Raw genomic sequence first — 111,470 nt, 5'->3', positions numbered from 1 at the left:
TGACCGGTATCCGCGAGCGCGTCGCGGCGGCCGGCGGATCGCTGTCGATCCTGTCCGCCCGCGGCGGCCTCAGCGTGGCCGCAACCATTCCGCTCGCTGCGTGAGGCGGAAATGAGCGAGGTGGCGGCAACAGGCATCTCCGTGCTGCTGGTCGACGACCATCCGATCGTGCGGCAAGGCTACCGGCGCGTGCTGGAAAGCCAGGGCGATCTGCATGTCGTGGCGGAAGCCGACAACGCCGCGGACGCCTACAGCGCGTTCAAAGCGCATGACCCCGATGTCGTCGTATTGGATATCTCTATGCCCGGCGCGAGCGGGCTGGAGGCCATTCGCAACATCCGCGCGCGCAGCCCGCGTGCACGCATTCTCGTCTTCACCATGCACAACGAGGCCGTGCTGGTGAAATCAGCCTTCGGCGCCGGCGCATCCGGCTTCGTCACCAAGAGCAGCGAGCCGTCCGCAGTCGTCAACGCCATCCGCAGCGTCGCCCGCGGCGAGCGCGCCATGAGCGATGACATCGCACATGTGCTGGCAGAGGACAGCCTGTCGCCGACCGGCTCGGTGCTGGACCAGCTGGGAGAGCGCGAGATCGAGATCCTGCGCCAGTTCGCCGGCGGCGCCACCAGCGAGGAGATCGCGGCGCATCTCAATCTCAGCGTCAAGACCGTGCAGAACTATCACTACCTGATCAAGTCGAAGACCGGCGCGCGCACCGATGCGCAGCTGGTGCGGCTCGCCGCGACCTGCGGGCTGACGAGGATTTAGCAGCAAAGCTGCCGCACAGCCCTCGAGGGTGCTTCAATCTGCTGAACGAAATTGGAACGGTTCCGATCCAGCCCCGGTTAGTACGGCAGAGAAGGAGTAAAGGGTCATGAGTAAGGGTCACCCCAAGGCAATCGACCATCCCCCGATCATCACCGTAGGCGAGCTCATCGACGAACTTTGCCGCCTGCCGGACACGGCCATCGTCCACTTTCGCTGCCCGATGTTCGATCAGGAACTGACATTCTACCGGCTTCGAAGGCGGTCAAAGGACGCCGTCGAAATCGCAGTCAATGCCTATCCGGATAGTCCGCCGGTCGTGCCGTCGTCCGATCCTGCCTTCCACACGCGAAGACATTCGGCACCCTCGCTCCGCGACGGCGCCGCTCTCCAGAAGACGCGAGGTTGATTGAAAGACCAAGGCGTGAAAGGCGGCCTTAGGCCGCCTTCAACCCACGCCGCAGCAGCGCCAGTGTCGCATCGACGCGCGCGGTGAGATCGGCGTCCTTCCATTCCTCGGCATGGGCCGGATGGTGGAAGCGCACGGTCGCATCGAAGATCGCGCGCGCGGTCGCCTTGACGTCACCCACGGCGAATTCGCCGTTCTTCACTCCGTCGATCAGGATCCCCGCGATCTGGTCGATCATGGTGTCCTTGTGGCATTTGACGGCCGCGCAGGCCTCGCGTGCCAGGGTTAGATAAGTTTCGAACATCTCGGGATCATCGAGCACGCGCGAACGCTTGGCCGCGAACAGGGTGCGCAGCCAGCGGTCGAGCCTGTCAGGCGCCGGCCCCTGCTCCTTGGCGATCGCCAGCAGCGGGGCATCGATGCGGTCGAGCCAGCGCTTGGCAACGGCCTCGCGCAGCGAGGCCTTGCTGGGGAAATGGCGGTAGACGCTGCCGTGGCTCACATCGAGCGCACGGGCAACGTCGACCACGGTGGCCTTGGCAAGTCCGTAGCGCCTGAGCACGTCCTCGGTGACTTCGAGGATCCGCTCCGGCGTCAAGACAACGGCTTCATTCATGCCAGCACCATGTTCCCGTTAGGGGCTCAGTTACCCGGCAGTAGGGCTGCTTCCGAAGCGCCCGTGCCGGTCGTTCGGAAAGCCTATGCCTTAATGAGGCAGTTTTGCAGCCTGCGCCGCGATCTGGCGCGCCACCAGCAAATTGAGCCAATGCCCAATCGCGCCGGTGAAATTGAGGATTTCGGTCGTCATTGTCCAAGTCTCCATTCGTCCGCGGTCCCGTTCTTCAATCCGCCCTCCGATCCGCTGTGGATGTCGGGCTCCCCGGGGCTGTCGCGGGACGCCCAATCGGAGCGTCCGGGAACGGATATACACATCTCGCTGACAGATTTCAATATCTGTCAGTCAATGATCCGTGATTGACAGTTAATATCTGCGGCCAGGCGCCGCCATCCCGGCCGGCCGGTCCGGTGGAAAGGTCGGCGATCCCTCTCTCCCGAAGGCCCAGATCGTTTGTTTCGCCCTGCCCGCTCTGTTAAATCACGGCGTAAAAAGCATTTTGGCCGGCGCCGCCCTTTTCGGGACCGCCCGCCCACCTTCCTGGAGCCGCCCAATGATCCCCCGCTACACCCGCCCGGAAATGGCCTCGATTTGGGAGCCGCAGACCCGGTTCAAGATCTGGTTCGAGATCGAGGCGCATGCGGCGGACGCCCTCGCCGAGCTCGGGACCATCCCCAAGGAGGCCGCCAGGACGGTCTGGGCCAAGGCCAAGGACGCCGTCTTCGACGTCGCCCGCATCGACGAGATCGAGCGCGAGACCAAGCACGACGTCATCGCCTTCCTCACCCACCTCGCCGAGATCGTCGGCCCTGAGGCGCGCTTCGTCCACCAGGGCATGACCTCCTCGGACGTGCTCGACACCTGTCTCAACGTCCAGCTCACCCGCGCCGCCGACCTCTTGCTCACCGACCTCGACAAGGTGCTGGCTGCACTGAAGAAGCGCGCCTTCGAGCACAAGATGACGCCGACCATCGGCCGCAGCCATGGCATCCATGCCGAGCCCGTGACCTTCGGCCTCAAGCTCGCTTATGCCTATGCCGAGTTCACGCGCGCCAAGGAGCGCCTGATCGCGGCACGCAAGGAAGTCGCGACCTGCGCCATCTCCGGCGCCGTCGGCACCTTCGCGCAGATCGACCCGCGCGTCGAAGAGCACGTCGCGAAAGCCATGGGCCTGGTGCCGGAGCCGATCTCGACGCAAGTGATCCCGCGCGACCGTCACGCCATGTATTTCTCGACCCTCGGCGTGATCGCCTCCTCGATCGAGCGCATCGCGGTGGAAGTCCGCCACATGCAGCGCACCGAGGTGCTGGAGGCCGAAGAGTTCTTCTCGGAGGGACAAAAGGGCTCCTCCGCGATGCCGCACAAGCGCAACCCGGTGCTGTCGGAGAACCTCACCGGCCTGTCCCGCATGGTGCGCGCCTATGTGACGCCGGCGCTGGAGAACGTCGTGCTCTGGCACGAGCGCGACATTTCGCACTCCTCGGCCGAGCGCATGATGGGCCCCGACGCGACCGTGACGCTCGACTTCGCGCTGGTGCGCCTCGCCGGCCTGATCGACAAGCTGCTGGTCTATCCCGCCAACATGCAGAAGAACCTCGACCGCCTCGGCGGCCTCGTGCATTCGCAGCGCGTGCTGCTGGCGCTGACCCAGAAGGGCGCCAGCCGCGAGGACGCCTACAAGCTCGTGCAGCGCAACGCCATGCCGGTCTGGCGCGGCGAAGGCGACTTCCTCCAGCTGTTGAAGAAGGACAGTGAGGTGAAGAAATATCTCACCGACGCCGAGATCGAGGAGCAGTTCGACCTCGGCTATCATCTCAAGCACGTCGACACGATCTTCAAGCGCGTGTTCGGCGAGAGCTGAACTTCCCGTCATTCCGGGGCACGCGAAGCGTGAACCCGGAATCTCGCGCTACAATCTCGAGATTCCGGGTCCGAAGTGCTGCGCATCGTCCCGGAATGACAAGAGACCACACAAGAAACGGATGCCCTCATGCCCATCGTCAACCGCGTCGCCGCCCTCTCCGACGAAATGGCCGCCTGGCGCCACGACTTCCACGAGAACCCCGAGCTGCTCTACGAAGTCCACCGCACCGCCGGCATCGTCGCCGATCGCTTGCGCGAATTCGGCTGCGACGAGGTGGTGACGGGCATCGGCCGCACCGGCGTGGTCGGCGTGATCCGCGGCCGCAAGTCGGCATCCGGCAAGACCATCGGCCTGCGCGCCGACATGGACGCGCTGCCGATCATGGAGACGTCGGGCGTGCCCTACGCCTCAAAGGTGCCCGGCAAGATGCACGCCTGCGGCCATGACGGCCATACCGCGATGCTGCTGGGCGCGGCCAAATATCTCGCCGAGACTCGCAATTTCGACGGCACGGCCGTGATGATCTTCCAGCCCGCCGAGGAAGGCGGCGGCGGCGGCAAGGCCATGGTCGAGGACGGGCTGATGACGCGCTGGAACATCCAGGAGGTCTACGGCATGCACAACATGCCGAACCTGCCCGAGGGCCATTTCGCCACCACGCCCGGGCCGATGCTCGCCTCCTCCGACAACATCCAGATCACCGTTCGCGGCAAGGGTGGCCACGCCGGCGCCGGTCCGCACAAATCGGTCGACAGCGTGCTGATCGGCTCGCAGATCGTGGGTGCGCTGCAATCGATCGTGGCGCGCAACGTCGATCCGTTGAAGTCCGCGGTCATCTCGATCACGCAATTCCACTCCGGCACCGCCTTCAACATCATCCCGGAGGTCGCCGAGCTCGCCGGCACCGTGCGCACGCTCGACCCTGAGGTGCGCGATCTCGTCGAACGCCGCATCGGCGAGGTCGCCGACAGCATCGCCCGCGCCTATGGCGGCTCGGCCGAAACGAAATACACGCGGATGTATCCGGTGACGATGAACCATGCCCGCGAGGCCGGCCTTGCCGCAGACGTCGCGCGCGACATCGTCGGCGCCGATCGCGTCAACGACAAGTTCGTTCCGATGATGGGTGCCGAGGACTTCTCCTTCATGCTGGAAGCACGCCCCGGCGCGATGGTGCTGGTCGGCATGGGCGACGGCAACGAGTGCCACCACCCGGCCTACGTCTTCAACGACAACATTCTGGGCCACGGCGCCTCGTTCTGGGCGCGCCTGGTCGAAACGCGGATGCCGGTGGGTTAGGACCGGTCTCGATAATGGGAGACGAGGCGCGGTCTGGTCAGTTGCAGATCTCGCCGGTCATCTTCATGACTCCGCTGCCTGGACTGGCCACCGTACCAAGACGGCAGCCCTTTGCGACCGGTCTGCAGCCGGCTTGATTGCAGATCATCTGACCCGACGCTTGCGATTTTGGTGCTGCAGATTCCGCCTCTTTCCTGTCCTGATCGCGCTTCCTCGGTTCCTCGCGGGTCGCGACCGGCTTCTTCTCTTGCACCTTCTCGCATTCGTTGTCGTCGCCGACGCGATAGCCGGCGCGGCAGGTGATCTTCACGCATTGGTCGCCGTCGGCCTTGAAGCCGAAATTGCACACCAGCGGACAGACCCGTCCGGGCTTTGCCTTCAGCGCGTCGAGTGCGTCGATGCTGGCGAGCTTCACGTCGAACTGGGTGCCGGCGTATTTGTTGAAGAGCGTCAGCGAACGCTGCGCGGCCGAGCTCCACTCGCCCTCCGCCGCTGAGGTCAGGCAGCCGACGCGGCGCAGTTCGCTCTGCACGGATTTCGCGAGTTCGGCCGCGGATAAGGTCGTCTTCGGCCCCGGCGAGAGCGCAGCCACTTTCTGGTTCTCGACTTCGGGCATCTGCCGATCGGCGGCCGGCTTTGCGCCCTGCTCCGCTTTCTCGGCGGCCTGCTTCGCGGCCAGCTCGGCCTTGGCCTTCTCCGCCGCCTGTTTCTCTGCGAGCGCTTGCGCCGCCGCCGCCTCGGCGGTCTTGCGCTGCTTCTCGGCCGCTTCCGCCTTGGCCTGTTCGATCTGCTTTTGCTTCTCCGCAGCGATTCGCGCCTCCTCGGCGGCCTTGGCCGCAGCAGCCGCCTTCTCCTGCTCGGCCTTCTGGGCGCGCTCGGCGATCAGCCTCGCTTTTTCCTGCTCGGCCGCCTTGGCCTTATGTTCGGCTGCCACGCGGGTCTCTTCGGCGCCGATCTTGTTCAACTGCCCCTTGGCGAGGTTGGCATAGAAGCCGTCCGGATACGCCGCCAAAAAGGCTTCCCAGGCATCGCGCGTCGCAAGCTGAAGCGCGAGCTCGTAGTCCCTGCGAACGGCGTCCTGTGGGTTTGCCTGCGGACCGGTTGCCGCCGGCTTCACCACGAGCGGCACGTCGTCGCCGCCAAGCGAGCCGTAGACGTAAGGCTCCTGCTTGTAGCCGGTGGTCTTGAGCACGTCGTCGCGTACGAAGCCGAACGCCTTGCGCAGATCGAGGCCCGGCTTCGGCAGGTGCTCGACCAGCGCGGTAGCAAACGGACTGTTGCGAGAATCGCCGTCGGATGCGGTCGAGCCGGCCTTCGCAGCGAAGGCAATCATCGTATTCGGGCTGGTTGGCTCCACCTTTGCGAGGCCCCGTCCGATCGCCCGCGAGGCCAGCGTGCGCTTCATCGTCTTCGCAAACGGGTTATCGCGGCAGGCATCGAGGATGATCAAACGCAGCTGCTTGGCGGGCTCGACTGCGAACAATGCGCGCTCGACAGGGATGGTCTCGTCGAGAACGTCGCCATCCGTCTCCAGCGTCGCGTCGGTCGGAATGAGATAATTGTTGCCGTCGAGCTCGATGCCGTGGCCGGCATAATAGATCACCGCCATTTCCGCGTCGCGCGACCTGCCGGCGAACTCGCGCAACATGCGCCGCATCTCGCTCGCACTCAGATCCAGCCTGACATCGACGGAATCGAAGCCCGCCTTCTTGAACATGCCGCCGACCAAAGTGGCATCGTTCACGGGATTGGTGAGCTTGGGTGCGCTCTTGTAGGCGGAATTGCCGATGACGAGCGCGACCCGCCGATCGGCATGTGCCGATCCGCAGGCCAGCAAGGTCGCAAAAATCAATAAACCAAACAGCCGAAACGGAATCACTTGCGTCCCCCCGGATGCAATTCCCTGAGACTATCCGGAGCATCGATGAAAGCCAAATTTTCCTATGTGAGGTCGATCACATAAACTCCTCGATTGCGGCTTATGGCTAATGCAGTCGGGCCTCGCCCCACAGGCGCGGCGCGAGCTTGGTCGATCCGACGTGCCATCATACCTATGCCTGCACCACCTCGTGGCGCATCACGAAGGGTGCGAGCAGCGCGTGGACCTCTGTCTCTACCGCTTCGCGCTGGCTCGCCGGCAGGCCCGTCAGCGTCACGGTCGCGATCGAGCCGTGGCTGCCGTGAGGACCGACCTTGACCTTGCAATCGATGCCGCGCTCGACCAGCGGCGCCAGCACCTTGGTGAACACGCGCGCGGCCGCATCCCAGCGCAGCTGCGGCTTGAACACCTTGCCGACGCCCGTCACCGGCATCGGGTCGATCGGGATGACCTGCACCGGAACGGCGGCGCGTTCCGGCGTGCGCTCGCGCACCCAGGCTTCCAGTTCGCCCGGCTCGACCTTTGCACCGGGCTTCAGCTGCACGTAGCCCACCGGCAGTTCGCCGGCGTAAGCATCGGGCTGGCCGACCACGGCGGCGAAACCGACGGCGGGATGGCGGAACATGATCTCCTCGATCGGGGCCGGATCGATGTTGTGGCCACCGCGGATCACAAGATCCTTGGCGCGGCCGGTGATCCAGAGATAGCCGTCGGCATCGAGCCGGCCGAGATCGCCGGAATTGACCCAGACCCCGTCGATGAAGGCACCCTTGTTGTGCTCGTCATTGAGATAGCCGCTGAACACGCCGGGGCCGGCCATGATGACGACCCCGATCTCGTCCGGCTTGCAGTCGCGGATCAAGCAGCCGTCAGCGTCGAGCTGCACGATGCGCACCCGCGCGTAAGGCATGGGAAGGCCGACCGAGCCGAGCCGGATCGGCCGGTCCGGATAAGCGAGCGTGTGCACGCTGGAGGTCTCGGTCATGCCGTAGACCTCGACAACCGGCAGCTTCAGCTTCTCCTGAATCGCCGAGCCGACCGCGACCGGAATCGCCGAGCCGCCGCCGGCCGCATATTTCAGGCTCGAGATATCCGCATTCCCCGGCGGCACCGCGAGCGTCGCGGCGAGCACCGTCGGCACGCTCGACAGCGCTTCGGGCTTGAAGCGCTCGACGAGCTGCCAGATGTTCTTCACCGCATTCGGGTTGCGCCAGCCGCTCGGCGACAGCACGACCAGCGAGCCGCCGCTCGACAGCATCGTCAGCACCTGTGTCAGCGATCCACCGACGTGAAACAGCGGCATGCCGAACAGCAGATTTGCGCCGGGCTTCCCCTTCAACAGCAGATTGAGCGCCCAGGCCTGATAGACTTGGTTGGCATGGGTATGCCGCACCAGCTTGGGCGTACCCGTGGTGCCGCCGGTGTGGAAATAGGCGGCGATATCGCTGCCGCGAATCTGGCGTCCGCTGACGAGCCGGTCCGACGGCTGCTGCTTGATCAGGTCGCTGAAGGCGAAGATGCCATTGGCCGGATCGCCGCCGCCGAACACCTGCACGATGGCCTTCAGATGCTTCAGCTGCGGGCGGATCTGCTCGACCTTCTGCCAGATGTCGGTGCCCGGCATCGGCCCGAGCGCCACCAGGATCTTGGTCTTCGCAGCTTCCAGGATTTCGGCGATCTGGTGCGGCTCGAGCAGCGGATTGACGGGATTGGCGATGCCGGCGGCCTCCGCGCCGAACAGAGTGATGAAAGCATCCGGCACCAAGGGCAGCATGAAGCTGATGACGTCGCCCTTCCCGGCGCCGAGCGCGTGAAACATGTTGGCGGCCTGGGTGACGCGCGCGATGAAATCGCCGTGCGTGACGACCAAAGGCGTGTCGGCCGGATCGGCATTTTGCAGGAACTGGATCGCCGCCCCGTCGGGATTGCGCTCCGCACCAAGCCTGATGGCGTCATAGGTGCTCTCGGCCGCGACGCGCTCGGCGTAGGGAACCTGCTCGAACGCCCGGACCTCCTCGTCCGTGAGCAGAGCCGGATAGTCGTTGCCGATCAACCGATCGAGCGCGTGGATGCCCGCCATGAAATTCCGTCCTCCCTCAGATGCTTGTCCCCGCCCCGTATCTTTTGACGTTTTGGCTCGGCGAAGGGCTCGGCCTAATGCCCGGCCGACCCGGACCAGAATGATGGATGATTTCGCTTTCGTCCATTGCCAAGCCGCAGTGACGCTTGAACCTCTGCGCCTGATCCGGGGACCAAGAACTGGCACTGAATTCGGCCGCCAGCGCCCTGCCGCAAGACACGAGGTCACCATGACGACGCCCCTGCGGAACCGGATCACACGGCTGATCGCTGCGTTTGCGACGGTATCGGCGATCGCCCTGCCCGGCGTCGCGCTTGCCGACAGCCAGCTCGACAAGGTGCGCGTCAAGGTCGCGGCCTTCATCGCCGACAAGATGGAGAAGCTGGGCGGATCGCGCATCGTCTACAGGGTGGAGGCCGACGCCTTGCGCGAGGCCGTCGTCACGGATTTGCGCGACGACGTCTACAAGATCCTGCGCGAGGGCCGCATCGCGTTCTCCGGACTTGCGATCCGCGACGGCGGCGTCGACGTGAGGATCGCGGACGCCAAAGGCCGCGAACAGCTCGCGCGCAAGCTTGCCGCGGCGGCGGAGGGATTGCCCACACACGCGCTCACCGTCACCGACGCCGGCGACGGGCTGCTCAGGCTCGCGCCGACCGATGCCGCATCCGCCGCGCGGCTGCGCGATCTGGTCGAAGATTCCATCGCCATGATCGAGCAGCGCCTCAAGGACGCCGACGTCAAGTTCGCCAGCGTCCAACCTGAGGGGACGGACCGCATCCGCATCTTCCTGCCGGGGATGATGGAGCCCGAGCAAATCACCGCGATCTTCGCCAGGAAGGTCAAGGTCGGCTTCCGCCTGATCGACCTCTCGATGTCCGCAGAGCAGGCGCAATCGGGCACGCCGCCGGCGGGCACGGAAGTCCTGCTCGGCTTCAAGGACCAGCGTCCTTATCTCGTCGCCAAGGACAGCGCGCTCGAGGGCGGCGATATCAGCTATGCCGGCCCGGGACTGACCGGCGAGAGCAAGGAGCCGATCGCCTCGTTCCGCTTCAACGGCCGCGGCACGCGGCGCTTTGCCCATATCACGGCAGAGAACGTCGGAAAGCCCTTTGCCATCGTGCTCGACGACAAGGTGATCTCCGCTCCCGTGATCCGCGAGCCCATCACCGGCGGCTCCGGCCAGATTTCCGGCAATTTCACCCTGGAGGAGGCCAACAGCGTCGCCATGCTGCTGCGCGCCGGCTCGCTGCCGGGGCGCCTTGGTCTCGTCGAGCAGCAGGTCGTGCAACCCGCCGCCAAGCCGTAAGCGAAGGTCCCCTTCGCTGTCGCCCAGCCCCGTCCGCGACGCCCGATCCTCCGCGGCTGGCCCGAATCACGGCCTCCGCGGCCAGACGCGCAACCAACGGGCAATTGCCGAAACGCCCGATCAGGCTAAAATTTGCCTCTTGCGGCACGATGGCCGGAAGCGTCATTCAAGCGGTCGTCATTCGATTTCGGCTATACGGGTGCCGACCAGGACTGAATGCCTTACGTGGGGTTAGTACCATGCCGTCCGGCAGCGCAGACATTTCGTCGATCCTCGACCGCATCCTCGAGGCGGCCACGGACAACCTCAGGATCGCGAAAATCCTGGTCCAGATGGGCCTCGATCCCGACAACGTCACCTACGACGCGATCTTCAATCGGCTGCTGGAGATCTTTGTCCACAACATCACGTTCGCCAATTTGTTCGCAGCGGTCGGCGCCGGCTTCTTCGTCGCCACCCTCCTGATGCGGACGATGGTGCCCCTGCGGGTGGCCAACATGATCGGCTGCGCGTTCTTCGCCGCTTTCGGCGCACTCACCGCCAACGTCGCCACGTTCCTGCTCTATCTGCTGCTGCTGCCGATCAACGCCCTGCGCCTGCGGCAGATGCTCAAGCTGGTCAAGAAGGCGCGGCATGCGGCCGAAGGCGACATGTCGATCGAATGGCTCAAGCCGTTCATGACCGAGCGCAGATATCGCCGCGGCGACATCCTCTTCAAGCTGCGAGATCCCGCGCAGGAGATGTTCCTCACCGTCACCGGCAAGTTCCTGGTCAAGGAGATCAACGTCGAGATCCTGCCTGGAGCGCTGATGGGCGAGCTCGGCTTCCTCACACCGGACAACCGGCGCACCGGAACGGTCGAATGCATCGAGGACGGCCAGGTGCTGACGATCACCTATGACCGGCTGCTGGAGATCTACTTCCAGGATCCGCAGTTCGGCTATTACTTCCTGGTGTTGACCAGCCAACGCCTGTTGCAGAACATCGACCGCCTGCAGAAGCAGCTGGCAACCGAGCGCGGGACCACCACGAACAGGATCGCGTAAGCGCTGCCGCTCAGCTCAAGAGCAGCGCCATGCCGGGATCGCCCTTCTCCATCGCGCGACGGTATGCCGGGCGGGCGCCGATACGGCCGAGATAATTGACCACGTTCTGACAGCGCGCGAGATCATAGCGCTGGAAATAACGCATCGTGGTGAGCGAGAACACCGTCATAATGTCGGCCGTGGTGAAGGCGCTGCCCGCCAGATATTCGGACTCGCGAAGCCGTGCGTCGAGAAGATCGTAGGCGCGGTCGAGGCGTCCCTTCATCGCGAGCAGGGTCGGGTTGTCCCTGGCGAGATCGAGCCGGCTTAGGATCATCATCCGCCCCATGCCGGGCTGCAGTGTGCCGTTGGCGAAATGAAGCCAATACAGAAATTGCGCGAAGGCGGGATCATTGGGACCGAGCACGAGCCGGCCGTTGCCGTATTTTGCAACGATGTAGTCGACGACGGCGCCGGATTCCGCAAGCACCAGCTCGCCGTCGGTGATGACCGGCGCCGTGCCGGCCGGATGCAGCGCCTTGTACTCGGCCGGCGCCAGCATGGTCGCGGCATCGCGCGTGTAACGCTTCATCTCATAAGGAATTTCGAGCTCCTCGCAGAGCCAGACAATGCGTTCGGATTGCGATTTACCGAGATGGTGGACCGTGAGCATGTTGCTTTCTCTGCGAGATCGCCGACCGGCGAAACGCCGTCTTGTTCCGCGGCTCGTGTGAGCTGTCAACCTGGGAGCGGACGTCCCTTGCCGCTTCGGCCGACCGATGGCGAATATCGCATAAGCCGGAAATTCGGCGTCCCGACCTGCGGTCCCGGCCCACGCCGCAAAATCGCCCCAAAAACCGAATGGTAACCATGCCGGGCTAGGGTAGCGACGTGACCAATTCTCCGACGATCCTGGTGTTCGATTCCGGCCTTGGCGGGCTCACTGTGCTGCGTGAGGTCGTAGCCGCCCGCCCGGACGCGCATTACGTCTATGTCGCCGACGACGCCTTCTTCCCCTATGGCCACCACAGCGAGGACGAGATCATCGCCCGTGTCGTGCCGCTGATGGGGGAGCTGATCGGCCGGCATGATCCGGACCTCGTCGTCATCGCCTGCAACACGGCGTCCACCCTGGTCCTGTCTCACCTGCGCGCCGCCTATTCCGTGCCCTTCGTCGGCACCGTGCCGGCGATCAAGCCGGCCTGCGCGCAGTCCAAGACCCGCCGCGTCTCGGTGCTCGGCACCAAGGGCACGGTGAAGCGCGAATACACCAAGGCGTTGATCCGCGATTTCGCGCAAGGATGCGAGGTGACGCTGGTCGGCTCGCCCGAGCTCGCTTCGCTGGCCGAAGCCGAGCTCAGCGGGGATCCGATCAGCGACGAAGCCATCCTCGCCGAGCTCGCTCCCTGCTTCGTCGGCGACCCCTCGGATGCAACATCGCGCACCGACACCGTGGTGCTCGCCTGCACGCATTACCCGCTGCTGCTCGACCGGATGAAGAAGCTCGCGCCCTGGCCGGTCGACTGGATCGATCCGGCGCCCGCAATCGCGCGCCGCGTCTCCGACCTGCTCGGCCAGCGGATCGGCGGCATCGTGCAGTCCGGCGCCGAGATGATTTTTACGTCGAACCGCGTGCATGGTCTCAGCGCCACGCTGACGGCGTTCTTCGGCGGACGCGCGCCGGCCTGAGCTTGCGCCCTAGCGGCGCGCTGCTAGGCTTTGCCGTCGCCATCGTCCCGCAGGTTTTTCCATGTCGGTCCCCGCAAAGCCGCTGAACCGCCTCCGTCAATTGTGGCGCGAGGGCCGCCCCGCCTTCGGCGCGATCGCGACCATCCCGAGCGTGCAGATGGTGCAGATCATGGCGCGCTCGCTGGACTGGATCATCGTCGATCTCGAACACGGCCCGATTGGATTGACCGAAGCACATGCGATGATCGCCGCGACCACGGGCACACCGTGCACACCCCTGGTGCGGATCGCCGCGAACGAGCCGTGGCTGGCGAAAGCGCCGATGGACATCGGTGCCTTCGGCATCAACTTCCCGATGATCACGAGCCGCGCGGATGCCGAGAAGGCAGTGCGCAGCGTGCGCTACCCGCCGCGCGGCGACCGGCTCTGGGGCCCCTTCCACGCGCCGTTCCGCTGGGGCCAGTCGATGCCTGATTACATGGCCTCTGCCGACGAGGAGATGATCTGCATGATCACGATCGAGCACGTCGATGCGGTCGATCGCATCGACGAGATCATGGCAACGCCCGGTATCGACGTCGCAGTGATCGGTCCCGGCGATCTCGCCACCTCCATCAACAAGCGCGGCCAGATGGACGATCCGCAATTGCTGGACCTGATCGCGCGCGCCGAGGCCGGCATCCTCAAGAGCGGCGTGCCGATCGGCGGGGTGGCGCGCAGCGCCGACCAGGCCAATGCGCTGATCGACCGCGGCTACCGCGCTATCGCGCTGGGCTTCGACTGGTCGCTGTTCCAGCGGGGCATCATGGCGGCATACGAGGGGGTCAGGCGCTGAACGAGCCGATTGACGCATTACCGACCGGCGTCGCCAGGACCGCGCGTTCAAGATATAAATAATTGAAAATAGATGATTTTTTGGGTCTAAGTGAGGTTCGTCTTTGGCGATGCCTAGTGCGGCGAACCGACCGGCCCCAAGCGGATTGGTTCATGCTAAGCGAGCGGGCGGGCTCCGCTCGCTGCACATATTTTGATCTTTGATTTGGAACCGGAGGCCTATGCGCGGGACGCCCAAGACCATTTCGCTGCGGCGCCGTCTGATCTGCGACCTCATGCACGCCTCGATGGGCGTACCTTTCGTTTCACTGGCCCGTTCGCTCGATATCCGCCCCCTGCTGGAGGCCCGCGCGGGCGCAACCGCGCCCGCCGGCTGGGCCGCGATGTTCGTCAAGGCTTTCGCCCTGGTTGCAAAGGACGAGCCGATCCTGCGCACGGTTTACACAAAATGGCCCTGGCCGGCCCTCTATGAGCTGCCGAAGAGCGTGGCGACGGTCGCGATCGCGCGTGTCGATGATGGCGAGGAATGTGTGCTGCCGCAGCGAATCGCCGCTCCTGAGGCCCTTTCGCTGGCAGCCATCGATGCGGAAATCCGACGCGGCAAGACGGCCCCGATCGAGGACGTCCCGATGTTCCGCAAGATCATGCGGGCGACGCGCCTGCCGCTGCCATTGCGGCGCCTGTCCTGGGCCGTCGGTCTGAATTTCGGCCGTCAGCGCGGCAACTGGTTCGGCAGCTTCGGGGTGAGCTCGGTGGCTGCCTATGGCGGCGGTGAGCTCCACCCGATCACGCCGGGCCCCTTTGTCGTGAGCTATGGGCTGGTCCAGCCGGACCAGACCATCCACGTCGTGATCCGCTGGGACCACCGCGTCACCGATGCCGCCCCGATCGCGCGGGTCCTGACCCGGCTGGAACAGGCCCTGAACACTGAAATTGCTGCCGAATTGCGGGCGGCGGGGTCAAAGCCGGTCCGGGCGGTCAGGACATAAGGATACCGTCGTCGCACGCCCAGGGCTGACCGGCTAAAGAATTGACAGCCAACCCCAAACTCCCCTAAAAGCCGCCTGCTCGCGGGCCGTTTCGGCCCGCGAAGCGTTTCGCGACCCGTGGTCCTCTCCCTTAAGCTTTGGGGATCGGACCTGTCGGTGCCGGGACCATCCCGTCACACAGGAGGGCGCGTTTCCTCAAACCATGACCTGAAGAGGACGCGATGACTAAGCGCAGTGAGGCGAAGTACAAGATCGATCGCCGTATGGGCCAGAACATCTGGGGCCGCCCGAAGAGCCCCGTGAACCGCCGCGAGTACGGCCCCGGCCAGCATGGCCAGCGCCGCAAGGGCAAGCTCTCCGACTTCGGCGTGCAGCTGCGCGCCAAGCAGAAGCTGAAGGGCTATTACGCCAACATCAGCGAGCGCCAGTTCCACGGCATCTATGTCGAGGCGAGCCGCCTCAAGGGTGACACCGGCGAGAACCTGATCGGCCTCCTGGAGCGTCGTCTCGACGCGGTCGTGTACCGCGCCAAGTTCGTCTCCACGATCTTCGCCGCACGCCAGTTCATCAACCACGGCCACGTCAAGGTGAACGGCCGCAAGGTCAACATCTCGAGCTATCAGCTCAAGGTCGGCGACGTGGTCGAGGTCAAGGAAAGCTCCAAGCAGCTCGCCCACGTGCTCGAAGCCAGCCAGCTCCCCGAGCGCGAGGTCCCGGATTATCTCGAAGTCGACCACGGCAAGATGATCGCGAAATACGCCCGCATCCCCGGCCTCTCCGACGTGCCGTTCCCGGTGCAGATGGAGCCGCATCTGGTCGTCGAATTCTATTCGCGCTGATAGCTTCGGCAGAACGACATTCAAAGGCCCCGGTTTCCGGGGCCTTTTTGTTGTGGTATCGTGCTGTCGATGTCCCAGACGACCGACCAGCTCGCCAACATCAGCCCGTCGGCAACGCCTTCCGAGGCGGAGCTTGAAGCATGGGCTAAGCTGCCCCGCGACGAGCAGGTCCGCCGTCATCAAGCGCTGTTCGCTCAGGCAGATTGCAACAACTTCACCTTGGACAGCCCTGACGACATCCTCGCCGCCGCGCGCGAACGCGTTGCTCAACGCCGCCATGGCTGAGTACCGGTTATCGGAGCGCACCCGGGCCGATTTGATCGACATCTACGACTTCACCGAGAGCCGTTTCGGCAAATATCAGGCAGAGGCCTACTACGCGGGCCCCCTGATCGGCCAACAAGTGGACGAGCTTGCGGCAGGCTATCGACGTTTCCGCTTCCAATCCCGTCTGATTTTCTACACGGTGCAATCCGACCACGTCGAAATCCGTGCCATTCTTCACGGCGCGCAAGACATCAGACCGCAGCTGTTCGACTAGATAAAATGACGAGACAAGCCATGCTCTACACCCCTCCCGCCGTCGATCCCAAGGCGCCGCCGGTGCGCATCAATCTGCTCTCGGACACACAGACCAAGCCGACGGCAGGGATGCGCGAGGCGATGGCGCGTGCGGAGGTCGGTGACGAGCAGGTCGGCGACGATCCGACCGTGAACGCGCTGTGCGAACGCGTGGCCGATCTGCTCGGCAAGGAAGCGGCGGTCTACATGCCCTCGGGCACGATGTGCAACGTCACCGCGACGCTGGTGCATTGCCGCCCCGGCGACGAGATCCTGGCCCATGAGACCGCGCACATCATCGCGCGCGAAGGCGGCGCGCACGCCGCGATCGGCGGCTTCCAGGTCACGCAGCTCAAGGGTCCCGACGGCCAGTTCACGCCGGAGACGTTCCGGAAAGCGCTGCATCCGCGCACGCGCTACCAGCCGCCGCAGACCGTCGTCAGCGTCGAGCAGACCGCCAATATCGGTGGCGGCACGATCTGGAAGAAGGCGGTGCTCGACGAGATCGTCGCGATCGCCAGGCAGCACGGCCTCATCACCCATATGGACGGCGCACGCCTGCTCAATGCCACCGTTGCGAGCGGCATCTCGCCGCGTGACATGACGGCGGGCTGGGATTCGGCCTGGATCGACTTCTCCAAGGGCCTGGGCGCGCCGATCGGCGGCGTGCTTGCGGGCTCGCGCGTCTTCATCGACGCGGTCTGGCAGTGGAAGCAGCGGCTCGGCGGCTCGATGCGGCAGGCCGGAATCTGCGCCGCCGCCTGCATCTACGCCCTCGACCACCACGTCGACCGCCTGGCCGACGACCACGCCAATGCGCGGGCGCTCGCGCGCGGATTGTCGCAGATCTCGGGCATTGAGGTGCAGGAGCCCGAGACCAATCTCGTGTTCTTCAAGCCCGACGGCGCCGGCATCCCCGGCGACAAGATGGTCGCAGCGCTGCGCCAGCGCGGCGTCACGCTCGCGATGATGGACGGCCGCATCCGGGCCTGCACGCATCTGGACGTCAATGCGAGCCAGATCGAGGAGACGATCGGCTACGTGCGCGAGATCGTGCGCGGGGCGTAATCAGAGCGTTTTCGAGCGAAGTGGATACCGGTTCGCGTAAAGAAAACGCGTCAAAACGAGAGTCTACCGCCCCATCGCCTGATAGATCAGCGTCTTCAGCGCGAGCTGGATCCGGCCGCGCTGCGACGGCGTCTGCACCATGAAAATTCCGAACAGGTCGTCTTCGGGATCGATGAAGAAGAAGGTGCCCCCGACACCGTCCCAGCGATATTCGCCAAGCGGCCACTTCGTGCCCGGCGGCACCACGATACGCACGGCGAAGCCGAGGCCGTAGCCGCTGGTCTCACCCGGATAGTAGTTCTTGTCGCGCTCGACGCGGGTTTCGGGACCGATGTGATCCGACGTCATCAAGGCGATGGTTTCCGGCTTCAGGTAGCGTCGACCTTCAAGCGTGCCGCCGTTGAGCAGCATTTGTGAGAAGCGCGCATAGTCGCCGACCGTGCCGACGAGGCCGCCGCCGCCCGACTCCCATCGCAGCGGCTTCCTGATATCGCGAACCTGCGTGATCGGGCTGATCGCCCGATCCTGCGGCATCGGCTCGGCGATACGCGGCCATTTGGCGGGATCGGCGACGTAAAACGCGGTGTCCTTCATCCCGAGTGGGTCGAGCAGCCGCTTCTTCGCGAACTCGAACAGCGATTCCCCCGAGATCACCTCGATGATGCGCCCGAGCACGTCGGTGGAGTGGCCGTAATCCCAGATCGTGCCGGGCTGTTCGGCGAGCGGCAGTGCAGTGATCTTCGCGACGAATTCGGCATTGGTCGAATTCCCGTCGAACAGTCCGGCGTCGGCATAGAGCTTGTTCACCAGGTCCCCGCCATAATAGCCGTAAGGGATCCCGGCGGTATGCCGCATCAAATCCTCGATCGTCACCGCCCGCTTGAGCGGCTCCAGCTCCAGCGAGACCTTGTCGTCCTCGGCCTTCTTCTCGACGCCGACCTTCATGCCGGCAAAGGCCGGAATGTATTTCGAGACGGGATCGCTGATCGCAAGCTTACCCTCCTCGACCAGCATCATCGCCAGGACTGAGGTGATCGGCTTGGACATCGAATAGAGGCGGAAGATCGTATCCGCGCTCATCGAAAGTTCGGTCGCGACGTCGCGGACGCCGAAATTCTCGTAATAGACCGGCTTGCCGTGTTGCTGGAGCAGCAGAATCGCGCCCGGCAATTTGCCGGTCGCGATCTCGTTCCTGATGTAGTCGGAGACTCTTGCCAGGCCTTCGGGCGTGAAGCTGTGTGCGCGGCCCTCTGAGCCCGCCCGCGCACCTACGGCGCCGAACAAAAAGACGAGCGCCGCGAACAGCGCGCAGCGCCCGTTCATGTCAGTTCTCCATGGCTTCATAAACCAGCTGCTTCAATGTTCGCTGCACGCGCTGGCGCTCGCTCGGGGTCTGCTCCAGCAGCACGAAGAACATGTCCTGCTTGGGGTCGATCACGAAATAGCAGCCGGAGGCCCCGTCCCACTTCAGTTCGCCGAGGTTGCCGGGCGGCGGCGGCTTGGCGTTGCCGGGATCGGTACGGACCGCAAGCCCGAGGCCGAAGCCGAAACCGTCGCCGGGAAAGTAGAAATAGTCGCGCTCGACGCCCGAGCCCGGGCCGACCTGATCGGTCACCATCAGCTTGAACGTCTCAGGCTTGAGAATGGTCTTGCCATCGAGGCTGCCGCCGTTGAGCAGCATCTGCGAAAAGCGCTTGTAATCCGCCATGGTCGTGACCATGCCGCCGCTGGCAAACATGATCTTCTTGACGACCGTGGGATCATTGATGCGGCCGACGCGGAAATCGGAATCGTTCGGCACTGGCTGGGCCAGAAGCTTCTGCTTCTCGGGGTCCGTGACCAAAAAGCCGGTATCGACCATGCCGAGAGGATCGAGCAGCTTCTCGCGCATGATGTCGATCAGCGGCTTGCCGGCAGCGACCTCCATCACACGCGCCAGCACGTCGGTGGAGTGGCCGTATTGCCAGAGCGCGCCCGGCTGATTGTGCAACGGCAGCTTGGCGATGCGTTCGGCGAACTCGGCCAGATCGAAATCGCCGGCATAGATGTTGGCCTCGCGATAGGCCTTGCGGACCAGGCTGTCGCCGTAGAAGCCGTAGGTGATGCCGGAGGTGTGCGTCATCAGATCGTGCAGGGTCATCGGCCGCTTCGGCGGCACCAGCTCGAGCGACTTGGTGCCGTCCTCGGCCTTCTTCTCGACGCCGACCTTCACATTGGCGAAGGACGGAATGTATTTCGACACGGGATCGTCCAGCTTGATCTTGCCGTCCTCGACCAATTGCATCGCGACCACCGCGGTGATTGCCTTGGTCATCGAGAACAGGCGGAAGATGGTCTTGTCCGTGATCGGAGCCTTGCTGACCACGTCCTGCACGCCGAAGACTTCGTGATAGACCGGCTTGCCATGCTGCTGGATCAGCACGTTTGCACCGGCGATCTTGCCGGTCGCGACCTCGTTCTTGAAGAACTCGGTGATCCTGCCGAGCTTTTCCTGATTGAAGTGGGCGCCGGCTGGAATCTCGTAAGTGCCCTCCGCGCGCGCCAGCGACATCGCGGCAAGCGACAGCAGCGCGCCGCAGGCGAGCACACGCAACCCAGATCGTGAAATCATATCCCCTCCCCGGAACATGGCGCTCGGAGTGTACTGACCAGCTCAATCGGCACAAGGGCCGCCGTGTTGCGCAAGCGCTTCGGCATGGAGCTTGGCGCTCGGCTCGGAGAAGCAACAGAACACGACGCGAGCGACGGTCGGCGCCAAAGCCAGCCCTTCGATCGTCGTGCGCACGGCGATATCGGCCGCCCGTTCGGCAGGAAAGCGATAAATACCGGTCGAAATCGCGGGAAATGCCACCGAGGTCAGCTCATGCTTCGCGCAAAGCGCCATTGACCGCCGATAGCAGGAGGCGAGCAGATCGTCCTCGCCGAGCGTGCCGCCATTCCACACCGGACCGACGGTGTGGATCACATGCGCGGCCTTGAGCCGATAGCCCCTGGTGATCTTCGCGTCGCCCGTCTTGCAACCGTTGAGCATGCGGCATTCGGCAACGAGCTCGGGCCCGGCTGCGCGGTGGATCGCGCCATCCACGCCGCCCCCACCAAGGAGCGACGTGTTCGCGGCGTTGACGATGGCGTCAACACTCAATGTGGTGATATCGGCGACGATGACTTCGAGCTCCGCGCCGCCAATCCGGCGCGTCAGCACGGTCACGTGTCAGGCCGCGACGACGACGCCCTTCTCGGAGAAGAGCTGCTGCAATTCGCCGGCCTGGAACATCTCGCGGACGATGTCGCAGCCGCCGATGAACTCGCCCTTCACGTAGAGCTGCGGAATGGTCGGCCAGTTCGAATATTCCTTGATGCCGTTGCGGAGCTCGGCGGATTCGAGAACGTTGAGGCCCTTATAGCCGACACCGATATGGTCGAGGATCTGGACGACCTGGCCGGAGAAACCGCACTGCGGAAATTGCGGCGTCCCCTTCATGAACAGAACCACGTCGTTGGATTTCACTTCATTGTCGATGAATTCCGCGATGCTCATATCCGTGTCCTTCTGGGGCAGAGCCCTCACCAATTGCTTCGGGCCGGCTCCGCCGATTTAACCCGATACCTGCCTATATATGTAGCCCAAACCGTTGTGCATCCAAAGTAAAATGGCGGCGACGGGTCCCTGGGCGGCCGGGTTGAGCCCGCCGGGTCCATAGGCTGATGACGTTAATATCATCGCCGCAGAGGACTTTCATACCGTAACGGAGCCCCTATCTAGGACGAACCTCGGTTTTGGAACCGGGCAACGCCAACAACGTTCTCTTGTCCTGTCTGGAGAAAAACGTGACGAAACAAGCCTCAGCCACGGTTGCGCCCCAGCTTTCGTCACCGTCCTCCCACCAGGACGACCTCGCCCAGCGGCTGGAAGCGGCGTTCCTCGGCGTCCGCAACGAGACCGAACGGCGGGCCGCGCCGCTGTCGCCCGAGGACCAGCAGATCCAGTCCATGCCCGATGCCAGCCCGACCAAATGGCACCGGGCCCATACGACCTGGTTCTGGGAGCAATTCCTGCTCGGCGAGCATGCTGCCGGCTACCGGCCCTTCCATCCCGATTTCGCGTTCCTGTTCAATTCCTATTACGTCAGCGCCGGGCCGCGGCATGCCCGCAATCATCGCGGCGACATCACCCGCCCCAGCGCCGACGAGGTCGGCGCCTATCGCAAACACGTCGATGCGGCCGTCGGCAAATTCTTCCGCGAGGCCGGAGCGGACAAGCTGCGCACAATCGCGCCGCTGGTGGAGGTCGGGCTCAACCACGAGCAGCAGCATCAGGAATTGATGTTCACCGACATCCTGCATGCCTTTGCGCAAAACCCGATCTACCCGGCCTATGATCCGGACTGGCGCTTCCCGGCCACCACGCGCGGCGGCGATGACTGGCTGACGCTGAACGAAGGCATCCACACCGTCGGCCATGTCGACGACGGCTTTCATTTCGACAACGAGAAGCCGGCGCACCGCGCCCTGGTCGGTCCGGTCAGGATCGCCCGCAATCTGGTCACCAATGCCGAGTGGCTCGCCTTCATGCAGGATGGCGGCTACCGGACCGCAACCCTGTGGCTGATGGACGGCTTTGCCGCGGCCAGCATGGAAGATTGGCAGGCCCCCGGCTACTGGCGCGAGGTCGACGGCGCATGGCAGGTGATGACGCTGGGCGGCCTCAAGCCGGTCGATCCGGACGCGCCGGTCTGCCACGTCAGCTATTACGAGGCGGATGCGTTCGCGCGCTGGTCCGGCAAACACCTGCCGACCGAGATGGAATGGGAAGTCGCGGCCCGCACCGGCCAGCTCAACGACGCCTTCGGCCTTGTCTGGCAATGGACCCGCAGCTCGTACGCGCCCTACCCCGGCTATCGCGCCGTCGAGGGCGCGCTCGGCGAGTACAACGGCAAGTTCATGGTCAACCAGCTGGTGCTGCGCGGCTCCTCGCTTGCAACTCCGGCGGACCACAGCCGTATCACCTATCGTAACTTCTTCTATCCGCACCACCGCTGGCAGTTCACCGGACTGCGGCTTGCCGATTACGACTAGATTTTCCGACGACAGATGCGCGCCGGACAGCGCGTTCAGGAGAGTATCATGAATGTGCACGCCAGCGCTTTGGCCGAAGCCCATCTTCCCGACGAGCAGACCACCGCTTTCGCCCGCGAGGCCATCGAGGACCTCTCGCAGCAGCCGAAAAGGCTGTCGCCGAAATACTTCTATGACGCGACCGGATCGGAACTGTTCGAGGCGATCACCAAGCTGCCGGAATATTATCCGACGCGCACCGAGCTATCGATCCTGAAGGAGCGCGGCAGCGAGATCGCAAGAATCATCCCGGAGCACGCCGCGCTGGTCGAGTTCGGCGCCGGCGCGACCACGAAGGTGCGCCTGCTGCTCAATCATTGCAGATTCGCGGCCTATGTCCCCGTCGACATCTCCGGCGACTTCCTGAAGGCACAGGCGAGCGGCCTGAAGCGGGATTTCCCGGCGCTCGGCATCTATCCGGTCGCAGCCGACTTCACCACGCCGTTCGAGCTGCCGACGGCCGTCGCCTCCCTACCGAAGGTCGGCTTCTTCCCCGGCTCGACCATCGGCAATTTCGAGCCGCAGGAAGCGCAGGCCTTCCTGAGAAGCGCGCGCATGATCCTCGGCAAAGGCGCGCAGATGATCATCGGCGCCGATCTCGAGAAGGACGAGCGGATCCTCTTCGACGCCTATAACGATGCCGCCGGCATCACCGCGCGCTTCAACCTCAATGTGCTGGTGCGCATCAACCGCGAGCTCGGCGGCAATTTCGACCTGTCCGCCTTCACCCATCGCGCGATCTACAATCGCGAGCGGCACCGCATCGAGATGCACCTGATCAGCAAGAAGAGCCAGACCGTGCGCCTGCTCGGCACCAGCTTCTCGTTCCGCCCGGGCGAGAGCATCCACACCGAGAACAGCTACAAATACAGCATCGAGCGCTTTGCCGCGCTGGCCCAGGGCGCGGGCTGGCGCGTCCGCGAGAGCTGGACGGATGCGGCGAAGATGTTCTCGGTGCACGCGCTGGAGGTCGCGGAGTAAGAGCTCCGACGCCGCTGTTTGAGATCTTCTTCCCTCCGCAGCACATCCTTCGAGACGCCCGCCTTAAGGCGGGCCCTCAGGATGAGGACAGAGTGCGCGGCAACAGGTTTCAACGACCACCTATGCTGATCAGCCTCATCCTGAGGAGACCGCGGAGCGGTCGTCTCGAAGGACGAGGCGCTTGCGCAGGCCCGCGTTCAACGCTCCTCGGCCTCTTCCGGTGCCGATCCCAGCGACACGGACTCCCACACCGCCACCACGATCATGATCGCGCTCGTCGCGATCGAGAGCCATAGCGGCGACAGTTCCGACGCGAACCACCACAGCACCAGCAGCAGGATGATGCCGATGCCGTGCGAAAGCTGGAGGAAGCCGCGGACCGAGTGCTTGAACAGGATGGTGCCGACCAGAAACACCAGCGGGCCGCCGATCGTGCTCAAAACCGTCCGGATGTCGGAATGGCCGGTCGGATGCTTCAGCACCAGCTCGTCCGACACCGCCGTCAGGATGATGCCGGCAACGATCGGCAGGTGCAGATAGGTGTAGGCGAGCCGCGCCAGACGGCCGGATTCGGTGGACTTCGAGATCCACTCCGACCCGGCTTCCGCGCCCTTGTGGAAATAGACCCACCACATCGCGATGGCACCGACCAGTGCCGAGACGAAGGCCAGGATGTTGGCCGCGGTCCATTCCAGCTCGGCGAAGGTCGCGCCGTTGACGACGACCGCCTCGCCGAGCGCAATGATGACGAAGAGGGAGCAGCGCTCGGCCATGTGGCCGCCCTCGACGGCCCAGGCCTCGACCGACGAGAAGCCGAGCCTGGGGACCCAGAAGCGGGCCGCGGGCGAGATGTATTCGATCGTCAGGGCGGCGATCCAGAACCACAGCCGCGCCTCGTCATGGGCGAGGCCGCCGAGGATCCAGAAGATCGCGGAGACGGAGAGCCAGACCAGGATGCGGATCGCGTTGTGCCGCACCAGGGTCCTGTGCGCCGGCGTTGCGAACAGCCAGAACGCGGTACGTCCGACCTGCATGGTCGCGTAGGCGATCGCAAACCAAAGGCCACGCCCCTCGAAGGCGGTCGGGATCGTGGTCGACAGCACGAGGCCGCCCAGCATCATCGCAAACAGCAGCAGGCGGACCGGCGTCAGCTCGGGATTGAGCCAGTTGGTGACCCAGGCGGTGAAGACCCAGACCCACCACACCGCGAGAAACAGCACCGCGACGTGCACCGCGCCGAGCGGCGTGAAATGGTGCAGCAGCGTGTGCGAGACCTGCGTGACGGCGAAGACGAAGACGAGGTCGAAGAACAGCTCGGCATTGGTGACGCGGCTGTGCTGGTTCGGCGTGATGACGCGGAACATCGCGCCGTGCGGATTGTCCGCAGCCATCCTGGTCCCTCGTGGCGCTGGTCAGGTCAGGTGCAGCTTCGTCAGGTACCTGGTACGCCGGTTTGCAGCGCCAGCGCGTGCAGCACGCCGCCCATCTGGCCACGCAGGGACTGGTAGACGATCTGGTGCTGCTGGACGCGCGACTTGCCGCGGAAGGATTCCGAGATCACGGTCGCGGCATAGTGGTCGCCGTCGCCGGCGAGGTCACGAATGGTCACCTCGGCATCGGGGATCGCTGCCTTGATCATCGCCTCGATATCGTGGGCGTCCATGGGCATTCGGGTCTTGCTCCTTATTTGGCTGCACAGCAGCCTCATCATCGATTCGCTGCCGGGGTCCCCTCGCCGGCAAGGCCAAACTTAGCGTGAACGGACTTCTACGTCACGCTTTCCGGCACTATATCCCTGATCCCATCAGGACAAAGGCACGACAAAGTGCCGCGCGCGGCAGATTGATCGAAAAGGCGTGAAATCATGAAGCTTCCAGGCCCCGACCACCCGATCACCATCACCCCAAACCCGAGGCGCGTCCGCGTCACGGCGGGCGACATCGTGATCGCCGAGACCAGCAAGGCGCTGACCTTGAAGGAGGCCAGATATCCGGCGGTGCAATATGTGCCGCGGGAGGACACCAACATGGCCCTGTTGGAGCGTACCGACCGTGTCACCCATTGCCCCTACAAGGGGGACGCGAACTATTACAGCGTCAAGGCCGACGGCAAGACGCTGGACAACGCGATCTGGACCTACGAGACGCCCTTCCCCGCGATGACGGAGATTTCAGGCCATCTGGCGTTTTATCCGGACAAGGTGAAGATCGAGGAAGTGGGGTAGCTCTCGATGTCATTCCGGGATGGTCCGAAGGACCAGACCTCAGGTGCGCAATTGCGCACCGGGAATCTCGAGATTTCCGGGTTCGGTCCTTCGGACCGCCCCGGAATGACGAATGGAATCAGCTACGCCCTGAAGATCGTGAGTCCCAATATCAGCAGCACCAGGAAGATCACGACGAAGACGTAGAACAGGAAGCGGGCGACGTCGGCCGAGGCGGCCGAGATGCCGGTAAAGCCGAGCACGCCGGCTACGATCGAGACAAGTAGGAAGATCAGCGCCCATTTGAGGATCGTCATCGCCAGCTCCGAACTGCCGCTTCTCACGGCCTTCGCCGTTTTCGGCGGACGCTAACTTCGCTGCGCGGAACTGGTTCCTAAAGGGAGTCCAGGCTCTTGCTGAATCGAGTTCCCGGCGGCACAGTCCAGCCGGAATCAGGATCGGGGCGGCCACGATGACGATGTCACATTCAGCGACGATCGGCGCAGAGGTGCATGCCGCGCCGCAGAGCAAGGTGCGCAATTTGGCGATCGATCGCGCCCGCACCTTCCTCACTCTGGTCGTGCTGCTGCATCACGCGGTGATCCCCTATACCTATTTCGGTCATACCGATCCGAAATATTTCTTCGGTTTCGACATGATCGTGCTCGCCACCGACAGTTTCTTCATGGCGATGTTCTTCTTCCTGTCGGGACTGTTCGCCTGGTCTGGCATCGCCCGGAAGGGAGTGCGGGGCTATTTGGCAGATCGCCTGCTTCGGCTAGGCTTACCCTTCGCGATCTGCGCCCTTACGGTCATTCCGGTCGCCTATTACGCGATCTCCCTGCGGCAGCATCCCGAGATCGGCTTTTCGGAATTCTGGTGGAATATGGTCACGAAGGGACCGTGGCCGAGCGGGCCGATCTGGTTCCTTTGGGTCTTGCTCGCCTTCGACCTGATTGCCTGCCTGCTGCACCGGCTGTCGCCCAATCTGCTCGATCCGATCAATCGGCTCTCGCTACACGGTCGCCGCCGGCCCGCGGTGTTCTTCGCGGTGATGCTGGCCGTCACCGCGGCGTTCTACATTCCCGGGCTGGTTCACTACGGGCATAGCAGTTGGTTCGAGTTCGGGCCGTTCTCGGTCCAGCACGGGCGCGTGATGCTCTACGCGACCTACTTCTTTTTCGGTGCCGGCATCGGCGTTGCGCAAATGGATCGCGGGCTGCTCGCTGTCGACGGCCGCATGGCGAAGGTCAGCTGGGACTGGATGGTCCTGGCGATCGTTCCGTATTGCCTCTTGTGGGGCCTGATCTTCATCAAGCGCGAAATACTGGGCAACCCGTCACCGTTGCCGGACTGGTATGAAGCGCTCTATGCCATCTGCTTCACTGTCTTCAGCGTGGCCATCATGTTTCTGATCCTGGCCTTTTTCCAGAGGTTCAAGCAATCAGGCTCAGCCAGGCTGCTCGATCCAATGCAGGGCGACGCGTTCGGCATGTTCCTGGTGCACTATCCGATCGCATTGTGGCTGCAATACTGGCTGTTTGACTATGACCTGCCGGCGATCGTCAAGGCCACGATCGGGTTTGTGCTGACTGTCGCGGCGAGCTGGGCGCTGACGCGAGCGTTGCGGCAGATCCCGGGCGCGTCGAAGGTGTTGTGAGGCATAGCCTCTCCACCCGTCATTGCGAGGAGCCCTTGCGACGAAGCAATCCAGACTGCCTCGGCAGTGAGATTCTGGATTGCTTCGCTGAGCCTGTCATCGGGCCGCGCTTCGCGCGGACCCGTTGGCTCGCAATAACGGAGTGTGTGGCGGCAGGTCAGGCCGCCTTGCCGCCCATGTACTCCGGCAGCCAGCGCTCGAACGATTTGCGCAAGCTGTCGATCGTCACCGGCGCCTCGCCGGCAATCGCGATCGCATCGCCACCGGTGGTGCCGATCCGCACGCAGGGCACCTCGCAGCCGCGCATCTTGGCGAGCACGCGGCCGGCTTCGGTTTCCGGCACGGTGACGAGATAGCGCGCCTGGTCCTCGCCGAACCAATAGGCCTGCGGCACCAGCGCGGTCGGCGCCGCCAGCAGCTTGGCGCCGATGCCGCCCGCCATCGCCATCTCGGCCAGCGCGATCAGGAGACCGCCGTCGGAGAGATCGTGAACCGCAGTCGCAGTGCCCGCATGGATCATGCCGCGCACGACGTCGCCGTTGCGCTTCTCGGCGGCGAGATCGACCGGCGGCGGTGCGCCCTCCTCGCGGCCGCAGATGTCGCGCAAATAGACGGACTGGCCGAGCCAGCCGTGGGTCTCGCCGATCAGGAGGATCGCTTCGCCCTCGGCCTTGAAGGCGAGCGAGGCAGACTTGGTGAAATCGTCGAGCAGGCCGACGCCGCCGATCGAGGGTGTCGGCAGGATCGCGCGGCCGTTGGTCTCGTTGTAGAGCGAGACGTTGCCCGACACGACCGGGAAGTCCAGCGTGCGGCAGGCTTCCGAGATGCCCTTCAGGCAGCCGACGAACTGGCCCATGATCTCGGGCCGCTCAGGATTGCCGAAGTTGAGATTGTCGGTGATCGCGAGCGGCTTGCCGCCGACCGCGGTGATGTTGCGCCAGGCTTCCGCGACCGCCTGCTTGCCGCCCTGATAAGGATCGGCCTCGCAATAGCGCGGCGTGACGTCGACGGTGAGCGCGAGGCCCTTCGGCCCGTCCTGCACGCGCACCACGGCCGCATCGCCGCCGGGACGCTGCATGGTGTTGCCGAGGATGACGTGGTCGTACTGCTCCCAGACCCAGCGCTTAGAGCACATATCGGGCGTGCCGATCAGCTTCTCCAGCGCGCTACCTAAGCCCATCGGCGCCGGCACGTCGCGGGCATGCACGACCGGCAACGCGGCCGAGGGGACATGCGGCCGGTCATAGACCGGTGCCTCGTCGCCGAGCTCCTTGATCGGCAAATCGGCCATGACGTCGCCACCATGCTTGACCACGAAGCGCTTGCTCGGCGTGGTGTAACCGACGACGGCGAAATCGAGGCCCCACTTCTTGAAGATCGCCTCGGCTTCCTTCTCCTTCTCGGGCTTGAGCACCATGAGCATGCGCTCCTGGCTCTCCGAGAGCATCATCTCGTAGGCGCTCATGCCAGTCTCGCGGGTCGGTACCGCATCGAGGTCGAGGTCGACGCCGAGATCGCCCTTGGCGCCCATCTCCACCGCCGAGCAGGTCAGGCCCGCCGCGCCCATGTCCTGGATCGCGATGACGCAGCCCTTTTCCATGATCTCGAGGCAGGCTTCGAGCAGCAGCTTCTCGGCGAAGGGATCGCCGACCTGCACGGTCGGGCGCTTCTCCTCGGACTTGTCGTCGAACTCGGCCGAGGCCATCGAGGCGCCGTGGATGCCGTCGCGGCCGGTCTTGGAGCCCAAATAGACGATCGGCATGTTCACGCCGGAGGCCGCCGCATAGAAGATCTTGTCGGCATCGGCGAGACCCACCGCCATGGCATTGACGAGGATGTTGCCGTCGTAGCGGGTGTGGAAGCGCACCTGCCCGCCCACCGTCGGCACGCCGAAGGAATTGCCGTAGCCGCCGACGCCCGCCACCACGCCGGAGACGAGATGCCGCGTCTTCGGATGCTCGGGCGCGCCGAAGCTGAGCGCATTGAGGCAGGCGATCGGACGCGCGCCCATGGTGAAGACGTCGCGCAAAATGCCGCCGACGCCGGTGGTCGCGCCCTGATAGGGCTCGATATAGCTCGGGTGGTTGTGGCTCTCCATCTTGAAGACCACGGCCTGGCCATCGCCGATGTCGATCACGCCGGCATTCTCGCCGGGGCCCTGGATCACCCAGGGCGCCTTGGTCGGCAGGCCGCGCAGATGGATGCGTGAGGATTTGTACGAGCAGTGCTCGTTCCACATCGCCGAGAAGATGCCGAGCTCGGTGAAGGTCGGCTCCCGCCCGATCAGCTTCAGGATCCGCTCATACTCGTCGGGCTTGAGCCCGTGGGCGGCAACCAGTTCGGGGGTGATCTTGGGTTCGTTCTTCATGGCTTCAGAGGCTTTCGGCGGCGGTTTGGCCGTTCTTAGGAACATCGGACGGCTTCGAAAAGCCCTTTATGGCGCATTTTCCCGCTGTCCCACGTTTTGCGCCGGGGAGCCCGCGGGAACGGGAATTGCACGGCGCGGTCGGATCGGATTTAAGGTCTAAAGACCCGCAATTGAAGGCCTATTTCCTTGCACGAATTGACCAAAGCGCCCCCGCCGCGCCGCCCCGAGCTCCATGTCGCCACCGAAGGCGAATTTGTGGGCTGGCGGGCCTGGATTCGCGACAGTTTTGAGTCCCATGTCGGCCCCTTCTGGCACCGGATCGAGGCAGACGGCAGCGTCCGCAGCGCCTTCCGGGTCGAGAAGAAGCATCTCAACGGCTCCGGGAACGTCCATGGCGGCTGTTACATGGCCTTCGCCGACTATTCGCTGTTTGCGATCGCCACCCATGTCCTGGACAGCCGGGCGGTGACGACCAATTTCGCCTGCGAATTCCTCGACGCGGCACACGAGGGCGAGCTGATCGAATGCACCGGCGAGGTCACCCGCGCCGGCGGTTCGCTGATCTTCCTGCGCGGCAAGATGATATCAGGCGAGCGGCTGCTGCTCACCTTTTCCGGAACGATCAAGCGGATGAGGCGGAAGGCACTCCCGCAGCCAGACGCATAGCTCGACGCCTTCCCTTTTCGCGCGCCCTCGCCCAGACTCCCGGCAAGCGCTTTTGGCGCCGGGGAGCAGAACAAGGTGCCGCAGAGCACATCCGAGGCGGGCCGCGCGAGGCCGGCCGCATCAGCGCCGTTGCCGTCCATGGCCGCCAAAGGTGCGCACCGCTGGCGCGACTATGCGCTGCTGCTTGCACTGGCCTGCTGCTGGAGCTCGACCTATCCGCTGGCCAAGCTGGCGCTTCCCACCATCCCGCCCATCACCTTCATTACGGCACGCTCGCTGATCGCCGCCGCCTTCCTGTTCGCGATCCTGTGGATGCGCGGCACCAGGATCCCCACCGACGCGAAAGCCTGGAAGCTGTTCGCAACCCAGCAATTGATCAACTCGACCTTCCCGTTCCTGATCATCACGTGGTCGCAGCAATATGTGCCGGCATCGAACACGGTGGTGCTGGCCTCGACCACGCCGATCTTCGCCTTCCTGATCACCTCGCTGATCACGCGGCATGAGCCAGCGACGCTGCTCAAGCTCGCCGGCGCGATTTTGGGACTCGCCGGCACCGTCGCTATCGTCGGGCTCGATGCGCTACGCGGCTTCGGCAGCGAGATCATTGCCGAGATCGCGATCCTGCTTGCCACCATTTCCTTTGCCTGCGCGACGATCTTCGGCCTCCGCCTGTCCGAATACGACCCGATGGTTGTGGCGGCCGGCTCGCTCTTGTTCGGCGGCCTCTTGCTGCTGCCGCCCGCGCTGATCGTCGACCAGCCCTGGACGCTGCAGCCGACGCCCACCGCGATCGTCGCCACCATCGTCATGGGCATCGTCTCCAGTGCCCTCGGCCTGATGCTGTTCTACATCTGCCTCGGCCGGCTCGGCACGCTGACGACCAACGCCCAAGGCTATCTGCGCATCCCGATCGGCGTCGGCCTGTCGGTGCTGCTGCTCGGCGAGAGCGTGCCGTCGAACCTGGCGCTGGGGCTGCTGCTGGTCATGGTCGGCGTAGCGGCGATGACCGTGCCGGCGGAGAGGTTGAAGCTGCGCTGAAACGTGGTGAGCTTGGCCTAAATTGATACGGGCGCACTTGGTTTGTCACCTCTCCCGCTTGCGGGAGAGGTCGGATCGCATCGAAGATGCGACCCGGGTGAGGGCTCGATCCTCTTGGGGAATCCCTTCGCGGTGACACCCTGTCCCCAACCCTCTCCCGCAAGCGGGAGAGGGAGCGAGTCCCGCCACCACTCACGTCGACAACTGCTTCTCCGCGATCGACAGCCACTCGGCCTGCGCCTTGCGCAGATATTTCGGCGCGCGGCGCATCTGGATCAGCAGCTCGTTGAAGACCATGCGCGCCTCGGCGCTGCGGCCGACCGTTTGCAGCAGCATGCCGTAGCGCACCCGCGCTTCGGCGCCCGGGAAATAGCCGGCGAGCGCGTGGTATTCCTCCAGCGCCTCGTCGAGACGTCCGACCTCGGCGAGCGCGCGGGCATAGAGCAGATGCGCGTCGGCGGAATCGAAGTCGGCCCATTGCTTCTGCAGATCGTCCAGCGTCGCGAGCGCATCGGCCGGGCGGCTGGCGCCGAATTGCGCCTGCGCCTTGCGCAGCGCATAGGCGGGATCGTGGCCCATCGGCAGCTTCATGATGTGATCGTAATGCGCTTCAGCTTCGCCGAACCGACCGATATTCACGCACTCTTCCGCCAGCGCCGCACGGTTGGCGATGGTGTCGGTGCCGGCCAGCCGGTCGGACAGCTCGCGATAGCGCTTCTCGGGATCGAGGCGATTGGCGACACGCTGGCGTGCCTGCCGTGCACCGGGGCTGGAAAACCATTCGGGAATGAGCTCGACCGCGATATAGGCGATCGCTCCCATCATCGGCACCAGCAGGATGATGAAGGCCCAGGGCCGCAACCGTCCGGTTCGCGACGCGTGATAGATCAGCGTGATATCGAGCAGCAGAACGACCAAAGCGACGGGCATGTGACATCCGGAAAGCACAACGACAGCGCCGCTTCCTGATATCGCAATCGATGCAATGAAACAACTTTGAGTTGCTTCATCCGGCAAAAATCGGCGAACCTGATCGGCGCCATGATGGTGACGAGAGTCAGTCGCCTCAAAACCTATGCAGGTTCACGCGCCTCGCGCAGCAATCCACTCGCCAGCTCTCGAAACGCATCAACGGCCTTGCTCAACACACTCTTGGGATCGTCGGCGGCCGCGACCCACAAGGCGGCGCTGAGCGCAGCGCCGTTCAGCAACCGCCCCGCCGCTTCGACGTCGACCGGCTTCACGACCCCCTGCTCGATCAGCGCGCGGATCGTTCGCATGGTGATGTCGAGACAGGCGTTCTCGCCGGGCCATTTGGAGGGATCGCCGAGCACAGCAGGTCCATCCAGAAGCATGATGCGCTGGATTTCGGGGTCGAGCGCCATTTCGATATAGGCGCTTCCCTCCGCGAGCAGGCCCAGCCACAGGCTGGGCGCTTGCTCCCGGGCGATGCGGAGCCGCTCCGCCATCTCCCCATCGATCTGCTCGACGACGGCCCAGAGCAGCCCCTTCTTGTCTTCGAAGTTGTGATACAGCGCGCCCCGCGTCAGACCGACGGCGGCAGTGAGCTCGTCCATCGACGCGTCCGCATAGCCCTGCGTGGCAAATGCCTTCCGAGCAGCGCGGATGAGCTTGGCCCGATTTTCCGCCATGGCCGCGGCGCGCTTCCCCTTTGCCACTCGACCCCCTTGACATACGCCTCGTATGTGAGTGATATCTGACATACGAAACGTATCTGAAAATGCCGTGAAGCGCCACCCGTGGAGCGCCCACGTTCCATCCGCCCCCATCCATCGATTGAAAGGCTCCTGCCATGCCCCAGCGAGAGGCAATCTTCCCCGCAAACCGCCACGCGCTCTATCAAGTGCATCGCTATTCCGCGGCGATCCGCTCCGGTGACTTGCTCTTCGTGTCGGGGCAGGTCGGCAGCCGCGAGGACGGCTCGCCCGAGCCGGTGTTCGAGGACCAGGTCCGGCGCGCGTTCGCCAATTTGCGTGCCGTGCTTGCGGCCGCCGGATGCACGTTGGACGATGTCGTCGACGTCACCACGTTCCACACCGATCCGGCGAGCCAGATCGAGACGGTGATGGCCGTTCGCACCGAGGAGATCGGCGGTCCGCCCTATCCGAACTGGACGGCCGTCGGGGTGAATTGGCTTGCCGGCTTCGACTTCGAGATCAAGGTCATCGCCCGCATTCCTGTGCTCCAGTAAACCTTCTGGGCGGCTCTACGCCGGCCGCCAGCAGGCTACTTGGGCAGGCTACTTGTTGGCGTCGTCTGCCAGCATCTTCCGGTACTTCTCGACGTCGCGCGTCACGAGCTTTTGCAGCACTTCGGGCGTGTGCTCATCGGAATCGGGGGCAACGGTCGACAGATCGGCGAAGCGCTTCTTCACTGCGTCGGTCTCGACCGCGGTTCGTGCCGCCGCGTTCAGCTTGGCGATGACGGCCGGCGGCGTGCCCTTGGGTGTGAACAGGCCGTTCCAGCCCTGTGCCTCGAATTCAGGCAGGCCTGCTTCCGCCGAGGTCGGCAGATCCGGCAGCGTGGCGAGCCGAACGGTCGAGCCGACCACGAGGGCCTTCACCAGCTTGTCGTTGATCGCTTGGGATACCGAGGCGGCCGCGTCGCAGACGCCGTCGATCTGGCCGCCGATCGCGTCGGTCAGTGCCGGCGCGGCGCCGCGATAGCCGACCAGCGTCGCATCGATCCCGGCTGATGTGACGAAGCTCTTGCAGATCAGATAATTCGAGGAGCCGACGCCGGCATGGCCGAGATTGATCTTGCCCGGATTGGCCTTGGCATAGGCGATGAACTCTTTCAGATCCTTCGCCGGAAAGTCCTTGCGCAGCGCGATGATGCCGAATGTCTTCGCCACCATGGCGATCGGAATGAAGGAATCAGGTGTGAACGGCAGTTTTGGATAGATCGTATAGGTCGCCGCATTGGTGCCGGCATTGCCGATCGCGATGGTGTAGCCGTCAGGCTCGGCGCGGGAGGCGCGCGCCAGCGCGGTCGAGCCGCCGGCGCCGGCAACATTCTCGATCACGATGGTCTGGCCGAGCGCAATCCCCATCTGCTCGGCAACCGCCCGCGCGATCACGTCCGAGGTGCCCCCTGCCGCGAACGGCACGATCATGGTGATGGGACGCTTGGGATAATCTTGCGCGGATGCGCAAGTCGCTACTGAAAATGTCGCGAACGTTAGCGCCGCGACTGCGGCGAGAGCACGCTTCACCAGGAACGAGATCACGCGGCTTTTTCCAGATGCTGGGCGAGACCGGCGAACAGGCCGCGGCCGTCGGTGCAGCCCATGATGTCTTCGACGTGGTTTTCCGGATGCGGCATCATGCCGAGCACGTTGCCCCTGTCGTTGACGATGCCGGCGATGGAATGTGCCGCGCCGTTGATGTTGGCGGCCTCGTCGACCACGCCATCGGCTGAGCAGTAGCGATAGAGCACCCGCCCCTCGCCTTCGAGCCGCTTGATGGTCTCTTCGTCCGCCTCGTAATTGCCCTCGCCGTGCGCGACCGGCACGCGGATCACCTGACCGGCATTGTAGCCGCGGGTGAACGGCGTGTCGGAGCGTTCGACGCGCAGATGCACGTCGCGGCAGATGAATTTCAGCCGCGCATTGCGCATCAAGACGCCCGGCAGGAGGCCGGACTCGCAGAGGATCTGAAAACCGTTGCAGACGCCGAGCACGAGGCCGCCCTTGGCCGCATAGTCGCGCACCGCGTCCATCACCGGCGCGCGTGCCGCAATCGCGCCGCAGCGCAGATAATCGCCGTAGGAGAAGCCGCCGGGCACGACCACGAGATCGGTGCCCGCAGGCAGCGAGGTCTCGGCGTGCCAGACCATTGCGGGCTCGCTACCGGAGATCAGCCTCAGGGCGCGCGCCATGTCGCGCTCGCGATTGATTCCGGGAAAGACGAGAATGGCGGCTTTCATGGCAGAGGTTCCGACGCGGCTGGGAATGAGGCTGGCCGACCGGCCAATTCGTGAACAGACATAACCATTTGACGGAGATTTTACCAGTGCTAGCGTGGCGGAGCGCCGTTGTACACAGGCCATAGCCACTCGCTTTGGTCACTCGATTTGCCCGGGATTGAAGCCATGAACGTCCCGTCGCTGCCCGCATTCCCCTCCGAACCGGTGTCCACCGAGGGCGTCGTCGCCGCCGGCGCTTATGTCGACGGCCGCCGCGTCGCCAATATCGCCATCAGCGAGGCCTCGAGTTGGCGAGCCAAGCCCGGCCACGTCGTGTGGATCGGGCTGCACGAGCCCGACATGGCGCTGCTCGGCGCGGTGCAGAAGCAGTTCGACCTGCACGACCTCGCCATCGAGGACGCCAACCACGCCCATCAGCGGCCGAAGATCGAGCAATATGGCGAGGCCCTGTTCATCGTCGCGCGCACCGCGCAATTGGTCGAGGGACGCATTGCCTTCGGCGAGACCCACATCTTCGTCGGCGAAGGCTATCTGGTCTCGGTGCGCCACGGCGCTTCGACATCCTACACGCCGGTGCGCGAACGCTGCGAGAGCTGCCCGCGGGCGCTCGCACGCGGCGAGGATTACATCCTCTACGCCATCCTCGATTTCATCGTCGACAATTACTCGCCCGTGCTGGAAAGCATTCACGAAGAGATCGAGAAGATCGAGGACGACGTGCTCGCGCACGCGATCACCAAGACGCAGATCGAGCGGCTCTACATGCTGCGGCGTGACCTGTTGCGGCTCCGTAACGCAATCGGGCCGCTGGTGGAGGTGTGCCGCCGTCTCGAGCACGATGAGCTGTCGATGGTGCGCGCGACGATGCAGCCTCTGTTCCGCGACGTCACCGACCATGTCCGCAACATCCAGGAGCGCATCGATTCCATGCGCGAGGTGCTGGCCTTCGCCTTCGAGGCGAGCCTGCTGGTCGGCCAGGCCCACGAGACCGCGGTGTCGAAGAAGCTCGCGTCCTGGCTCGCCATCATCGCCATCCCGACCGCGCTCGCCGGCATCTACGGCATGAACTTCAAGCACATGCCGGAGCTGGAATGGGAGTACGGCTATTTCATGCTGCTCGGCGTCATGCTGACCGCCTGCGGCTCGCTGTACTGGCGTTTTCGGCGGGTGGGATGGCTGTGATCGAGGGGCACGGCACTCAGCGCTTGGCTGGCGCCAGCACCAGCATCACCCCGATGGCAAATTGCGCATAATTGTCGGAGCTGGCCTTCTCGGTGGCCGCCGAACTGATCAGGCTGGCCGCACCTCGATCGCCAAACAGATAGCCGCTGACCTGATATTCCTTCGTGCCATCAGGCTTCACCATCAGTCGCCGCGCTTTGAACAGGCGCGGCACCTTGGTGCCACTGTCGCCGTCAACTCCGAGAATCGAGATCTTCTGTCCCGGCGTCCGCTGCTCCAGCATCTTGACGATTTGCGTCTGCTCTTCGCGAAATTGCTCCAGCGTCATCGTGTTGCCCGGAGGATAGGACCCTGGCGCGTAGAGCCGATAGCTCACCCTCGACTGCGCACCGCAGGCGGGCTGCTCGCACAGGAACATGTGGACGTCGTTGGGGCGCAGCTCGTAGCGCCAGCCCTTCACTGAGACCGGCGGGCGCGGCGCGGTGGATTGCGGCGCCGGCGATTGGGCAAAGGCGCTCCCTCCCGCGAGCAGCAGCGCTGCCAGCAGCACCAGCGACCGGACTCTAAACCGCATGCCGGCCCTCATCTCACTGGCGCGCCGGAGGTGCGAAGTCCTCGATCTCCATCACACCGACGAAATCGCTGCTGTTGCGTCGAGCAACCTCGACGCCGAGCGATGTGGAGATGACGTCGATCATCGTGTTGCCTGCGAAAACCATGTCGCGGACGACATAGACCGGCTTATCGCTCGGACCGGTCGCCTTGTACTCCCAATGCACGGCCGGAAATTCCTTCATCTTCGCGACGCGCGAAGACACCAGCGTCAGGTCTCTCAGGCGCCCGACCGCCTCGGTCGATGCCTGCTCGGTCTGAGCCATCTGACGCTGCGCATCTGCCTCGGCGAATTTCTGCAGGGCCACGGGATCGGGGCTGCGGGTCGGACTGGCTGCGGTGCGGATGGAGACGATCGAGTACTCGGGACACGCAAGCGGCCTGCAGCGGAAGATCGAGCGTCTTTCGCCAAATACCCTCGTACCGGTCCATTTTTCCGGATCCGGCGATTTGAACGTCACCCTGGTTCCCGGATGCTCCGGGCCCACGGCCGCCGTCATACAGCCGGCGAGCGACAACGCGGCTGCGGCGATAGCCGCATACCGGAAAACGTCTGAAATAGTCCCCATCACCCCGCCCCGAACGCACCCTGCCCGGAGTGCAAACAACCTGTAGTTTTCGAGAAAGGCGACGTCAACAGCTGCGATGCAGCATGCCGGAGCTGGAATGGGAGTGCGGCTATTTCATGCTTCTCGGCGTGATGCTGACCGCCTGCGGGTCGCTGTACTGGCGTTTTCGGCGGGTGGGGTGGCTGTGAGCACTGAACCGAGGCTATCGGACAGGCGCCTCGTTCAGTTCTAGCCTGCGCTCGATCCGGTCAAGCCTGCCCTCATGCCGCACCAGCGTGGCATGAACCGCCGCGATCTCCTGAAAGACACTCGTGACATCCTGGCGAGCGGCATTTTGGGACGTTCGCAACGCCAGAATTTCCTGCTTCGTCTCATCGATCTTGCCATCGACCTGCGCCAGTCGCGCCTGGATCGACTTCAACACCTCGAACATGAGCTCAGTCACGTCGGGCATTTGGCTTAATCCCTATGCTTTCATCTCGATCGCATAATTCTCGATCACGGTGTTCGCCAAGAGCTTGTCGGCGGCTTCCTTCAGTGCCGCCTCCGCCTTGGCCTTGTCGGCGCCGGCGAGCTCGATGTCGAACACCTTGCCCTGGCGGACGCTGGCGACGCCGTCGACGCCGAGCGACTTCAGCGCGCCTTCGATGGCCTTGCCTTGCGGATCGAGGATGCCCGTCTTCAGGGTAACGGTGACACGTGCCTTCACGTCAAAAGTCCTCTTCAGCTCTTCACCAGCACCGGGCCGGTGCCCTGGGGACGCTCGTTCTCCATGAGGATGCCGAGACGCTTTGCAACTTCCGTATAGGCTTCCAGCAGCCCACCGAGGTCGCGGCGGAACCGATCCTTGTCGAGCTTCTCGTTCGACTTGATGTCCCACAGACGGCAGCTGTCCGGCGAGATCTCGTCGGCGACGATGATCCGCATCATCTCGTTCTCGAACAGGCGGCCGCACTCCATCTTGAAGTCGACGAGGCGGATGCCGATGCCGAGGAAGAGGCCGGTGAGGAAGTCGTTGACACGGATGGCGAGCGCCATGATGTCGTCGATCTCCTGCGGCGTCGCCCAGCCGAAGGCGGTGATGTGCTCTTCCGACACCATGGGGTCGTTGAGCTGGTCGTTCTTGTAATAGAATTCGATGATTGAGCGGGGCAGCTGCGTGCCCTCCTCGATGCCGAGGCGCTGCGACAGCGAGCCGGCGGCGACGTTCCGCACCACCACTTCCAGCGGCACGATCTCGACCTCGCGAATCAACTGCTCGCGCATGTTGAGGCGGCGGATGAAATGGGTCGGCACCCCGATGTCGTTGAGGTGCTGAAACAGGTACTCCGAGATCCGGTTGTTGAGGACACCCTTGCCCTCGATCACCTGATGCTTTTTCGCATTGAACGCGGTGGCGTCGTCCTTGAAGTGCTGGATCAGGGTACCGGGCTCCGGGCCTTCGTAAAGAACCTTTGCCTTGCCTTCATAAATGCGACGCCGACGGCTCATGGGGATGTACCGTGTTTTGTTGAAATCCATGAATTTGGTGTGCTCCGGTTGACTTGGATTACGACCCACAGCGGAGCTGCCGTGAACGGCCAGGAACCCATCCATAACCCTTTGGAAACAGAACGGGAACCAAGCCTTAGGCAACCTATCCGATTGGCTGTCCGAGCACAATCGATCCGGCCGTCCGGCGCCAACTTATACCGTCTTGCCTGCGGCTTAACGGCCCGTTGTTTTGCCGATTCGTGCTATCTATGTAGGCATGCAGCCGGGTCGCCGCAACGGAAGGCTCCGCTCCATTCAGCGAGGATTTGGAACAAGGTATGAGCGAGTTCGATAAGCGCCAGGAAGGCTTCGAGAAGAAGTACGCCCTCGACGAGGAGCAGAAGTTCAAGGCGGAGGCCCGCCGCAACCGGCTACTCGGCCTGTGGGCGGCCGAGAAGCTCGGCATCACCGGCGATGCCGCCACCGCCTATGCCAAGGAGGTGGTCGCGGCCGATTTCGAGGAGGCCGGCGATGCCGACGTCCTGCGCAAGCTGACGGCCGATTTCGCCGCCAAGAACGTCCCCGTCACCGAGCAGGCGATTCGCGCCAAGATGAGCGAGCTGCTCGCGGTTGCCGCCGCCGAGGTGAAGGCGGGGAAGTGACGCTAAGCGTCATTCCGGGGCGCTCCAACGGCGCGAACTCAGGTGCGCAATTGCGCACCTGAGAATCTCGAGATTCCGCTGCCGCGGCGTCCGGAATGACGGAAAAACCAAATCACTCCTCCTTGAAGCCGTATTCCGGCACGTTGCCGCTGGCGCCGTAATATTTGTACGGCAGGAATTTGCCGCTCATGGTGATCTTGACGCGATCGCCCTTCGGATTGGCGACGCGCTCGATGCCCATGTCGAAGTCGATCGCCGACATGATGCCGTCGCCGAATTCCTCCTCGATCAGCGCCTTCCAGGCCGGGCCGTTCACCATCACCATCTCGTAGAAGCGGTAGATCAGCGGGTCGGTCGGCGGCATCGGCGTGCCGGTGCCGCGCATCGGCACCTCGTTGAGCATGGCAACTTCCGCCTTCGACAGGCCGAACAGCTCGCCGGCATTGGCAGCCTGCGGTTTTGTCAGTTTCATCTGGCCCATGATCGCACCGACGATCAGCACCTCGGAATAGCCGCCGATCTTTTCGCAGATGTGCTTCCAGCTCCAGCCCTTCTCGCGCTTGATGTCGAGCAGCTTCTCGGTGAGGTCTTCGCGCTTCATGTCGGGGTCTCCTTGCTAGGCGCTCAATCCGGGATTTGTCCCCGGCATCCAGGTCTGTCGCGGCTCTTCGCCGGTCGATGCGATCGAAAGGCCGGGTTTGCCGATCTGCACCGTCGGCACGTTGCGCGGATCGTGATCGGGCTTTTCAGCGGTGAAGGTCTTGCTGCGCGTCACCAGGAAATCGATGATGTGGTTGCGCAGCGCGTAGTAGAGCGGATGGCGGTGCAGATCGGTGCGGCCGCGATCCCGCGGCAGCGGGTTCTCGACCACCTCCGCCAGCACCGCGCCGGGACCGTTGGTCATCAGAAAGATCTTGTCGGCGAGATAGATCGCCTCGTCGACGTCATGGGTGATCATGAACGCGGTCTGCCCGGTCTCCAGGCAAATGCGCCGGACCTCGTCCTGCAGCGTGCCGCGCGTCAGCGCGTCCAGCGCCGAGAACGGCTCGTCCATCAGCATCATCTTCGGCGTGATCGACAGCGCCCGCGCGATGCCGACGCGCTGCTTCATGCCGCCCGACAGCTCCGATGGACGCTTGTGCTCGGAGCCGGAGAGTCCGACGAGATCGATGAATTTTTGCGCATGCGCCCTCACCTTGGCGCGGTCCCAGCTCCGCCATTTCGAGCTGACGGCATAGCTGACGTTGCCGAGCACGGTGCGCCAGGGTAGCAGCGCATGGCTCTGGAAGATCACGGCGCGGTCGAGGCTGGTGCCCGAGATCGCCTGCCCGTCGACGATGACCGCGCCCTCGCTCGGCGCATCGAGGCCGGCGAGGATGTTGAGCACCGTCGTCTTGCCGCAGCCGGAATGGCCGATCACGCAGGCAAACTCGCCGCGCGCCATCGACAGCCAGAGGTTCTCGAAGATGGTCGTCGTGACGCCGCCCGCGCCGGGATAGCGCTTGGCGATGCCTTCGATCGAGATGAACTTGTCGGTCATGTCAGGTCTCGTGTCCCGCACGCGGTGCAGCGCGCAGCGGTGCGCCGCAGATGCGGGACCCATGCCGCCGCAATGGGTCCCGGTTCAGCATCGCGGCACTTCGCGCCGCAATGCGCCCGGGACAGGAGAGTTGGGATTATCGACGTCATCGCCTCTACTCCGGAAACGTGACCATGCGCGTGAAGCGCGCGAGGATCTGGTCGAGCAGCATGCCGACGATCCCGATCAAGAGGATCGCGATGATGACGTTGGTGATCGACAGATTATTCCACTCGTTCCAGACGAAATAGCCAATGCCGGTGCCGCCGACGAGCATCTCGGCGGCGACGATCACGAGCCAGGCGATGCCGATCGAGATGCGCATGCCGGTCAGAATCGTCGGCGCCGCTGCCGGCAGGATCACGGTGAAGGCGCGCCTGACCGTGCCGACCTCCAGCGTGCGCGCCACGTTGATCCATTCCTTGCGCACGGTCGCGACGCCGAACACCGTGTTGAGCAGCATCGGCCAGATCGAGCAGATGAAGATGACGAAGATCGCCGAGACCGAGGAATCCTTGATGGTGTAGAGCGCGAGCGGCATCCAGGCCAAGGGCGAGATCGGCTTCAAGACCTGGATGAACGGATCGAGCGCTTTGCTCAGCAACGGCGACATCCCGATCAGGAAGCCGAGCGGGATCGCCACCAGCACGGCCAGCAGATAGCCGGTGCCGACGCGCGCGACGGAATAAGCGAGCTGGATGCCGAGCCCCTTGTCGTTCGGCCCGTTGTCGTAGAACGGCCGCTTCAGGTGCTCCCAGAGCTTTGCGCCGACATCGAGCGGCCCGGGCATCGCCGATTTGCCCTGCGTCGCCGTGAGCCCCATCAGCTTGGCGTATTCCGGGCTCATCGTCGTCACCGGCGCGGTGGAGCGCGTGGCGAGATGCCAGATGCCGAGAAAGGCGGCGAGCAGCACGATGGAGACGAGGCCGGCGCGAAGGCGAAGGGAGGTGGTCATCATGCATATCCCCGGTATCGTGTCCCGGGCGCGGCGCAGCGCGCTCGGCGATGCGAAGCATCGTCCGGTGCGATGCGGCGCAGAACCGGGACCCATGCGGCAGGACTGGGTCCCGGCCCTGCGAAGCAGCACTGCGTGCTGCATTGCGTCCGGGACACAAGAGTGCCCATCATCACGACGCCTTCCTGATCTTGAAGCTCGCGACATAGTCCTCCGGCTTCGCCGGATCGAACGTCTTCCCCATCACCGCGAACGACTTGTAGGCACTCGCCGGCGGCGTCAGCCCCATCTCGGTCATCAGCTTCTTGGTATCGGTCGCCAGATACACCTGCTCGGCCACCGCCTTGTAATCGACGTCGCCCTTGATCTGGCCCCAGCGCTTCATTTGCGTCAGCATCCACACCGCAAAGGACTGCCAGGGGAATGGATCGAAATCGACGCGCTTGGGATCGGTCTTCACGCCACCGAGGCCGTCGGCATAGGTCCCGGTCAGGACCTGCTCCAGCACGGTGACCGGCGCGTTGATGTAGTTCGCCGGCGCAATGGCCTCGGCGATCTGCTTGCGGTTCTCGGCCTTCGAGGCGAAGGCGGTCGCATCGACGATCGCCCGCGTCAGCGCCGCAAAACTGTTCGGCGCCGTCGTGATGAATTCGCGGCTTGCGGCAAAGCTGCAGCAGGGATGGCCGTCCCAGATCTCCTTGGAGAGCAGATGCATGAAGCCGACGCCGTCATAGATCGCGCGCTGGCAGATGTTGTCGGGCGCAAGGAAGCCGTCGATGTTGTCGGCACGCAAATTCGCCACCATCTCCGGCGGCGGCACCGAGCGCAGCTGCACGTCGGTATCGGGGTCGAGGCCGTGCTCTGCGAGATAGTAGCGTAGCAGGTAATTGTGCATGGAATAGTCGAAGGGGATGGCGAATTTCAGACCCTTCCAGTCTTTCGGATCGCGCTTGTCCTTGTGCTTGGTCGCGAGCACGATGCCCTGCCCGTTGATGTTCTCGATCGCAGGGACGGCGAACGGAATGGCGTTGGCCCCGAGGCCCAGCGAGATCGCGATCGGCATCGGCGCCAGCATGTGCGCGGCGTCGTATTCCTTGTTGATGGTCTTGTCGCGGATCACGGCCCAGCCGGCGGTCTTCACCACCTCGACGTTGAGGCCGTGCTTGGCATAGAAGCCCATTGGCGCGGCCATGATGATCGGCGTGGCGCAGGTGATCGGGATGAAGCCGACCTTGAGGTCCTTCTTCTCGGGCGCACCGGTCTGCGCGAAGACCTCGGTCGCCGTCTTGAGCGGGAAGAACTGCGACAGTGCCGCGAGCGCAGTCGATGCCCCGACCGACTTCAGGAACGCGCGCCGCGCCACGTCCTGCGGAAACATCGCGCGCATCACGGCGGAGGCGACCACGCCCTCGTAACGCTTCTCTTCGCTTGCGACCGGCTCGCAATGCAGCGCCGTCGCCTGCTCGTGCTCAGCCGCGGAACGATGCTGGCCGCAAACACAGCCGGCTCGAAGGTTGCGATCGGGATCAAACGGATTGTCGAACGTGGACATCGGCCCTCCTGCGCGTCATTGCGAGGAGCAATTACGCAAGGAGCATGCCATGGCCTTTCGGCCGGCCAGTGCCTTGATGACGCAGCACTTTCACCCGCGCTTGGCCGCTACGAAAACTCGTGATAAACGAGATTTCGTAGTTCAATTACGAGATTTCGCAATGGCAACGACGCCAATGCCCATCCGCGATGATGCGGCTTCCGCCATCGATCCGCGCATCGCCGCCTTCGAATCCTCGGTGGAGGCGACACTGCTGGTCGATCCCTACGGCGACCAGATCGTCGATGCCAATCCCGCCGCCTGTGCCCTGCTCGGCTACGACCGCGCCCTGCTGCGGCAGACCAGGGCCAGCACGCTCCACGCCGGCGATCTTGCCGCCCTCACCGTCTTCACCCAGGCCGTGCTGCACAAGGGCGCCTACTGGACCACGGCGCTCAATCCCCGCCACGCGACGGGGCAAGATCTCCGGCTCGAATATGCCGGCTGCCTGCTGCCGCATGAAGGCCGCACGCTGCTGCTGCTGACGCTGACCGACCTCGAAGCGCGCCGCCGGCGCAATGTCGATGCCGCCGCCGAAGACCATATGCGCGGCGGCATCTCCACCTGGCAGCGGGTCGAGCGCGTGTTCCAGGACATCGAGCGCGAGAACCAGCTGATCCTGCGCGCCGCCGGCGAAGGCATCTATGGCGTCAACGCCGAAGGCAAGACCACCTTCGTCAATCCCGCGGCCGAGCGGATGCTGGGTTGGACCGCCGAGGAGCTGGTCGGCAAGGAGATCCACCCGATCGTCCACCACACCCACCACGACGGCCGGCACTATCACAATCATGATTGTCCGATCTATGCGGCGTTCCGCGACGGCGCCGTGCACCAGGTCGACGGCGAGGTGTTTTGGCGCAAGGACGGCTCGCCCGCCTGGGTCGAATACACCTCGACACCGATCCGCGATCGCGGCGTCGTGGTCGGCGCCGTCGTGGTGTTTCGCGACGTCAGCCAGCGCCGCGAGGCCGACGAGAAGCTGCACGCCGCCCTTGCCGAGGTCGACCGCCTGCGCGAGCGGCTGGAGCTGGAGAACGCCTATCTCCAGGAGGAAATCCGCATCGAAACCAATCCGCGCGGCATCATCGGGGGCAGCGAGGCGATCCAGAAGACGCTGCGCCAGGTCAAGCTGGTGGCGCCGACCACCGCGGCGGTGATGATCACCGGCGAATCCGGCACCGGCAAGGAGCTGATCGCGCGCGCCATCCACGAGGATTCCACCCGCAGCGACCGGCCGCTGATCCGCGTCAACTGCGCCGCGATCCCGCGCGAATTGTTCGAGAGCGAGTTCTTCGGCCATGTCCGCGGCGCCTTCACCGGCGCAACGCGCGACCGCATCGGCCGCTTCGAGCTCGCCGACGGCGGCACGCTGTTCCTCGACGAGGTCGGCGAGATCCCGCTCGAGCTGCAAGGCAAGCTGCTGCGCGTGCTGCAGGAAGGCCATTTCGAACGCGTCGGCCAGGAGCGCACCCGCGCGGTCGACGTCCGCGTCATCGCCGCGACCAATCGCGATCTCAAGCAGGAGGTCCAGCGCGGTCGCTTTCGCGAGGACCTCTATTTCCGCCTCAACGTGTTCCCGATCGAGACCGTGCCCTTGCGCGAACGGCGCGAGGACATCCCCCTGCTCGCCCAGCATTTTCTCACGCGTGAGGGCAAGGCACTCAAATCAAACTTGCGCCTCTCCGAGGGTGATGCACGGCGGCTCGCCCGCTACGACTGGCCCGGCAATGTCCGCGAATTGCAGAACGTGATCGAGCGCGCCGCGATCCTGTCGCAGAACGGCCGCCTGCGCATCCATCTGCCGGATGCTTCCGGCACGCAAGCGCCGAGCGGTGCCGCCCGTCAGAAGGCCGACGCGCGTCCGGCGGTGATGACGTCATCCGAAATGCGCGACCACGAGCGCGCCAACATTCTCGCCGCGCTCGAGGCCTGCGCCGGAAAAGTCTTCGGCCCCGGCGGCGCGGCCGAGATGCTCGACATCAAGCCGACCACGCTGGCCTCGCGGATCAAGGCGCTGGGTATCGCGCCCCGTCCGCGGGCCACTTGAGCAGGATAGTCTTGGTCGTATCGATGTGAGACGGGGAACACCTCTCCCGAAGGGAGAGGTCGACCGAACTCCGCGGCGGCTGGCGGCTCACGCCGCCTTGGTCGTCACATCAGTTGCAATCGGCAGACCCTGCTCGATCGGCAGCGAGGGATCGCGCGACCATTCGTTCCAGGAGCCGAAATACATCCGCACGTCCTTCACGCCGGCGTTCTTCAGCGCCAGGAACGTGTTCGAGGCGCGCGCCCCCTTGAAGCAGTAGAGATAGACCGGCGTCGTCGGCGAGATGCCGACGGTGGCGCATTCCGCCAGAATCTCGTCCTTGGACTTGAAGCGCGGGCCTTCGGCGGTCGGCTTCATCATCCGATACCATTCCAGCCACACGGCGCCGGGAATGCGGCCCTTGCGCGGGCAGAAATCCTTGCCGTACGGGGACGAGCTGTCGCCGATCCACTCGTCGACGTCGCGCACGTCGAGGATTGCGATGCCCGGCTTGCCGACGGCGGCGAGCATGGTCTTGGCATCGATCAGGATCTCGCCCGCTTCAGGCACGATCGCGAACGAAGCCTTCGCCGGCGTCGGCACCTCCTTGGTCACGGGAAAGCCTGCGCCCGACCAGGCGTCGAAGCCGCCATGCAGCACCTTCACCTTGGGATAGCCGAGCATGGTGAGCAGGTAATAGCCGCGGCAGGACTGGCCGAAGCCGGAGTTCATCGACTGCTCGTAGACCACGGCGGTCTCCTTGCCCGAAAGGCCGGCACCGCCGAACGCATCCGCGAATTTCGTCTTGAGCTCGGCCATGCCTTCCGGTGTCGAGGTCGCGAGGAACGTAAAGATCTCGTGCACGTTCACGGCGCCAGGCAGGTGCCCGGCGGCGTAAGCATCGGGATTGCGGGTGTCGATGACGACACACGGCTCGGTCTTCAAGAGATCGGCGAGTTCGACGGCAGTGATCAGAACGTCAGTCATGGCAGCCTCTCCGTTGAGGTTGGTGGGTCTTCGGGTGGACTCGTAAAACTTTAAGGCTCGGAACTCAGAAATCGGCGAGCATCTTGCGCAGCTGCTTGGTGGCGGGCGTGACGATCGCGACGAAATAGGCCTCGCGCAGGCGCCGCTGCGCGCGGTGACTCCTCAGATAGCCGCGCGCGCCACAATGCAGCATCGCCGCATGCGCCGCCGCGACGCTGGCTTCGCCGGCGCGAAGCCGCAGCGCGATCACCTTGCGCCAGTAAGTCTCCTCCGCGTTGTAGGGATCGCGTGCCAGCATCATGGCCTCGGCCTCGAGCTCGGCGGCGAGCTCGCGGAAGTGCACCGGCTGCTGCGGCAGATAGCGGTTGATGTGACCGAGCGGGTTATCCACCTCGTCCATGATGTTGATGCAGTCCTTGATGACGCCGAGCGCCATGCCGGCCTGGAGCAGGATGAAGCCGGCGCGGATCTTCTTGACGAAGGGCCCGGCGGGATCGGCGAGGATCAGCTCATCAGGCACGAAGGCGTCGCGGAACTGCACGCCAAAAGTGCCGGTGCCGTCCATGGCGAGGAACGGCTTGCACGGCGTCAGCGTGATCGCCGGGTCCGAGCAATCGGCTAGGAACATCACAGTGCCGGATTCGTCCTCACGCTCGAAGATGGTGCCGAAATAATGGTCGGGGCCGAGATTGGAGACCCAGGGCAGCGCACCGCGCACGATGTAGCCGCCCTCGACCTTGCGGCCCTTCAGCTTCAGCTTCTCGATGCCGAAAAAGCTCTTCATGGGATTGGAGAGCCCGGTGCCGCCGAGCACGCGACCGGTCGAGAAGGCATCGCCGAAGCGCTTGGCGAGCTTCACATTGGTGGAATTCGCCGCATACCAGACCAGCGTGTTCTGGCACCAGGCCATGAAGGCCGTCGCCCCGCAGACCTCGCCGATCGCCGCCATTGCCTGGATCGCGCAGCGCAGATCGGCGGGGCCTTCGTGCGGCATGTGGCTGCCCCACGCCCCGACCGCGCCGAACTTGCGCAGCACCTCGGCCGGATAGACCGATCCCTCGTCGATGCCGGCGGCCAGCGGCGCGAGCTCTTCGCGCGCGATCCGCGCCACCTCGCCCGCAATGGACGGTGCGGGCTGATCCAGAACGTCGGCCCGCGATAAAGCCAGTGAACCCATGATCGTCTCCCGCACCCTGTCCTGATTGCCGCCTGCTAGATGCCGACCTCGAGATTGACCGGCCGGGTGAAGGTGTTGGCGACCGGCGACCATTTCTTCACATGGGCGACCAGCGCGTTGATGTCGTCCGGCGAGATGCCCTCGCATTCCATGTCGACCTTGACGCGGACATCGGTGAATCCGACCGGCTTGTCGGAGGTGTCGCCGGTGCCCCAGACCGCGGTGATGTTGAGATCGCCTTCGAGCTCCAGCTCGAGCTTGTTGACGATCCAGCCGCGATGCACCGCGTTGGCATGCAGGCCGACCGCAAGGCACGAGCCGAGCGCGGCCAGCGAGGCCTCCGACGGATTGGGCGCGGTGTCGTCACCCAACAGACCCGGCGGCTCGTCGACGATGTAGGGCGGCAGGTTGCGGATGTAGTTGGCGTGGCGGAACTTGCCCTCCGCGACCGTCTTGCACTTCAAGGTCTTGATGACCTTCGGATTTGCCTTGCCATTGGCAATCAGTTGCTCGAGCCCGTTCTTGTCGATGGGCGCGAGGCACCCCGTCAGCACTGTCTTCTGAACGACAGCAGTCATCAGTCTTCTCCCTGGCAGAAGTGGAAATCGGCAGGATACCGAACGGTCTGTTTCCTTGCATGGAGCGTGCCAGAGCCCGCGAAAAACAAAAGGCGAAGCTTTGGAGCCGCTTAAGCCTTCCTGCCTGCGGATTGATCAGCCGGTCCTTGCTCAAAGGCGATGCAGACCGGCCGGGCTCTGCGAATCTTTTCAGCGCGAAACAGATGCGGCTTGCTGATGCGGCACGGCTACGGGTAAGTTTGAGTCCATGGCAAAGACGTCATCGAGAAAGAATTCGCCCCACACTGCCGCTGCCGAGGACGAGTCCGCACGCGGTCGCCTCCTAAGCGCGGCGACGCATCTGTTCTGCAAGAACGGCATCAACGCCACCGGCATCGATGCAATCATCGAGGAGGCCGGCACCGCCAAGACCACGCTCTACAAATTGTTCGGCTCCAAGACCAACCTCGTCAACGCCGTGCTGGAGAGCGAAGGCAAGCAATGGCGCGAATGGTTCATCGACGCCATGGAGCAAGGCGGCGGCGATGCGCAGGCGAAGCTGACGCGCATCTTCCCCGCACTGAAGAGCTGGTTCGCCGAAGAGCGCTTCTACGGCTGCCCCTTCATCAACGCCGTCGGCGAGCACGACAAGGACGCCAAGCAGTTCCGCAACATCGCGCTGAAGCACAAGAAGATCGTGCTCGGCCACATCGAGAAGCTCGCCGGTGAGCTCGGCTCAGCCGAGCCCGCGGTGCTGGCGCACCAGCTCGGCCTCATCATCGACGGCGCCATCGTCGCCGCGATGATCTCGCGCGACCCTGGCGTGGCCGATACGGCCGCACTGACCGCCGGCCCGCTGCTCGGCCAGGCCAAGGCGAAGAAGAAGCGCGCGGCGGAGCAGCTGGAGACGGCCTGACCGTAGATCTCGTAGTAGATCTCGTAGGGTGGGCAAAGGCGCGCAGCGCCGTGCCCACGGCTTCGCAGGTCGAGGCTGCGGACTGTCACAGCTTACCGCAATAACAACTAGGATCATGCAAAAGCGAATGGATGTCTTTGGTGATCAGGTTGCTCAGTCGCTCTCTTGCCTTCGTTATATTCGCCTGCACGGCAGCATTCGCCGAGGCCGCCGACGGTCCGATCACCTACTTTTCGGATGAGGCGACCTTCGATTTTACGGAGCGTACGCGCCCGTCATCGACCGATCAGGTCACCGTTGCCAAGGTGCGCGTGATAGGGCGACCTGCTTCTCTCGTCGGTCCCGACCAGTCGGGACGTCCATCGGTTGAAAAGCCGCGAGAACCTTATGCCGCAACGTTGAAGATGCTCGACGTCATTCGTGGAAAGCGACCTGCCCAAGAGTTGGTAAGCGTCACGTTCGGTGGAGGCCGTGGGGGGCACCTTCACTCACACCTACGCTCTGGGCCCGAGCACACCGCGCCAGTTGGCCCAGGAATATTACGTCGCGATGTACGAGGATGCTTTCGGATTTCACCTTATCGGAATTCCGATGAGCTCAGAGCGGTATCGGGAATGGCAGGGGGAGATCGCGAAATTTGAGATTGAACGACAAGGGTCGCCACCGAAATAATCAGTTTCACTATCTCCTAGGGTGGGCAAAGGGTCGCGCCGTACCCCACGACTCCTAGGCCTGATAGATCGAGATGGTGGGCACGCTTCGCTTTGCCCACCCTACAAGACCTACGATTGCTGCTCCATCATCCCCTGCAGCCGCGCCAGCTCCGCTTCCAGATCGCGCTCGACATCCGCGGCGCGAATGTCGAGCACCCGATAATCCCGCGCCTCGAGCCACGCGCGCCGTCCCGCGCGATCTGCCGCGATCGCCTCGCCCTCGCCCGGGTTCACCAGCTCGATCGCGATCCGGTGCGGGAAGGAGACGAAGTCCGGGATGTGGCGCCCCACGGGGGTCTGGCGCTTGAACCCACCTGCGAAGCGGCGGTCACGCGTTAGCGCCTGCCAGAGCAGGCGTTCGGCGTCGGTCGGGTTGCGGCGGAGCAGCCGGGCGAGGCCGCGCACGGTCGAGCCGCTGTCGGGGACGCCGCCGCCCTGCCCGTGCTCGGCCAGCAGCGCGCGCAGGCGCGTGGCCTGCTCGCCGTCGAGCACGCCGCCCTTGGCCGGACCCTTCCGTCCCTCGGCGATCGCCATGATCACGCCGTGCAGGGTGTGCATGTCCTGCTTGGTCGGCTCCATCCGGGTGAAGATGTTGCGCAGGTTCACCAGCATGGTGTCGCGCTTCTCGGCCGGGCGCAGGAACTCGACCTTGTCGAGCTCGCGCACGAGGTTGTCGAAGAAGGCCTGCATCTGGTGCTGCGAGGCGCGCTCGGAACGCTCCGGCATGGCGTGCGGCAGCGCGCCCGAGGTCGCGCGCTTGAACCATTCATAGCCGACCAGCAGCACGGCCTGGGCGAGGTTGAGCGAGGCAAAGCCCGGATTGACCGGAAAGGTGATGATGCGGTTGGAGAGCCCGACCTCCTCGTTGGTCAGGCCCCAGCGCTCGCGGCCGAACAGGATGCCGGCCCTGCCGCCGGTCGCGACGTGCCCGGCGATCTCGGCCGCTGCCGCCTCCGGCCCGACCACGGGCTTGGCCTGGTCATGGGGACGCGCGGTGGTAGCGAACAGCAGGTCGAGGTCGGCGACCGCCTCTTCGACCGTGCTGAACAATTCGACCGTTTCCAGGATGTGGTCGGCGCCGGCCGCAGCCCGCTGGGCCGCGATGTTGGGCCAGCCGTCCCGGGGGTTGACGATGCGCAAGCGGCTCAGGGCAAAATTGCCCATGGCGCGCGCGGCCATGCCGATGTTCTCGCCGAGCTGCGGCTCGACCAGGATCACGATGGGACCGTCGAGGGAAAGGCCGGCTTTGCTCTTGTCAGTCCCCGACATCTCGCTCTGCTTTCACACTGTCTCTCAAGGCCTTGGCGAGGCCATCTTCAGGAATTGATTCAAGCCGGTCGTTCGAACTGGTCTTTCGAACTGTTTCTGGGCCGGCTCGGGCGCTGTCCGCCTGTCGTTTGCCTGTCCTGACAAAATTCTCAAGGGAAATAACGGCTTGGATTCGACTTTTGAAACTCGCCTGGAACGTGAGGCCGGCCCCGGCAGCGGCCCGGCCCGCCGCTTCCCGCCTGCGCAAGCTGGATGAGCTAAAACTGCATAATCCCTTGGCTTTCGCCCGCCGCGCGGCGGTGCTAAGAGGCGGCGGATATTCACGTTGGCGCGCCAAAAGCGCCGTTCCCAAGAGGGCTTCCCCGATCATGGCAAAAATCAAGGTATCCAATCCCGTCGTCGAGCTCGATGGCGACGAGATGACCCGGATCATCTGGCAGTACATCAAGGACAAGCTGATCAACCCGTTCCTGGATGTCGAGCTGCTCTATTTCGACCTGGGCATGGAATACCGCGACCACACCAACGATCAGGTGACCATCGACGCCGCCGAGGCGATCAAGAAGGTCGGCGTCGGCGTCAAGTGCGCCACCATCACCCCCGATGAAGCCCGGGTGAAGGAGTTCAACCTCAAGCAGATGTGGAAGTCGCCGAACGGCACCATCCGCAACATCCTCGGCGGCGTGATCTTCCGCGAGCCGATCATCTGCAAGAACGTGCCGCGCCTGGTTCCCGGCTGGAGCAAGCCGATCATCATCGGCCGCCACGCCTATGGCGATCAGTACCGCGCCACCGACATCAAGTTCCCCGGCAAGGGCACCCTCTCGATGAAGTTCGTCGGCGAGGACGGCACCGTGATCGAGAAGGAAGTGTTCAAGGCGCCCGGCGCCGGCGTCGCGATGGAGATGTACAATCTCGACGATTCCATCATCGACTTCGCCCGCGCCTCCTTCAATTACGGCCTGCTCCGTAATTACCCGGTGTACCTGTCGACCAAGAACACGATCCTCAAGGTCTATGACGGGCGCTTCAAGGACATCTTCCAGGACATCTTCGACCGCGAGTTCAAGAAGGAGTTCGACGCCAAGGGCCTGACCTACGAGCACCGCCTGATCGACGACATGGTCGCCTCGGCGCTGAAATGGTCCGGTGGCTATGTCTGGGCCTGCAAGAACTACGACGGCGACGTGCAGTCCGACACGGTCGCGCAGGGCTACGGCTCGCTCGGCCTGATGACCTCGGTGCTGCTCACCCCCGACGGCAAGACCGTGGAAGCGGAAGCGGCCCACGGCACCGTGACCCGCCACTACCGCGAGCACCAGAAGGGCAAGGAGACCTCGACCAACTCGATCGCGTCGATCTTCGCCTGGACGCGCGGCCTCGCCCACCGTGCCAAGCTCGACAACAATGCCGAGCTCGCCAAGTTCGCGGCCACGCTGGAGAAGGTCTGCGTCGACACGGTCGAAGAAGGCTACATGACCAAGGATCTCGCGCTGCTGGTCGGCGCCGACCAGCGCTGGCTCTCGACCACCGGCTTCCTCGACAAGGTCGCCGAGAACCTGACCAAGGCGCTGGCGGCGTAAGCTACCTGCCCCACCCGTCATTGCGAGCGCAGCGAAGCAATCCAGGATCCCTCCGCAGGGACAGTCTGGATTGCTTCGTCGCAAGAGCTCCTCGCAATGACGAGACCGTTGATCGAGGACCGTGCATGCCATCATTCAAGAGCGTTGCATTCGCGGTCTTCGCGCTGGCGAGTGCCCCTGCGCTGGCCGCCGAGCCGCTACCCAACGCGATCGCCGCGCCGGGCGAAACCGTCGTGCTCAGCGCCCACGCCGAGGGCGCGCAGGTCTATGAGTGCAAGTCAGCCCCCGACGGCAAGCTCGCCTGGGCCTTCCGCGAGCCCGTCGCGACGCTGCTGTCTGAAGGCAAGACCGTTGGCCGCCACTATGCCGGCCCGAACTGGGAGCTCGCCGACGGTAGCGCCGTGGTCGGCAAGGCCGTCGGCAACGCACCGGGCGCAACGCCTGCCGATATCCCGTGGCTCAAGCTGGAAGTCGCCGCCCGCCGCGGCAGCGGCACGCTGACGCCGGTCACCACGGTCCAGCGCATCAACACCCATGGCGGCAAGCTCGACGGCGCTTGCGACAAGGCCGGCGAATTCAAAACCGCGCCCTACGCGGCCGATTACGTCTTCCTGAAGAAGGGCTGACCGCTCAGCGGTCGGTGCCTTCCTTCTCCGCCTGCGCAAGCTCCGCGAGCGCGAGATCGCCGGTATCGGCGAGCCGCGCCTTGGCGGTTTCATGGACATGGGCAGCCAGCGTCGGCATGCGCGCGATCAGGGCATGGAAGTCCTGCGCGTCGAGCACGAGCAGGCGCGTCTTGCGCGTTGCCGTCACCGTGCCGCTGCGCTTCGTCTTGTGCAGAAGCGCGATCTCGCCGAAGAAGGTGCCGTCGGCGAGGCGCACATGCTGGTTCGGCAGCGCGATCTCGACCTCGCCGGCCGTGATGAAATACATCGACGAGGCGACATCGCCCCGCCGCACCAAAATCTCGCCCTGCTCGATGGTGCGCGCCCGCAGCAGACGCATGATGTCGGCGATCTCCGCGGCGGAGAGGTGCGAGAACAGCGGCACCCGCGCCAGCATGCCCCAGGTGACGACGAAATCGCGCCGCTTCACCTCTTCGGCGAACGCCGAGGAGATGATCGCGACCGGCAGCGCGATCATGGCAAAGCCTGAGATGATGGCGAAGGTCGAGACGAACTTGCCGAGCGGCGTCACCGGCACGACGTCGCCATAGCCGACGGTGCCGAGCGTCACGATCGCCCACCACATCGCCTGCGGGATGGTGCCGAGCTTGTCGGGCTGCGCGTCGCGCTCGATGGCGTAGAGCAGCGAAGCGAAGGTCAGGACCGCGCCGATCAGGATGACGATGCAGCCGATCAGCGCGCGCCGCTCGGCATGCACGGCCGCGAGCAGCGAGCGCATCGCCGGCGAATAGCGGATCAGCTTGAAGAACGGCAGCACGCCGAGGGCTGCCAGCGTCGCGTGCCGGCCGGTCGCGAGCACGATTGCGGCGGGCAGGAACGCCATGAGATCGATGATGCCGAGCGCCGAGAAGACGTAGCCCAGCCGGTCGGACAGCGCCGAGCCCTTGCGCGGCGTATGCCCCGCCACGGTCCACAGCCGCGCCGCATATTCCAGCGCGAACACGATCACCGAAAGGATGGTGATGCCCGCGAACAGCGCGCCGAACCGCGCGTCGAGCTCCGGCACCGAGGCGAGGATCATCGCGGCGACGTTGAGAACGATGACGCCGATGATGACCTGGATGAAGCGCGACCCGACCGAATAGGCCAAGGGGTCGTGCTCCAGCAATTCGTAGAGGCGATCCCGTAAGTTCGGATCGGAAAGCCCACGTCCTCGCGGAACGGGGGACATGATCTTTAAGCGCCTGCCATCGCTTTTTCGATCGCCGCCAGCGCCTCGGTCGCCCTCGCACCATCGGGGCCGCCGGCCTGGGCCATGTCGGGCCGGCCGCCGCCGCCCTTGCCGCCGAGCGCCTCGGAGGCGATGCGCACGAGATTCACGGCGTTGAAGCGCGCGGTGAGGTCCTGCGTGACGCCGACCACGATTCCCGCCTTGCCGTCCTCGGTGACGCCGACGATGGCGACGACGCCCGAGCCGATCTGCTTCTTGCCGTCGTCGGCGAGGCTCTTGAGATCCTTCATCTCGATGCCTTCCACCGCACGCGCCATCAGCTTGACGCCGCCGGCCTCGCGCACACCCGACGCTGCGCCGTTGCCGGCGGAGGCACCGCCGCCCATCGCCAGCTTCTTGCGGGCATCGGAGAGCTCGCGCTCGAGCTTCTTGCGCTCCTCCATCAGAGCGGCGATGCGCGCCGGCACGTCGTCGAGCGAGGTGCGCAGCTCGTTCGCCGCGGTCTTTGCCAGCGCCATGGTGTCGTTGGCATGTTTTCGCGCGTAGTTGCCCGTTAACGCCTCGATACGGCGCACACCGGAGGCGACCGCGCTCTCGCTCGTGACCGTGATCAGGCCGATATCGCCGGTGCGCTTGACATGGGTGCCGCCGCAGAGCTCGACCGACCAGCCGAGCGCGTTGGCGCCGCGCTCGCGCGCGGTCCTGCCCATCGAGACGACGCGGACCTCGTCGCCATACTTCTCGCCGAACAGCGCACGCGCGCCGGCCTCGCGGGCCTCGTCGACGCCCATCACGCGCGTGGTGACCTCGTCGTTCTCCAGCACCACGTCGTTGGCGATATCCTCGACCCGGGCGAGCTCCTCGGCCGTGATCGGCTTCGGATGCACGAAGTCGAAGCGCAGCCGGTCCGGCGCGACCATCGAGCCGCGCTGGGCGATGTGATCGCCGAGCACTTGGCGCAACGCCTCGTGGATGATGTGGGTCGCGGAGTGATGGGCGCGGATGGTCGAGCGCCTGGAATGATCGACCTCGAGCTGCAGCGCCGTGCCGAGCTTCACTTCGCCACTCTCGACCGTGCCGATATGGACGAAGAGATCGCCGAGCTTCTTCTGCGTATCGGTGACGCGGACCTTGATGCCGCCCTCGCCCGAGAGCACGCCGGTGTCGCCGACCTGGCCGCCCGACTCCGCATAGAACGGCGTCTGGTTCAGCAGAAGCGCGCCGGTCTCGCCGGCCTTGAGGCTCGCAACCTCGGCGCCGTCCTTGACCAGCGCCGAGACCACGCCTTCGGCGCTCTCTGTCTCGTAGCCCAGGAATTCGGTGGCCCCGAGCTTCTCGCGCAGCGGGAACCAGATCGCTTCGGACGCCGCCTCACCCGAGCCCTTCCAGGACTCGCGCGCCTTGGCCTTCTGGCGCTCCATCGCGTCGGTGAACGCCGCCTGGTCGACGCCGATGCCGCGCGACTTCAGCGCGTCCTGCGTCAGGTCGAGCGGGAAGCCGTAGGTGTCGTACAGCGTGAAGGCAACGTCGCCGTCGAACATGTCGCCCTTCTTCAAGGACGCGCTCTTCTCGTCGAGGATGGCCAAGCCGCGCGAAAGAGTCTTGCGGAAGCGGGTCTCTTCCAGCCGCAGCGTTTCCTCGATCAGCTTTTCCGCGCGCATCAATTCCGGATAGGCCTGGCCCATCTCGCGCACCAGCGCCCAGACCAGCCGATGCATCAACGGCTCCTTGGCGCCCAGGAGCTGCGCATGGCGCATCGCGCGGCGCATGATCCGGCGCAGCACATAGCCGCGGCCCTCGTTCGAGGGCAGCACGCCGTCGGAGACCAGGAACGCCGAGGAGCGCAAATGGTCGGCGATGACACGGAACGAGGCCGCATTCTGCTCGGTCGGGCCGCTGCCGAGCGCGGACGCGGTGGCCTCGATCAGGTTGCGGAACAGGTCGGTCTCGAACACGCTGTCCACGCCCTGCATGATGCAGGCCATGCGCTCCAGGCCCATGCCGGTGTCGATCGAGGGACGCGGCAGACCGACGCGCTCCTCCTTCGTCACCTGCTCGTATTGCATGAACACGAGATTCCAGAATTCGAGGAAGCGGTCGCCGTCCTCTTCCGGCGAGCCGGGAGGACCGCCCCAGATGTGCTCGCCGCGGTCGATGAAGATCTCCGAGCACGGGCCGCACGGGCCGGTGTCGCCCATCGCCCAGAAATTGTCCGAGGTCGGAATGCGGATGATGCGGTCCTCGGAGAAGCCGGCGATCTTCTTCCACAAGCCCGCCGCCTCGTCGTCGGTGTGATAGACGGTGACGAGCAGCTTGTCCTTCTTCAGCCCGAACTCCTTGGTGATCAGCTTCCAGGCGAGCTCGATCGCGCGCTCCTTGAAGTAATCGCCGAACGAGAAATTGCCGAGCATCTCGAAGAAGGTGAGATGGCGCGCGGTGTAGCCGACATTGTCGAGGTCGTTGTGCTTGCCGCCGGCGCGCACGCATTTCTGCGACGTGGTGGCGCGCTGGTAGGGCCGCTTCTCGACGCCGGTGAAGACGTTCTTGAACTGCACCATGCCGGCATTGGTGAACATCAACGTCGGGTCGTTGCGCGGCACGAGTGGCGAGGACGGCACGATCTCGTGGCCGTTCTCGGCAAAGTAGTTCAGAAAGGTCGACCTGATCTCGTTGACGCCGCTCATGTTCATCCAATCGGGTATGCTGGGGCCCGCTTCTCGCCGTCCAAACCGGACCGTTAAGGCTGATATCTGCGGGCCAAAGCGCTTTTAGACAAGGCCAGCTTCGCTGTCCAGAAACTGTGCAGGGAGATCAGAGGGTTGCCGCAGGCGCTCAATCCCCTTGCAATCCCGTTGGATAGGACGTGCGGACGCGTTGACAGGCTTGGCTCCCCTGTGGTCTCTACCCATCTGTATCGTACGGCCACGTCGGGAGAGACCGGCTTCTTTTAGCCGGCGCCGAAGGAGCAACCGCCCCGGAAACTCTCAGGCAAAAGGACCGCGTGGCTTTGACAGCATCTGGAAAGAGGCGCCGACGGGTGTAGACCCGGACAGCGTCCGCCGACGGGATAATACTCTCAGGCACAGCGACAGATGGGGCTTCGACTGGTTGCTTCCGGGGAATCGTCCCCGGGGAACCGCCGAGGGCCCCTGTGATGCTTGCGTCGGACGACAAGAACTCTCTGAAACGTACCCCCCTTTACGATCTTCATGTGTCCCTGGGCGGCAAGATGGTGCCGTTTGCGGGCTATGACATGCCCGTGCAGTACCCCGCGGGCGTGCTGAAGGAGCACCTCCATACCCGCACCAAAGCCGGCCTGTTCGACGTCTCCCACATGGGCCAGCTCGCGCTTCGGCCGAAATACGGCAAGGTGGAAGACGCTGCCCGCGCGCTGGAGCGGCTGGTGCCGCAGGATATCGTGGCGATCGCCGCAGGGCGGCAGCGCTACGCCCAGTTCACCAACGAAGACGGCGGCATTCTCGACGACCTCATGGTCGCCAATTTCGGCGATCACCTGTTCCTGGTCGTCAACGCCGCCTGCAAGGCCGAGGACGAGGCGCATCTGCGCGCCAATTTGTCCGACGACTGCATCATCGATTCGCTGGAAGGCCGCGCGCTGATCGCGCTGCAGGGCCCGAAGGCCGAAGCGGCGCTGGCGAAATTCTGTGCAGAGGCGCCGGCCATGAAGTTCATGGACGCGGGCCCGCATGAGGTCGCCGGCATCCAGTGTTTCGTCTCGCGCTCCGGCTACACCGGCGAGGACGGTTTCGAGATCTCGGTTCCATCAGGCGATGCCGAACGCCTCGCAAAGATGCTGCTGGCAAATCCCGACGTGCTCCCGATTGGGCTCGGGGCCCGCGACAGCCTGCGGCTGGAAGCCGGGCTCTGCCTGTACGGCCACGACATCGACACCACCACCACGCCGGTCGAGGCCGCGCTGGAATGGTCGGTGCAGAAAAGCCGCCGCACGGGTGGCGCCCGCGCCGGCGGTTTCCCCGGCGCGGAGAAGATCCTCGCCCATTTCGATGGCGGCGCATCCCGCCGCCGCGTCGGCCTGCGCGCCGAGGGCCGCGCGCCGGTGCGCGAGGGCGCGCTTCTTTTTGCCGAGGCTGCGGGCGGCGAGCCGATCGGACAAGTCACGTCGGGCGGTTTCGGCCCGAACCTGAGCGCGCCGGTCGCGATGGGCTACGTGCCGGTGAGCCACGCCGCGCTCGGCACAAAGCTCTTCGCCGAGGTGCGCGGCCAGCGCTTGGCCGTGCAGGTCGCCGCCATGCCCTTCGTGAAAAACACCTACAAACGCTGAGGACGAGACAATGACCACGACGCTGTACACTTCCGACCATGAATGGCTCGCCATCGACGGCGACACCGCCACGGTCGGCATCACCGACTACGCCCAGCAGCAACTCGGCGACGTCGTGTTCGTCGAATTGCCCAAGGTCGGCCGCGCGCTGAAGAAGGCCGAAGCCGCCGCCGTCGTGGAGTCGGTGAAGGCCGCCTCCGACGTCTACGCCCCTGTTACGGGCGAAGTGCTCGAGACCAACGAGGCGCTCGCCGCCGAGCCGGCGCTGATCAATTCGGATGCGCAGGGCGCCGCCTGGTTCTTCAAGATCAAGATCGCCGACAAAAGCGAGCTCGGCGGCCTCATGGATGAAGCCGCCTACAAGGCACATACGGCGTGAAGATATGAGCCGACCCGTCTCAACATACTCACTGTCATCGTCCGCGAAGGCGGGCCATCCAGTACGCCGCGGCCTCTCGGCTCGAGCACGACTGCCTGCGTTTACTGGATGCCCCGCCTTCGCGGGGCATGACAGCGAAATCTAAAGCGAGGACCCATGATGACCGCGCACCGCAAATCCAACGGCGACACCGCCAGTTTCGTTCGCCGCCATATCGGCCCGTCCGCGCGCGACGTCACCGCGATGCTGGAGGCCGTCGCCGCCAAGAGCGTCGAGGCGCTGATGGCGGAGACGCTGCCGGCCTCGATCCGCCAGGCCGCCCCGCTCGATCTCGGCAAGCCGCTCAGCGAAACCGAGGCGATCGCGCATATGGCCGAGCTCGCAGGCCAGAACCAGGTCTTCACCTCGCTGATCGGCCAGGGCTATTCCGGCACCATCCTGCCCGCGGTGATCCAGCGCAACATCCTGGAGAACCCGGCCTGGTACACGGCCTATACGCCCTACCAGCCCGAGATCAGCCAGGGCCGGCTGGAAGCGCTGTTCAACTTCCAGACCATGATCTGCGACCTCACCGGGCTCGACGTCGCCAACGCCTCGCTGCTCGATGAAGCCACCGCGGCGGCGGAAGCCATGGCGCTCGCCGAGCGCCACTCGCAGGTCAAGGCCAAGGCCTTCTTCGTCGACAAGGACGTGCATCCGCAGACGCTGGCGGTGATGCGCACCCGCGCCGAGCCGCTCGGGTGGTCTCTGGTCGTCGGCGATCCCCTCACCGATCTCGACAAATCGGACGTGCTCGGCGCGCTGCTGCAATATCCTGGAAGCTCCGGCGCGTTGCGCGACCTCCGGCCCGCGATCGCCGCGCTGAAAGCCAAGGGCGCACTCGCGATCGTTTCCGCCGACCTCTTGGCGCTGACCTTGCTCGCCTCTCCCGGCGAGTTAGGGGCCGACATCGCCATCGGCTCGGCGCAGCGCTTTGGCGTGCCGATGGGCTATGGCGGACCGCACGCAGCCTATATGGCGGTGCGCGATGTGCTGAAGCGCTCGCTGCCCGGCCGCATCGTCGGCCTGTCCGTGGATTCGCGCGGGGCGCCGGCCTATCGGCTCGCGCTGCAGACCCGCGAGCAGCACATCCGCCGCGAGAAGGCGACCTCCAACATCTGCACCGCGCAGGTGCTGCTCGCCGTGATTGCGTCGATGTATGCGGTCTATCATGGCCCCGAGGGCCTGGCGCAGATGGCGCGCAACGTGCATCGCCGCGCCGCCGTGCTCGCAACCGGCTTGCGCAAGCTCGGCTTTGCGCCTGACAGCGAAAACTTCTTCGACACGCTCAGCGTCGATGCCGGCGGCAAGCGCGAGGAGATCGTCGCGCACGCGCTCGCCGAGAAGATCAATCTCGGCGTCGGTGATACCGCGCTTCGCATCGCACTCGACGAGACCACGACGCCCGCGACGGTCGAAGCGGTCTGGCGCGCCTTCGGCGGCAAGCTTGCCTATGCCGAGATCGACGCCGAGACGCGCGAGGCGCTGCCGGACGAATTGAAGCGCGCCACGGCCTTCCTGACCCATCCGGTCTTCCATGCGCATCGCTCGGAGACCGAGATGCTGCGCTACATGCGCAAGCTCAGTGATCGCGACCTCGCACTCGACCGCGCCATGATCCCGCTCGGGTCGTGCACCATGAAGCTGAATGCGACCACCGAGATGATGCCGCTGACCTGGCCGGAATTCGGCTCGCTGCATCCGTTCGTCCCGCGCGAGCAGGCCGCCGGCTACCACGCGCTGTTCGCACGGCTGGAAAAATGGCTGTGCGACATCACCGGCTACGACGCCATCTCGCTGCAGCCGAACTCCGGCGCGCAAGGCGAATATGCCGGGCTTTTGGCGATCCGCGGCTATCATGCCGCGCGTGGCGAGGCGCATCGCAAGATCTGCCTGATCCCCTCCTCCGCCCACGGCACCAATCCGGCGTCGGCCGCGATGGTCGGCATGGACGTGGTGGTGGTGTCTTGCGAGAAGAACGGCGACGTCGACGTCAATGATCTTCGCGCCAAGGCCGAGAAGCACTCCAACGACCTCGCCGCGGTCATGATCACCTATCCCTCGACCCACGGCGTGTTCGAGGAGCACATCCGCGAGATCTGCGACATCGTGCATGGCCATGGCGGCCAGGTGTATCTGGACGGCGCCAACCTCAATGCGCAGGTCGGCCTGAGCAGGCCCGGCGATTACGGCGCCGACGTCAGCCATCTCAACCTGCACAAGACCTTCTGCATCCCGCATGGCGGCGGCGGCCCCGGCATGGGCCCGATCGGCGTCAAGGCGCATCTCGCGCCCTTCCTCCCCGGCCATCCCGCCACCAAGGCCGATGCTCCGGTCGGTCCGGTCTCGGCCGCGCCGTTCGGCTCGGCCTCGATCCTGACCATCTCCTACATCTACATCCTGATGATGGGCGGTGAGGGCCTGAAGCGCGCCACCGAGATCGCGATCCTCAACGCCAATTACATCGCAGCACGCCTCGATCCGCATTTCCCGGTGCTCTACAAGAACGAGAAGGGCCGCGTCGCGCATGAGTGCATCGTCGATCCCCGTCCGCTGAAGACGACCAGCGGCGTCACCGTCGACGACATCGCAAAGCGCCTGATCGATTACGGCTTCCACGCCCCGACCATGAGCTTCCCGGTGCCGGGCACGCTGATGATCGAGCCGACCGAGTCGGAATCCAAGGCCGAGCTCGATCGTTTCTGCGATGCCATGATCGCGATCCGGAAGGAGATCGCCGAGGTCGAGGCCGGCCGCTTTGAGATCGCAGCCTCGCCCTTGCGCCACGCCCCGCACACCGTGCACGACATCGCCGATGACGATTGGAAGCGCGCCTACACCCGCAGCGAAGGCTGCTTCCCCGACGGCGTCTCGCGCACCGACAAGTATTGGTGCCCCGTGGGCCGCGTCGACAACGTCTATGGCGACCGCAATCTGGTGTGCTCCTGCCCGCCGGTCAGCGATTACGCAGAAGCCGCGGAGTAGGATTTGTAAGGTGGGTTAGCGGGCGGTCGCGCGAAGCGCAGGCCGCCCGCGTAACCCACCACTTCAGCTTTCGCGGAGATAAACAGCGGTGGATTACGCCTTCGGCTAATCCATCCTACGAACCCCACCTAAGGCGCAACCAACAAGCGGCGCTTGCCATCCCAGCGTCACAGCCGCTCATTGGTGAGAAGCGTGCCGCCCCACCAGCGTCGAATCGGATTGTGGCGACGGAAATCTTCGCGGTCTTCCAGAACCGCTTTGCCAAATTCGGTCAGCGACAACCGGCTCCGACGATAGGCGGCGTTGCGACCTCGCGCATCGTGTCGGGCGAGCTTCGCGAGTTTCGGATCGAGACCTGCGACCGCCGGCATCGGGCCCGACGCAAGCCCTTCGAGCAACGGACCCAGCTCCCACTGGTCGAACACGCGCGTTTCGAGCAGCCCGCCCGGCTGAAACAGTTCTTTTGTACCGGTTGTGCCCCCTTGCAATCAGCTCGATAAGCCGCGCCTCCGTCGCGCCCAATCCGGTGATTGGTGACGGCAGTTCAGCTAGCAACGCTTCCAGAGCCGGCTTCAGGAAAGGTAGCCTGGGTAAATCCCTTGTCAGCAACCCGAAGCAAAGTTCAGGCGTCGGCGCCCGATACGCCTCCCAGGCCATGTTGGCTATCTCGAAGTCGCACTCTGCGATCTCCGATTCCCGCACCGTACGATCGCGAAGTTGCTGGCCGTCCGCATCGCGCAGATCGAAACTGACCCGTCGCAGTCTCAGACAATCGGTGATCGATGGATGGGACCGCAAATAGTCCAGGATCCAGATCAATTGCAATTGACTGTTAGGCTCAGGGTCGAACCAAAGCTCGATGAGCTCGACGCCATAGGTCTCGCAAAACCGAACCAGGCCAGTCTCCTTGTGCGCGAGACCGGTCTGAGGCAACCGGCCAACAAGATCGGACCACCGCACCTCCGGATCGCCCCTGTAATAGCCTCCCGTAAGATAGTCCTCGAGATGGTGCGACGTAGGCAACGGCCCCCAAACGAACCGAAAGATCAACGGGACGACCATGTCGGCGCGATCGGCGTGGGCAAGACCGACGCCGGACGAACTCGTCAGAATCACACGCTTCATCTCGACGCGCCCTTCGCCACGCAAAACGAAACGGGCACCGAAGACGTCGGCAACTCAACGTCCTCAGTGCCCGCTCCTCGCGAAAACTTGTCGCTGGTCGAGGTTTACTCGTCCGCCGGCTCCTCGCCGTCGGCGTCGCGCTCGGGCGTGCCGGCCAAAATCTGCTCGGCGATCAGACCGGAATTCTGGCGGATCGCGGTCTCGATCTTGGCGGTGATGTCGGGGTTGGCCTTCAAAAACGCTTTCGAGTTCTCGCGGCCCTGGCCGAGGCGCTGGCTGTCATAGGAGAACCAGGCGCCGGACTTCTCGACGATGCCGGCCTTGACGCCGAGATCGAGGATCTCGCCCATCTTGGAGACGCCCTCGCCGTACATGATGTCGAACTCGACCTGCTTGAAGGGCGGGGCCAGCTTGTTCTTGACCACCTTGACGCGCGTGGTGTTGCCGACCACCTCGTCGCGCTCCTTGATCGCACCGATGCGGCGGATGTCGAGGCGCACGGAGGCGTAGAATTTCAGCGCATTGCCGCCGGTGGTGGTTTCCGGCGAGCCGTACATCACGCCGATCTTCATGCGGATCTGGTTGATGAAGATCACCATGGTGTTGGACTTGTTGATGGAGGCCGTTAGCTTGCGCAGCGCCTGGCTCATCAGACGGGCCTGCAGGCCCGGCAGCGCATCGCCCATCTCGCCTTCGAGCTCGGCCTTCGGCACCAGCGCCGCCACCGAATCGACCACCAGAACGTCGACGGCGCCCGAGCGCACCAGGGTGTCGCAGATCTCCAGCGCCTGCTCGCCGGTGTCGGGCTGCGAAATCAGGAGCTCGTCGATGTTGACGCCGAGCTTGCGGGCATAGACCGGATCGAGCGCGTGCTCGGCGTCGATGAAGGCGCAGATGCCACCCTTCTTCTGCGCTTCCGCCACCGTATGCAGCGCCAGCGTGGTCTTGCCCGAGGATTCCGGCCCGTAGATCTCGACGATGCGCCCCTTGGGCAGGCCGCCGATGCCGAGCGCGATATCCAGCCCAAGCGAGCCGGAGGACACCGCCTCGATGTCCATGGAGCGGTCGTTCTTGCCGAGCTTCATCACCGAGCCCTTGCCGAACTGCCGCTCGATCTGGGAGAGCGCGGCGGCCAGAGCTTTACTCTTGTCCATGGAAGATCCTTCGACGATACGCAGGGCAGTTGCGGACATTGGTCGTGCTCCTTATGGCGAGGATTCGCGTGAGGGACAAACGGTTGCGAGGCAGCTCGGCGATAAAACCAATGTACCCCATTTGTTCTAGGTTCGCAATATGTTCTTTGCGGATTATGTCTTTCGGACTACACCACCAGACCACGGAGCTGGTCGCACCGGCTTCATGAACCATCGCGGAAAGTCCGGGTTATCCGCTCATGCATCGCCTCTGGTATTTCGTGGCCTTCCTCGCCGTCACCGCAACCGCATTCGGTGCCCTGGTGGCTTTTGACAAGTTCCTGGGATGACCGGAGGCCTCCTTGATTGGCGGCCTCTTTGGTTGATGGAAGTCGACCTCTGGGGTCCGACAAACCAGCCATGCTGGATCGTCACCCTCCCCGCTTTGCACTGAGTGCACAACTGAACAGACGCGGATCCATTTCCGGATCCTAATGCATCATCACCGCGCGGACCCAGGCCACTATCGGTGATGAGAACGCTCACCTCGCGCTCCCGCCTCCTCGCACGGAAAGAGCGCGCCATGTTCAAGCGACGACGTTTCAAGCAGCAACTGACCCTTCAGGACCGGCTGTCCGCATGGGTGAAGCAGGTCCGCGAGGAGGCATCCAAGCTTCCTCCCGGGCCGGAGCGGGATGCGCTGCTCAAGAAGGCCCGCCAGGCCGACGTTGCCAATCATCTGAGCGATTGGGTCAAATCGCCGGGGCTGCAGCCGCCGAAATAACCGGGGCTTGCGCCGGGTTTCTCGAAGCGAACATGACCGGCATCAACGACGCGCGGCCGGCGCGCCGTCATGTTTCCGTAATCCTGCGGCACCGAACCTTTTCGCGGTCTCCGGTTTTCTGTGGGGATGGGACCGCAACTTTTGGGGACCTCAGCTCATGACGGACAACGACGCGCACCACGACACGATCAGGCGAAAGCCGCTGCTGGAGGCGGCGCACGAGGAGATGGTGAAGTTCGAGCGCAAGGAAAACGAGTTCCGCAAGAAGGACCGCGAAGAGCGCGCCGCCGAGCTCCATCTTCCGCTGAACGAGATCAAGGTCCACTAGGCACCGCCAGGACGGCTTCCGGAGCGGGTCGAGGTCCGCCCGCGACGGGGCGCCAGCCGGCGGTTTGGACGGAATCCCCCGATCGGCATCGCCGGTCGGCCACCGCAACCGCGGATGCATAAGGTATCTAAATACTACTCGTAACCCGTTGGCCGAGCGAGGAAATTGCCCGGCACCCTACTGTGCATGGGGTTGTTTTCCCGCTTTTGAAAGGCGGCAGCGCCGGCGCCATCGATGCGAGCGCCCGGCACGCCGATCCCGTCTACAGCAGCGCCAGAAGAATCAGGCCTATCACCAGCACCACGAAGCCAGCCGCCGTCGCGGCGGCAAATGACCGCTCTATGTTATCCATGATGCCACCCCGTTGTCGGCGCGCCACGTTTCCCCCATGGCTGCGCCGAACGGATGAAAATCTTGCCGACGGGTGTGTCCGCAGTGGTGCGGACGGATGTCGAAATTGGGACCGGTACGGGGTCAGTCTGCGGCCTTTCGATCACGCTCCTGCCGGGCGTTCGCCTGTCAGGCTGCCGTAAGCTCAGCCGGCTAGGGTCACTCGGCTATGGTGTTGCAGCCCAGCACCCAGCCTCCAAACAACTCTCCGCCCCGCTTGGCTCTCCCTAGGCGGGGCCTTTTCATGCCTGCCGGCCGGCGCTGGGTTCCCGCTCCTCCCGGGTCAGGCGCAGCGCGAAGGCGCGGATCGCGGGCGCCGCCAATAGCACGACCGGCAGCATCGCGGCCCACGCGATCAGCCAGGACACCATCCAGTGCCGAACGAAGAGCATCGGGCTGCCTGCGGGAAAGCTGGCGATTCCCGCCGCGATCAGCGAGGTCAGCCCGGACTGGATGATGCCGAAGACGAAATGCGCATAGCGGCGGGGAATGCCGAGCATGAGGGGCCCATGGTTGCTTGCCCGCGATCAGGCAAGCAAGGCACATGCCGTCAACCTGAGGCAGCTCCGCGCCCGGGCGGAACCGCGCTGTGGGCCCGCCGGGCCCCAGGAACTTTGTTCATGGTCGGAGAACCACGGAGATCGAACGCCGTTCGCGTGCGGCCAGCGACAGATCTTCCTTGCCAGCGGAATATTACGACGACCAACATGTTTGCAGGCCTGAAGGTGAATCGTGGGAGGTGACCATGAATCACAGGGGCGTCGAGTTCACCGTCGCCAAGACGGCGATTCCCGGAATCTGGCAATGGCAGTTCCGCATCGGCGACCAGATCAAGACCGGCAAGACCGAGACCAGGATCGACCTGCTGGCGATCCGGCGTGTGCAGCTGCGCATCGATCGGGAGCTGAAGGCGATCGGGCGAAAGACGGCCTGAACCGTTTCGCCGTCATGCGCCATAGAACGCGTCAGTCCGCGCTGGGCAGCCGCCGCATGGTGAACTCGATCTCGCCGCCCGGCAATTCGCGCCAGATCTCGACCTCGCTCATATAGCCGGCTTTGGGATAGCGGGCGAAGAAGGCCTGCGCCCTCTCCCGCGCCGCCGCGCGGGGCAGCGTAAAAGTCTCGCGCAGATAGCCATCGCCGCGCGCGGTCGGCCCCGGCTTGCCGGCCGCCTTGCGCCGGCGCGCCATCCGCTCGGCGAGATCCCGCGGACGATCGGCCATGTCCTGCCTTCCTCAACGCACTACGCTACGGACAATGTAGGGCGCAGGCCGGATCAAGAGGAGTCCCGTCGGAAAGACTTCGTGCTCCCCGGAACGGGTCAGTTGGCGGCCGTACCGCTCTTGGTCTTCTTCGGCGCACTGGTCGCGGCCGACGCCTTCGGCGCCGCCGGCTGCTTCGGCGGATCGGCGCGCATGCCGCCCCAGGGATCGCTGGACGCCTTGGAATCAGGAATCTTCTTCAGCGTTTCCTTGTAGGCCTTGTCACGCTCGGCCTCGGCGGCCTTCTCCTCCGGGGACTTGCTGGGGAGATCCTGCATCAAATTGACATTGGGCATTTGCGCGTAGGCAGGTCCCGCCAGCACGGCCAGTACCGCGGCCAAACGGAAAAGCTTCATCATTCACTCCTTAGATCTTCCATGAGGCGCGGATCGCCCCGCGCCGTGTCATCCTTGTCAGCCGGTCACGACCCGGAGGGCCGCTAGAGCCGATCCGATCTGCATGATTTCGGCGCATGCAGCCAGTCGTCCCAGATCGGACCGCATTTGGTGCACCCGCTCAGCCCAAGACCGAGCACGGCCATGCAAAAGACGAGGACACAGCGACGCAACATCATCCACCCCTACCCAAGCGAAGCATCATATCGGGCCAAGTCAGGCATTTTCAAGCCGAGGCGGCCGGCGCGAGACCGGTGACTTTGCCTCGCCGATGCGCGCACAATGCGACGAAACATCCGGCAACACAGGAGCGCGCGACAGCAATGCAAACGCAGCCAGAAGCGGAGTTCGGCCTCGACGACGCCAGGCGCATCCTCGGCGAGGTTTTTGCGCCCTGGGTCCAGGATCTCAACCTCGCGGTCGAGCGCCTCGAGCATGCGCCGCCCGCGGACGTTGCGGACTGGCAGCCCGGCGCGCTGCTGCGCATGCCGTTTTCGGAGCGGCTGTGCCGGAACGGCGGCGTGGTCTGCGGCCAGGCTCTGATGGCGCTCGCCGATACCGCGATGGTGATCGCGATCCTCGCCGCCAATCGCGGATACCGTCCCATGACCACGGTCGATCAGACCACGCATTTCATGCGCGCGATCTCCGCGTCCGCCGTGCTGGCGGACGCGCGCGTGGTGCGGCTCGGGCGTACCATGAGCTTTGGCCGCGTCACGCTGCTCTCGGCCGCCGACGGCAAGCCGGCCGCGATGGTCTCGAGCGCGTTCGCGATGCTGCCGGGGTGAACGCACTCTGAAACAAGAGAGAGCCGCGCGGAGCGCAAAGCTCGACGCGGCTCTCGATGAAATCGTGTCGGGACAGGAAGCGCGCTCGCGCTTCGCGTCATTGCCCCCGCGACGTCACTTGCCGAGAATCTCGTCGGCGGCGGTTACGACGCTGACGGTCGGATTCTTTCCGCAATAGGCGCCGAACTTCTTGGCGTTCGCGATGAAGACATCGGTGTCGATGATCGCGTTGTCTTCGTCGCCCTTGTACCAGCCGTCCATCCAGGTCAGCACGACCGCGATGTTGTCCTCGCCGCTCTCCAGGAACTGCTTGCAGGACATGGTCGAGAGGTCCCACTTGGCGGCGTGAGCGGGCATCGCGGCCAGCGAGAGCGCTGCGGCGAACAGAAGCGAAAGCGAAGTCTTCATCAATATCTCCATCGGCGCGTCACGCCATAAAGGAAAGGCTCTTGGGTAGGCTCTTTGGGCAGGTTCGTTGGAGCGGCTCGCCGCTCCAACGTCGTAAACAAAGTCTGAAACGCCGCGCAAGTAGCGCCAGTATTGAGTTTAGTTCAACGTAATTTCTATGCACTACTTCATAATCATCGGCAGGACTGACGCGGATGATTGAGAAGCGCACATCGCAACGTCATCGTGTTTTCAAGGGCGGAAAGATCACCTTTGAAAGCAGCGGCATTGCTTGCACGGTGCGAAACATGTCGGCGGGCGGCGCGGCGATCGACCTCGACACTCCCGTCATGTTGCCGCAATCGGTCACGCTCTCGATCGCGCGCGACCATTTCGTAAGGCATTGTCGCACAGTTTGGCGCAGCGACAAGCGCGTCGGCCTCGCATTCGTGCAATAGCAGGCGCGATGTGAACGAACGTTCGCATCACATGCACAACACGATCATGATTGCTTCGATACGACGGCGGCGCCAGCGCGGTTCGCAATCACGCGCGTGACGACTGCGAGCGCAATCGATGATGACCCCGCAACAAATCGTCCACCGGCACGATCGGTCGTGTGCGACAGGAGCGACGGCGCTTCTCCGAAACCGAAATACAGGTCCGCGCCATCCACCTCACGTCATTTCGGCTTCTTGGCAGGTTCACCCGGACGGGCGCCGCCCCACGGGTCGTACCTGTCCTTGGGTTCGGGAATGCGCTCGAGCGCGGCCTTGTAGGCCTTCTCATCGACCTTGGGACTGTTGTCGATCGGCTTGGCGCCGTCATTGGGCTGGCGCCGGCCCTGCGCCAGCACTGATGCGACCGTCAGTGCCAGCACGGCGGCCGCGATGACCAAAATCCTCATTGCAGCAATCCCCCTCGCGTGGGGTACAAACTAGCCCGCAATCGCGGAATAGCAATGTCGCGGGTTCCAAGACTTCAGCAAATCTTGATCGACCGGGACTTCGTCGGATCGCGTTCGTGCCTATCTGTTGGCCCGCAGGGGACCTTCACGGATGTTGCGGATCATTGCTCATGCGGCGCTGCTCATCGGCGCGCTGGCGCTCGGTGCCTGCGGCTTTGCGGACAGCCGCGCACCGGTGCCGGAGTTCATGCGCATGAAGGAGGCCGAGCAGCCGCCGCCGGAAGCGCCCCCCGACGTCAAGCGCGTGGTGCGCGAGCAGATCGACGTCGTCTTTCTCGCAACGTCCTATCCGCGCGAGGTGCACGTCGCCCAGCCCCATCGTGAGGTGCGAGGACCGGGCTGGACCGCGTGCGTCCGCGCGCAGCTCACCTCGGCGACCGGCACGTCGCTCGGCGCCCAGACCTACATCGTGACGATCAACGGCGGCAAGGTCGTGGACCGCCGGCGCGCGGACGCCGACGACATCTGCGGGACGGAGACTTACGAGCCGATCTAGGAACCCGCCTTGACGGCAAGGTTCCGGGAAAAACCAGTACCGCGACCGGGAACGATCACCGCCTGCCCTTCTTGTTACCGCCGAGGGCAGTTTCGAGGAGGACATGATGAGGACGTTGACTATTGCGCTGTTGGCTGGCGTGGGTGCTTTGGCCGCCGCCTCGGGGGCGAAGGCTTCCGATATCTATACGAGCAGCGAGTACACCAATCCGGATCTCGTGCAGCAGGTGCGACTTGTCTGCGACGAGGATGGCCGCTGCTATCGCACACGCGGCGGTTCGCGCGTGATCGTGCGCGATTCCTACAACTACATGCCGCGCGAGCGCTACTACGAGCGCCGGTCCTATCATCGCGATTGGGATGACGGCCCGCGCGCCGGCGTCGGCATTCGCGCGCCCGGCGTCAGCGTCGGCGTTGGTGTCGACGACCGCTGGTGATCGATGAAGGCTTGATGGTCGGGACCGGACGAGACTATTCGCCCGGTCCCGTTCGTGCGACCGAATCCAACCGCCGATGTCGGGCCGCGGCGGTTTGCTGCTGGAACCGCCGAGCTTGATGAGTGCCTCTGTGGTCCATGACGGCTCTCTGGCGTGACTTCAGGTTTCGAGCAGATCGGCCGGCGTGACGAGGCGCGTCAATGACGGCAGGTGAGCGACGAAGCGGGCGAGCACCATGCCGGCGCACATCGCCACGACGAAGATGACGGCAGAGAGCGAGCCAAATCCGAGCGCGGTCAGCGCCGGCCCCGGGCAGAAGCCGACCAGCCCCCAGCCGACACCGAAGATCGCAGGACCTGCGACGATCCTGGGATCGATGTCTCGGCGCGTCGGCAGATAGAACCGATCGGCGAAGAACGGACGCGCGAGCTTCAGGACGCGGCTGAACCCGACGAAGGTCACCGCCACCGCGCCCGCCATGACGAATGCGAGGCTCGCATCCCATGTCCCTGCCGGAATGCCGCCGATGTCCAGGAAGTTCAGCACCTTTGCGGGGTTCGACATCCCGGAGACGATGAGGCCGATGCCGAAGATCAACCCGATCGCGAATTGAACGAGGATTGCCATGGCGATCAGCTCCAGTGCCGCATCACGAAGACGGTGGCCATTCCGGCGGCCATGAAGGTCATTGTCGCGACCAGCGAGCGCACCGACAGCCGCGACAAGCCACAAACGCCGTGGCCGGAGGTGCAGCCACTGCCCCACACCGAACCGAACCCCGTGAGCAATCCGCCGACGATCAGCAGAGCCGGTCCCGCCGCGATCGTCTGCTCCGGCAGACCTCCCGTGGCGAGCCGCACCAGCACGGGCGCGGCGGCGAGACCGGCCACGAAGGCGAGGCGCCCGGCGAATTCGCTATCCTCATAGGGCGGAAACAGCCGCGCCGCGATGCCGCTGACGCCGGCGATCCGGCCCGTTGCCCACATCAGCAGAACGGCCGCAAGGCCAATCATCGCACCGCCAACAAGGGACGCGATCGGCGTAAATGATGTCGAGACCATGAAGCCTCTCCCGAGCGAGGTAGTTTCGCAGGCAAGCGCGAGACCGGAAGTCCGCGCAATGCTGGAGATTCTGTACCGCCTCTTCTGCGCCGGCAAGTCGGACTCTCGCCTTCGCAAGACGGCGGGAGTGCCGGGAGACTGGCCACGATTCCTCAGGGCAAGTCATATGCGACCGCCCTGAAACTTCGGGATCACCCCCCGGCCGGATGCTGAATGGAATGTTAACACTACCGCTCGAATTGCAGCGGCGTCCCAACGGTATTTTCCAATCTTTGCGCTAAGCATGCCCGGTAGCACGGGCTCAGCTCGCGCGAACGGGGGACGACGGGACGTGATCGACATCGCGCATCAGGCGGCGATCAATCCGGCATCGGCAAGGGATGTCGCGATGGCGCGCGCGCCTGTCCCGATTGCCGCCATCGACACCGGCCAATGGCGCGCGCTGGCGCAGCGGGCGATCGAGCCGAACGGATATTATCTGCCCGCCTGGGAGCTAGCCGTCAGTGCAACGGCGCGCGGTCGCACGGATGCCTTGGGTCTGGCCGCACACGACTCTTCGGCCCGGCTGATCGGCCTGATGCCGGTGGTCTCACTCCGGCGCGCCCTGAAGATTCCCCTGCCCGCCCTGGTGAGCGCGCATCCCTATGGCACGCTGTGCAGCCCGCTGCTCGACCGCGACGCTCCGCTCGAGGCCGCCGCGCGTCTGCTGCAGCAGGCACGCGAGGCCGGCGCGCATGCGCTCGTGCTGACCGACGTCGCGCTCGACGGCGCAGCCATGGCATCGCTCAAGCAGGTGCTTAAGCGCGACGGCTTGAAGCCGCGTATTCTCAGCTCCTACATCCGCGCCAGCCTCGATGCGACGCAGGATGGGGACATGCTGTTGCGCGAGGCGCTCGGCGCCAAGAAGCTCAAGGAGCTGCGGCGCCAACGTCACCGTCTCGAGGAGCACGGCCCCGTCGTGTTCGAGATCGCGCGCAGCACCGACGAGATCGGACCTGCGCTCGAAAGCTTCCTGCAGCTCGAAGCCAGCGGCTGGAAAGGCAAGCGCGGCACAGCGCTGGTCCAGCACGCGGGCGATGCGGCCTTCATTCGGCGCGCTGTGCCGGCGCTGGCAGAGACCGCGCAGTGCGAGGTCGCCACCCTTCGCGCCGGCGCGATTCCGATCGCTGCCGGCATCGTGCTACGGCACCAGAACCGCGCCTTCTTCTTCAAGCTCGGCATCGACGAGCGCTTTGCAAAATATTCGCCCGGCGTGCAGCTCACCCTCGACCTCACCCGCCACCTCTGCGCCGACCCCACCATCGCCAGCGCGGACTCGACGGCAAATGCCGATCACCCCATGATCAACCCGATCTGGCGCGGACGCCTCGCGATCGGAGATGTGCTGATGCCGCTGCGGCGGCATGACCCGGTTGTGGCCTTGATCCACGCAGCACTGGTCGGCCTCAACGTCGCGCACGACGCCGCGCGACGCGTAATCCGCCTGCTTCGAAAATAAGAAGCTACTCCGCCGCCTGCGCGTTGATCTCCGCAGAGACCTGGCGGATGGCGCGGGCGAGCAGATCCGGATCCTGCGCGCCGGAGACGGCGTATTTTTGCGCAAAGACATAGGTCGGCACGCCGGAGATGCCCTTCTCGGCGGCTTCCTGCGCATCCGCCGAGACGCGCGCGACGTCCTCGTCGGTGGCGAGGCGCTTGCGAACGTCGTCGGCGTCGAGGCCGATGTCGGCAGCCGCCTGCACCAGCACGTTCACATCGGTGAGATCGCCGCCGTCGCGGAAGTACAGCTCCATCAGTCGCTGCTTCATCTCGGGCGCCTTGCCGATCGCTTCCGCCCAGAGGATCAGGCGGTGACAGTCGGTCGTGTTGGGCTGGCGCGCGACGAGCTCCGGCTTATAGACGAGCCCCTCCTCGCTCGCGGCCGCGACGACGCGTCCCGCAATGCCCTTATAGGCTTCGACCGAGCCGAACTTCTGGGTGAGATAGGCCTCGCGGCTGATGCCCTCGCGCGGCACCCAGGGATTGAGGAAGAAGGGACGGAAATTGAGCTTGACCGGAACGTCGGGCACCAGCGCCAGCGCGCTCTCGATCCGGTGCTTGCCGATATAGCACCAGGGGCAGACCACGTCCGAGACGATGTCGATCTGGAGCGGTTTGAGCGTGCTCATGGGGCCTCCTGGGCTTGTTTTGTCGTCCCAACATAAGCCGAACCGCGGGTAGCGCAAGGCACGGTCACTTGGCGGTCACCCCCACCCCGGAGATACGGCTTCTGACTTCAAGGCGTCAAACCAGCACAATGCTCACGTCCACATCCGCCCCGCGTTCGCGTCGGCGGGTCCGCACTCTCTGAAACAGGTCCATCACATCGACAATGTGAGATTTGACCTTGGAGGGCAGGTTCACTCCGTTTCGGATCTCGACGCGATAGGGCGGAACGACCTTGTTCACGTCACTGTGCAGCATTGTGTCAACGAGAGCTACTCCGCTGCGGCCAATGCCGACAGCAGCGCGTCGTAGAAGTCATCGAGCGTCTCCCACGCGGAAGCATCCAACATGATCACATTCATTTCAGGCTCCGCCGGCCGCGCGGTGCATCTGCTTCAACCGCTCGGCGGTGCGCTCGTCCGCCGGAAAGAACGTCTCCAGCGCCAGCTCCGAGAGGGTGATGTCGACGGGCGTGCCGAACACCATGGTCGTGGAGAAGAAGCTGAGGATCTCTCCGCCATGCCGCAGCTTGAACGGGATCGCGACATTGTCGCTCGACAGCGGGGCCGAACGCGCCGGAAGCGGTGAGCTCTTCAGATCATTGTAGAGCTTGATCAGCTCCGGATCGGCTGTCGCCTCGCACTGCCGGTGCAGCCGTTCCAGGAGATGCCCGCACCATTCGGCGAGATTGACCGTGCGCGGTGCCAGCGCCTCGGGATGGAAGGCCAACCGCAGCACGTTGACGGGCTGGCCGAGCAGATGCTGCGGGACGCCATCGAGCAGCGGTGCCACCATCCGATTGGCGGAGACCAGGTTCCAGTGCCGATCCACCGCGAGCGCCGGATTGGGCTCATGCGCTTTCAAGACGAGGTCGATCGCCTGGCGGGCTGATTTCAAGGCGGGATCCTCCAGCGGGCGCTGCGGAAAGGCCGGCGCGAAACCGGCGGCGACCAGCAGCACGTTGCGTTCGCGCAAGGGCACGTCGAGCCGCTCGGCGAGCCTGAGCACCATGTCGCGCGAGGGCGCGGCGCGGCCGGTCTCGACGAAGCTCAAATGCCGCGCCGAGATTTCGGCCTCGCCCGCGAGATCGAGCTGACTCATGCGGCGGCGCTGCCGCCATTCGCGCAAATGGTCGCCGATATGGACCGGCTGGCTGCGTTCGGCCTGGGCCGTGGATGCATGTGCGTTCATGACCAAAAACCTAGCATGCGGATTTCAGCCCTTCCATTACCCGCGAGGTAATGGAAATTGGCACATAACAACCTGAAATTGCTTTGTTTTTTCGCGGCGGCTCCGCGCGATACCAACAAAAATACCAACATTTCGGAGCCAACGACCGTTGGGCGATCTCCGTGCTGCAAGACGCAGGCGCCGTCCGTGAATGCGACGAGCATGGTTGGATGAAAGATTGTGCCGATCCTCACGCCCGCGACAGAGCGCTGGAAATCGCGAGACAATATCCGCCGGCCGGACTGTCTGCTGGCGAAGCCGAGGCAGAGATTCGGGACGGTGCTAGAATCGATCGGTGACACTTGTCCAGAATGCCTTCCCTAAGCACGTCACCAATCTTGCGGCGAGTGCGCGGGGAAGCCCATCGTTACTTCGCATGGTTCAGTATTTGAAGACGGGAAGGGACGAGCATCGTTAAACCGTGCCGCAATTCTGATAAATGTGCTTGATCTCCACGAAATCGATCAGCGCATCGTAGCCATGTAGCCGACCTAGTCCACTGCGCCGATATCCTCCCGTTTCGGCCTCGGCAAAGAGCTTCATTCGCAAATATGCCGGGCAGCTCGAGGCGCTAAGGCCTGTAATCGAAATCCCGGTCAAAACCTAGGGTAAGCTTCTGCTTGACGGTTAAGCTAACGCCCAGTCGCAAAACAGACTCCATGGGCACATGCGAATCCGCTCATACCAATTGCCGCTATCGCTCCTGAAATAGAGCGATGGGGTCGACACCGAGCGCTTCCGCGATCTGTTCAAGCACATCGACGGTCGGAGCATTCTCCTCGCGCTCAATCATTCCGATGTAGTTGCGATTCAGGCCTGCTCGATCGGCCAACTCTTCTTGAGTAAGGCCGCCCTTCCGTCGGAGACGTCGCAGATTTCTGGCTACCAACCGCCGCAACTTCATGCGGCATGACGGCACCAAGCGGCACTTGATCTCCACCTAGTATACTAGGTATTGTGGTTCTATTCAGAGTGTTTTGCATGGTCGATCCTCAGCCCCAGACGGTTCTGCCGTTCGTAGACCTTTTTAGCCGACCTGATGGTCGGTTCGCTCGCGTTGGCTATCGGACCGCGGGTTTCGACTATGCCTCGGCGAGTGTTGAACTCCCCATTCAGTTACTTGAGCAAGCGGTCGCGTCCGGCCTCGACCTAACCACGAGGATCACCCCCTCAGGTCATGTAGTGTCCTACGTTTGCGGTCGTTCCGAAGCCGCTCCGTTGGATCTGCGTTTCGTCACCTCCATAGATCGCTTGATCTTGCAAACGGTCAGCCCCAGCAATCTCCACTTAGAAGAAGCATCATCAAATGATTTGAAGGAGCTGCTGAAATCGCTCGAATTGGCGATGGAACACGTAAGAACGGCTCTAGGACGGACAAGCGCCGAAATTTAGCTGTCCATTTTCATTCCTGATCACCGCTGCCGTTCAACGATGCACTTGCACCCTTAACTTTTCTGCTTCTCTTGAGCGACGGATCGCTATCGAGAAATGCCTCGAGCATGAACGGTACCAGCTCGGCTACCTCCTCCTTGTTGCCGTAGGTCTCTGCATAGTAAACAGCATACTCGCGCAGGCGCTGCGCCAAGCCCGGCGTAAGCACAATATTCAGCCTCACCGGTGTCCGATCAGGCAGCTTCGCAAGCTTCATCCCTCACCTACCCTTCGCCACCGTCTGAACGTCCTGGTACGGCTTCAGCACCAGATCCTTCGAAACAATCACCCGCAGCGGCCAGCCCGGCCGCACCGTGATTGTCGGCTGCACGTCGAGCTCACGCTCTACCAGACGCTGCCCCGCACGATTGGTCGTTTGCTGCGTGCTCTCCCGCAGAGCCTTCACGAGATCACTCTCGTCATTGCCGATCGATAGTTGGGTCCCCACTCCGATCAGGGTCGCCAAGGCCACGCCTTTCAGCAACTGCCAAGTGTGGAAGTCCACCTCGTCCTCGAGCCCGGCGTAGCCCGCGACGTCAGTGGCCGGAAGGTTCTCGATCACGATGGAGTTGCCGTTCGGCAGGATAAGCCTCGTCCAGACGACCAGCGCCCGCTTCTGGCCAAAGGCGACGACGCTGTCGTATTTGCCCATGATCCGAGTCCCTTGCGGGATCAGGAGATGCTCGCCCGTCACCGTGTCATAGACGTTCTCGGTGACCTGGCCGATGGTGGTGCCTGGCAAATCGGAATTCAGCCCTGTGACGAGGCTCGCCGGGATGATCGATCCCGCCATCACTGCATACGTGGATGGCGCTGGTTTGAGCGCATGGGGATTGGTGGTCTCCGTGTCGGCTTTCGCGCCCACAAACGCCAGCTTTCGCGCCTGCGACGAGGGAATGATCTCGCTGGAGCGATCGATCATCGCCTGCGCAGTCTTTGCGAGCTCCGCAGCAGATGGCCCTGTGTCGGACGTTGAAGGCCTGAATGCGGATGGGGCAGCAGCCGGCGCTTCGGTCGAACTTGCCTGCTTGCGCTTGTCCTGTTTCTCCGACAGACGGACGAACAGGCCCGACTCCTTTGCCTGTTGAGCGACCCGTGTCTGTCGGATTCGCTCAGCCCGCTCGGCGTCCTCCTCCGGGTTGGTGCGGAAGCCCGTGTCCGATGCCACGCCGGCCTTCTTCTCGTTTTCGGCAAAGGCCCGGCCGATGTCTCCCGGGGATGGTGGCCCAAGCCTCGGCGTCGATGGCGGCAGATCCTCATAGGACTTTGGCAGCTTGCTCAAGCCTTCGGCGGTCTGCTTGCGGTCCGTATTGTAAAGCTCTGTCCGTTCCGACTGCTTGAAGGAGTGCGGCCGGAGCGCAATGAGTATCGCCCCGCCAACAAATAGCGCCGCGACGGCGCAGCCGATCATAAGGGCACGTCTGTTGAGCCGCCGAACGGACCGCGGCCGCGCCCGCAGCTCCAGCGGCTCCGGATCTTGATCCAAGCTCGTCATGAGGCGCTCCCGGTGCTGAAGGCCTGCGACACGGGCCGCGCGTCGATCCGGATGATCCGGACGATGCGCTGGGGATTCTCACCCAGGCGGAGTTCGGCGGCGCCGAACATCCGATCGACGATGTAGTAGGTGCCGCGGACCCGATAATTGACGAGGTTCGGCCGCCCATCGGCTCCGGCGACGAACAACGGCGGCGCCTCCCCTTGCGACAGGCCAGACGGCATCTGGATATAGACCTTGCGGCCATCGTCGAAGGCCCGGAGCGGCCGCCACGGCGGATCGTCGCCTTCGATGCGATAGCGGAAGTTCAGGCTGTCGAGCCGCACACCGCGATCGACGATGCGATCCTCGTTTTCCTGAGCTGCGGCGTTCTGCTTGTGGAGCGCAACGAGCGTGTCCGTTGGATACGTCCACGAGATGGACGCCATATAGGTCTGCTTGGTCGACACGAGCTCGAGGTGATAGGCCCGCCGGTCGGTCAGCACCACGAGGTTGGTCTGAATGTCCGGAAGCGTTGGCTTGACCAGAATATGCACCCGCCGGGCGGTCCCCTGCCCGCTCGAGGTATCACCGACCACCCAGCGAACCGTATCGCCAGTGGAGACATCGATCAGTTCCTCGCCAGGCTGAAGCGCGATGGTGGAGACTTTCTCCGGGCTTGCATAGAGCCGGTAGAGCGCGCCTTCCGTCCAGGGGTAGACCTGAATGGCGTTGATATATCCGGCGCGCGTCGGCTCCATCCTCGCGGCCTTGTTCGCCTTTGCGATCGCCTGCTCCGGCGGCAGCTTTTCCTCCTTGCCGGCCTTTGTCGGATAAGGCTTCAACTGACCGGGCAGCGGCAGGATCTTGGGTGTCTCGACGACTTGCACAGGCGCAGGCGGATCGGCCTCTGGAAAGCCCTTCTCGAAGACCATCTCATCATAGGGCGCTTCGAGATTGAGTTTTGTCGCACATCCGGCAAGCGCAAAGGACAAGGCGAGCGTACTGGCAGACGCGAGCTTGGTGAGGGCTTTGGAATTCATTTGGCGTCTCCAATGAGGTCGCGCGACCAGTTGAGGGAATGGACGTAGAGGCCGAGAGGGTTCTTCCGCAGCGTTTCAGCATCCGTGGGCGGCTTGAGAACGGTGGTGACGAGACCGGTGAAGCGCTCGGTTTTTGCGATCGCGCCGTTCTCGTAGGTGTTCTCCTTCCAGCGGATTTCGAAACTGTCGCCGGACGCACGCACCACGGACGTGACTTCGGCCGTCACTGTTTTGGAGCCGATCTTCGTAAACGGATCGGCGTCGCGCGCGTAGTCGTTCAACGCCTGAGCGCCACGATCGGTGACGAAGTCGTAGGCACGCAGCCAATTCGCCCGGACGATGACCGGATCAATCGACAGCGAGCGAACGTTCTCGATGAACCGTGCGAGAAAATGCGCGATCTGTGCGTCCGACGGTTGGTAGGCCTCGAGCGCCGGCCCAACTGCTCGGACTTCGCCGAGCCGATCGACCTCGACCACATAGGGAACAACACCCGAGCGAGCGATCTGGGTAAAGATCGTCAATCCAAGGACGCCGGACAGGCCGATGGCCGCCAACGCTGCCAACCGCCAGTTGCTCGCCTGAACACGGGCGGACCCTAGCCGCTCGTCCCAGACTTGGGCCGCCTTCTGATAGGGCGTGACCGGCTCAGGCGTTTCGCCGTAGCGAACAGATACGCGCTGAAAGGGATGACCTGCCATGTCCTACTCCTCCCCGAGCTTCGGGCCCGAAGAATGCCCGCCTTTGTCACCCTCCTTCAGGGTATGAGCAGCGATCTGGGCCGCTTCCCTCGCGTGTCCACGTCCTGACGCCGCCGTGCGCCCCGTGCCTGAAGCAGCCGCTCCACTCGTTGCGCCGCCGGTGCTCCCGCTCGATAGCTGATCTACGGTTGCGGCCCGGGCCGATGTGCCGGCAGCCGAAGATGCTCCTGTTAGGGACGCAGCTGAGCGAACCGCGGTCATCGAACCGCCCGCCGCAAGGCGCAAGCCTCCTGCGGCCGCAGCTCCGCCGCCGATCACGACCGCCGCCGCGCCCGCTGCTGTCCCTGCTGCAGCGCCTGCTCCCAACTGGGGCGCGCCTGAGACCAATCCTGCTGCGATCCCTGGGCCGAAGATGCCAAGGCCAAACAGCGAAATCGCCGCCAGCAACAAGCTCATCGCCGAGACGATGTCGACCGGCCGCGTCAGCGTGCTTGCAAGCTGACCGAAGATGGTCGAGCCGATGCCGATGATGATGGCAAGAACCATTACCTTCACGCCCGAGGCGATCACGTTGCCAAGCGTCTTTTCCGCGAGGAACGCGGTCTTGCCCCACAGCGCGAACGGCACGAGAATGAAGCTTGCGAGCGTCGTCAGCTTGAATTCGATCAGCGTGACGAAGAGCTGCACCGAAAGGACGAAGAAGGCGAGCACGATCAGGATCCAGCAGAACAGCAAGATCAGGATTGTCGGCAGGTTGGTCAGGACATCGAAGCCCGAGAATTGGCCGGTCTCCTCGAGAAGAGGATGTGCGGCCGTAAACCCGGCGGAAGCGACGAAACCCGGCCGCGCCAGGTCGGCAGCGCTCAAGCTCCCGCCTGATGCTTTCAGCCCAATGCTGGAGAACGACGCGAAGACGATATCGGCAAGGCTCTTGAAGTTGCCGATGATGAACGCGAAGGCGCCGACATAAAGCACCTTCTTGGCGAGCGTGACCATGATGTGGTCGTCCGCCCGCATACTCCAGGCGAGGCCGGCGAGCGTCAGGTCGATGCCGATCAACGTTGAGCTCAGGAATGAGACGTCGCCGGACAGAAGACCAAATCCGGAATCGATGTAGCGCGAGAACGTCTCGGTGAAGCGGTCAATGACGGAGAGATCAGCCATGGCGCCCTCACCTACTTGCCGCTGGTGTAGGCATGGCCATCGCCGATGAAGCGGGTAAATCGCTCCTGGGCTGCGGCCGACGATGCCTGCTGCTCGGCGGCACGCAACGTGTCCGCGCGCGCCTGGGTCGCCATGAGCGCCTGGGTCTGCAACGATTGCTTGATCTGAAGGGCCAGCAACTCGTTGCCGGACTGCTGAGCTTGCAGCGAGCCGACCGCTGCAGACGAATTTGCCATCAGCGTTCGAAGCGTCTGGCCGTCCTGATCCAAATTACCTACGATCGCCGATTGAACGGTGAGCGACTGCCTCAGCCCATCGTAGCTATTGTCCCAACGCGACGTCGCATCCTGCACCATCTTGTCGGAGGAGACCGCCGCCGCATATTGACGGGGGTACAGTCGTTCAAAATCCTGCTGGGTCTTCTGAACATCGAATGAGATGTTCTTTGCCTGACTGATCAGGGTGTTCATTTGGTTGATCGTCGAAGCGAGCTGGCCGACGACGCTCGTCGGAAGGCTCGTGAGGTTCTTGGCCTGATTGAGCAGCGACTGGGTCTGGTTCTGGAGGCTCCTGACCTGATTGTTGATCTGCTCGAGCGTGCGGGCAGCCGTCAGGAGGTTTTGGCTATAGTTCGATGGATCGAACACGACGACCTGTGCCCCAAGCCGTCGGGATCCGTTCAGCGCGATGACGAGAGACAGCGCTACGATTGCGGTCGCTTTTACGGTCCGGCATGCGACAGGTGTGCCGAAGATCTTCAGCATGGATAACTCCTTAGACGCTGAGATTGGGGGTCAGGCTTTCTGGGCCTGTTCGAAGGTGCTGATCAGGTTCGCTGCCCAGTGCAGGTCTCGCTCGGCGAGATAGCGTTTGGCGAAGTGATGGGGGCCAGAGCGGGACAGGACCGCGTCGATGGCCCGCTGATCCTCGGGCGAGGATGCCGCAACGAGCGCGAGCGCCACCGGTCCGAGGCCTAGCTCAAACAGGCGGTTGCCGGCGCGGGACTGCAGGTAGTAGTCGCGCTTGGGGAATGCCTCCGCGATCAAGCGCACCTGCGTATCGTTCAGGCCGAACCGGCGATAGGTTTCGGACTGGGTCGGCTCCAGCGCACGGGGGTTCGGAAGGAAGATCCGGCTTAGACAGGACTCGATGATCGCAGGCGCAATCTGGCTGTCGGCGATATCTGCGAGTGACTGGGTCGCGAAGATAACCGAGACGTTTTTCTTGCGCAGCGTCTTCAGCCATTCGCGAATGCGGCTCGCGAACAACGGATCGTCCAGAAACACCCAGGCCTCGTCCAGCACCAGTAGCGTCGGCCGACCGTCGAAACGGTCTTCAAGGGTGTGGAAGATGTAAGTCAGAACCGGCGCCACCAGGCCAGGCAACGCCATCAGCTCTTCCATTTCGAACGTGAGCACGTCCGCACCGGAAAGACGGTCGGCGTCTGCGTCCAGAAAACGGCCGTACGGTCCCTCCAGCGTGTAGGGCTGCAGCGCCTGCCGCAGCGCATCTCGGGCAAGCAGCGCCACGAGGCCGGTCATCGTCCGCTGCGGGACGGGCGCAGACCCGAGGCTTCTCAACGCTGACCAGAGCGTCTCTTTGACATCGGGCGTCACGGTCACGCGCTCATGGGCAAGCACACCACAGAGCCAGTCGAGCGCCCAGAGTCTTGCCCCCTCCTCGGCGACGTCCTTGAGTGGCTGAAAGGCGATGCCGCCCTTGGCGCCCAGCTCGTACCAGGCCCCCGACAATGCGAGCGTGGCGACCCGTGCCGACCGGCCCTTGTCAAAGGTGATCAGCTGGGCGTTTGGGTATCGGCGAAACTGAAGGGCAAGCATCGAAAGCAGGACCGACTTGCCCGCCCCCGTTGGACCGACGATGATGGTGTGTCCGACATCGCCGGCATGGAGAGACAACCTGAAGGGAGTCGCCCCCTTGGTCTTGGCGATCAGAAGCGGCGGCCCATCAAGGTGCTCGCAACGCTCCGGTCCGGCCCATACCGCCGACAATGGGCACATATGGGCGAGGTTCAGCGTGTGAACGATCGGCTGGCGGATGTTGGCATAGGCTTGGCCTGGAAGGCCGCCAAGCCAGGCCTCGACCGCGTTGACGCTCTCGCGGATGGCCGTAAAACCCCGGCTATTGATCACCCGCTCGACCGCGCGGATTTTCTCGTCCGCTTGATGCGAGTCCTCGTCGCTTACGGTGACGGTCGTGGTGATATAGCCGAAGGCGACCAGATCGTCGCCAAGCTCCGAGAGCGCAGCGTCGGCGTCGAGCGCCTTGTTGCTGGCGTCGGTGTCGAGCAGCGCCGCCTGCTCGTTGAACATGACCTCTTTGAGGATCGCAGTGAGCGACTTCCGTTTGGCAAACCACTGCCGCCGGTAGCGTGACAGCGTCGCGTTTGCCTGCGTGCGGTCCAGTGGGATGAACCTGGTGGCCCAGCGGTAGGCAACGCCAAGTCGGTTCAGCTCATCAAGCAGGCCCGGAAAGGTGACGTGCGGAAACCCGAGCACCGTCAACGCGCGAAGATGGCTCCGCCCGATCGCCGGAGACAATCCGCCGGTCAGGGGCTCATCGCTCAGGAAGCAATCGAGGTAGGCCGGAGTCTTGGGAACGACCACCGGATGGCGCTTGGTCGAGACACAGCTATGTAGATAGGTGAGCGTCTCGGCGTCATTGAGAGGCCAGATCTCAGGCAAGACCGAAGAGAGCAGATCGATGGCCCGGTCGGTTTCCTGGATGAACCTCTGGAGTTGATCACGATAGCCTTTCTCGTCGCTATTATATCTCTGTTGGGTGTCGATCTCGCCGTCGTCGGTGTCACCTTCAGTAGGCCTTTTGATCGATTGCCCGGGCCGAATGCGTTGTCCTTTTCTCGTCACGCGATCCTTCGTCTTGGGGCGTTCGAGGAATAGACCTTCGAGGCGCGAGATCCTTTCCGCCGGCGGCAGGTACACCAAGGTCAGATGCAGCACGCTCTCGAAATGCTGTCCGCCGGGACGTGACGGATCCTCCCATGCGACACCGACGGGTCCTTCGAAAGCGGCACGCCGCTCCTCATCCACCAGCCAGGACACCGGATCGGGAAATTCCGACCGCGGATATTCGGAGGCCGGGATGCGCGTGGCATCAAAGAAGAGAGCCCAACCTGAGCCGAAACGTTTCAGGACATTGTTCACACGGGACACGACGCTCATCAATTCGGCTTCGGTCGCGCTGTCGAGGTCCGGTCCGCGGTAGCGGATCGTCCGCTGGAAGCTGCCATCCTTGTTGAGGATGACACCCGGAGCGACCAAGCATGCCCAGGGCAGCCAATCTGCCAGCCGATGGGCGTTGCCGCGGAATTCTTTCAGGTTCAGCATGCGAGCCGGCCTTTGTGCTTGGTGTGACGGATGGCGACCTCGACAAAGGCCGGGTCGCGTTTTGCGAGCCAAACGGCAGCGCTGTGGCCGATGACCCAGAGCACGAGGCCTGCGAGCCAAAGCCGCAGGCCGAGCGCCAGCACGGCCGAGAGGGTTCCGATCAAGATGGCGGCGGCACGCGGGGCACCGCCGATCAGGATGGGCTCCGTCAACGAGCGGTGGAGCACAAGTTCAAAACCATCGGGGCGCATCAGATCAGTGCTCCGCCGCCGAACGAGAAGAACGACAGGAAGAAGGAGCTTGCGGCGAAGGCGATGGAGAGGCCGAACACGACCTGGACCATCTTGCGGAAGCCACCGGAGGTGTCACCGAAGGCCAGCGATATGCCGGTCACCGTGATGATGATGACGGCGACGATCTTGGCGACGGGCCCCTGCACGGATTCCAGGACGCGCTCGAGCGGAGCTTCCCAGGGCATGCCGGAACCTGCGGCATGTGCCGCCGTGACGCTGAGGAGCACGCAAGCCGAGGCCACGCCGAGAGTGGCCAAAGGCAGCGCGCTGACCGAGCAGAAGCCGCGAAGGCGCGAACGCACGTTTAGACGCAGTCGAATGGGCATGTAGCAGTCTCCTTGGGTCTCAGGGGCGATGGGAGGTGTTTGGAAGTCCGGGCGGAGTCTCGAGCAGGTAGTCGCCTGACGGATCGAGGCCCTTAAGCTCAGCGACAGTCTCGACACGCCGTGCTGGCCCCCGCCCCTTGATGAAGACGATCAGGTCGATCGCCTCGGCAATGAGCCGGCGTGGCACCGTTGCGACCGCTTCCTGAATCAGTTGTTCGATCCGGTAGAGCGCAGCGCGGGCCGAGTTGGCATGGACCGTGGCTATTCCGCCGGGGTGGCCTGTATTCCAGGCCTTCAGCATGTCGAGGGCTTCGGCGCCTCGGACCTCGCCGACGATGATGCGGTCGGGCCGCAAGCGCAGTGTCGAGCGCACAAGATCGGCGAGGCTCGCCACGCCCGGCTTGGTCCGGAGCGTCACGGCATCCTTTGCGTCGCAGCGCAGTTCGCGAGTGTCTTCGATGATGACCACCCGCTCTTCGAGGCCAGCAATCTCCGCAAGAAGCGCATTGGCAAGCGTCGTCTTGCCCGAGCCGGTGCCACCGGCGATCAGGATGCTGCGCGCTTCGGTGACTGCAGCGGTCAGCGCTTTCGCCATTAATGGCGAGGCAATCTGCGCCTTGACATAGTCGGACAGGCGGAACGTGGTTGTCGCGGGCTTGCGGATGGCAAAGCACGGTGCGAGCGAGACCGGCGGCAAGACACCTTCAAAGCGTTCACCAGTTTCGGGTAGTTCTGCCGAGACGATCGGTGACGAACCGCTCGCCTCCGCCCGCACGTGGCTGGCAACAAGCCGGATGATCCGCTCTGACTCCTGCGGCGTCAGAACAACGCCGGTGTCTGCCCGGCCCGTCCCGTGCCGATCAAGCCAAAGCCTCCCATCGGGATTGACCATGACCTCGACGACATCAGGCTCTTCCAGGGCCAGCGCGATTGCCGGTCCCATCGCGGTCCGCAGCATGCCCCGGCGCCGCTGACGGGTTTCTGGCGAGAGGAGGTCAGACATTGCCGGCCTCCTCTCGCCCTGCCGGAGAATGCTCCGGCGGCTCACCCGTCGCGCTCGGCACGCGGGATCCAGTATCGCTGGATTGCGGAGCGCCCAGAGGGGCGCCCTCCTCAAGGTTTCGCATGAAGAGATCCGGCTTCGAGGCGCTGACGCTGTCCATGACGTCAGCGACAAGCCGGCCACCGGAGGCGACACGTTTGCCGACCTGGGCGACAAACATCTCGAACCGCTCGCGTCCGAGCGCGCGCGCCGCGTCCTGATCTTGCGAAGGCAATGGTGGGGTGATCGTCAGGTAGTAACGGATGAAGAGCGCGATGGTCTCAGCCAGGACGCTGACATCGCGGTCGGCTCGGTCCAACTGCCGGCTCATCCGGTCGAGTCTTCGGATCAGCGCCGCATCGCCGCTGGTGTCCCGCTCAGGGTTGAGAAAGCGATCTAGCGCGGCATCCACAATGGATGACTTATTGGCTCCTGGACGCTTGGCGGCGAGCTCGAGGCGCTGCGCCACACTTTCAGAGACGTAGGCCGATAGTTTTGGTTTCATCAGGGATACTCTTCAAAATGAGGGGAGAAGATCGTCGTCGTCGCGGGTGACGGCATGGGCGCGGCGTACGGTGCTTGACGTGCCTGTGGCCTGCTGCATCTGGTTGCGGTCGGCGGCGACATCGGTCTCGTCGTCGAGCAAGCGCTCCTCCAAGGCACGCGGCTCGGTCGCGGCGGGCGCGGCCTCGTCGAACAACGTCAATTGCTGCTTGAGGCCGCCTTCCTCGCCGCCCGTCTGCATGAGCTCGCGATACGGCAGGGTCGCAAGGCGAAGATCCGTGGTGCGCACCTCGCCGCGCCAATCGTCGCTGCGGGCTGGCGGCCGATCGGCGTAAGCATCGCCCGCCAAGGACGGCGGCTTGCGTAGACGGCTGACGAAGTTTGCGTCCTCATAGTGCCGCAGCTTGATCGCGCGGACCGGCGCCAGCCCCGAGACCAGCACGATGGCCTGGTCGGGCGGCAGCTGCATCACTTCGCCTGGTGTCAGCAAAGGACGCGCGGTCTCCTGACGGCTGACCATGACATGGCCGAGCCAGGGAGCGAGCCGATGGCCGGCATAGTTGCGCTGTGCACGTAGCTCCGTCGCGGTGCCCAGCGCATCCGAGATCCGCTTTGCGGTGCGCTCGTCATTGGCGGCGAAGGCGATGCGGACGTGGCAATTGTCCAGGATCGCGTTGTTCTCGCCGTAGGCTTTTGCAATCTGGTTGAGCGACTGGGCGATCAGATAGGCGCGGATGCCATAGCCAGCCATGAATGCGAGCGCGCTTTCGAAGAAGTCGAGCCGACCGAGCGCGGGAAACTCATCCAGCATCATCAGGAGTTGGCGCTGCGTGCGCTCGCCTGCCCTGGTATTCAGCGTCTCGGTCAGCCTGCGGCCGATCTGGTTGAGGATCAGCCTGATCAGTGGCTTGGTCCGGCTGATGTCCGACGGCGGAACGACGAGATAGAGCGTGACGGGCTTCTCGGCGTTCACGAGGTCCGCGATGCGCCAATCACAGGATTCGGTGTTTCGGCTGACGACGGGATCGCGGTAGAGCCCGAGAAAGCTTACGGCGGTCGATAGCACGCCGGAACGTTCGTTTTCGGACTTGTTGAGCAGCTCTCGTGCGGTCGCGGCGACGACGGGATGCACCTTCGGCTCCGCTTCGGTGCCAAGGTGATTGGTCGCCAGCATGATCCTGAGCGTCTTCTCAAAGGACTGCGCAGGGTCGGCCAGGATCTCGGTGACGCGGGTGAGCGTCTTCTTCTCTTCAGCGTAAAGGACGTGAAGAATGACGCCGACTAGCAGGGAGTGACTGGTCTTTTCCCAGTGAGTTCGGCGTTCGAGCGCTCCTTCGGGATCGACCAGGATGTCGGCGATGTTCTGGACGTCGCGGACTTCGGCCGCCCCTTTACGCACCTCGAGCAGCGGATTGTAGCGGGCGCTCCGCTCATCCGTGGGATTGAACAGAAGGCAATGCGAGAACGCCGAACGCCAGCCGGAGGTCAGCTCCCAGTTCTCGCCCTTGATGTCGTGCACCACCGCAGACGAGGTCCACGACAGCAATGTGGGTAACACCAGCCCCACGCCCTTGCCCGAGCGAGTCGGCGCAAAGCACATGACGTGTTCCGGTCCGTCATGGCGCAGATAGTTGTCCTCGAGGCGCCCCAGAAATACGCCTTTGGACGCGAACAGGCCGGCCGCCTTGATTTCCTTCGGCGTTGCCCAGCGTGCCGAACCGTAAGTCGTCACCAACTGGCTTTGGCGCGCGCGCCACACTGAATTGACGATCGCAAAAAGCGCGCCTGCGATGCCGCCAGCTGCGGCAATCGCTCCACCCTCCTCGAACACCTCGGGCGCATAGGCCTCATAGGCAAACCACCATTCGAACAACCGCCAGGGCAGATAGACGCGATAGCCGACAATCAGGAACCAGGGTTCACCGAGGCGCTGCTGATAGCCGAGAGCTGCGGCAGTCCATTGCGTCGCGCCCCAGGTCGAGACGACAACGATGCCGAGCACGACGGCGATTTGGCCGACATAGATTTTCGCCGGAAACATTTTCTGCCCCACTCAACTCTCGCGACCGAGCGCGGCGAGATGAAAAGCGGCAGACGCCTTCGCATTCAACCTGAATAAAAATCGGTTGCGGCAACGAGATCCGTGTCGATCAAGCCGATCGATGCGACATCGTTGATGCGCCAATCTCGGCGTCTTTGAGGAAGCAGCTCAATAGACTGTGAACGGCGTGATCAAGCTGGATCAATTTCCGAGCTCGCTTCGATGTGCGCCGCGCACGAGCCGGTACCGATTGAGAGAGAACGAATCGACCGCCCTACTCGATCGCAATGTTCGACGGTGCGCATCGACCGAGTGTCTGAAAAACGGCGCGTTATACTCACTTCGCGAATTGAGTATAAGCGCGCGAACTCGCGCGCAGCCCCTCGGTTAACGTCTATGGCGATGCAGACAGCACCCAGCGCCATCCGCCGGCGGCTTGGATGCCTAATCGAAGTTCAAAGGAGGGCGTCAGGCGGAGAGTCCAACGGATCCTATTTCGGGCCGGCGGGTCCGGTCCGATGCGGAGAATACCGCCTCTATTCTCCGCATATTTTGCGGTAATTAACCTTGCGGTTGCGGGAAAAAGCCGCCATATTCTCCGCAAGGAGTGCGGGGAATGCCCGACTATATCCACCAACTACCTGATTGGCCTCATTTTTCCTGGGACAGCGACGCCCTGGCGAAGCAGCTCGCGGCCGTGCGGCTGCGCCAGGGCCAGCTCATCGGTCGGATGCAGGCGCTCGGCTTCCCCCAGCAGGAGGAGGCTGTCCTCACGAGCCTGACCGAGGAAGTCCTCAAGTCCAGCGAAATCGAGGGGGAAAAACTCGACAAGGACGCGGTGCGCTCTTCACTGGCGCGTCGCCTCGGCATGGACGCGGGCGCTCTGCCATCAGCCGATCGCAACGTCGAGGGTGTTGTCGAGATGATGCTCGACGCTACTCAGAGATTCAAAGCAGAACTCACGGCGGAAAGGTTGTTTGGCTGGCATGCGTCGCTGTTTCCGACCGGCCGCAGCAACATGAAGAAGATCGCTGTGGGAGCCTGGCGCGATGCCTCGTCAGGACCGATGCAGGTCGTCTCTGGTGACTACGGACGTGAGCGCGTGCACTACGAAGCACCGACTGCCGACAAGCTCGATGCCGAAATGACTGCGTTTCTCGACTGGTACAATACCGAAGAGAACATCGACCCACTCATCAAGGCTGCGATCGCGCATCTCTGGTTTGTGACCATCCACCCATTCGAGGACGGCAATGGACGTATCGCGCGTGCCATCGCCGACATGTCGCTTGCCCGCTCCGAAGGGATCCCGCAACGCTTCTACAGCATGTCGGCCCAGATACGGAGCGAGCGGAAGACCTACTACGACTTGCTGGAGACCACGCAGAAAGGCGATCTCAACATCACACCCTGGCTTGAGTGGTTCCTGGGCTGTCTCGACCGCGCCTTCAGTGGCGCCGAGACTACTCTCGCAGCCGTGCTCGAAAAAGCCGACTTCTGGAAGCGCCATTCCACGGCTCAAATCAACGAGCGGCAGCGCGATATGCTGAACCGCCTGCTGGACGGGTTCGAAGGCAAACTGACATCGAGCAAATGGGCAACGATTGAAAAGTGCTCGCCCGATACCGCCCTGCGCGACATCCAAGGTCTCGTCAATCGGGGTATCCTCGTCAAGGACGAGGGCGGCGGGAGGAGTACGAGCTATTCCCTCGTGTCCCTAAGCGCCGTTGCGCCAGGACGCGCAACACATCGCCCGACTGGCGACGACCCACCATGATCCCTACCCGGCCGGGAGCTGGGGAACAGGACCTACCTGCCTGATCAGGTACTTCCTGCCACCGATCAGATATAGCGCGCCCGCCTGGGTTCTGAGGAAAAGCTGCATTGATCTAGCCAAGCAACTTGAAAGTGTGACAATATCGATAAATTGCATTGAGGCTAGGGACCGATCCGCCCCTCAGAAGGTACCCGGAAGGTTTGTATTACGGGCGAGAGCGGCTTCGATCGAAGACCGATTTTTTTTGACGAGGGCATATTTGTGCGAACGATCCTTGTTCTGTTCGGACTGACGCTTGCGTTGACCCTTGCGCTGAAGTTTTTTGTCGCCCCACGATATGGCGAGGACGTCGCGGAGCGATTTCTCGAGCGGCTCAAATATATTCCCTCTCAGACCGAAGTTCTGAGCGAGCCAGTTCTCGCTCGCTGGCTTGCAGACAGTAAGCATGCAAAGGCGATCCGCGGATATGTCTTTCCCGTCCTATTTCCCCTCGACATCCTCTTCCTGATTTGTCTTGGGCTATTTCTTGGTCTTGCATCCACCTCGCTCGCTGAACGGCTAAGCTTCCTTTCGGCCGTTCCGACGTGGATCTGGTGGATTCTCCCCGCCTTCTACATGATATCGGATCTCGCGGAAGATGCCGGCCTCGCGGCAACCCTGAACTTGTGGATCAGGCTCACCCCTGACTCGTTCCGAGTACTCTCTACGCTCACCGCTCTCAAGCTCGCCACTGTGACAATGGCGATCGGCCAATTCGCATTCCTTGGTGCGTTGAACCTGCTGTTGTTCCTTTTTCCGCCGGGCCGGCCTGTTTGAGCCGGCACCTGTAATTGCTCTTGATCAATTGCTCACCCCTGTTCGTCTGGAGGAAGCCGATGTCCAAGAATATCGTTCTGCTATCGGATGGCACGGGCAACGCAGCGGGCAAGGTTTGGCGAACCAATGTCTGGCGGACTTTTCAGTCGCTCGATCTCAAGACATCCGATCAGATCGCGATCTACGATGACGGCGTCGGCACTTCATCGTTCAAGCCGCTTGCCATTCTCGGCGGCGCCTTCGGTTATGGCCTGAAGCGCAACGTTCTCAACCTCTACAAATTCCTCTGCCGCAATTACCGAGACGGTGACAAGATCTATGCCTTTGGCTTCAGCCGCGGTGCTTTTACCGTTCGGATAGTCGTTGGCTTGGTGCTCAATCAGGGGCTCGTCAAGTTCGCCAACGAGGCAGAACTGGATCGGAAGGCACGTGCCGCCTATCGCGCCTATCGTCACGACAAATATCCGGTATGGAACCTCCAGTATCCATTTCGCCTCGTCCAGTCCTGGCTCGATAAGCGCTTCTACACCCCGTGCGAACGCACGGTCGATTCCATCGAATTCGTCGGCGTGTGGGACACGGTTGCAGCTTATGGCTTGCCGATCGATGAAATGACGCGCGGCGTCAACGACTGGCTTTGGCCACTCGAGCTGCCGAACAAGACATTCAATCCCAAGATCCTCAAAGCTCGCCATGCGTTGGCAATCGACGACGAGCGAGCAACGTTCCACCCAGTCCTTTGGGATGAAGATACGACCAATACGCAGCTGAGCGGATCAAGCCGGCATTCCAGTGACGAGCGGCTGTTGCAGGTCTGGTTCACCGGCGTTCATTCCAACGTCGGCGGCGGCTACCCTGACGATTCTCTCGCAAACATTTCTCTGGCGTGGATGATGTCGGAGGCCAAGCAGGCCGGCGTCGTTTTCAAGGACATGCCCGACGCCGAGCCCGACGCGCTCATCAGCACCGAGTCCGCAAAGGACAAGGACGGTAGGCTCTACGACTCCCGTAGCGGGCTTGGCGGCTACTACCGCTACAGTCCTCGGAAGATCCAGGACTTCTATGATGCGATGCCCGCAACCACCGCGGCCAACGGCACACCAAATCCCAAACCAGTCCCGAAGATCCATGAAGCGGTGTTTGGCAGGATCAAGCTTGGCGCGCATTTCTATGCGCCTATCGGCTTCCCCAAAGAGTACGAGGTTGTTCGCTCGACCGACCCGTATGTCAACTATTGGCCGTCGGGGCCAATGATCTCCAATACCGTAGTAACGATCGCTCCGAATGATTCAGCCGTTTCGGAAGGAAAGCCCTCCATAGACCGGCACTGGGAGCAAGAAGGCATCTGGGACATCGTCTGGCGGCGCCGGGCAATCTATTTTCTGACGGTGTTCGTCACCGGCTATCTCCTGCTCTATCCCTTGTTCAGGGACAGCTACCCGTTCCAGGAGCTCCGCACCTCCTTTCGATTCCTGTCGGATACCATCCGGATCATTGGCAATTTCCTGCCAGGTATGGCCTCGCGCTGGATCGACGCCTACGCACGGGATCCGGCATGGTTCGTCATCTGGGCCTCGCTTGTCGCGTTCCTCATTTCGGTCAGTGCCAGACTGAAAGGTTCGATCAATGACAGCATGAGAATCTTGTGGACGCGGTTCTTGCCGGACAGCAACAAGCCCGACGAACCGAAAATCCCTAAGGTCGCTTCGCCCTTGCTGACCATCCTGTTCGCCGGCAGCATTCTCTACCTATTTCTGTACCCGGAATTCGAGCGCCCGCTGCTCAACTGGCTGCGTCTGCCCGCGAGTTACGAGGACGTTCTGCTGACCTATACTGCGCAGCCAATCCGCGCCGTTCTTGGCGCATTCCTCGTGTTCTATTTCCTTCCCAGCGTGGCTGTCCGAGAACTTCGGCAATCAAAAATATATCAGGCGCTGCTTCGAGGATTTAAGTTCTACCTAGCCCCTGCGCTATCTGCGATTGGAATCCTGTATCTGGCCGTTGCATTTGGCAACCACTACCTCTTCAACATCCGCGACGGCTTCGGTAGCTTCTGCACCGAGACGACCGGACTGGCAGGCAGCACGGAAAAAGGCAGGAAGAAGCAACAGACGGAGGTGGTCTTCGATGCATCGCCATCGGCCACCAACTTGCCGAACAATATCTGCATCTCGACCGGCGTATTTGTCAGGACCGGCAAGGACTATCGAATTGTCGTCCAGCGGCTCCCTGCTCCCGAGACGAAGCCCCCATCCGGCAAGTGGAGCTTCTTCGGCGAAGAGTCCTATATGGGCGGACAGCCGATAGGCCGTCTGCCGTTCTTCAAGGCAGCGACGATGGCCCTGCTCTATCCGTTCCGCCACACGTTCGACCGCCCATGGGGAAGCATCATGTTTCGCATCGGTGCGAGGGGTAACGAGGAGGATTTCCTCGACCGCGCGCCACCCAACCAGAACGATGACGTTCGGGCCAACGACGTCGAGTATGCGATACCCGATGATTCCGAGCAGCTTGCCGAAGTCCTCACGCCAAAGCGCGACGGCGAACTTTTCGTCTATCTGAACAAGCCCATGCTTGGCTGGTGGGGTTATGAATCTTACCTCGCCGACTGGATCGGCAGCAGCGGAAGGGCCAGGATCACCGTTGAAAGCCGGTGAGGTGAAGTGGCGAAGGATCGGCCACGTCGGCGAAGGTTGTGCTGGACCAGAGAGCCCTTGGCCGCAGCCTCAACGGCCGATGCCGCGTTTAAGGCCAATCGACCAGGATATCCCCTCCCCGCCAACACTGCCGGTGACCAGTTGACCGCGCGCCCGTTCCAGCACCGGCCGCCACGGCACCAGCGCGAACTCATGGGATCGCTCGATCAGGGCGAATCGCCCGCTGTTCAGTGTTAGCATGCGCCGGTAGACGCCCTCGATCTTGTCGCCGGCTTTGACCTCGACATGTTCAAGGCCGGAGCGCGCGGATATGTCGGCCGCAGTCCTTGCCAGCTCGCGCGCCTCGAGCGTCTCGAGCATGTTCCGAGCAAAACGCACTTGGCCGCCTTGCTCTCGCGCGAGCCCCTGCTCGATCAGCCATTGCCGTCTTGTTCGGAGCGCGGTCTCCACCTCCGCCCCAAAGCCGGTCGATGCGAGCTCATCAGACTCCTTCCCAACAAGCCTGCGATCGAGCCAGGTTGCACCCAGCGCCTGCGGCAGATCCTCGAGCGGTTGCCATGACAGCACCGCGGCCCGCACCGGATTGTGTGTTTGCTGGAGTTTCTCGTACTGGAGCGCCCGGTCCAGATAATCCCGTCCTACGCTCCAGCTGCCGTCGGCAAGGCGGCTGACCATCCCCTCGCGCCGCATCGCCTCCAGGCGCCGCACGTGCGACCCGACATATTCGCCGGATGCTTGCGGATCGAATTCTCGATGCAGACGATCGCTGTAGATGCCGCCATGGCGGGCAGCGACGCTAGCGATCGTGCGATCGATTGCGCGCGGCTCAGCGACGCGCGACCGTACCTCCAGGATCGTGTTCCGGACAGGCGCTTCTTCGTTGGCACGAAGGCTACCAAACTCGACATAGTGCGTCCGTCCGTCCACGCCGTCGATCACGACATAGCGGCGCTCCGTCAGCTCATCCGCAAACCCCTCGCCGACGACCCGCCCGACCAGGCGATGCGCGCTTCCTTCCGGATCGAAGATCGCATAGTCGCTTGCCGCCCGCCTAACTCCCGCTGTAGCCATCTCGCGGTGCATGGTCTTGATGATGTCGCCGCGTTCCCCCATGCGTCTGAGCTTTGGCTCGAGCTCAGGGTCGATCCGCCAATGGCCCGGCTCAGTCTCGTCCGCCAACCCCATCCGCTCCAGGGTTCGCAGCCGTCCGATGCGCGCCGTTTGCCAGCTGGGCTCCTGGCCCGACAGCGCACCCAACTCAAGTACTCCGTCCCCGGCATCTCGCAGGATGCTCCGGTCAAGCCGCGTCAGCCGCTCAGCCGTGATCTCCTGTTGAAGCTTTCGGGCGACCTCGATCTCCGTTTCCGGACCGAGCTCCCGCGTGATGAGCTCCGCGGCTCGCGACCGAAAGCCATGAGCGATATAGTCGCGTGCGATGACGAGATCGTTTCCTTGGTCATCCTTGCCGCGCAAAGCGATGTGCGTATGGGGATGGCCGGTGTTGAAATGATCGGCAGCAACCCAGTCGAGCTTGGTGCCGAGGTCCTGCTCCATCTGCCGCATGAGGTCGCGGACGAAGGGTTTCATGTCCACCAGCTCAGCGCTGTCCTCCGGCGCCACGATAAACCGGAATTGGTGGCGGTCGCCGGTGCTGCGCTCCGCAAAGGTCTTGCCATCCACGCGGTCACTGCTGGCGTCGTATAGCTCCCCTGGCTCGCCCTCGCGTGTGACGCCGTCGCGCTGGACGTATCGGAGGTGAGCTCGCACGGCACCGAGGTCGCCTGACTTGATCCGCACGATCCTGGCCTTGATCACGACCCGGCGTTGTCCGTGCCTTCGTCCGCGCCCGGCCAACACCGCACCTTGCGCGTGGCCGCGGCCGATGCGGCCGCCTGAGAACGACGGACCTGTTCGCACACTGGCGCCGGCCTTAGTCGCCTCCTGGCGGACGCGTCGAAGATAGCTGGTCGCCTTGCGGGCCCTCCGGTTGCCGATCCGTCCAAGCTTCACCTCGAATTCGTCGTCGATTTCTCGCATGGCCCGCGTCCGACGTCTGAATGAGCCGGCGATATGTGAAGCCGAGGGGCGTTCGCCAAGACGCAGACGCAATTGCCCAAGTTCGCCATTGCGCTGGGTCGAACATGGTGACAACGAAGATACGGAGAGCGCTAAATCTTGGATGTGCAGACAACGGCTTAGGCGCTCCTTAGCGCCAGTGCTTTTATCTTGCCCTCCCGCTTTTTTGCTTTCCTCGCGAAAGAGCCGCCGCGACTTGGCAGTTGACTTGCGAAGCCCACTGTTTGTGCGCGCTCGCGATAGCGATCGTTACCCGAAGGGCCGAGACACCCGTAGGGTGGCTCGGTGAGGAGCGAAGCGACGAGTAGAGCGCGGGCCGAAGGCATCGCCCGTATAGCCATCAGCACCGCGAATTCTTGCCCCCGCGAGCGAAGATCCGTTAGTAGCAAACTCGAAAGTTTCAGCGTCGTGATGGGGTTGCAGCGTTTCGAATGCACACCGAACGTCCATCACGGGGGGCCAGCGAACCTGGAAACTGACGGCTGATATCACGAGCTGCCCAATGTGCAGCAGCCAGACGCTTACAGGCCAAAGGTGGTCCGTCTGAATGAAAAATGGCTGCGCTCTACTACGGGCCATTGGGCCATCCGACGAGCGCTGAAGTTCTTCAGCCGCACGGAGGCCGATCGAGTGAACCAGCTCAGCAGCCTGGCTCGCTCAGGCAATTTGCGAGACGAAATTCGCCGCAAAGACCGTCAGCGCTTGGGCGCGTAGGGTCCAAGATCGTTGAATAAGTCCGCCTGGAGGGGACGTTCGTCAAACCGAATTCCGCCCCTGGCTTTGGCCTCGACGTCGCGAATTATCGCGTCCTGCCGCTCTACCGGAACGCCGTTTTTGCCCAAGAGAGCACGCAGCTCGGCCTCTGGCTCGGCTGAAGATCGAGCCTTGTTGCGAGGGATTTCCTCGAAGTTGGCGCAGACGATTTCGACATTAGGCGCGATGCCTTTCCACCCGTCACGATAGTAAGAACAGTCTACGCCGCAGCCTGCTTCGAGATGAATTCCGGTCTGTTCAGTGAACTTGAGATAATCCGCGCTCTTGCGTTCTCGGTAGCACTGCACGCCGCTATATTGGAACGGCGCAGACGCCTGGGGGATGATGAACGCACCATAATCCGCAATATCGGAAGCGATATCGATCACGTGAAACTCGAAAGACCGCCCGGTGTAGCGCGGTCCGCTTCCGATCCGCGGCGTGGCTCCGAACGGAGGATTTGCGATCGCGCAGCCGAAATGACCGAGGCTTGGCAAGTCCAGATCGAACACGTCCGCGCAAATCCAATTGGCTTCCGGTAACACCTTGCGGCCGACATCGACATAGGCAGGATTACGCTCGATACAGACGATCTCTTTCTGTGGCTCGTCGCGGCCCCGCGCGTGGTGGGCCCTCCAGTAGACGTGGAATGCGAGTGCGCCAATTCCGGCGCAAAGGTCGACGGTTCGGCCGCCGTAAGCATCGATCGCAAAGTCTCCGGCAAGGCCGCAAGGGGTAAAGAATGCCCCCGCCGATCCGTTGATGTGGCTTGCGCCCTCGTGCCAATTGTCGAGCACAAACACACGCTCGTCGTAAGTCAGGACGTCCTTCTTGAGCAGTTCAACGGCCTCGGCATGTGCCTTGGCCTCCGCCTTCGTCAATTTTGCCATCGTGATGTCTCGCTTGTTGCCCCTTGCTGGGCGCTTGATCGGCGCGGCGCGCATGGCCTCCGCCATGCCGCCTGCCCGTCGGCGAGACCGGGGTTTCGGGGGGCAAGAGCTTGTTTCGGCGCCGGCTTTGCCGGCGCGCATCCGATGGTGCGCAACGCGGTTGCACCGAGCAGCGTGAGCTGCGACGTGCGACCGACTTGCTGCACCTAAAGGACGAAAGAAGGTCTTGCGGGGGTGACGGGGCAGCGCCCCTCAAGTCCCCCATTCAAGAGAAAAGCGGCTTACGCGTGCCAACCCGCGCGCGAGCTAGCGAGATCGAGGACGTGACTATCAACGTCTCGATCCGGTCGCTCGTCGTGGAGGTTTGATAGGCCCTGTGCTGGGAGACATTGCCCAACCGGCCCGACACGGGTGCTGCCGAATGGGCTTGAGCCGAGCAAGAAACACGACGGGCGCGCGCCTTCTTGCAGACACGCGCCCGTAAAACCAACCGCTCACATATCCGGATTCCATGTCCAGAGCGGACGTGCGACGCCCAGGATATCGCAGCGAAGCACCGGCCCGAAGTACCGCGAGTCAAAGGAATTCGGATGGGGCTGCAGCAGGAAAAATTCTCCTTCCACGAGCCGCATGCAGCCCTCCCAGACCGGCAGAGGTCGCCCCTGCCGGTCTTTCTTGAGCACCTCGGCAACGACTTTTCCGTTGATAGAGATGCTGCCGATCGGATCCTTGGCACGGCAGATTTCGTCTCCGCCTGTCGCCTCGACCCGTTTCAGGAGCGGCACGGGCATTGGCAGGATCTCGTGCGCGATGATCAGGATCTCGATCCCGGGAGGTGGCTTGAAGACGGCGAGCTCGCCGCGCGCCGGCAGTCGCGGCTCTACATAGTAGAAGCCGAGCGGCGCGCTGCCGGTGGCGTTGTAGATCAGCACCGGCACCGCGGGGGCGGACGACATCAGGAGCGTGATGATGCCGACGCACATGGCCGAGAGCGAGGAGGCCTGGCGCCAAAGTCTCGTGCGATCAATCGGCATCGGAGGTCGACCTCCTCTTGCTCGCATGCGACCATTCGACGAGGTCATCGATGTGATAGCGGACATAGCGTCCGTGCTTGCGGTAGGCCGGTCCCCTGCCCTGGACCCGCATCTTTTCCAGGGTGTTCTTGGTGAGCCTGAGCCAGGCGGCTGCCTCCACAGTGTTGAGAAACGGCTTGTCCGGCTCCTTGTCGTCAGCTTTCGTCGTCATCCAGCTTTCCTTCCACACCCGTACAACCGAGAGGTGCAAGAAGAAGCGTCGTCCGATCAGGGGCACTTTGTGGAGTGGCGAAAATGGCGGGCGAGCTTTCGCCATCCCGCGCGGGGAAAGTTCGTCAAAGGAGAAGGAAAAAATCAGATCAGCTCAAAAGGTCCCGGTAACCCCCCTTCATCAATTCGGTTCCCTTGGACACGAGCCGCCGCGTGCGATCGCGCAAGAATTGACTATGCCCGTGCCATTCCTCAGTGACTTTCTTCTCTCCGAAGATCGCGATTGCGATCTGTCGGTAGGTCTTGCCTTTCAGGCTCTCATCGAGCGCGATCAGGGCCTGGTGCAGGCGCTCGTCGCTTGCGATGGGAGGCTTTTGAAACGCTGCAAAGTCGGCGTCAGTAAAGCGCTGGAGACGTCTTAGAAGCTCGGCTTGAGCTGTCAGATCATCGAGATCGTGCAGCTCATAAACCGGCGTAAACGCCGCGGTCAGCACCGGAAACCCTTGGATTTCGAGGGGAACACGGACGCCATTGCGCTTCATGACGACCAGCGGGACCCCGTCCACGCCGATCACCGCATGCCGCTCGGCGTTGAAATCAGCCAGCCGCCGGACGTTCGCTTCGGCCTCGTTCGTCTTCCTCGCATTGAGGCGCACCACCCGTTTCAAAGCGTTGGAATGCCAGAATGCAGTTTCCTTGTGAGCGCAGAGTCTTGGGTCGGCGAAGGCATAAAGCCCCCATTTCTCTGCTTGCGGAAACCGCCGCCTGAGCCGCAACAGCTTCGTGCCATCGTTCAGCGTGATGCACGGCAAATGCTGAGGTACGCTGCGTCGCCATTCGGCGATGTAGTCGGCGTTCCGCCGCAAGAACTCCCACGCCCAGTCGCCGCCATCATAGGGCGCGGGCGAGCCAGAACCTGCGCGATCGTCGTCTCGACCTGCCTTCGAACTCATCGGACGTTTCAATACTACTCCCCACTTGAGTACTTATACAACTTTGGATCGTTCTGTCCAAACGGGGCAAGAGATCGGCCCCCGCGAGCAGCTCTCGCGGGGGCCGGCCGGCGTCAGTCCGCCGGATTCCAGATCAGCGCGAACACGCTGTCGTCGTCCTGGCCGGCGGCGCGGCCGAGATTGGCGTAGAGCTTGCGTGGTCCGAACTCGGGCGCTGCCAGCGACAGGCTCACATAGTCCTTGCGGCTGTTCTCTCCGCGGCGGATCCAGCCTGCCCCGATCTCGACGCCTTGGGTGAAGACGCGGAAGTCGGGATGGGTCTCGGCGGTCTTGTCGCGGTTCGGGATGATGTCGATCTCGGCCCGGATAGAGACGGTCTTGAGCTGGCCCTTGTAGCTGCCATTGTCGTTCTTGGTGACGTATCCGATCGCGGTCATGGTCTTGTCCTCTTCTGTTGTTCCGCGAGGAGCCGATCTCCTCGCGATGGCGAGACCGTGATGGGAAGCGAAACGCCTTCGAACCCGTCTTCGGGGCGCAGCGCATGCGGAGCACCTGAGCCGACGGCTTTTTTGAAGCGAAGCGGCCGCGAGGAGCCGGACTTTTCCGTCCGGCGGGGAAAAAAGCTGGCCGGGAAGGTTTTGAGAGGCGGGCGCTTCCCATAAGTCTCATTGCCACGCATAAGGGGATCGGCCCCGCTGACAACAGGGGGACAAGCTACCCCGGTCCGGCGGAAAAGACGATCTCGCAGCTACAATGGCGGACAGGTGTCGCTACTGGCCCGCTTCTGCATCATCCGAACTGCGGCAAGCCGCCGAGACCCATTCCGACTTCGGGATCATTCCCTCTGGGCACCGACATCGGGCGGGCGCGATCTGCCAGGGATAGAACGTCGACAAAGAGTATATGGGCCCGTCGCTGGCGGGGCTGAGTTGGCGCTGAAGCAGCTCTCGTCAAGCCTTGGCGGTGCGTCAGGCCGAGGCGAGCACAGCGTGGTTGCGCTGAGCTATCCAACGCGCATCGACCTACCAGATCTGCTCGCGGCGGCCGTGCGTTTTTTGCTGCGGTCTAGAGCGTGCACTGATTAAGCAACTGGTCGCCCCGCTGTCCGCTCCACCTCCAATAGCGGCGAAAAAGCGGACATCCCCCGAGGTCTCTGAAGGGCCATGAGCTGACGTCCGGAGCAACATAGGGTATGTAGAGCAGACGATCAGTTCAGTGCCTCAACGAGATGGGCACGCGAGGGGGATGGGGTGAATCGGTCTCCAAAATACTGGGTTTCGTGAGCCACGCGCCCGTTCCGAAACTCCATGATGCTGATGGAGTAAGATGGTATGCAGTCATAAGTCAGGACGAACTCTGTAATCCATAGGTCGCCGCCGCCGAGGATTCGCCGCACTGCAAAGCGCTTCTTGTTTGGCTGTAGAAACCGGCTTTCTTGGATGTTTCGCCGACCGCGGATGCGTTCACCAGATTGAGGATAATCGAGCACCGCATCCTCGCAATAGATTTCATGCTCAGTCTCGAATTCGCTGGCATCCGAAGCGTCCCAATGGCGACGTAGGGCAGACAGCTTCTCGCGATCATCCATTCAAGCCTCCCAACGACTCATCGCTTTCCGTACTCCGTGAACACATAGTCCCGCGACTGCACTAGGGTGTGGCATGCGAGACCGCACTTTGCGTCATTGCCCTGCGGTGGCTTGTCTGTCTCAGTCCCCGCCCGGAACGTACCAGCGGCGTTGTCATATTCGAAGACCGCCCATCCCCAGCCACCGCTGTCCCCGAACCTCTTGCTATCTTTCACCATGAGGTCCACGTCATGCAGGGCGCCCGGAACCGTTTGATCCGGGAAGTACTGGTTCACCTTCGGGGTCCAATGTATTTTCGCCATCTTGGCCCCGTCGGGAAACGGCTTTCCATTGTCAGGAACGCCGGCCTTGTAGGCGGCGATCATCTCCGGATTAGCAACGATCACCGCAATCAAATTGAGCCCAGGGCTGTGGCTGGTAGCTACGACTTCCCAGCTTTCATATCCTCTGAACTCGGCGAACTCGAGCCCACCAGGCACTTTCAATGCGTACTTGTCCTGCTGCGCAATAGCGATGCCCGCCATGACTGATAAGCTTGTTGCTGCGAAGACCATCGCAGAGAGTTTTGCTCTTTTCATGTTTGTCTCGCGCCAATGGTTGATGTGGACGTGATTGGGCCACTTCTCGCGTGGTACTGAGCAGTCAGCAGCCCACTTAAGCCGGGTCGAGTCGCAAACAAAAGAAATGTCGGGATGTTCGCCTAGTAAGACGCGAAGCGGTCTTGCCACATGGCAAGGCGGGCTTTGCGTTCGCGGTAGCGCTTCCGTGTGTCGGTCAGCCGTCGAACGGACACCAACGTACAACTTCGTCCGGTGCGGCACAATCCCATGGGGCGCCCGGCTGAGAGTGCTGGTGCATCAGTCAGTTGAGGCGGCCTGCCACGATGATAGCGGCGGCTAACTCGGTCAGCTTGTGCGTGCTGTCGTAGGTTATTGTAGGGGCGTCGGTTTTGGTGCATTGATGCTGCCATCACCGGCAGCGGCCAGCCTGGGCGCCGGTGGCTGAGAGAGACGAGCACTCCCGCCTGTCACACGAGGACACGCGGGATGATACGGTCAGAAGACCTGCAGCCGACGCCTCAGCAACTGGTTTGCCCCCACAAGTTCGGCGAACCACTGGATCCATATTTGACACTGTTAGACCAACGTAGTGGCTGCCTGATGGCAGTGTACCGCTGCATGGAATGCGATCAACTCGTCTGGGCGGACGGCGCCCCCTTTGTTTGACGCTTCCGCCTAGAGGAGGACACAAGGCCGATTCCGTCATGCTGGACATATTCTTGGTCGAAGACGAAGCGCTCATCCGAATGATGATCGCTGAAATGGTCGAAGAACTTGGCCATCGCGTCGTCGCAGAAGCAGGGAGCATCGAAGATGCTCAGCCTATAGCCGAGTCGTCTCAGCTCGATCTTGCCATCCTCGATGTCAGCGTCAAAGGGCGCCTCATTCTACCCATCGTCCACGTCCTTGAGAGACGGAAGCTGCCGTTTCTGTTTGCGCTGGCTACGTATCTCCCGCGTTGCCCGAGGCTTTCCGCTTCTACCCGGTGCTGCGAAAGCCGTTCTTGATCGAACAGCTCGACAAAGCGATCGAAGCAATTCTTGTTCACCGGTATGGCGAAAGCGGATCGACGTCCCTGCGCTCTTCGGTTGGAGAACAGCATTGAAAAGAAAGATGAGCGATCCTATCGCGGACTCACGTTACGTGATCAGAGCGGCTGAAGGTCGCTTTGTGCTGTGGGACAACACGCGTATCGAGCCGCTATCCAGCCATCGCTCGCTGGCCGCAGCCGAACGCACGAAGGACATCCATGCCCGCATCGACCGCCTTGTCAGCGCGGGACGAAAACGGCGCGAGTCGTGATGATGGCGGACCACCCAACCGGGGCGTCCCGAACCGGAGTTTTACGGTCGGTCGATCCGCGCCATGGCGCTTTCGAGGATTGCGAATTGAAGCGCTCTGCGGTGCTCGACGTACTCACGGTGTAAGCGCTTCTTCTCGCTCTGCAACTCACGACTTTTCGTGATGGCTGCCAATGCACGGATGTGCAGCGTGTCCAGGAATTCTGGCAACGTTCCACTCCTCACGTAACTGCGCTTTTTCCATCGGTGCATCGTTTTCCCAAGGAAACGGTTCATAGGTTTTGCGGCCAAGGAATATATCAGGCTGCGGACACCGATTCAGGATGTCAATCGTCTCTTGGACGAGTTTTTGCAGGCGCTCGATTTCAATTTGATCGTAAGCCGATGGTCGGCAGATTCCATCTCGGGACAGCATGGTCTCGCTCCCAATGCCTATGCAGGCGGGAGCGCTATCCGTCTCTCAGCCACCGACGCCTACGGCAAAGCCTCAGCCGGTGATAAGAGCAAGCTATACCCAATCTGATTTGTCAGCACGACGTGGGGCCGAAGGCGCAGCGCAGACAGCTTCTCGCGATCATCCATCCTTCGCCTCCATCCGGTGCTATCATTTCACTGTGCGCGCGATGACGCTCGGTAAGGCTTACCTTGCGACCGCCGAATTGTCTTAAGGAAGAGGTGCGGCCGAATTAGAGGCGCTACCCGCCTCGGGCAAGGCGACATCTAAACAGACGGCCAAAACTGAGGCGGCTTTACTCGGTCGTCTTGTTCTGATGCCAATGCAGGGTAGCCCTCTCTGTATCAAGTTCTTTGACGACTTCAGCCATCAGGGCCAGCGCTAGCTGATCGTCTATCAGGGACTGGACACGTTTAAGGGCGGCAAGCTCTTGGTCGATGCTGATGCACCTATCGCACATCAGGAGGCCGATCCGCCTCAGACAATTGCCGCTCCAGCCGATCGGCAGTGGCTTTGTATTCCCTTTGCATTTTCTTTAACTCCTCTCTCGTTTCTTGGTGCTGGGTGAAGGCAGCCTGCACCTGGCACTCCCGCTCTAGCGCACGGTACAAACGATGAGGCATTGTGACCTCCCCGTCACGAAGGATGCCGCAAACAAACACCTTGTTCCTGATTCGGGAATTTACATGAGTGAATCATTCGCAATTTTAGGGGTGGTCATTTGGGTATCTCGCGGGCAAGGCTCCTGTGTTTTCCTCCACAGGAAATCGCATCAGGGATGTCTCGGCTCTGACGTATCTCGGGCTGCGCTCGCTCGTTGTGCACGCGGGAGCGCAATTGGTCTCGGCGTCCCCAAAAGCCTCCTGAAGTCAGAGCTGACCCCAACGGCCTCAGCCAGAGCCCGTCCTTAGGCGGTTCTCCGAGCGGCGGAGCCGCGCGTCATGAAGGGGCGTCCTCGGGCCTCTGGTGACGGCGCGGCCCCGGGCGATCGTCCCAAGTCACATACCCGCACATCGACACCGGTACATCGTCACCGTCCCATCGATGCGAGCGTTGACCAGTTCGCTCACGGCTACGTCGCTGCTGCCGCGGCATCGCCCGCAGCTCGGCAGGGATGCAGGCGTCTTATTGAAGTCCGCCGCCCTTGCCACGAGGATAGCTCCAGAGCATGCCGTCACCGCACGCTTCGCTGTGAACGGCCCGGTGTACCAAAGTTCGTACCCAGCGGGGTGGCCGGTGAGGGAGGCCGCCAACTGAGGCGGCCTTACTTCTCGGGCGGGCTCGGGAGCGGAAGCCCGTATTGCATCGCTCTGTCGGCAGCTAATTTGCGATAAGCGGCGGCCTGTTTTTCGAATTGGGCCTTGGTCTCCGGATTTGTTTCCCCAGCGGCTAGGCGCTCGAATGTCAGAGCGTGGTCCAGATATTCGGTCAGCAATTTCATCTGGGTTCCCTCAACCGGCCTAAACGCAGGTGGGGGAAGATAGTTCCACATTCAAAAACTGGTCACGGCCGGGTTTCGTATTCTGCTGCCGAAGGCAGGTGTCGGCTGTAAGCCGCACATCTGTTGTGGCCGCTGCCCTGCGCTTTTTTTGCCAATTTGAAACCCGAGCAGGGATCGCGAGTTCATTGGACGTGTCTAAGGGCTTAACAACCCGGGTACACTAAGTAAGAGGCTCCAGCCGTCAGCCCCGGCTGGGGCCTTTTGCGTAATTCCCGCCACGGCCGGCGGCCGCATCCGTGGCATGCGCCCCCGTCGGATTCGGTCGCCGCCAAGAAGAACCGACCATCGCTCTCAGCTCGGTTTCCATTTCTGCTAAAAATCGCTGCCGGATCAAAGCGGCCTGTCTTTCCCGGTCAACAAAATTACCCAACGAGAACAAAGAAGTGCGCGCATCTGGGAGACTAGGGGTCGGAGGTTCAAATCCTCTCGCTCCGACCATTTAACCTCTTGATTTCGGGCCGAAATCCGTTCGTCTTTCCAAGTTGGTTGTTCGCCCTGTTTGGCAGAGTCGCCACCGGATCGCCACCGCTCAGTAGAAAAGATCTTCATCTGATCAACCGCGTCTCAAGACTAAGAGTCGAATTGCTGTTCGGATGCGGTAAGCATGCGCGCAGTTTAAACCGCACTTCGCCGACCATTCCTGCGACGCGATCCGATCGGAGCGGCAACTCCCAAAAAAACTTGCCGTCTTAGCCACGTGGAGAAAAATTAGGCCGAGTGTTGGTGATAGGCATTCGCCTGAAACCTCAGAACCTTAACCTGAATGGCTCAGGTCCATTTCGGGTTGATGAACGATGCTGAGCGCGCCCAGTGCACGCAAGCTAAGTTTGTCCTGATGAGAATGAGTTGGTCTCTTGCGTCTGGATGCGCCACATCGATCTGATGCGCCACATCGATCTAAGGTGGAGCTGCTAACAGTATTGACCTCGACCTTCGGTTTACAAAGCTTCAGTACAGTGGGCGCACCTGAGTCCGTTCAATGGCTTAGCAGTTTCGCTGGATGCGTCAGAAGGCACTAAAGGGCACTCCGGGGCATGGCGTCCGAGCCAGTTGCGAGCCACCCCTGACGAATTGGAGAATTCTATTCTCCTCGGCCTTCTGAGCCTTTGACCAGTTTCGGCGCCAGTGCAGAATCTAGCACCGCTCTCTCCGCAAGCCCGTGTCTGTAGCCGCACCCCTCTTTAGCCCTCGGGCGGGGGGTGGGTATAGCGCCAAAGGCGGGGCTTCATTTAATCAAGTTCTCGATGAATTCACGGCCTTCATTGCTCAGTGCAAAGCCGCTTTCATTGTGGAATAGCGATACTTCCCGCACCAAACCCCATCGAACCAATTCTTGAATATCTGGCGTTATCTCAGCTCCCCAAAGAACCTTGGATTTGACGTGCAGTAGGCTTTCCAGGAACTTCCGTTGCTCAATATTGGGTAGAGGCATGTTTTGACCTCTTGGCTGAAAGTCCAAGCTTAAACCAAGTGCCAGCATCGGCAAAGGCTACGCCGCTTGCTCCCCTTGCTGGTCGTTCGCGGGTTGGGATTGGGCGAGGGCACGAATCCGGGCGGCTAGCCTACCGTATCGCGTGTGCTGGTGAGTACCTTCCGCGCAAAGCTGTTGAGCTAAGTCCAACTCGACCGCAGCTTGCTCGAACGCCCCATCTATGGCGCGCTGGACAATGGGGGGGCACCTCGCAAGAACTCGCCGCACCAAACACCACCAACTTTCACTTTGGCTGCCGGGTCTTCGAAGAGCTTCCAAATCTCGCGCGCCACCGCTTCTGCCGTTGAAGAGCGAATTGGAATTCATTCGGCCTTCCCAACATCCGCTCATTTTTGGCAGCTCGTTGTGATCCCAGACTATATCGCCTGTCGACACGAGGAGACGGCTCGCAATATATTTCACGCTGCAGCTTCCATTTGGCATTTGCAAGAATGGATTTTTGCCGAACACCCCGACGGGCATCACTCTCTGCGCTCATTCACTCAAGCTCTCGAACAGAGATGTCCGGCGCTGGGTTTGTTGCGGGACGTAGCAGATGCCGGCAAGCATCGGTATCTCGACCGTCCTTCAGTCCAGGTTCAGAGCGCCGCATCTCGGACAGATGGCCTCATCGCCCGTAGTGGTCTCGCGGCTTCAACAACGATCGTCGCCACTATCAAACGCAAGGATGGCACAGCGGTATTTGTCTCAGACACGTTGACGACCTGTACGGACTTCCTACACCGCGAGTTTTTCCCCGAGGAGCCTTCGGCCGAGTTGCAATATCAGGAATGCGAGGCTGCGTTCCGTGTGGTCTATAGTCCGACTGTCATCGAAAAGCTGATTCTGTAGATTAACCCATTTGCCGGCAACAGCCGAATCGTAGAGCGCGGCGCTTATTACGATGTGCTAAAATTCAGGCCGCCGCAAAACGTTTTGCTAGCGACCAACCTCACTCACCTGATTGCTGCGATCCGTGCCATTCGCCCCAAACGCCTCAGAATAAGACCCGAATGTAGCGATTTACGCGACGCGAAGGTACCGAGCATAACGAGTGCGCTTCGGGTCAAAGCCCGCCTTGGCGAGCTTGCATGGCCGTGTTCAGGTTATCCTCACGAAGCAGACCTCGCGACGCTACGAGCTCGGGGTAGCCATGGGCCAGGAGCCGACCTCCGACTTGAGAGTGATGGACGGATTTTGCTCGGATTTTTAATCTGATGGACGAAGATTTGTGCACCAATCTTCTCTATCGATGGAAGCCGATTGGAGGATGTTGTCTCTCTATGCTTTCACTTGGCATCCTATGGACGGTCCTTGCCTCCACGGCCGCATGGGGATCATTTCACTTCGCCCGGCGTGATCCACGCTCAACATCTTGGATGAAAATCGCCGTTGCCGGGTCTCTGTTGCTCCTGACCGCAGCGGCACCTCTTTGGTTACGAGGTGACGTCATAGGAGAAGGTTTGGCAGCTCACCTCCTGCTACTCGCATTCTGGGGAATGATCGGCGTTGGTGCGCCTCTGTGCCTTGGGTCGGTAGCTGGTACACTGGGTGCAATGTACAGAAACCGGCGACAATAATCGTTGGGTGGGGTCCTCCGTAGTCCGGCGCGCCGCTATGGTCCGCAATGGGTCAATCTGGGAAGAACTCAGGCCAAGCAAATGTAGTCCGGTTCGCCGCGATGAGCAGACCTCCGTCAGACGCGGGCAACTTCGCAGATGAGCCATGTGACAAGCCTTGGTCGCGGCCGGCTGTTGGAGCCACGAAGAGAACAGTTGACTGTAGCAATAGGCATCACCGGGGACTGCCCGGCGGTTTCAGATTAGGATCGTCCCTCTAAGTGATGGCACTTATGCCACGCGCGATTTGCGAGGGTGCCTGCCTCGCAGATCGGTCCAGGCTTCCACATGACCCGCCGCTGCAACGGGACGCGCAGCGGATGTACGGCGAGTTGCGGCGAACTATGAGGGTTGCTTCTCGGTAGGCTCTGCTGCTTCGCCGAAAACCGATAGCCATTTCTATTGAAGCTTATGAAGCATTAAATGATTTCCGTAATACTACCTATATTTCAAGAATTTGGAGGACATCGGTGTCCAAGGTGCTCGATTTCCCGCGCGGTCGAAGACGTCCTACATCTCATCCCGCTGTTCGTCGGATCCAAGCACTTACAAGCGTCCTGTCTGAGCTGCATGAAGCAGATCTCAGAGCCAAGACGACATGCGACGTACTCTCTGGTTACTCGATCTTACTAACAGGTGCATTCAATTACACTGTCTGACTTCAAAGACGATCCGAGTATCCGTCAGATCACTCTGCAAGCGGAGGAAGTAATTAATAGCGTCGAGAGAGCCCGTCACATGGTTGATCAACTGGGCTCCGCTTTGCATGGCGCTACTCTAAGCAGGTTTCAGTCATGAAGCTTATTGCTACGCACCAGTATCCGCATTCGACGTTCACACCTTAACCGAGCGCCGAGCGCACGACCCGTTATTCCGATATGGCGAGAATTGTTTCGTGTTGCACTACTCGCGGCGAAGGGGAGGAAGACCAACTTTTGTGGTTGGATAGCCGGGCGGCGCTGCTTTGGATCAATCAGAGCGTTGAGGAATACGGATCGATCTAGGGACTGCAATCGCAGTTGAACTCATGGTAGAGACGCGTAACGCCCCACGCTTTCGCGCGGCTATGCCAGCGCAAATAGAGAGAGCCGGAGATAAGATCTCCTGCACGATCCGCGATATCTCAACATTGGGCGCGGCGCTGCAATTCTTGGATACAACAGACCGAATTCCCGCCAGGTTCACTCTGATCATCACAGAGCACGGTCTAAAGTTGCCCTGCCGAGTGGCTTGGCGGGCACCCTTCCGGATAGGTGTGGCGTTTCTCTCAGAGTGATGCCGTCCTCGAAGTTCGCGTCCTGCCAGCATGTGTGTCGTCGATCAGATCACCCCCACTTGTTGATATTCCTCGCGTATCGGCCCCCGTCATTGCAGGTCGGACTACAAAAGGGACTTTGCGTAGATCACGAGTAAACTGACATAGTCCGCAAAATGCAACGCCGATACAATAACGTATAGCGCTAAAAGTCCAAGAACCACCAACACTCGCCAAAGAGCAGCCCAGATCAGTTCACCGGAACTCATTTTTTTCCAAGTATCGTCAGGCATCTTTTTCGGCTTGCTTGCCAAGAGGCGCAAGGAGAGCGCCCCTAGGAAAACAAAAAGGCAATCAACGAACGTCTGATAGTCATATTTCGAGAAGGGCCACAACGCTCCGTACGCTAGCGCGATGAAGTAGAACGTCCAAAGAGCATCACTGATAGGGCCGCGCAGCGGATAGAAACCCAGGTCGCTCGTTGAAGGATAGAAGTCTTGTTTATACTGCCGGAAGGTGAGAGCGTCCCAAAACAGGTAGAGAGCGAAAATCAGAATAAGGAAGCCGAACCAATGTGCTGGATCCTTTGCGGAATAGAGGAAGACGATAGTGGTGATAACTACCGCCACGTCTACAAAGAACCGTCCGGCATCATCTAATGGATGCCATCTCAGGTCTCGATGATACCACTCCCACCCACTTACCGCGACGAAGACCCCAGTGAAAAGCCGAGCTAATTGCTCTAACTCGTCATAGGTAATTGGCGTGCCTTTTTTAATCCAATCGATGTCGACGAGACGGGCCGCAAATCCCACGCTGAGGGCAATAGGAACAAATCGCTTTATTAGGTCGTGGCGATCCTTAGCGTCGTCAGTCCCATCGCGCTTTAGCTCGCGCGGGGCAATCTTCTGAATTGCTTTAAGGATGCGGTGGCGATAACCGACTGCGACACCGATCTCCTTCAGGTCCTCCCAGGTTAGGCCAACCTTCGGCAGATCTCGCTCGTCGTCTTGTATTCCTGCATCAATCAATTTATTCGCGTAGAGTTGACTAAAGGTGATGTTGGGCATCGCACCCGGAACGGGGATATCTGGAACATCCGCGTTGGTTTCAAGCCATTGCTTAAGCTGCATTGCGAGCCCCCAGCTAGCGATCAGGCTTTGAAGAGAAGCGCAGTAAGCATCAACAAGCTTTAAATCAGCAACCTATTCAACCACCTCGTCCGCCCACAGAAGCAACGATGACGGCAGCGTCCGGATGCCCCTCGGCCAAAAATCAGGGTAGCATACCTGAGGGAGCGGGCTAATGGCTCTTTAGGGTCCGGTCAACCTCGCAAGCGCATTCAACTTAGAGAACGAACTGAAGAATGTAATTCTAGCCGTCTCTCGATCTTTCGCGGTTTTACACAGCCAGGGTCAAAACGCGAAGAACTCGGGTTGAGCAAATCTGGTCCGCTTTGGCTCAAGGAGCGGACTACCGACCGCCGAGGCGCAACTTCGCCGATGGGCCATGTGTGGACGGCTCCGGGTTGGCAAGGAGAATCCTCACGTCGCAGATTGGTCGGA

Annotated in this window: 115 protein-coding genes, 1 pseudogene and 1 riboswitch (1 of these 117 running past the window's edge); of the genes and pseudogenes, 47 read left to right on the top strand and 69 right to left on the bottom strand. The window is 63.0% G+C overall.

Annotation, left to right across the window (positions count from 1 at the left end; genetic code table 11):
• From XI05_RS27260 to XI05_RS27250, 3 genes are all read left to right on the top strand, one after another.
• Positions 1 to 104, top strand: partial view of a sensor histidine kinase gene (locus XI05_RS27260; RefSeq protein ID WP_271507539.1) — the 3' end only. 1,267 nt of this gene lie to the left of the window's left edge; only the last 104 of its 1,371 coding nucleotides appear in the window; the start codon falls outside the window, past its left edge; its stop codon occupies positions 102 to 104.
• A 7-nt stretch (positions 105 to 111) separates the two neighbouring features.
• The gene (locus XI05_RS27255) at positions 112 to 765 is read left to right on the top strand and encodes a response regulator (RefSeq protein WP_271507536.1); all 654 of its coding nucleotides are present in this window, start codon (positions 112 to 114) and stop codon (positions 763 to 765) included.
• 106 nt (positions 766 to 871) lie between these two features.
• Positions 872 to 1,171 (top strand): hypothetical protein, encoded by a 300-nt coding sequence (locus XI05_RS27250; RefSeq protein ID WP_172782981.1) that lies wholly within the window; start codon positions 872 to 874, stop codon positions 1,169 to 1,171.
• Positions 1,172 to 1,199: 28 nt separating this feature from the next.
• On the opposite strand, the gene XI05_RS27245 is transcribed toward XI05_RS27250, so the two are convergent.
• Positions 1,200 to 1,787, bottom strand: coding sequence for a TetR family transcriptional regulator (locus XI05_RS27245; protein WP_271507534.1), 588 nt, complete (start codon positions 1,785 to 1,787; stop codon positions 1,200 to 1,202).
• A gap of 553 nt (positions 1,788 to 2,340) precedes the next feature.
• On the opposite strand from XI05_RS27245, the gene purB reads away from it, so the two are divergent.
• Both purB and XI05_RS27235 read left to right on the top strand, forming a co-directional pair.
• The gene (gene purB, locus XI05_RS27240; protein ID WP_271507531.1) at positions 2,341 to 3,648 is read left to right on the top strand and encodes an adenylosuccinate lyase; all 1,308 of its coding nucleotides are present in this window, start codon (positions 2,341 to 2,343) and stop codon (positions 3,646 to 3,648) included.
• Between the two features lie 129 nt (positions 3,649 to 3,777).
• A complete protein-coding gene (locus tag XI05_RS27235; RefSeq protein ID WP_271507528.1) occupies positions 3,778 to 4,950 on the top strand; it encodes a M20 aminoacylase family protein in 1,173 nt (390 codons plus the stop codon).
• A 37-nt stretch (positions 4,951 to 4,987) separates the two neighbouring features.
• Here XI05_RS27235 and XI05_RS27230 read toward each other — a convergent pair whose 3' ends face one another.
• Positions 4,988 to 6,829: a caspase family protein gene (locus XI05_RS27230; protein ID WP_271507526.1), complete on the bottom strand. Its 1,842-nt coding sequence runs from the start codon at positions 6,827 to 6,829 to the stop codon at positions 4,988 to 4,990.
• Between the two features lie 172 nt (positions 6,830 to 7,001).
• Positions 7,002 to 8,909 (bottom strand): acyl-CoA synthetase, encoded by a 1,908-nt coding sequence (locus XI05_RS27225; protein WP_271507523.1) that lies wholly within the window; start codon positions 8,907 to 8,909, stop codon positions 7,002 to 7,004.
• A 229-nt stretch (positions 8,910 to 9,138) separates the two neighbouring features.
• Between XI05_RS27225 and XI05_RS27220 the strand changes: the two genes are divergently transcribed.
• Positions 9,139 to 10,218, top strand: coding sequence for a SecDF P1 head subdomain-containing protein (locus tag XI05_RS27220; RefSeq protein WP_271507521.1), 1,080 nt, complete (start codon positions 9,139 to 9,141; stop codon positions 10,216 to 10,218).
• 239 nt (positions 10,219 to 10,457) lie between these two features.
• The gene (locus tag XI05_RS27215; RefSeq protein ID WP_271507519.1) at positions 10,458 to 11,264 is read left to right on the top strand and encodes a Crp/Fnr family transcriptional regulator; all 807 of its coding nucleotides are present in this window, start codon (positions 10,458 to 10,460) and stop codon (positions 11,262 to 11,264) included.
• A gap of 10 nt (positions 11,265 to 11,274) precedes the next feature.
• Here XI05_RS27215 and XI05_RS27210 read toward each other — a convergent pair whose 3' ends face one another.
• Positions 11,275 to 11,916 (bottom strand): glutathione S-transferase family protein, encoded by a 642-nt coding sequence (locus XI05_RS27210; RefSeq protein ID WP_271507516.1) that lies wholly within the window; start codon positions 11,914 to 11,916, stop codon positions 11,275 to 11,277.
• A 218-nt stretch (positions 11,917 to 12,134) separates the two neighbouring features.
• Here XI05_RS27210 and murI point away from each other — a divergent pair, with 218 nt between their 5' ends.
• The 7 genes from murI (at position 12,135) to XI05_RS27175 (ending at position 17,223) form a co-directional block, all read left to right on the top strand.
• Complete coding sequence (gene murI, locus XI05_RS27205; protein ID WP_271507514.1) at positions 12,135 to 12,932, top strand: glutamate racemase; 798 nt, start codon at positions 12,135 to 12,137, stop codon at positions 12,930 to 12,932.
• Between the two features lie 61 nt (positions 12,933 to 12,993).
• Positions 12,994 to 13,767, top strand: a complete 774-nt coding sequence (locus XI05_RS27200; RefSeq protein WP_271507513.1) for an HpcH/HpaI aldolase family protein — start codon at positions 12,994 to 12,996, stop codon at positions 13,765 to 13,767.
• Positions 13,768 to 13,987: 220 nt separating this feature from the next.
• Entirely contained in the window at positions 13,988 to 14,755 is a 768-nt protein-coding gene (locus XI05_RS27195) for an acyltransferase (RefSeq protein WP_271507512.1), read from the top strand.
• A 221-nt stretch (positions 14,756 to 14,976) separates the two neighbouring features.
• A complete protein-coding gene (gene rpsD, locus XI05_RS27190) occupies positions 14,977 to 15,594 on the top strand; it encodes a 30S ribosomal protein S4 (protein ID WP_271507509.1) in 618 nt (205 codons plus the stop codon).
• Between the two features lie 69 nt (positions 15,595 to 15,663).
• Complete coding sequence (locus tag XI05_RS27185) at positions 15,664 to 15,879, top strand: hypothetical protein (protein WP_271507505.1); 216 nt, start codon at positions 15,664 to 15,666, stop codon at positions 15,877 to 15,879.
• On the top strand, positions 15,857 to 16,135 hold the full coding sequence (locus XI05_RS27180; RefSeq protein WP_271507502.1) for a type II toxin-antitoxin system RelE/ParE family toxin: 279 nt from the start codon (positions 15,857 to 15,859) through the stop codon (positions 16,133 to 16,135). Before XI05_RS27185 ends, XI05_RS27180 begins: the two co-directional genes overlap by 23 nt.
• A gap of 20 nt (positions 16,136 to 16,155) precedes the next feature.
• Positions 16,156 to 17,223, top strand: a complete 1,068-nt coding sequence (locus tag XI05_RS27175; protein WP_271507499.1) for a threonine aldolase family protein — start codon at positions 16,156 to 16,158, stop codon at positions 17,221 to 17,223.
• 63 nt (positions 17,224 to 17,286) lie between these two features.
• On the opposite strand, the gene XI05_RS27170 is transcribed toward XI05_RS27175, so the two are convergent.
• Genes XI05_RS27170 through grxD form a run of 4 tightly spaced genes read right to left on the bottom strand, consistent with a single transcriptional unit; the run spans position 17,287 to position 20,761 of the window.
• Entirely contained in the window at positions 17,287 to 18,546 is a 1,260-nt protein-coding gene (locus XI05_RS27170) for a serine hydrolase domain-containing protein (protein ID WP_271507496.1), read from the bottom strand.
• 1 nt (position 18,547) lies between these two features.
• Positions 18,548 to 19,834 carry a serine hydrolase domain-containing protein gene (locus tag XI05_RS27165; RefSeq protein WP_271507494.1) on the bottom strand — a complete coding sequence of 429 codons (1,287 nt, stop codon included), beginning with the start codon at positions 19,832 to 19,834 and terminating at the stop codon, positions 18,548 to 18,550.
• 42 nt (positions 19,835 to 19,876) lie between these two features.
• Complete coding sequence (locus XI05_RS27160; RefSeq protein WP_271507492.1) at positions 19,877 to 20,431, bottom strand: O-acetyl-ADP-ribose deacetylase; 555 nt, start codon at positions 20,429 to 20,431, stop codon at positions 19,877 to 19,879.
• A 3-nt stretch (positions 20,432 to 20,434) separates the two neighbouring features.
• Entirely contained in the window at positions 20,435 to 20,761 is a 327-nt protein-coding gene (grxD, locus tag XI05_RS27155; protein WP_018647423.1) for a Grx4 family monothiol glutaredoxin, read from the bottom strand.
• Between the two features lie 239 nt (positions 20,762 to 21,000).
• On the opposite strand from grxD, the gene egtB reads away from it, so the two are divergent.
• Together egtB and egtD are read left to right on the top strand one after the other, a co-directional pair.
• Positions 21,001 to 22,299 carry an ergothioneine biosynthesis protein EgtB gene (egtB, locus tag XI05_RS27150; RefSeq protein ID WP_271507490.1) on the top strand — a complete coding sequence of 433 codons (1,299 nt, stop codon included), beginning with the start codon at positions 21,001 to 21,003 and terminating at the stop codon, positions 22,297 to 22,299.
• A 48-nt stretch (positions 22,300 to 22,347) separates the two neighbouring features.
• On the top strand, positions 22,348 to 23,319 hold the full coding sequence (egtD, locus tag XI05_RS27145; RefSeq protein WP_271507487.1) for an L-histidine N(alpha)-methyltransferase: 972 nt from the start codon (positions 22,348 to 22,350) through the stop codon (positions 23,317 to 23,319).
• A gap of 197 nt (positions 23,320 to 23,516) precedes the next feature.
• On the opposite strand, the gene XI05_RS27140 is transcribed toward egtD, so the two are convergent.
• Together XI05_RS27140 and XI05_RS27135 are read right to left on the bottom strand one after the other, a co-directional pair.
• Positions 23,517 to 24,710: a low temperature requirement protein A gene (locus tag XI05_RS27140; RefSeq protein ID WP_271507484.1), complete on the bottom strand. Its 1,194-nt coding sequence runs from the start codon at positions 24,708 to 24,710 to the stop codon at positions 23,517 to 23,519.
• A gap of 41 nt (positions 24,711 to 24,751) precedes the next feature.
• A complete protein-coding gene (locus XI05_RS27135) occupies positions 24,752 to 24,988 on the bottom strand; it encodes a BolA family protein (RefSeq protein WP_011088461.1) in 237 nt (78 codons plus the stop codon).
• 195 nt (positions 24,989 to 25,183) lie between these two features.
• Between XI05_RS27135 and XI05_RS27130 the strand changes: the two genes are divergently transcribed.
• Entirely contained in the window at positions 25,184 to 25,543 is a 360-nt protein-coding gene (locus tag XI05_RS27130; RefSeq protein ID WP_260371385.1) for a DUF427 domain-containing protein, read from the top strand.
• 122 nt (positions 25,544 to 25,665) lie between these two features.
• Here the strand turns inward: XI05_RS27130 and XI05_RS27125 are convergent, their stop codons facing one another.
• The gene (locus XI05_RS27125; RefSeq protein ID WP_172782960.1) at positions 25,666 to 25,839 is read right to left on the bottom strand and encodes a DUF1328 domain-containing protein; all 174 of its coding nucleotides are present in this window, start codon (positions 25,837 to 25,839) and stop codon (positions 25,666 to 25,668) included.
• A 155-nt stretch (positions 25,840 to 25,994) separates the two neighbouring features.
• Here XI05_RS27125 and XI05_RS27120 point away from each other — a divergent pair, with 155 nt between their 5' ends.
• Complete coding sequence (locus tag XI05_RS27120) at positions 25,995 to 27,182, top strand: acyltransferase family protein (protein ID WP_271507481.1); 1,188 nt, start codon at positions 25,995 to 25,997, stop codon at positions 27,180 to 27,182.
• Positions 27,183 to 27,339: 157 nt separating this feature from the next.
• On the opposite strand, the gene purL is transcribed toward XI05_RS27120, so the two are convergent.
• On the bottom strand, positions 27,340 to 29,550 hold the full coding sequence (gene purL, locus XI05_RS27115; protein ID WP_271507478.1) for a phosphoribosylformylglycinamidine synthase subunit PurL: 2,211 nt from the start codon (positions 29,548 to 29,550) through the stop codon (positions 27,340 to 27,342).
• A gap of 186 nt (positions 29,551 to 29,736) precedes the next feature.
• Here purL and XI05_RS27110 point away from each other — a divergent pair, with 186 nt between their 5' ends.
• Together XI05_RS27110 and XI05_RS27105 are read left to right on the top strand one after the other, a co-directional pair.
• Positions 29,737 to 30,216 (top strand): PaaI family thioesterase, encoded by a 480-nt coding sequence (locus XI05_RS27110; protein ID WP_271507476.1) that lies wholly within the window; start codon positions 29,737 to 29,739, stop codon positions 30,214 to 30,216.
• 75 nt (positions 30,217 to 30,291) lie between these two features.
• Entirely contained in the window at positions 30,292 to 31,257 is a 966-nt protein-coding gene (locus XI05_RS27105; RefSeq protein WP_271507475.1) for a DMT family transporter, read from the top strand.
• A gap of 192 nt (positions 31,258 to 31,449) precedes the next feature.
• On the opposite strand, the gene XI05_RS27100 is transcribed toward XI05_RS27105, so the two are convergent.
• On the bottom strand, positions 31,450 to 32,187 hold the full coding sequence (locus XI05_RS27100) for a tetratricopeptide repeat protein (protein ID WP_271507472.1): 738 nt from the start codon (positions 32,185 to 32,187) through the stop codon (positions 31,450 to 31,452).
• Between the two features lie 143 nt (positions 32,188 to 32,330).
• Entirely contained in the window at positions 32,331 to 32,936 is a 606-nt protein-coding gene (locus XI05_RS27095; RefSeq protein ID WP_271507468.1) for a TetR/AcrR family transcriptional regulator, read from the bottom strand.
• 134 nt (positions 32,937 to 33,070) lie between these two features.
• On the opposite strand from XI05_RS27095, the gene XI05_RS27090 reads away from it, so the two are divergent.
• The gene (locus tag XI05_RS27090; protein WP_271507465.1) at positions 33,071 to 33,469 is read left to right on the top strand and encodes a RidA family protein; all 399 of its coding nucleotides are present in this window, start codon (positions 33,071 to 33,073) and stop codon (positions 33,467 to 33,469) included.
• 48 nt (positions 33,470 to 33,517) lie between these two features.
• Here the strand turns inward: XI05_RS27090 and XI05_RS27085 are convergent, their stop codons facing one another.
• Together XI05_RS27085 and purQ are read right to left on the bottom strand one after the other, a co-directional pair.
• The gene (locus XI05_RS27085) at positions 33,518 to 34,507 is read right to left on the bottom strand and encodes a tripartite tricarboxylate transporter substrate binding protein BugD (protein ID WP_271507462.1); all 990 of its coding nucleotides are present in this window, start codon (positions 34,505 to 34,507) and stop codon (positions 33,518 to 33,520) included.
• Complete coding sequence (purQ, locus tag XI05_RS27080) at positions 34,504 to 35,205, bottom strand: phosphoribosylformylglycinamidine synthase subunit PurQ (RefSeq protein WP_172782952.1); 702 nt, start codon at positions 35,203 to 35,205, stop codon at positions 34,504 to 34,506. The genes XI05_RS27085 and purQ overlap by 4 nt, the downstream gene beginning before the upstream one ends.
• 165 nt (positions 35,206 to 35,370) lie before the next feature.
• Between purQ and XI05_RS27075 the strand changes: the two genes are divergently transcribed.
• Positions 35,371 to 36,387, top strand: coding sequence for a magnesium and cobalt transport protein CorA (locus XI05_RS27075; RefSeq protein WP_212258014.1), 1,017 nt, complete (start codon positions 35,371 to 35,373; stop codon positions 36,385 to 36,387).
• Positions 36,388 to 36,403: 16 nt separating this feature from the next.
• Here XI05_RS27075 and XI05_RS27070 read toward each other — a convergent pair whose 3' ends face one another.
• The 5 genes from XI05_RS27070 to purC all read right to left on the bottom strand — a co-directional run bounded on the left by XI05_RS27070 (position 36,404) and on the right by purC (position 39,059).
• Positions 36,404 to 36,961 (bottom strand): hypothetical protein, encoded by a 558-nt coding sequence (locus XI05_RS27070; RefSeq protein ID WP_271507460.1) that lies wholly within the window; start codon positions 36,959 to 36,961, stop codon positions 36,404 to 36,406.
• A gap of 13 nt (positions 36,962 to 36,974) precedes the next feature.
• Positions 36,975 to 37,460, bottom strand: coding sequence for a hypothetical protein (locus XI05_RS27065; protein WP_271507458.1), 486 nt, complete (start codon positions 37,458 to 37,460; stop codon positions 36,975 to 36,977).
• A 310-nt stretch (positions 37,461 to 37,770) separates the two neighbouring features.
• Entirely contained in the window at positions 37,771 to 38,022 is a 252-nt protein-coding gene (locus XI05_RS27060; RefSeq protein WP_271507455.1) for a hypothetical protein, read from the bottom strand.
• Between the two features lie 12 nt (positions 38,023 to 38,034).
• Positions 38,035 to 38,277 carry a phosphoribosylformylglycinamidine synthase subunit PurS gene (gene purS, locus XI05_RS27055; RefSeq protein ID WP_036012950.1) on the bottom strand — a complete coding sequence of 81 codons (243 nt, stop codon included), beginning with the start codon at positions 38,275 to 38,277 and terminating at the stop codon, positions 38,035 to 38,037.
• A gap of 14 nt (positions 38,278 to 38,291) precedes the next feature.
• Positions 38,292 to 39,059, bottom strand: a complete 768-nt coding sequence (gene purC / locus XI05_RS27050) for a phosphoribosylaminoimidazolesuccinocarboxamide synthase (protein ID WP_172782948.1) — start codon at positions 39,057 to 39,059, stop codon at positions 38,292 to 38,294.
• 320 nt (positions 39,060 to 39,379) lie between these two features.
• On the opposite strand from purC, the gene XI05_RS27045 reads away from it, so the two are divergent.
• On the top strand, positions 39,380 to 39,703 hold the full coding sequence (locus XI05_RS27045) for a DUF1476 domain-containing protein (protein WP_271507452.1): 324 nt from the start codon (positions 39,380 to 39,382) through the stop codon (positions 39,701 to 39,703).
• A 112-nt stretch (positions 39,704 to 39,815) separates the two neighbouring features.
• On the opposite strand, the gene cynS is transcribed toward XI05_RS27045, so the two are convergent.
• The 4 genes from cynS to XI05_RS27025 all read right to left on the bottom strand — a co-directional run bounded on the left by cynS (position 39,816) and on the right by XI05_RS27025 (position 43,789).
• Positions 39,816 to 40,304, bottom strand: coding sequence for a cyanase (cynS, locus tag XI05_RS27040; RefSeq protein WP_025037304.1), 489 nt, complete (start codon positions 40,302 to 40,304; stop codon positions 39,816 to 39,818).
• A 15-nt stretch (positions 40,305 to 40,319) separates the two neighbouring features.
• Positions 40,320 to 41,243 (bottom strand): ABC transporter ATP-binding protein, encoded by a 924-nt coding sequence (locus XI05_RS27035; RefSeq protein WP_271507449.1) that lies wholly within the window; start codon positions 41,241 to 41,243, stop codon positions 40,320 to 40,322.
• Positions 41,244 to 41,397: 154 nt separating this feature from the next.
• Entirely contained in the window at positions 41,398 to 42,237 is an 840-nt protein-coding gene (gene ntrB, locus XI05_RS27030) for a nitrate ABC transporter permease (RefSeq protein WP_271507447.1), read from the bottom strand.
• Positions 42,238 to 42,409: 172 nt separating this feature from the next.
• On the bottom strand, positions 42,410 to 43,789 hold the full coding sequence (locus tag XI05_RS27025; RefSeq protein WP_271507445.1) for a CmpA/NrtA family ABC transporter substrate-binding protein: 1,380 nt from the start codon (positions 43,787 to 43,789) through the stop codon (positions 42,410 to 42,412).
• 160 nt (positions 43,790 to 43,949) lie between these two features.
• Between XI05_RS27025 and XI05_RS27020 the strand changes: the two genes are divergently transcribed.
• Entirely contained in the window at positions 43,950 to 45,875 is a 1,926-nt protein-coding gene (locus XI05_RS27020) for a sigma 54-interacting transcriptional regulator (protein ID WP_271507442.1), read from the top strand.
• Between the two features lie 87 nt (positions 45,876 to 45,962).
• On the opposite strand, the gene XI05_RS27015 is transcribed toward XI05_RS27020, so the two are convergent.
• The 3 genes from XI05_RS27015 to XI05_RS27005 form a co-directional block, all read right to left on the bottom strand.
• Positions 45,963 to 46,841, bottom strand: coding sequence for a sulfurtransferase (locus tag XI05_RS27015; protein ID WP_271507439.1), 879 nt, complete (start codon positions 46,839 to 46,841; stop codon positions 45,963 to 45,965).
• Positions 46,842 to 46,905: 64 nt separating this feature from the next.
• Positions 46,906 to 48,018 (bottom strand): acyl-CoA dehydrogenase family protein, encoded by a 1,113-nt coding sequence (locus XI05_RS27010; RefSeq protein ID WP_271507437.1) that lies wholly within the window; start codon positions 48,016 to 48,018, stop codon positions 46,906 to 46,908.
• Between the two features lie 35 nt (positions 48,019 to 48,053).
• Positions 48,054 to 48,596 (bottom strand): OsmC family protein, encoded by a 543-nt coding sequence (locus XI05_RS27005; protein WP_271507435.1) that lies wholly within the window; start codon positions 48,594 to 48,596, stop codon positions 48,054 to 48,056.
• Between the two features lie 247 nt (positions 48,597 to 48,843).
• Between XI05_RS27005 and XI05_RS27000 the strand changes: the two genes are divergently transcribed.
• Positions 48,844 to 49,491 carry a TetR/AcrR family transcriptional regulator gene (locus tag XI05_RS27000; protein ID WP_271507433.1) on the top strand — a complete coding sequence of 216 codons (648 nt, stop codon included), beginning with the start codon at positions 48,844 to 48,846 and terminating at the stop codon, positions 49,489 to 49,491.
• A 782-nt stretch (positions 49,492 to 50,273) separates the two neighbouring features.
• Here the strand turns inward: XI05_RS27000 and XI05_RS26995 are convergent.
• Complete coding sequence (locus XI05_RS26995; protein WP_271507430.1) at positions 50,274 to 51,473, bottom strand: TrmJ/YjtD family RNA methyltransferase; 1,200 nt, start codon at positions 51,471 to 51,473, stop codon at positions 50,274 to 50,276.
• Positions 51,460 to 51,855 (bottom strand): hypothetical protein, encoded by a 396-nt coding sequence (locus XI05_RS26990; protein WP_271507427.1) that lies wholly within the window; start codon positions 51,853 to 51,855, stop codon positions 51,460 to 51,462. Before XI05_RS26990 ends, XI05_RS26995 begins: the two co-directional genes overlap by 14 nt.
• Between XI05_RS26990 and XI05_RS26985 the strand changes: the two genes are divergently transcribed.
• Together XI05_RS26985 and XI05_RS26980 are read left to right on the top strand one after the other, a co-directional pair.
• A complete protein-coding gene (locus XI05_RS26985; protein ID WP_271507426.1) occupies positions 51,842 to 53,056 on the top strand; it encodes an NADP-dependent isocitrate dehydrogenase in 1,215 nt (404 codons plus the stop codon). The genes XI05_RS26990 and XI05_RS26985 overlap by 14 nt on opposite strands.
• A gap of 125 nt (positions 53,057 to 53,181) precedes the next feature.
• Complete coding sequence (locus XI05_RS26980; RefSeq protein ID WP_271507424.1) at positions 53,182 to 53,682, top strand: DUF3455 domain-containing protein; 501 nt, start codon at positions 53,182 to 53,184, stop codon at positions 53,680 to 53,682.
• 4 nt (positions 53,683 to 53,686) lie between these two features.
• On the opposite strand, the gene XI05_RS26975 is transcribed toward XI05_RS26980, so the two are convergent.
• Both XI05_RS26975 and alaS read right to left on the bottom strand, forming a co-directional pair.
• On the bottom strand, positions 53,687 to 54,913 hold the full coding sequence (locus XI05_RS26975; RefSeq protein ID WP_271507421.1) for a cyclic nucleotide-gated ion channel: 1,227 nt from the start codon (positions 54,911 to 54,913) through the stop codon (positions 53,687 to 53,689).
• Between the two features lie 5 nt (positions 54,914 to 54,918).
• On the bottom strand, positions 54,919 to 57,597 hold the full coding sequence (gene alaS / locus XI05_RS26970; protein ID WP_271507418.1) for an alanine--tRNA ligase: 2,679 nt from the start codon (positions 57,595 to 57,597) through the stop codon (positions 54,919 to 54,921).
• A gap of 234 nt (positions 57,598 to 57,831) precedes the next feature.
• Positions 57,832 to 57,922: riboswitch (glycine riboswitch) on the top strand.
• 145 nt (positions 57,923 to 58,067) lie between these two features.
• Between alaS and gcvT the strand changes: the two genes are divergently transcribed.
• The 3 genes from gcvT (at position 58,068) to gcvP (ending at position 62,619) form a co-directional block, all read left to right on the top strand.
• Positions 58,068 to 59,216, top strand: a complete 1,149-nt coding sequence (gene gcvT, locus XI05_RS26965; protein ID WP_271507415.1) for a glycine cleavage system aminomethyltransferase GcvT — start codon at positions 58,068 to 58,070, stop codon at positions 59,214 to 59,216.
• Positions 59,217 to 59,226: 10 nt separating this feature from the next.
• Positions 59,227 to 59,595, top strand: a complete 369-nt coding sequence (gene gcvH, locus XI05_RS26960) for a glycine cleavage system protein GcvH (protein WP_271507412.1) — start codon at positions 59,227 to 59,229, stop codon at positions 59,593 to 59,595.
• 159 nt (positions 59,596 to 59,754) lie between these two features.
• On the top strand, positions 59,755 to 62,619 hold the full coding sequence (gene gcvP / locus XI05_RS26955; protein WP_271507976.1) for an aminomethyl-transferring glycine dehydrogenase: 2,865 nt from the start codon (positions 59,755 to 59,757) through the stop codon (positions 62,617 to 62,619).
• Positions 62,620 to 62,786: 167 nt separating this feature from the next.
• Here gcvP and XI05_RS39570 read toward each other — a convergent pair whose 3' ends face one another.
• Positions 62,787 to 63,044, bottom strand: coding sequence for a hypothetical protein (locus XI05_RS39570; protein ID WP_333940010.1), 258 nt, complete (start codon positions 63,042 to 63,044; stop codon positions 62,787 to 62,789).
• An 804-nt stretch (positions 63,045 to 63,848) separates the two neighbouring features.
• Positions 63,849 to 64,937: a recombinase RecA gene (recA, locus tag XI05_RS26945; RefSeq protein WP_025037325.1), complete on the bottom strand. Its 1,089-nt coding sequence runs from the start codon at positions 64,935 to 64,937 to the stop codon at positions 63,849 to 63,851.
• Between the two features lie 523 nt (positions 64,938 to 65,460).
• On the opposite strand from recA, the gene XI05_RS26940 reads away from it, so the two are divergent.
• Entirely contained in the window at positions 65,461 to 65,661 is a 201-nt protein-coding gene (locus tag XI05_RS26940; RefSeq protein ID WP_271507407.1) for a hypothetical protein, read from the top strand.
• Positions 65,662 to 65,818: 157 nt separating this feature from the next.
• Positions 65,819 to 65,989, top strand: coding sequence for a hypothetical protein (locus XI05_RS26935; protein WP_260379898.1), 171 nt, complete (start codon positions 65,819 to 65,821; stop codon positions 65,987 to 65,989).
• 632 nt (positions 65,990 to 66,621) lie between these two features.
• Here the strand turns inward: XI05_RS26935 and XI05_RS26930 are convergent.
• Complete coding sequence (locus tag XI05_RS26930; protein WP_271507404.1) at positions 66,622 to 66,879, bottom strand: DUF2798 domain-containing protein; 258 nt, start codon at positions 66,877 to 66,879, stop codon at positions 66,622 to 66,624.
• Between the two features lie 245 nt (positions 66,880 to 67,124).
• Here XI05_RS26930 and XI05_RS26925 point away from each other — a divergent pair, with 245 nt between their 5' ends.
• A complete protein-coding gene (locus XI05_RS26925) occupies positions 67,125 to 67,313 on the top strand; it encodes a hypothetical protein (RefSeq protein WP_271507401.1) in 189 nt (62 codons plus the stop codon).
• 31 nt (positions 67,314 to 67,344) lie between these two features.
• Here the strand turns inward: XI05_RS26925 and XI05_RS26920 are convergent, their stop codons facing one another.
• A complete protein-coding gene (locus tag XI05_RS26920) occupies positions 67,345 to 67,602 on the bottom strand; it encodes a hypothetical protein (protein ID WP_271507398.1) in 258 nt (85 codons plus the stop codon).
• 98 nt (positions 67,603 to 67,700) lie between these two features.
• Positions 67,701 to 67,997, bottom strand: a complete 297-nt coding sequence (locus XI05_RS26915; protein ID WP_271507395.1) for a hypothetical protein — start codon at positions 67,995 to 67,997, stop codon at positions 67,701 to 67,703.
• A 362-nt stretch (positions 67,998 to 68,359) separates the two neighbouring features.
• Between XI05_RS26915 and XI05_RS26910 the strand changes: the two genes are divergently transcribed.
• Positions 68,360 to 68,824, top strand: a complete 465-nt coding sequence (locus XI05_RS26910) for a PaaI family thioesterase (protein WP_271507392.1) — start codon at positions 68,360 to 68,362, stop codon at positions 68,822 to 68,824.
• Positions 68,825 to 68,938: 114 nt separating this feature from the next.
• Here the strand turns inward: XI05_RS26910 and XI05_RS26905 are convergent, their stop codons facing one another.
• Positions 68,939 to 69,232: an HdeA/HdeB family chaperone gene (locus XI05_RS26905; RefSeq protein WP_212257992.1), complete on the bottom strand. Its 294-nt coding sequence runs from the start codon at positions 69,230 to 69,232 to the stop codon at positions 68,939 to 68,941.
• Positions 69,233 to 69,426: 194 nt separating this feature from the next.
• On the opposite strand from XI05_RS26905, the gene XI05_RS26900 reads away from it, so the two are divergent.
• Positions 69,427 to 69,669, top strand: coding sequence for a PilZ domain-containing protein (locus tag XI05_RS26900; RefSeq protein WP_271507390.1), 243 nt, complete (start codon positions 69,427 to 69,429; stop codon positions 69,667 to 69,669).
• Positions 69,670 to 69,893: 224 nt separating this feature from the next.
• Here XI05_RS26900 and XI05_RS26895 read toward each other — a convergent pair whose 3' ends face one another.
• Positions 69,894 to 70,118, bottom strand: a complete 225-nt coding sequence (locus XI05_RS26895; protein WP_271507388.1) for a hypothetical protein — start codon at positions 70,116 to 70,118, stop codon at positions 69,894 to 69,896.
• 151 nt (positions 70,119 to 70,269) lie between these two features.
• On the opposite strand from XI05_RS26895, the gene XI05_RS26890 reads away from it, so the two are divergent.
• Positions 70,270 to 70,674: a hypothetical protein gene (locus tag XI05_RS26890; RefSeq protein WP_271507386.1), complete on the top strand. Its 405-nt coding sequence runs from the start codon at positions 70,270 to 70,272 to the stop codon at positions 70,672 to 70,674.
• A gap of 103 nt (positions 70,675 to 70,777) precedes the next feature.
• Positions 70,778 to 71,110: a hypothetical protein gene (locus tag XI05_RS26885; RefSeq protein ID WP_271507384.1), complete on the top strand. Its 333-nt coding sequence runs from the start codon at positions 70,778 to 70,780 to the stop codon at positions 71,108 to 71,110.
• 159 nt (positions 71,111 to 71,269) lie between these two features.
• Here XI05_RS26885 and XI05_RS26880 read toward each other — a convergent pair whose 3' ends face one another.
• Both XI05_RS26880 and XI05_RS26875 read right to left on the bottom strand, forming a co-directional pair.
• Positions 71,270 to 71,737 (bottom strand): DUF6691 family protein, encoded by a 468-nt coding sequence (locus XI05_RS26880; protein WP_271507382.1) that lies wholly within the window; start codon positions 71,735 to 71,737, stop codon positions 71,270 to 71,272.
• A 5-nt stretch (positions 71,738 to 71,742) separates the two neighbouring features.
• Positions 71,743 to 72,171, bottom strand: coding sequence for a YeeE/YedE family protein (locus tag XI05_RS26875; protein WP_271507380.1), 429 nt, complete (start codon positions 72,169 to 72,171; stop codon positions 71,743 to 71,745).
• Positions 72,172 to 72,502: 331 nt separating this feature from the next.
• Here XI05_RS26875 and XI05_RS26870 point away from each other — a divergent pair, with 331 nt between their 5' ends.
• Positions 72,503 to 73,669, top strand: coding sequence for a GNAT family N-acetyltransferase (locus XI05_RS26870; protein ID WP_271507378.1), 1,167 nt, complete (start codon positions 72,503 to 72,505; stop codon positions 73,667 to 73,669).
• A gap of 4 nt (positions 73,670 to 73,673) precedes the next feature.
• Here XI05_RS26870 and XI05_RS26865 read toward each other — a convergent pair whose 3' ends face one another.
• From XI05_RS26865 to XI05_RS26855, 3 genes are all read right to left on the bottom strand, one after another.
• Positions 73,674 to 74,339, bottom strand: a complete 666-nt coding sequence (locus XI05_RS26865) for a DsbA family oxidoreductase (RefSeq protein WP_271507377.1) — start codon at positions 74,337 to 74,339, stop codon at positions 73,674 to 73,676.
• 115 nt (positions 74,340 to 74,454) lie between these two features.
• Positions 74,455 to 74,619: a hypothetical protein gene (locus tag XI05_RS26860; RefSeq protein ID WP_271507376.1), complete on the bottom strand. Its 165-nt coding sequence runs from the start codon at positions 74,617 to 74,619 to the stop codon at positions 74,455 to 74,457.
• Positions 74,620 to 74,739: 120 nt separating this feature from the next.
• Positions 74,740 to 75,567 carry a helix-turn-helix domain-containing protein gene (locus XI05_RS26855; protein ID WP_271507374.1) on the bottom strand — a complete coding sequence of 276 codons (828 nt, stop codon included), beginning with the start codon at positions 75,565 to 75,567 and terminating at the stop codon, positions 74,740 to 74,742.
• A 155-nt stretch (positions 75,568 to 75,722) separates the two neighbouring features.
• Here XI05_RS26855 and XI05_RS26850 point away from each other — a divergent pair.
• Positions 75,723 to 75,930 (top strand): annotated as a pseudogene (locus tag XI05_RS26850) (hypothetical protein).
• A gap of 370 nt (positions 75,931 to 76,300) precedes the next feature.
• Here the strand turns inward: XI05_RS26850 and XI05_RS26845 are convergent.
• Positions 76,301 to 76,510 carry a helix-turn-helix domain-containing protein gene (locus XI05_RS26845; protein WP_271507373.1) on the bottom strand — a complete coding sequence of 70 codons (210 nt, stop codon included), beginning with the start codon at positions 76,508 to 76,510 and terminating at the stop codon, positions 76,301 to 76,303.
• A gap of 77 nt (positions 76,511 to 76,587) precedes the next feature.
• Between XI05_RS26845 and XI05_RS26840 the strand changes: the two genes are divergently transcribed.
• On the top strand, positions 76,588 to 76,998 hold the full coding sequence (locus XI05_RS26840; protein WP_271507371.1) for a hypothetical protein: 411 nt from the start codon (positions 76,588 to 76,590) through the stop codon (positions 76,996 to 76,998).
• A gap of 10 nt (positions 76,999 to 77,008) precedes the next feature.
• On the opposite strand, the gene XI05_RS26835 is transcribed toward XI05_RS26840, so the two are convergent.
• Genes XI05_RS26835 through XI05_RS26780 form a run of 12 tightly spaced genes read right to left on the bottom strand, consistent with a single transcriptional unit; the run spans position 77,009 to position 88,990 of the window.
• Positions 77,009 to 77,254: a DUF2274 domain-containing protein gene (locus XI05_RS26835; RefSeq protein ID WP_271507369.1), complete on the bottom strand. Its 246-nt coding sequence runs from the start codon at positions 77,252 to 77,254 to the stop codon at positions 77,009 to 77,011.
• A gap of 3 nt (positions 77,255 to 77,257) precedes the next feature.
• Positions 77,258 to 78,532: a TrbI/VirB10 family protein gene (locus tag XI05_RS26830; RefSeq protein ID WP_271507367.1), complete on the bottom strand. Its 1,275-nt coding sequence runs from the start codon at positions 78,530 to 78,532 to the stop codon at positions 77,258 to 77,260.
• Positions 78,529 to 79,554, bottom strand: a complete 1,026-nt coding sequence (gene trbG / locus XI05_RS26825; protein ID WP_271507366.1) for a P-type conjugative transfer protein TrbG — start codon at positions 79,552 to 79,554, stop codon at positions 78,529 to 78,531. Before trbG ends, XI05_RS26830 begins: the two co-directional genes overlap by 4 nt.
• Entirely contained in the window at positions 79,551 to 80,255 is a 705-nt protein-coding gene (gene trbF, locus XI05_RS26820) for a conjugal transfer protein TrbF (protein WP_271507364.1), read from the bottom strand. The genes trbG and trbF overlap by 4 nt, the downstream gene beginning before the upstream one ends.
• Positions 80,256 to 80,258: 3 nt before the next feature.
• A complete protein-coding gene (gene trbL / locus XI05_RS26815) occupies positions 80,259 to 81,419 on the bottom strand; it encodes a P-type conjugative transfer protein TrbL (protein ID WP_271507362.1) in 1,161 nt (386 codons plus the stop codon).
• 11 nt (positions 81,420 to 81,430) lie between these two features.
• Positions 81,431 to 82,183 carry a P-type conjugative transfer protein TrbJ gene (trbJ, locus tag XI05_RS26810; protein ID WP_271507360.1) on the bottom strand — a complete coding sequence of 251 codons (753 nt, stop codon included), beginning with the start codon at positions 82,181 to 82,183 and terminating at the stop codon, positions 81,431 to 81,433.
• Positions 82,184 to 82,213: 30 nt separating this feature from the next.
• On the bottom strand, positions 82,214 to 84,784 hold the full coding sequence (trbE, locus tag XI05_RS26805) for a conjugal transfer protein TrbE (protein ID WP_271507358.1): 2,571 nt from the start codon (positions 84,782 to 84,784) through the stop codon (positions 82,214 to 82,216).
• Entirely contained in the window at positions 84,778 to 85,035 is a 258-nt protein-coding gene (locus XI05_RS26800; RefSeq protein WP_171711385.1) for a VirB3 family type IV secretion system protein, read from the bottom strand. The genes trbE and XI05_RS26800 overlap by 7 nt, the downstream gene beginning before the upstream one ends.
• The gene (locus XI05_RS26795; protein ID WP_271507356.1) at positions 85,035 to 85,403 is read right to left on the bottom strand and encodes a TrbC/VirB2 family protein; all 369 of its coding nucleotides are present in this window, start codon (positions 85,401 to 85,403) and stop codon (positions 85,035 to 85,037) included. The genes XI05_RS26800 and XI05_RS26795 overlap by 1 nt, the downstream gene beginning before the upstream one ends.
• Before the next feature lie 19 nt (positions 85,404 to 85,422).
• The gene (gene trbB, locus XI05_RS26790; RefSeq protein ID WP_271507354.1) at positions 85,423 to 86,406 is read right to left on the bottom strand and encodes a P-type conjugative transfer ATPase TrbB; all 984 of its coding nucleotides are present in this window, start codon (positions 86,404 to 86,406) and stop codon (positions 85,423 to 85,425) included.
• Complete coding sequence (locus XI05_RS26785; protein ID WP_271507348.1) at positions 86,399 to 86,950, bottom strand: CopG family transcriptional regulator; 552 nt, start codon at positions 86,948 to 86,950, stop codon at positions 86,399 to 86,401. Before XI05_RS26785 ends, trbB begins: the two co-directional genes overlap by 8 nt.
• Positions 86,951 to 86,962: 12 nt before the next feature.
• Positions 86,963 to 88,990, bottom strand: a complete 2,028-nt coding sequence (locus XI05_RS26780) for a conjugal transfer protein TraG (RefSeq protein WP_271507346.1) — start codon at positions 88,988 to 88,990, stop codon at positions 86,963 to 86,965.
• Between the two features lie 616 nt (positions 88,991 to 89,606).
• Between XI05_RS26780 and XI05_RS26775 the strand changes: the two genes are divergently transcribed.
• The 3 genes from XI05_RS26775 (at position 89,607) to XI05_RS26765 (ending at position 94,240) form a co-directional block, all read left to right on the top strand.
• On the top strand, positions 89,607 to 90,767 hold the full coding sequence (locus tag XI05_RS26775) for a Fic family protein (RefSeq protein WP_271507344.1): 1,161 nt from the start codon (positions 89,607 to 89,609) through the stop codon (positions 90,765 to 90,767).
• Positions 90,768 to 91,028: 261 nt separating this feature from the next.
• On the top strand, positions 91,029 to 91,583 hold the full coding sequence (locus XI05_RS26770) for a hypothetical protein (protein WP_271507343.1): 555 nt from the start codon (positions 91,029 to 91,031) through the stop codon (positions 91,581 to 91,583).
• Positions 91,584 to 91,642: 59 nt separating this feature from the next.
• A complete protein-coding gene (locus XI05_RS26765; RefSeq protein WP_271507341.1) occupies positions 91,643 to 94,240 on the top strand; it encodes a DUF2235 domain-containing protein in 2,598 nt (865 codons plus the stop codon).
• A 69-nt stretch (positions 94,241 to 94,309) separates the two neighbouring features.
• On the opposite strand, the gene rlxS is transcribed toward XI05_RS26765, so the two are convergent.
• The 8 genes from rlxS to XI05_RS26725 form a co-directional block, all read right to left on the bottom strand.
• Entirely contained in the window at positions 94,310 to 96,277 is a 1,968-nt protein-coding gene (gene rlxS / locus XI05_RS26760) for a relaxase/mobilization nuclease RlxS (RefSeq protein WP_271507339.1), read from the bottom strand.
• A gap of 734 nt (positions 96,278 to 97,011) precedes the next feature.
• Positions 97,012 to 98,025, bottom strand: a complete 1,014-nt coding sequence (locus tag XI05_RS26755) for a methyltransferase (protein ID WP_271507338.1) — start codon at positions 98,023 to 98,025, stop codon at positions 97,012 to 97,014.
• Positions 98,026 to 98,453: 428 nt separating this feature from the next.
• On the bottom strand, positions 98,454 to 98,993 hold the full coding sequence (locus XI05_RS26750) for a S26 family signal peptidase (protein ID WP_271507336.1): 540 nt from the start codon (positions 98,991 to 98,993) through the stop codon (positions 98,454 to 98,456).
• The gene (locus XI05_RS26745; protein WP_271507334.1) at positions 98,983 to 99,204 is read right to left on the bottom strand and encodes a helix-turn-helix domain-containing protein; all 222 of its coding nucleotides are present in this window, start codon (positions 99,202 to 99,204) and stop codon (positions 98,983 to 98,985) included. The genes XI05_RS26750 and XI05_RS26745 overlap by 11 nt, the downstream gene beginning before the upstream one ends.
• Before the next feature lie 148 nt (positions 99,205 to 99,352).
• Complete coding sequence (locus tag XI05_RS26740) at positions 99,353 to 100,156, bottom strand: DUF2285 domain-containing protein (protein WP_271507330.1); 804 nt, start codon at positions 100,154 to 100,156, stop codon at positions 99,353 to 99,355.
• 113 nt (positions 100,157 to 100,269) lie between these two features.
• A complete protein-coding gene (locus tag XI05_RS26735) occupies positions 100,270 to 100,593 on the bottom strand; it encodes a DUF736 domain-containing protein (RefSeq protein WP_271507328.1) in 324 nt (107 codons plus the stop codon).
• Positions 100,594 to 101,363: 770 nt separating this feature from the next.
• Entirely contained in the window at positions 101,364 to 101,744 is a 381-nt protein-coding gene (locus XI05_RS26730; protein ID WP_271507325.1) for a nuclear transport factor 2 family protein, read from the bottom strand.
• A gap of 17 nt (positions 101,745 to 101,761) precedes the next feature.
• A complete protein-coding gene (locus XI05_RS26725) occupies positions 101,762 to 102,322 on the bottom strand; it encodes a cytochrome P460 family protein (RefSeq protein ID WP_271507323.1) in 561 nt (186 codons plus the stop codon).
• Between the two features lie 686 nt (positions 102,323 to 103,008).
• Between XI05_RS26725 and XI05_RS26720 the strand changes: the two genes are divergently transcribed.
• Positions 103,009 to 103,311, top strand: coding sequence for a hypothetical protein (locus XI05_RS26720; RefSeq protein ID WP_442869320.1), 303 nt, complete (start codon positions 103,009 to 103,011; stop codon positions 103,309 to 103,311).
• A 106-nt stretch (positions 103,312 to 103,417) separates the two neighbouring features.
• Entirely contained in the window at positions 103,418 to 103,606 is a 189-nt protein-coding gene (locus XI05_RS26715; protein WP_271507321.1) for a hypothetical protein, read from the top strand.
• A gap of 147 nt (positions 103,607 to 103,753) precedes the next feature.
• Here XI05_RS26715 and XI05_RS26710 read toward each other — a convergent pair whose 3' ends face one another.
• The 3 genes from XI05_RS26710 to XI05_RS26700 form a co-directional block, all read right to left on the bottom strand.
• Positions 103,754 to 104,020 (bottom strand): hypothetical protein, encoded by a 267-nt coding sequence (locus XI05_RS26710; RefSeq protein WP_271507319.1) that lies wholly within the window; start codon positions 104,018 to 104,020, stop codon positions 103,754 to 103,756.
• 1,303 nt (positions 104,021 to 105,323) lie between these two features.
• Positions 105,324 to 105,500, bottom strand: a complete 177-nt coding sequence (locus XI05_RS26705; RefSeq protein WP_271507317.1) for a hypothetical protein — start codon at positions 105,498 to 105,500, stop codon at positions 105,324 to 105,326.
• Positions 105,501 to 106,785: 1,285 nt separating this feature from the next.
• Positions 106,786 to 106,992: a hypothetical protein gene (locus XI05_RS26700; RefSeq protein ID WP_271507315.1), complete on the bottom strand. Its 207-nt coding sequence runs from the start codon at positions 106,990 to 106,992 to the stop codon at positions 106,786 to 106,788.
• Positions 106,993 to 107,193: 201 nt separating this feature from the next.
• Here XI05_RS26700 and XI05_RS26695 point away from each other — a divergent pair, with 201 nt between their 5' ends.
• Both XI05_RS26695 and XI05_RS39835 read left to right on the top strand, forming a co-directional pair.
• Positions 107,194 to 107,883 carry a hypothetical protein gene (locus tag XI05_RS26695; RefSeq protein ID WP_271507313.1) on the top strand — a complete coding sequence of 230 codons (690 nt, stop codon included), beginning with the start codon at positions 107,194 to 107,196 and terminating at the stop codon, positions 107,881 to 107,883.
• Between the two features lie 1,794 nt (positions 107,884 to 109,677).
• Positions 109,678 to 109,926, top strand: a complete 249-nt coding sequence (locus XI05_RS39835) for a PilZ domain-containing protein (RefSeq protein WP_442869319.1) — start codon at positions 109,678 to 109,680, stop codon at positions 109,924 to 109,926.
• A 104-nt stretch (positions 109,927 to 110,030) separates the two neighbouring features.
• Here the strand turns inward: XI05_RS39835 and XI05_RS26690 are convergent, their stop codons facing one another.
• Entirely contained in the window at positions 110,031 to 111,038 is a 1,008-nt protein-coding gene (locus XI05_RS26690; protein ID WP_271507312.1) for an SAM domain-containing protein, read from the bottom strand.
• Positions 111,039 to 111,470 lie beyond the last annotated feature (432 nt).

Source organism: Bradyrhizobium sp. CCBAU 11357 (assembly GCF_028128865.1).
In the GTDB taxonomy this organism is placed as follows: Bacteria; Pseudomonadota; Alphaproteobacteria; order Rhizobiales; family Xanthobacteraceae; genus Bradyrhizobium.
Note: the sequence above shows the minus strand (reverse complement) of the source record. Positions and strands in the feature narration are given on the sequence as shown.

Bases quoted from the DNA above. Each gene is read 5' to 3' on its own strand.
- XI05_RS27255 (WP_271507536.1), top strand. From the start codon at position 112: ATGAGCGAGGTGGCGGCAACAGGCATCTCCGTGCTGCTGGTCGACGAC.
- XI05_RS27250 (WP_172782981.1), top strand. From the start codon at position 872: ATGAGTAAGGGTCACCCCAAGGCAATCGACCATCCCCCGATCATCACC.
- XI05_RS27245 (WP_271507534.1), bottom strand. From the start codon at position 1,787: ATGAATGAAGCCGTTGTCTTGACGCCGGAGCGGATCCTCGAAGTCACC.
- purB (WP_271507531.1), top strand. From the start codon at position 2,341: ATGATCCCCCGCTACACCCGCCCGGAAATGGCCTCGATTTGGGAGCCG.
- XI05_RS27235 (WP_271507528.1), top strand. From the start codon at position 3,778: ATGCCCATCGTCAACCGCGTCGCCGCCCTCTCCGACGAAATGGCCGCC.
- XI05_RS27225 (WP_271507523.1), bottom strand. From the start codon at position 8,909: ATGGCGGGCATCCACGCGCTCGATCGGTTGATCGGCAACGACTATCCG.
- XI05_RS27220 (WP_271507521.1), top strand. From the start codon at position 9,139: ATGACGACGCCCCTGCGGAACCGGATCACACGGCTGATCGCTGCGTTT.
- XI05_RS27215 (WP_271507519.1), top strand. From the start codon at position 10,458: ATGCCGTCCGGCAGCGCAGACATTTCGTCGATCCTCGACCGCATCCTC.
- XI05_RS27210 (WP_271507516.1), bottom strand. From the start codon at position 11,916: ATGCTCACGGTCCACCATCTCGGTAAATCGCAATCCGAACGCATTGTC.
- XI05_RS27200 (WP_271507513.1), top strand. From the start codon at position 12,994: ATGTCGGTCCCCGCAAAGCCGCTGAACCGCCTCCGTCAATTGTGGCGC.
- XI05_RS27195 (WP_271507512.1), top strand. From the start codon at position 13,988: ATGCGCGGGACGCCCAAGACCATTTCGCTGCGGCGCCGTCTGATCTGC.
- rpsD (WP_271507509.1), top strand. From the start codon at position 14,977: ATGACTAAGCGCAGTGAGGCGAAGTACAAGATCGATCGCCGTATGGGC.
- XI05_RS27185 (WP_271507505.1), top strand. From the start codon at position 15,664: ATGTCCCAGACGACCGACCAGCTCGCCAACATCAGCCCGTCGGCAACG.
- XI05_RS27175 (WP_271507499.1), top strand. From the start codon at position 16,156: ATGCTCTACACCCCTCCCGCCGTCGATCCCAAGGCGCCGCCGGTGCGC.
- XI05_RS27170 (WP_271507496.1), bottom strand. From the start codon at position 18,546: ATGAACGGGCGCTGCGCGCTGTTCGCGGCGCTCGTCTTTTTGTTCGGC.
- XI05_RS27165 (WP_271507494.1), bottom strand. From the start codon at position 19,834: ATGATTTCACGATCTGGGTTGCGTGTGCTCGCCTGCGGCGCGCTGCTG.
- grxD (WP_018647423.1), bottom strand. From the start codon at position 20,761: ATGAGCATCGCGGAATTCATCGACAATGAAGTGAAATCCAACGACGTG.
- egtD (WP_271507487.1), top strand. From the start codon at position 22,348: ATGAATGTGCACGCCAGCGCTTTGGCCGAAGCCCATCTTCCCGACGAG.
- XI05_RS27140 (WP_271507484.1), bottom strand. From the start codon at position 24,710: ATGGCTGCGGACAATCCGCACGGCGCGATGTTCCGCGTCATCACGCCG.
- XI05_RS27135 (WP_011088461.1), bottom strand. From the start codon at position 24,988: ATGCCCATGGACGCCCACGATATCGAGGCGATGATCAAGGCAGCGATC.
- XI05_RS27130 (WP_260371385.1), top strand. From the start codon at position 25,184: ATGAAGCTTCCAGGCCCCGACCACCCGATCACCATCACCCCAAACCCG.
- XI05_RS27125 (WP_172782960.1), bottom strand. From the start codon at position 25,839: ATGACGATCCTCAAATGGGCGCTGATCTTCCTACTTGTCTCGATCGTA.
- XI05_RS27120 (WP_271507481.1), top strand. From the start codon at position 25,995: ATGACGATGTCACATTCAGCGACGATCGGCGCAGAGGTGCATGCCGCG.
- purL (WP_271507478.1), bottom strand. From the start codon at position 29,550: ATGAAGAACGAACCCAAGATCACCCCCGAACTGGTTGCCGCCCACGGG.
- XI05_RS27100 (WP_271507472.1), bottom strand. From the start codon at position 32,187: ATGCCCGTCGCTTTGGTCGTTCTGCTGCTCGATATCACGCTGATCTAT.
- XI05_RS27090 (WP_271507465.1), top strand. From the start codon at position 33,071: ATGCCCCAGCGAGAGGCAATCTTCCCCGCAAACCGCCACGCGCTCTAT.
- purQ (WP_172782952.1), bottom strand. From the start codon at position 35,205: ATGAAAGCCGCCATTCTCGTCTTTCCCGGAATCAATCGCGAGCGCGAC.
- XI05_RS27075 (WP_212258014.1), top strand. From the start codon at position 35,371: ATGAACGTCCCGTCGCTGCCCGCATTCCCCTCCGAACCGGTGTCCACC.
- XI05_RS27070 (WP_271507460.1), bottom strand. From the start codon at position 36,961: ATGCGGTTTAGAGTCCGGTCGCTGGTGCTGCTGGCAGCGCTGCTGCTC.
- XI05_RS27060 (WP_271507455.1), bottom strand. From the start codon at position 38,022: ATGCCCGACGTGACTGAGCTCATGTTCGAGGTGTTGAAGTCGATCCAG.
- purC (WP_172782948.1), bottom strand. From the start codon at position 39,059: ATGAGCCGTCGGCGTCGCATTTATGAAGGCAAGGCAAAGGTTCTTTAC.
- XI05_RS27045 (WP_271507452.1), top strand. From the start codon at position 39,380: ATGAGCGAGTTCGATAAGCGCCAGGAAGGCTTCGAGAAGAAGTACGCC.
- cynS (WP_025037304.1), bottom strand. From the start codon at position 40,304: ATGAAGCGCGAAGACCTCACCGAGAAGCTGCTCGACATCAAGCGCGAG.
- XI05_RS27035 (WP_271507449.1), bottom strand. From the start codon at position 41,243: ATGACCGACAAGTTCATCTCGATCGAAGGCATCGCCAAGCGCTATCCC.
- ntrB (WP_271507447.1), bottom strand. From the start codon at position 42,237: ATGACCACCTCCCTTCGCCTTCGCGCCGGCCTCGTCTCCATCGTGCTG.
- XI05_RS27025 (WP_271507445.1), bottom strand. From the start codon at position 43,789: ATGTCCACGTTCGACAATCCGTTTGATCCCGATCGCAACCTTCGAGCC.
- XI05_RS27020 (WP_271507442.1), top strand. From the start codon at position 43,950: ATGGCAACGACGCCAATGCCCATCCGCGATGATGCGGCTTCCGCCATC.
- XI05_RS27015 (WP_271507439.1), bottom strand. From the start codon at position 46,841: ATGACTGACGTTCTGATCACTGCCGTCGAACTCGCCGATCTCTTGAAG.
- XI05_RS27010 (WP_271507437.1), bottom strand. From the start codon at position 48,018: ATGGGTTCACTGGCTTTATCGCGGGCCGACGTTCTGGATCAGCCCGCA.
- XI05_RS27005 (WP_271507435.1), bottom strand. From the start codon at position 48,596: ATGACTGCTGTCGTTCAGAAGACAGTGCTGACGGGGTGCCTCGCGCCC.
- XI05_RS27000 (WP_271507433.1), top strand. From the start codon at position 48,844: ATGGCAAAGACGTCATCGAGAAAGAATTCGCCCCACACTGCCGCTGCC.
- XI05_RS26995 (WP_271507430.1), bottom strand. From the start codon at position 51,473: ATGTCGGGGACTGACAAGAGCAAAGCCGGCCTTTCCCTCGACGGTCCC.
- XI05_RS26985 (WP_271507426.1), top strand. From the start codon at position 51,842: ATGGCAAAAATCAAGGTATCCAATCCCGTCGTCGAGCTCGATGGCGAC.
- XI05_RS26980 (WP_271507424.1), top strand. From the start codon at position 53,182: ATGCCATCATTCAAGAGCGTTGCATTCGCGGTCTTCGCGCTGGCGAGT.
- XI05_RS26975 (WP_271507421.1), bottom strand. From the start codon at position 54,913: ATGTCCCCCGTTCCGCGAGGACGTGGGCTTTCCGATCCGAACTTACGG.
- alaS (WP_271507418.1), bottom strand. From the start codon at position 57,597: ATGAGCGGCGTCAACGAGATCAGGTCGACCTTTCTGAACTACTTTGCC.
- gcvT (WP_271507415.1), top strand. From the start codon at position 58,068: ATGCTTGCGTCGGACGACAAGAACTCTCTGAAACGTACCCCCCTTTAC.
- gcvH (WP_271507412.1), top strand. From the start codon at position 59,227: ATGACCACGACGCTGTACACTTCCGACCATGAATGGCTCGCCATCGAC.
- gcvP (WP_271507976.1), top strand. From the start codon at position 59,755: ATGACCGCGCACCGCAAATCCAACGGCGACACCGCCAGTTTCGTTCGC.
- recA (WP_025037325.1), bottom strand. From the start codon at position 64,937: ATGTCCGCAACTGCCCTGCGTATCGTCGAAGGATCTTCCATGGACAAG.
- XI05_RS26940 (WP_271507407.1), top strand. From the start codon at position 65,461: ATGTTCAAGCGACGACGTTTCAAGCAGCAACTGACCCTTCAGGACCGG.
- XI05_RS26935 (WP_260379898.1), top strand. From the start codon at position 65,819: ATGACGGACAACGACGCGCACCACGACACGATCAGGCGAAAGCCGCTG.
- XI05_RS26930 (WP_271507404.1), bottom strand. From the start codon at position 66,879: ATGCTCGGCATTCCCCGCCGCTATGCGCATTTCGTCTTCGGCATCATC.
- XI05_RS26925 (WP_271507401.1), top strand. From the start codon at position 67,125: ATGAATCACAGGGGCGTCGAGTTCACCGTCGCCAAGACGGCGATTCCC.
- XI05_RS26920 (WP_271507398.1), bottom strand. From the start codon at position 67,602: ATGGCCGATCGTCCGCGGGATCTCGCCGAGCGGATGGCGCGCCGGCGC.
- XI05_RS26915 (WP_271507395.1), bottom strand. From the start codon at position 67,997: ATGAAGCTTTTCCGTTTGGCCGCGGTACTGGCCGTGCTGGCGGGACCT.
- XI05_RS26910 (WP_271507392.1), top strand. From the start codon at position 68,360: ATGCAAACGCAGCCAGAAGCGGAGTTCGGCCTCGACGACGCCAGGCGC.
- XI05_RS26905 (WP_212257992.1), bottom strand. From the start codon at position 69,232: ATGAAGACTTCGCTTTCGCTTCTGTTCGCCGCAGCGCTCTCGCTGGCC.
- XI05_RS26900 (WP_271507390.1), top strand. From the start codon at position 69,427: ATGATTGAGAAGCGCACATCGCAACGTCATCGTGTTTTCAAGGGCGGA.
- XI05_RS26895 (WP_271507388.1), bottom strand. From the start codon at position 70,118: ATGAGGATTTTGGTCATCGCGGCCGCCGTGCTGGCACTGACGGTCGCA.
- XI05_RS26890 (WP_271507386.1), top strand. From the start codon at position 70,270: ATGTTGCGGATCATTGCTCATGCGGCGCTGCTCATCGGCGCGCTGGCG.
- XI05_RS26885 (WP_271507384.1), top strand. From the start codon at position 70,778: ATGATGAGGACGTTGACTATTGCGCTGTTGGCTGGCGTGGGTGCTTTG.
- XI05_RS26880 (WP_271507382.1), bottom strand. From the start codon at position 71,737: ATGGCAATCCTCGTTCAATTCGCGATCGGGTTGATCTTCGGCATCGGC.
- XI05_RS26875 (WP_271507380.1), bottom strand. From the start codon at position 72,171: ATGGTCTCGACATCATTTACGCCGATCGCGTCCCTTGTTGGCGGTGCG.
- XI05_RS26865 (WP_271507377.1), bottom strand. From the start codon at position 74,339: ATGAGCACGCTCAAACCGCTCCAGATCGACATCGTCTCGGACGTGGTC.
- XI05_RS26855 (WP_271507374.1), bottom strand. From the start codon at position 75,567: ATGAACGCACATGCATCCACGGCCCAGGCCGAACGCAGCCAGCCGGTC.
- XI05_RS26845 (WP_271507373.1), bottom strand. From the start codon at position 76,510: ATGAAGTTGCGGCGGTTGGTAGCCAGAAATCTGCGACGTCTCCGACGG.
- XI05_RS26840 (WP_271507371.1), top strand. From the start codon at position 76,588: ATGGTCGATCCTCAGCCCCAGACGGTTCTGCCGTTCGTAGACCTTTTT.
- XI05_RS26835 (WP_271507369.1), bottom strand. From the start codon at position 77,254: ATGAAGCTTGCGAAGCTGCCTGATCGGACACCGGTGAGGCTGAATATT.
- XI05_RS26830 (WP_271507367.1), bottom strand. From the start codon at position 78,532: ATGACGAGCTTGGATCAAGATCCGGAGCCGCTGGAGCTGCGGGCGCGG.
- trbG (WP_271507366.1), bottom strand. From the start codon at position 79,554: ATGAATTCCAAAGCCCTCACCAAGCTCGCGTCTGCCAGTACGCTCGCC.
- trbF (WP_271507364.1), bottom strand. From the start codon at position 80,255: ATGGCAGGTCATCCCTTTCAGCGCGTATCTGTTCGCTACGGCGAAACG.
- trbL (WP_271507362.1), bottom strand. From the start codon at position 81,419: ATGGCTGATCTCTCCGTCATTGACCGCTTCACCGAGACGTTCTCGCGC.
- trbJ (WP_271507360.1), bottom strand. From the start codon at position 82,183: ATGCTGAAGATCTTCGGCACACCTGTCGCATGCCGGACCGTAAAAGCG.
- trbE (WP_271507358.1), bottom strand. From the start codon at position 84,784: ATGCTGAACCTGAAAGAATTCCGCGGCAACGCCCATCGGCTGGCAGAT.
- XI05_RS26800 (WP_171711385.1), bottom strand. From the start codon at position 85,035: ATGCGCCCCGATGGTTTTGAACTTGTGCTCCACCGCTCGTTGACGGAG.
- XI05_RS26795 (WP_271507356.1), bottom strand. From the start codon at position 85,403: ATGCCCATTCGACTGCGTCTAAACGTGCGTTCGCGCCTTCGCGGCTTC.
- trbB (WP_271507354.1), bottom strand. From the start codon at position 86,406: ATGTCTGACCTCCTCTCGCCAGAAACCCGTCAGCGGCGCCGGGGCATG.
- XI05_RS26785 (WP_271507348.1), bottom strand. From the start codon at position 86,950: ATGAAACCAAAACTATCGGCCTACGTCTCTGAAAGTGTGGCGCAGCGC.
- XI05_RS26780 (WP_271507346.1), bottom strand. From the start codon at position 88,990: ATGTTTCCGGCGAAAATCTATGTCGGCCAAATCGCCGTCGTGCTCGGC.
- XI05_RS26775 (WP_271507344.1), top strand. From the start codon at position 89,607: ATGCCCGACTATATCCACCAACTACCTGATTGGCCTCATTTTTCCTGG.
- XI05_RS26765 (WP_271507341.1), top strand. From the start codon at position 91,643: ATGTCCAAGAATATCGTTCTGCTATCGGATGGCACGGGCAACGCAGCG.
- rlxS (WP_271507339.1), bottom strand. From the start codon at position 96,277: ATGCGAGAAATCGACGACGAATTCGAGGTGAAGCTTGGACGGATCGGC.
- XI05_RS26755 (WP_271507338.1), bottom strand. From the start codon at position 98,025: ATGGCGGAGGCCATGCGCGCCGCGCCGATCAAGCGCCCAGCAAGGGGC.
- XI05_RS26750 (WP_271507336.1), bottom strand. From the start codon at position 98,993: ATGCCGATTGATCGCACGAGACTTTGGCGCCAGGCCTCCTCGCTCTCG.
- XI05_RS26745 (WP_271507334.1), bottom strand. From the start codon at position 99,204: ATGACGACGAAAGCTGACGACAAGGAGCCGGACAAGCCGTTTCTCAAC.
- XI05_RS26740 (WP_271507330.1), bottom strand. From the start codon at position 100,156: ATGAGTTCGAAGGCAGGTCGAGACGACGATCGCGCAGGTTCTGGCTCG.
- XI05_RS26735 (WP_271507328.1), bottom strand. From the start codon at position 100,593: ATGACCGCGATCGGATACGTCACCAAGAACGACAATGGCAGCTACAAG.
- XI05_RS26730 (WP_271507325.1), bottom strand. From the start codon at position 101,744: ATGGATGATCGCGAGAAGCTGTCTGCCCTACGTCGCCATTGGGACGCT.
- XI05_RS26725 (WP_271507323.1), bottom strand. From the start codon at position 102,322: ATGAAAAGAGCAAAACTCTCTGCGATGGTCTTCGCAGCAACAAGCTTA.
- XI05_RS26720 (WP_442869320.1), top strand. From the start codon at position 103,009: ATGCTGGACATATTCTTGGTCGAAGACGAAGCGCTCATCCGAATGATG.
- XI05_RS26715 (WP_271507321.1), top strand. From the start codon at position 103,418: ATGAGCGATCCTATCGCGGACTCACGTTACGTGATCAGAGCGGCTGAA.
- XI05_RS26710 (WP_271507319.1), bottom strand. From the start codon at position 104,020: ATGCTGTCCCGAGATGGAATCTGCCGACCATCGGCTTACGATCAAATT.
- XI05_RS26705 (WP_271507317.1), bottom strand. From the start codon at position 105,500: ATGAAATTGCTGACCGAATATCTGGACCACGCTCTGACATTCGAGCGC.
- XI05_RS26700 (WP_271507315.1), bottom strand. From the start codon at position 106,992: ATGCCTCTACCCAATATTGAGCAACGGAAGTTCCTGGAAAGCCTACTG.
- XI05_RS39835 (WP_442869319.1), top strand. From the start codon at position 109,678: ATGGTAGAGACGCGTAACGCCCCACGCTTTCGCGCGGCTATGCCAGCG.
- XI05_RS26690 (WP_271507312.1), bottom strand. From the start codon at position 111,038: ATGCAGCTTAAGCAATGGCTTGAAACCAACGCGGATGTTCCAGATATC.